The 86,148-nt window shown below is 70.1% G+C and carries 72 protein-coding genes (1 of these 72 cut by a window edge); 28 read left to right on the top strand and 44 right to left on the bottom strand.

Translation table 11 applies throughout. The features are described from left to right. Together ENSA5_RS30590 and ENSA5_RS30585 are read left to right on the top strand one after the other, a co-directional pair. The coding region (locus tag ENSA5_RS30590; protein ID WP_308726583.1) for a hypothetical protein at positions 1-552 on the top strand (552 nt) is incomplete at its 5' end. A gap of 190 nt (positions 553-742) precedes the next feature. Beyond that, a complete protein-coding gene (locus ENSA5_RS30585; protein ID WP_106395246.1) occupies positions 743-1,951 on the top strand; it encodes a peptide-N-glycosidase F-related protein in 1,209 nt (402 codons plus the stop codon). 230 nt (positions 1,952-2,181) lie between these two features. Here ENSA5_RS30585 and ENSA5_RS30580 read toward each other — a convergent pair whose 3' ends face one another. Both ENSA5_RS30580 and ENSA5_RS30575 read right to left on the bottom strand, forming a co-directional pair. Beyond that, positions 2,182-3,597: a TIGR00366 family protein gene (locus ENSA5_RS30580; protein WP_106395245.1), complete on the bottom strand. Its 1,416-nt coding sequence runs from the start codon at positions 3,595-3,597 to the stop codon at positions 2,182-2,184. Between the two features lie 41 nt (positions 3,598-3,638). Beyond that, positions 3,639-4,094 (bottom strand): acyl-CoA thioesterase, encoded by a 456-nt coding sequence (locus tag ENSA5_RS30575; protein ID WP_181198316.1) that lies wholly within the window; start codon positions 4,092-4,094, stop codon positions 3,639-3,641. Positions 4,095-4,221: 127 nt separating this feature from the next. Between ENSA5_RS30575 and ENSA5_RS30570 the strand changes: the two genes are divergently transcribed. Beyond that, positions 4,222-6,273, top strand: coding sequence for a serine/threonine-protein kinase (locus ENSA5_RS30570; protein WP_146156275.1), 2,052 nt, complete (start codon positions 4,222-4,224; stop codon positions 6,271-6,273). Positions 6,274-6,321: 48 nt separating this feature from the next. Next, complete coding sequence (locus tag ENSA5_RS30565) at positions 6,322-7,446, top strand: hypothetical protein (RefSeq protein WP_106395242.1); 1,125 nt, start codon at positions 6,322-6,324, stop codon at positions 7,444-7,446. 374 nt (positions 7,447-7,820) lie between these two features. Here ENSA5_RS30565 and ENSA5_RS30560 read toward each other — a convergent pair whose 3' ends face one another. From ENSA5_RS30560 to ENSA5_RS30525, 8 genes are all read right to left on the bottom strand, one after another. Then, complete coding sequence (locus ENSA5_RS30560) at positions 7,821-8,174, bottom strand: 2Fe-2S iron-sulfur cluster-binding protein (RefSeq protein WP_106395241.1); 354 nt, start codon at positions 8,172-8,174, stop codon at positions 7,821-7,823. A 2-nt stretch (positions 8,175-8,176) separates the two neighbouring features. After that, the gene (gene hscA, locus ENSA5_RS30555; RefSeq protein ID WP_106395240.1) at positions 8,177-10,174 is read right to left on the bottom strand and encodes a Fe-S protein assembly chaperone HscA; all 1,998 of its coding nucleotides are present in this window, start codon (positions 10,172-10,174) and stop codon (positions 8,177-8,179) included. Next, positions 10,171-10,749 (bottom strand): Fe-S protein assembly co-chaperone HscB, encoded by a 579-nt coding sequence (gene hscB / locus ENSA5_RS30550; protein ID WP_181198315.1) that lies wholly within the window; start codon positions 10,747-10,749, stop codon positions 10,171-10,173. Before hscB ends, hscA begins: the two co-directional genes overlap by 4 nt. Further along, entirely contained in the window at positions 10,721-11,122 is a 402-nt protein-coding gene (locus ENSA5_RS30545) for a HesB/IscA family protein (RefSeq protein WP_106395255.1), read from the bottom strand. The genes hscB and ENSA5_RS30545 overlap by 29 nt, the downstream gene beginning before the upstream one ends. A gap of 24 nt (positions 11,123-11,146) precedes the next feature. After that, positions 11,147-11,533: a Fe-S cluster assembly scaffold IscU gene (gene iscU / locus ENSA5_RS30540; protein ID WP_106395238.1), complete on the bottom strand. Its 387-nt coding sequence runs from the start codon at positions 11,531-11,533 to the stop codon at positions 11,147-11,149. A 25-nt stretch (positions 11,534-11,558) separates the two neighbouring features. Beyond that, complete coding sequence (locus ENSA5_RS30535) at positions 11,559-12,779, bottom strand: IscS subfamily cysteine desulfurase (protein ID WP_106395237.1); 1,221 nt, start codon at positions 12,777-12,779, stop codon at positions 11,559-11,561. Further along, a complete protein-coding gene (locus ENSA5_RS30530; RefSeq protein ID WP_106395236.1) occupies positions 12,776-13,270 on the bottom strand; it encodes a MerR family transcriptional regulator in 495 nt (164 codons plus the stop codon). The genes ENSA5_RS30535 and ENSA5_RS30530 overlap by 4 nt, the downstream gene beginning before the upstream one ends. A 265-nt stretch (positions 13,271-13,535) precedes the next feature. Next, positions 13,536-15,782, bottom strand: a complete 2,247-nt coding sequence (locus ENSA5_RS30525) for a hypothetical protein (RefSeq protein ID WP_146156274.1) — start codon at positions 15,780-15,782, stop codon at positions 13,536-13,538. A 329-nt stretch (positions 15,783-16,111) separates the two neighbouring features. On the opposite strand from ENSA5_RS30525, the gene ENSA5_RS30520 reads away from it, so the two are divergent. From ENSA5_RS30520 to ENSA5_RS30495, 6 genes are all read left to right on the top strand, one after another. Next, complete coding sequence (locus ENSA5_RS30520) at positions 16,112-16,966, top strand: TetR/AcrR family transcriptional regulator (RefSeq protein ID WP_106395234.1); 855 nt, start codon at positions 16,112-16,114, stop codon at positions 16,964-16,966. Beyond that, the gene (locus tag ENSA5_RS30515; protein ID WP_106395233.1) at positions 16,953-17,462 is read left to right on the top strand and encodes a hypothetical protein; all 510 of its coding nucleotides are present in this window, start codon (positions 16,953-16,955) and stop codon (positions 17,460-17,462) included. The genes ENSA5_RS30520 and ENSA5_RS30515 overlap by 14 nt, the downstream gene beginning before the upstream one ends. Before the next feature lie 182 nt (positions 17,463-17,644). Continuing rightward, a complete protein-coding gene (locus ENSA5_RS30510; RefSeq protein WP_181198314.1) occupies positions 17,645-19,078 on the top strand; it encodes an NHL repeat-containing protein in 1,434 nt (477 codons plus the stop codon). Between the two features lie 122 nt (positions 19,079-19,200). Next, entirely contained in the window at positions 19,201-19,488 is a 288-nt protein-coding gene (locus ENSA5_RS30505) for a hypothetical protein (RefSeq protein WP_106395232.1), read from the top strand. A 125-nt stretch (positions 19,489-19,613) separates the two neighbouring features. Further along, complete coding sequence (locus ENSA5_RS30500) at positions 19,614-20,576, top strand: hypothetical protein (protein WP_106395231.1); 963 nt, start codon at positions 19,614-19,616, stop codon at positions 20,574-20,576. A 20-nt stretch (positions 20,577-20,596) separates the two neighbouring features. Next, on the top strand, positions 20,597-21,046 hold the full coding sequence (locus tag ENSA5_RS30495) for a hypothetical protein (protein ID WP_106395230.1): 450 nt from the start codon (positions 20,597-20,599) through the stop codon (positions 21,044-21,046). 243 nt (positions 21,047-21,289) lie between these two features. On the opposite strand, the gene ENSA5_RS30490 is transcribed toward ENSA5_RS30495, so the two are convergent. Beyond that, positions 21,290-21,544 carry a hypothetical protein gene (locus tag ENSA5_RS30490; protein WP_106395229.1) on the bottom strand — a complete coding sequence of 85 codons (255 nt, stop codon included), beginning with the start codon at positions 21,542-21,544 and terminating at the stop codon, positions 21,290-21,292. A 30-nt stretch (positions 21,545-21,574) separates the two neighbouring features. Between ENSA5_RS30490 and ENSA5_RS30485 the strand changes: the two genes are divergently transcribed. The 4 genes from ENSA5_RS30485 to ENSA5_RS30470 all read left to right on the top strand — a co-directional run bounded on the left by ENSA5_RS30485 (position 21,575) and on the right by ENSA5_RS30470 (position 27,203). Continuing rightward, the gene (locus ENSA5_RS30485) at positions 21,575-22,231 is read left to right on the top strand and encodes an RNA polymerase sigma factor (protein WP_106395228.1); all 657 of its coding nucleotides are present in this window, start codon (positions 21,575-21,577) and stop codon (positions 22,229-22,231) included. After that, the gene (locus ENSA5_RS30480; RefSeq protein ID WP_106395227.1) at positions 22,228-25,077 is read left to right on the top strand and encodes a serine/threonine-protein kinase; all 2,850 of its coding nucleotides are present in this window, start codon (positions 22,228-22,230) and stop codon (positions 25,075-25,077) included. The genes ENSA5_RS30485 and ENSA5_RS30480 overlap by 4 nt, the downstream gene beginning before the upstream one ends. A 64-nt stretch (positions 25,078-25,141) precedes the next feature. Continuing rightward, entirely contained in the window at positions 25,142-26,770 is a 1,629-nt protein-coding gene (locus ENSA5_RS30475; RefSeq protein ID WP_146156273.1) for a hypothetical protein, read from the top strand. Between the two features lie 55 nt (positions 26,771-26,825). Then, positions 26,826-27,203 carry a VOC family protein gene (locus ENSA5_RS30470; RefSeq protein ID WP_106395225.1) on the top strand — a complete coding sequence of 126 codons (378 nt, stop codon included), beginning with the start codon at positions 26,826-26,828 and terminating at the stop codon, positions 27,201-27,203. 299 nt (positions 27,204-27,502) lie between these two features. On the opposite strand, the gene ENSA5_RS30465 is transcribed toward ENSA5_RS30470, so the two are convergent. From ENSA5_RS30465 to ENSA5_RS30455, 3 genes are read right to left on the bottom strand one after another with little or no spacing between them, the layout of a single operon-like run. Further along, a complete protein-coding gene (locus ENSA5_RS30465) occupies positions 27,503-28,018 on the bottom strand; it encodes an RNA polymerase sigma factor (protein ID WP_106395224.1) in 516 nt (171 codons plus the stop codon). Positions 28,019-28,072: 54 nt separating this feature from the next. Further along, positions 28,073-28,519, bottom strand: coding sequence for a Spy/CpxP family protein refolding chaperone (locus ENSA5_RS30460; protein ID WP_181198313.1), 447 nt, complete (start codon positions 28,517-28,519; stop codon positions 28,073-28,075). Beyond that, complete coding sequence (locus ENSA5_RS30455; RefSeq protein WP_106395222.1) at positions 28,516-28,851, bottom strand: hypothetical protein; 336 nt, start codon at positions 28,849-28,851, stop codon at positions 28,516-28,518. Before ENSA5_RS30455 ends, ENSA5_RS30460 begins: the two co-directional genes overlap by 4 nt. A gap of 142 nt (positions 28,852-28,993) precedes the next feature. Between ENSA5_RS30455 and ENSA5_RS30450 the strand changes: the two genes are divergently transcribed. The 4 genes from ENSA5_RS30450 (at position 28,994) to ENSA5_RS30435 (ending at position 33,018) form a co-directional block, all read left to right on the top strand. Continuing rightward, a complete protein-coding gene (locus ENSA5_RS30450) occupies positions 28,994-29,701 on the top strand; it encodes a hypothetical protein (protein WP_219906894.1) in 708 nt (235 codons plus the stop codon). Between the two features lie 135 nt (positions 29,702-29,836). Beyond that, complete coding sequence (locus ENSA5_RS30445; RefSeq protein ID WP_106395221.1) at positions 29,837-30,826, top strand: YHYH protein; 990 nt, start codon at positions 29,837-29,839, stop codon at positions 30,824-30,826. Further along, a complete protein-coding gene (locus tag ENSA5_RS30440) occupies positions 30,823-31,425 on the top strand; it encodes a hypothetical protein (protein WP_106395220.1) in 603 nt (200 codons plus the stop codon). The genes ENSA5_RS30445 and ENSA5_RS30440 overlap by 4 nt, the downstream gene beginning before the upstream one ends. 150 nt (positions 31,426-31,575) lie before the next feature. Beyond that, positions 31,576-33,018, top strand: coding sequence for a DUF885 family protein (locus tag ENSA5_RS30435; RefSeq protein ID WP_106395219.1), 1,443 nt, complete (start codon positions 31,576-31,578; stop codon positions 33,016-33,018). A gap of 32 nt (positions 33,019-33,050) precedes the next feature. On the opposite strand, the gene ENSA5_RS30430 is transcribed toward ENSA5_RS30435, so the two are convergent. From ENSA5_RS30430 to ENSA5_RS30420, 4 genes are all read right to left on the bottom strand, one after another. Next, positions 33,051-34,379, bottom strand: a complete 1,329-nt coding sequence (locus ENSA5_RS30430; protein ID WP_146156271.1) for an alpha/beta hydrolase family protein — start codon at positions 34,377-34,379, stop codon at positions 33,051-33,053. Positions 34,380-34,470: 91 nt separating this feature from the next. Further along, on the bottom strand, positions 34,471-35,493 hold the full coding sequence (locus ENSA5_RS30425) for a formylglycine-generating enzyme family protein (protein WP_181198312.1): 1,023 nt from the start codon (positions 35,491-35,493) through the stop codon (positions 34,471-34,473). Positions 35,494-35,599: 106 nt separating this feature from the next. Next, on the bottom strand, positions 35,600-35,734 hold the full coding sequence (locus ENSA5_RS39465; RefSeq protein ID WP_258183067.1) for a hypothetical protein: 135 nt from the start codon (positions 35,732-35,734) through the stop codon (positions 35,600-35,602). Between the two features lie 218 nt (positions 35,735-35,952). Further along, a complete protein-coding gene (locus tag ENSA5_RS30420) occupies positions 35,953-37,389 on the bottom strand; it encodes a KamA family radical SAM protein (protein WP_106395216.1) in 1,437 nt (478 codons plus the stop codon). A 383-nt stretch (positions 37,390-37,772) separates the two neighbouring features. Here ENSA5_RS30420 and ENSA5_RS30415 point away from each other — a divergent pair, with 383 nt between their 5' ends. Beyond that, on the top strand, positions 37,773-39,257 hold the full coding sequence (locus ENSA5_RS30415; RefSeq protein WP_106395215.1) for a DNA polymerase: 1,485 nt from the start codon (positions 37,773-37,775) through the stop codon (positions 39,255-39,257). Positions 39,258-39,428: 171 nt separating this feature from the next. Here ENSA5_RS30415 and ENSA5_RS30410 read toward each other — a convergent pair whose 3' ends face one another. The 3 genes from ENSA5_RS30410 to ENSA5_RS38545 are packed head-to-tail and all read right to left on the bottom strand — an operon-like array spanning position 39,429 to position 42,437. Next, positions 39,429-39,866: a PIN domain-containing protein gene (locus ENSA5_RS30410; RefSeq protein ID WP_106395214.1), complete on the bottom strand. Its 438-nt coding sequence runs from the start codon at positions 39,864-39,866 to the stop codon at positions 39,429-39,431. After that, positions 39,863-40,696 (bottom strand): hypothetical protein, encoded by an 834-nt coding sequence (locus ENSA5_RS36540; RefSeq protein WP_146156270.1) that lies wholly within the window; start codon positions 40,694-40,696, stop codon positions 39,863-39,865. Before ENSA5_RS36540 ends, ENSA5_RS30410 begins: the two co-directional genes overlap by 4 nt. A gap of 31 nt (positions 40,697-40,727) precedes the next feature. Beyond that, entirely contained in the window at positions 40,728-42,437 is a 1,710-nt protein-coding gene (locus tag ENSA5_RS38545; protein WP_181198311.1) for an FG-GAP repeat domain-containing protein, read from the bottom strand. Between the two features lie 96 nt (positions 42,438-42,533). Between ENSA5_RS38545 and ENSA5_RS30385 the strand changes: the two genes are divergently transcribed. Beyond that, positions 42,534-42,986, top strand: a complete 453-nt coding sequence (locus ENSA5_RS30385) for an OsmC family protein (RefSeq protein ID WP_106395213.1) — start codon at positions 42,534-42,536, stop codon at positions 42,984-42,986. Between the two features lie 31 nt (positions 42,987-43,017). Here ENSA5_RS30385 and ENSA5_RS30380 read toward each other — a convergent pair whose 3' ends face one another. Further along, entirely contained in the window at positions 43,018-43,674 is a 657-nt protein-coding gene (locus ENSA5_RS30380; protein ID WP_106395212.1) for a peroxiredoxin, read from the bottom strand. Between the two features lie 411 nt (positions 43,675-44,085). Here ENSA5_RS30380 and ENSA5_RS30375 point away from each other — a divergent pair, with 411 nt between their 5' ends. Beyond that, positions 44,086-44,565: a hypothetical protein gene (locus ENSA5_RS30375; RefSeq protein ID WP_106395211.1), complete on the top strand. Its 480-nt coding sequence runs from the start codon at positions 44,086-44,088 to the stop codon at positions 44,563-44,565. Between the two features lie 140 nt (positions 44,566-44,705). Here ENSA5_RS30375 and ENSA5_RS30370 read toward each other — a convergent pair whose 3' ends face one another. From ENSA5_RS30370 to ENSA5_RS30360, 3 genes are all read right to left on the bottom strand, one after another. Continuing rightward, positions 44,706-46,511, bottom strand: a complete 1,806-nt coding sequence (locus ENSA5_RS30370) for an RCC1 domain-containing protein (protein WP_106395210.1) — start codon at positions 46,509-46,511, stop codon at positions 44,706-44,708. Between the two features lie 158 nt (positions 46,512-46,669). Continuing rightward, on the bottom strand, positions 46,670-48,031 hold the full coding sequence (locus ENSA5_RS30365) for an FAD-binding oxidoreductase (protein ID WP_106395209.1): 1,362 nt from the start codon (positions 48,029-48,031) through the stop codon (positions 46,670-46,672). After that, positions 48,028-48,759 (bottom strand): FadR/GntR family transcriptional regulator, encoded by a 732-nt coding sequence (locus tag ENSA5_RS30360; RefSeq protein ID WP_106395208.1) that lies wholly within the window; start codon positions 48,757-48,759, stop codon positions 48,028-48,030. The genes ENSA5_RS30365 and ENSA5_RS30360 overlap by 4 nt, the downstream gene beginning before the upstream one ends. 51 nt (positions 48,760-48,810) lie before the next feature. On the opposite strand from ENSA5_RS30360, the gene ENSA5_RS30355 reads away from it, so the two are divergent. Further along, the gene (locus tag ENSA5_RS30355; RefSeq protein ID WP_106395207.1) at positions 48,811-49,413 is read left to right on the top strand and encodes a cysteine hydrolase family protein; all 603 of its coding nucleotides are present in this window, start codon (positions 48,811-48,813) and stop codon (positions 49,411-49,413) included. Here ENSA5_RS30355 and ENSA5_RS30350 read toward each other — a convergent pair. Both ENSA5_RS30350 and ENSA5_RS30345 read right to left on the bottom strand, forming a co-directional pair. After that, positions 49,324-53,931 carry a glutamate synthase-related protein gene (locus ENSA5_RS30350; protein ID WP_219906893.1) on the bottom strand — a complete coding sequence of 1,536 codons (4,608 nt, stop codon included), beginning with the start codon at positions 53,929-53,931 and terminating at the stop codon, positions 49,324-49,326. The two genes, ENSA5_RS30355 and ENSA5_RS30350, sit on opposite strands and share 90 nt — an antisense overlap. Beyond that, on the bottom strand, positions 53,928-55,202 hold the full coding sequence (locus ENSA5_RS30345) for an ammonium transporter (protein WP_106395205.1): 1,275 nt from the start codon (positions 55,200-55,202) through the stop codon (positions 53,928-53,930). The genes ENSA5_RS30350 and ENSA5_RS30345 overlap by 4 nt, the downstream gene beginning before the upstream one ends. A gap of 125 nt (positions 55,203-55,327) precedes the next feature. On the opposite strand from ENSA5_RS30345, the gene ENSA5_RS30340 reads away from it, so the two are divergent. Then, the gene (locus tag ENSA5_RS30340; RefSeq protein WP_106395204.1) at positions 55,328-56,851 is read left to right on the top strand and encodes a sigma-54 interaction domain-containing protein; all 1,524 of its coding nucleotides are present in this window, start codon (positions 55,328-55,330) and stop codon (positions 56,849-56,851) included. Positions 56,852-56,890: 39 nt separating this feature from the next. Here ENSA5_RS30340 and ENSA5_RS30335 read toward each other — a convergent pair whose 3' ends face one another. The 9 genes from ENSA5_RS30335 to ENSA5_RS30300 all read right to left on the bottom strand — a co-directional run bounded on the left by ENSA5_RS30335 (position 56,891) and on the right by ENSA5_RS30300 (position 66,798). After that, positions 56,891-57,892: a hypothetical protein gene (locus ENSA5_RS30335; RefSeq protein ID WP_106395203.1), complete on the bottom strand. Its 1,002-nt coding sequence runs from the start codon at positions 57,890-57,892 to the stop codon at positions 56,891-56,893. Between the two features lie 85 nt (positions 57,893-57,977). Beyond that, positions 57,978-58,787 carry an alpha/beta hydrolase gene (locus tag ENSA5_RS30330; RefSeq protein ID WP_106395202.1) on the bottom strand — a complete coding sequence of 270 codons (810 nt, stop codon included), beginning with the start codon at positions 58,785-58,787 and terminating at the stop codon, positions 57,978-57,980. Between the two features lie 165 nt (positions 58,788-58,952). After that, positions 58,953-59,087, bottom strand: coding sequence for a hypothetical protein (locus tag ENSA5_RS39460; protein ID WP_258183066.1), 135 nt, complete (start codon positions 59,085-59,087; stop codon positions 58,953-58,955). Between the two features lie 19 nt (positions 59,088-59,106). Next, positions 59,107-60,195, bottom strand: coding sequence for a hydrogenase expression/formation protein HypE (hypE, locus tag ENSA5_RS30325; protein WP_106395201.1), 1,089 nt, complete (start codon positions 60,193-60,195; stop codon positions 59,107-59,109). Beyond that, positions 60,192-61,379, bottom strand: coding sequence for a hydrogenase formation protein HypD (gene hypD / locus ENSA5_RS30320; protein WP_106395200.1), 1,188 nt, complete (start codon positions 61,377-61,379; stop codon positions 60,192-60,194). Before hypD ends, hypE begins: the two co-directional genes overlap by 4 nt. Then, positions 61,376-61,531, bottom strand: a complete 156-nt coding sequence (locus ENSA5_RS38540; RefSeq protein WP_181198310.1) for a hypothetical protein — start codon at positions 61,529-61,531, stop codon at positions 61,376-61,378. Before ENSA5_RS38540 ends, hypD begins: the two co-directional genes overlap by 4 nt. Positions 61,532-61,565: 34 nt before the next feature. Next, complete coding sequence (locus ENSA5_RS30315; protein WP_106395199.1) at positions 61,566-61,847, bottom strand: HypC/HybG/HupF family hydrogenase formation chaperone; 282 nt, start codon at positions 61,845-61,847, stop codon at positions 61,566-61,568. Between the two features lie 6 nt (positions 61,848-61,853). Then, positions 61,854-64,322 (bottom strand): carbamoyltransferase HypF, encoded by a 2,469-nt coding sequence (gene hypF / locus ENSA5_RS30310; protein ID WP_106395198.1) that lies wholly within the window; start codon positions 64,320-64,322, stop codon positions 61,854-61,856. 517 nt (positions 64,323-64,839) lie between these two features. Continuing rightward, positions 64,840-66,798 (bottom strand): IgGFc-binding protein, encoded by a 1,959-nt coding sequence (locus ENSA5_RS30300; RefSeq protein WP_181198309.1) that lies wholly within the window; start codon positions 66,796-66,798, stop codon positions 64,840-64,842. Positions 66,799-67,327: 529 nt separating this feature from the next. Here ENSA5_RS30300 and ENSA5_RS30290 point away from each other — a divergent pair. The 3 genes from ENSA5_RS30290 to ENSA5_RS30280 all read left to right on the top strand — a co-directional run bounded on the left by ENSA5_RS30290 (position 67,328) and on the right by ENSA5_RS30280 (position 69,754). Then, on the top strand, positions 67,328-67,699 hold the full coding sequence (locus ENSA5_RS30290; RefSeq protein WP_106395194.1) for a helix-turn-helix transcriptional regulator: 372 nt from the start codon (positions 67,328-67,330) through the stop codon (positions 67,697-67,699). Positions 67,700-67,748: 49 nt separating this feature from the next. Beyond that, entirely contained in the window at positions 67,749-67,979 is a 231-nt protein-coding gene (locus ENSA5_RS30285; RefSeq protein WP_146156268.1) for a hypothetical protein, read from the top strand. Positions 67,980-68,125: 146 nt separating this feature from the next. After that, positions 68,126-69,754 (top strand): SulP family inorganic anion transporter, encoded by a 1,629-nt coding sequence (locus tag ENSA5_RS30280; protein ID WP_106395192.1) that lies wholly within the window; start codon positions 68,126-68,128, stop codon positions 69,752-69,754. Positions 69,755-69,856: 102 nt separating this feature from the next. Here the strand turns inward: ENSA5_RS30280 and ENSA5_RS30275 are convergent, their stop codons facing one another. The 3 genes from ENSA5_RS30275 to fmt form a co-directional block, all read right to left on the bottom strand. Further along, positions 69,857-70,711: a nucleoside phosphorylase gene (locus tag ENSA5_RS30275; RefSeq protein WP_106395191.1), complete on the bottom strand. Its 855-nt coding sequence runs from the start codon at positions 70,709-70,711 to the stop codon at positions 69,857-69,859. Between the two features lie 284 nt (positions 70,712-70,995). Continuing rightward, positions 70,996-72,003 (bottom strand): hypothetical protein, encoded by a 1,008-nt coding sequence (locus ENSA5_RS30270; RefSeq protein ID WP_106395190.1) that lies wholly within the window; start codon positions 72,001-72,003, stop codon positions 70,996-70,998. 23 nt (positions 72,004-72,026) lie between these two features. After that, positions 72,027-72,983 (bottom strand): methionyl-tRNA formyltransferase, encoded by a 957-nt coding sequence (fmt, locus tag ENSA5_RS30265; protein WP_258183065.1) that lies wholly within the window; start codon positions 72,981-72,983, stop codon positions 72,027-72,029. Positions 72,984-73,252: 269 nt separating this feature from the next. Here fmt and ENSA5_RS30260 point away from each other — a divergent pair, with 269 nt between their 5' ends. After that, positions 73,253-73,558 (top strand): hypothetical protein, encoded by a 306-nt coding sequence (locus ENSA5_RS30260; protein ID WP_106395189.1) that lies wholly within the window; start codon positions 73,253-73,255, stop codon positions 73,556-73,558. 266 nt (positions 73,559-73,824) lie between these two features. Here ENSA5_RS30260 and ENSA5_RS30255 read toward each other — a convergent pair whose 3' ends face one another. The 5 genes from ENSA5_RS30255 to ENSA5_RS30235 all read right to left on the bottom strand — a co-directional run bounded on the left by ENSA5_RS30255 (position 73,825) and on the right by ENSA5_RS30235 (position 81,272). Continuing rightward, a complete protein-coding gene (locus ENSA5_RS30255) occupies positions 73,825-76,497 on the bottom strand; it encodes a DUF4388 domain-containing protein (protein ID WP_106395188.1) in 2,673 nt (890 codons plus the stop codon). A gap of 861 nt (positions 76,498-77,358) precedes the next feature. Further along, positions 77,359-79,992, bottom strand: coding sequence for a replication restart helicase PriA (priA, locus tag ENSA5_RS30250; protein WP_106395187.1), 2,634 nt, complete (start codon positions 79,990-79,992; stop codon positions 77,359-77,361). Positions 79,993-80,022: 30 nt separating this feature from the next. Further along, a complete protein-coding gene (locus tag ENSA5_RS30245; protein ID WP_106395186.1) occupies positions 80,023-80,292 on the bottom strand; it encodes a hypothetical protein in 270 nt (89 codons plus the stop codon). A 240-nt stretch (positions 80,293-80,532) separates the two neighbouring features. Beyond that, positions 80,533-80,799 (bottom strand): hypothetical protein, encoded by a 267-nt coding sequence (locus ENSA5_RS30240; protein ID WP_106395185.1) that lies wholly within the window; start codon positions 80,797-80,799, stop codon positions 80,533-80,535. A gap of 287 nt (positions 80,800-81,086) precedes the next feature. Beyond that, positions 81,087-81,272, bottom strand: coding sequence for a hypothetical protein (locus tag ENSA5_RS30235; RefSeq protein WP_106395184.1), 186 nt, complete (start codon positions 81,270-81,272; stop codon positions 81,087-81,089). Positions 81,273-81,658: 386 nt separating this feature from the next. Here ENSA5_RS30235 and ENSA5_RS30230 point away from each other — a divergent pair, with 386 nt between their 5' ends. Next, positions 81,659-86,148: the 5' portion of an AAA family ATPase gene (locus ENSA5_RS30230; protein WP_106395183.1), read on the top strand. 574 nt of this gene lie beyond the right edge of the window; only the first 4,490 of its 5,064 coding nucleotides appear in the window; the start codon lies at positions 81,659-81,661; its stop codon lies beyond the right edge, outside the window.

Raw genomic sequence — 86,148 nt, 5'->3', positions numbered from 1 at the left:
CCCGATCCCCAGGTCCCCGCCTCCCACTCATGCCCCCTCGAGACCTTCGTGTTCTCGACCGCAACCGACACCATCGCGCTCAGCACCGCGTCGGGGGGGCTGTTCGCCCCATTCCCGACCGGCATCCCAGCCCTCGACGAGCCCGAGATCGCCGACGGCTTCCTGGGCGCCTTCAAGATCCACGATATCCACGGCAACCTCGTCGGCTTCGGCACCGAGCAAGAGGTCATCGATTTCGACACCGCGATCGCCTCCACGACCTTCACCCTGACGCTCCCCGGCCGCGGCACGCTCATGCTCAGTCAGATCGAAGACACCTCCGTCTACTTCGCAGAGGTCGAGGACATGATCGCCGACGAGGAGTACATCCGCAGCTTCGATCCTCCGCTGGTCGCCGTGACCACGGTTCAGGGCACCGGCAGGGTCATCGGCGGCACGGGCGAATTCCGCCACGCCAGGGGGCGAATGCGCGAAATTGACTACCTCTACGAGGCCAACCTCATCGATCGCGCCTTCAACCTGACCGACCTAATTCAGGTCAAGATCTGGTAGGGCCGATCCCGGCCTCTCTCACTTTAGCCTACCCGGGCGGGTTGACCACGAGGCCCACACCTCATCGGCAAACGAATCGTGCGAGACCCCCTCGCCAAAGCAGTGACCTCCTACAGGTAGCTCCGATTCAGCCCAGATCGCGGGCGCAACGCAAGGGCCGCGGCAACGCACGATCTGATACGCTGCGCCGATGAGCTTGCCTGCGCCGCTCGCTGCGATCCCCTGTGCCTGTCTATTGACCATCGTCGGCGCGTGCGCGAGCCCCGAGGGCGAGGGCGAGGGCGCGACCGAGGCCAACGGCACGGCTGAAGGCGACGAGAGCAGCGGCGACGGCGACGGTGACGGTGACGGTGACGGCGACACCGACACCAAGCTCGAGCCCGAGGTCATCTGGGTCATGGAGGACGTCGTGTTCTACGACGGCTACGCGGCCACGGTCGACGAGCCCGTTCCCGAGGGCGTCGTCCGCCTCAGCAACTCGCTCCACGCGGTCAAGCTGAGCGACGAACACCTCGCGTCGATCCAAACCACCTTCAAGATCGGCGTCGTCGTCGGGGCGCTGTGCGACAACTACGACCGGATCGGATCGGTCCACCTGGCCCTCGTGCCCAAGGGCGCGCCGACCTACGTCCCCGCCGAGGTCGAGCGCGTGGAGCTGGCCCGCTTCATCACGCCCTTCATGAACATGAACAAGGAGCCGACCACGGTCCCCTACGAGTTCGACGCCGACAACGTCGTGCCGATCTTGACAGACGACGAGCTCCTGGCCGAGTACGACCTGTGGTTCGAGCTGAGCATCTTCGGCGTCCCCTACGCAGCGAACACCGAGATCCCCGGCTGCGAGGAGCGCAACGACACCCAGCTCGGCTCGCTGCTGTTTTACACCGACAGCGCCGAGCCGGCCGAGGACTTCAACCACTTGCTGCCGCTCGCAATCAGCGAGAGCTTCAACAACTACGCCGAGGGCGCCAGCGACGAGCTCGGCGTGACGCGCAAGACGATCGAGTTCGAGCTCGAGCAGGACACCGACAACGCGCAGCTCGTGTTGATCACCTCAAACCACGGCGCGAACGCGGGCGGCGAGGAGTACATCCGCCGCGAGCACTACGTGTACGTCGACGGTGACCTGGCCCTGCAGTACAAGCCCGGGCGCGACAGCTGCGAGCCCTTTCGCAAGTACAACACCCAGGGCAACGGCATCTACGGCCCCTCCCCGAAGTCCGACGAGGAGTGGCAGTCGTTCAGCAATTGGTGCCCCGGCGACGTGATCGACACCCGCATCATCCCCTGGGGCCCGGCCAGCGCGGGCGTCCACGAGTTCGTGATCGACGTACCCGACGCGACCTTCGTCGACGGCCAGGGCAACTTCCCCTTCTCGCTCTACGTCCAGGCCCAGTAGCGGGCGGCTCGCAGCCGTCTTCAAGGGGCCTTTCGAACAGGCCCCTCGCGCCGGCCCCTCGCTCTGGCCTAACAGCCCGGGGTGCAATGCATCGTGTCGCCTCGCGCCGGAATTTTCGCCGAGGGCGCGAAGCCAGAACGCCGCTGTACCGGGCGTACTGCAAGTTTTGGCGACAAAGCCCTCGGCGAAAAGGCCAAGCGAGGCGGCGCGAGGCATTGCACCCCGGGCTGCTAAATGAGCAGGGTGAGCCCGAGCAGCATCCACACGCCGCCCGCGGCCATCCACAAGACGGTGTAGCCAACGATGTCCCGGGCGCGCACGCCCGTGACCGCGAGCAAGGGCAGCGCCCAAAAGGGCTGCAGCATGTTCGTCCACTGATCGCCGTAGGCCATGGCCATCAACACCTGACCGGCGTCGGTCCCGGTCGCGAGCGCGGCCTCCATGATGATCGGGCCCTGCACCACCCACTGCCCGCCGCCCGAGGGCACCAACAAGTTGAGCAGCCCCGCGGTCATGAAGGTCAGCGGCGCGAGCAGCCCGGGACCGGCCGAGCTGACCAGGGCCGTGAGCCGAGCCGAGAGCCCGGACGCGGCCATCACGGCCATGATCCCGGCGTAGAGTGGGAATTGCAGCACGATCCCCGTGCAGCTCTGAATGCCCTTGGCGCAGGCCGCCAAGAACCGCTGGGGCCGGCCGTGGAGCAGCAGCGCGAGCACCCACAGCGCGAGGTTGACGGTGTTGATGTCGAGGCTGGCGAAGCCCTGGCGCGCGAGCTTCAGGATCAGGGCGGCGAGCAGCGGGAAGGCCAGCGCCCACACGACGAAGGTCGAGCGCTCGATTCGCTCGAGCGGATCCGTGGGCGGCGGCTCGCGGTCGACCGACTCCGCGTCGAGGTCGTCAGCGGCCATCGCGTCGGGCTGGGGCTCGGGCGCGGGATCTTGGCCCTCGCGCGGGGTCAGCAGCGCGAACAAGAGCGGACCGAGGACCAAGAGCCCGCCGCTGACGAACAGGTTGAGCGGGCTCAGCAAGGTGTGCTCGAGCGAGATCGTCCCGACCTGCGCCGCGAGCTCCTCGCCGAGGACCTCGACCATGTCCGCCTTGGTCGTGGCCTTGAGCGGCGCGGTCCCACTCAGGCCGCCGTGCCAGCACATCAAGCCCGAGTAGGCGGCCGCGCACAGGATCGGGTAGTGGAGTTGCCAGCCGCGCAGCTTGGCCTGACGGCCGCCCTCACGGGCCAGGATCGCCCCGCCGATCAGGCTCAGCGACCAGCTCAGCAGACCGAGGCCGATCGAGACCACGGCCGTGATCGCAACCAGTACGCGGGGGCTGGGGGCGACCCGGGCGAGCCTGGCGATCCCCTGACGTACGACGGGGGCCTCGGCCAGCGCCGTGCCGAGCACGAGCATCATGACCATCTGCATCGCGAAGCCGAGCAGCTTCCACAGGCCCGAGTTGCCCCACGCGTCGATCGCCGCGCCGATCCGGGCGAAGGGGCCCCCTGCCCCCGCCCCGCCCGGCCAGTCGCCCGCGACCACGGCCACGATCAGGACCAGGACCGAAAGGGCCACGGCGACCACGAAGGGATCCGGGGTCACGCGACCGAAGCCACGGCGGGACGCGAGACCGAGACGCGCGAGGGGACCCATCGCGGGCCAGCCTGGCGCGCCGGGCGACGCTTGTCGAGGGACTACACTTCGGGCCCGACCCCGAAGGCCTCGATCCGCTCCCGGAGTTCGGCTGGGATCGCCACCGCAGCGCCATGCTCGGGGCTGCGCTCGTCGAGGTTCATGACCACGCACACGCTGCGCCCCGTCACCCGGCGGCCATCCTGACCGTGGACCTCGTAGGCGAACTCGATCGAGCTGCGTCCGAGCCTGATCACGCGCAGGTGGATCTCGATGCGGTCACCAAAGCGGCTCGGCCGTTCGAAGTCAGCCTCGGTGTGCACGGCCGGAAACCCGAGCTTGCGCACGCGGACGAACTCGTCGTACCCGAAGCCGAGGTGAGCCGGAAACCAGGTCTCCATGGCCTGGTGGAAGAAGTCGAAGAAGCGCGGAAAATAGACGATGCCCGCCGGGTCGCAGTCGCCAAAGCGGACGTCGAGGGCGAGCTTGTGCACGCCGGCGGCGGTAGACGTGGTCACGCTCGGCGAGTGTATGCTCGGCCCATGTCACTCGTCGAGTACGCGACCGGCGACGGCACCGCGCCCCTCCGCTTGAAGCTCGCGGCCTCCAACCAGACACGAGCGCCCGAGTTCACAGGCTCCTGACGTGCCCGCTCACCCCAGGTCGAACGCCGCAGGCGCCGTGTTTGGGCGCTACGTGCTGGTCGAGAACATCGGCCGCGGCGCGATGGGCGAGGTCTGGGTTGCGATCGACCCCGACCTCGATCGCAAGGTCGCGCTCAAGCTCCTGCGCCGCGATCGCGTCGAGCGGGCCGAGGATCGCAGGCGCCTGATGGCCGAGGCCCGCGCGATGGCCCGGCTGACCCACCCCAACGTCGTCACCGTTCACGACGTCGGCGAGGTCGACGGGCAGCTGTTCATTGCGATGGAGTACGTCGACGGCGAGACCCTGGCCGCCTGGCTGCAGCGCGGGCCCTACCCGTGGCAGGAGGCGCTAACGATCATGCTCCCGGCCGGCGCAGGCCTGGCCGCCGCCCACGACGTCGGGCTCGTCCACCGCGACTTCAAGCCAGCCAACGTCATGATCGGTCACGACGAGCGCCCGCGGGTGCTCGACTTCGGGCTCGCGCGGCCCGAGGGCATCGAGCACCCCGCGAGCGAGGACGTGCCCGTGGCGCTCGAGCGTGACGACAGCGGCCGGGTGCTCCGGGTCAAGTCCAAGCCCGAGGTCGGCGCCCGGCCGCCGCCGCGGATCCAGGGCACGCCCCACTACATGTCAGCGGAGCAGCACCGCGGCGACCCGATCGACGCGCGCAGCGATCTGTTCTCGTTTTGCGTGGTCCTGTTCGAGGCGCTCTACGGCGCGCGGCCCTTCGACGGGGCCCATCGCCTGGCGATCGCCATGAAGATCACCGAGGGCGAGCTGCTCGAGATTCCAGTCGAGGAGCGCGCGCCAGCCTGGATCCATCGCGCGCTCGTTCGCGGCCTCGCGCCCGCGCCCGAAGACCGCTTCGAAGACATGGCCGCGCTGCTGCAAGTCCTCGATCGGTCCCCAAAGCGGCGCCGTCGCCAGCGGCAGCGGATCGCCGCCGGGGCCGCTGGGCTCGCCCTCGCCGGGGCCGCGTTCGCCCTGATCCCCGCCCGCGAGGACCCCTGCGCGGCCGAGCCCTCCACGCTCGACGGCGCCTGGGGGCCCGAGGCGCGGGCCGGGCTGCGGGCCCGCGTCGACGCGGCCGCGGCCCCGGGCTCGCGCGTCGGCGAGCGCCTCATCGCCGGGCTCGACGCCCACGAGCGTGAGTGGGCCGAGGCCAACCGCCAGCTGTGCCGGGACCGCGAGGCCAGGCGCGTCACGCCGCGGCTCGAGGCTGCACGTTCGCGGTGCCTCGACGAGCGACGCGAGGCTCTCGCCGCGCTCACCGGGCTCGCCAACGCCGAGGCCGTCGATCCGCCCCTGCTCGACGCCCTCGCGGCTCGGCCCTACGCGGCCCTGCGCAGCCTCGGCACCCCCTCGGCCTGCGTCGAGCTGAGCGCCTCGCCCGACGGGCCCCCCGCGCTCGAGACCGCCGAGCTTCGGGCCCGCGCCAGGGCGCGGCTGGTCCTCATCCTCGCGCCCTCCGACGCCGAGTCGCGGCTCGCGGCCGTGCTCGAGGGCGCAGGCTCGCGCGGGGACGACCCCGAGCTCGAGCTCCTGCTCGGGCGGGCGGCCGCGGCCACCGGCGACCGCGACCGCGCGCAGCTCCACCTCCACGCGGCCGCCCGAGCGACGACCGGCGAGCGTCACCTGCTCGCCGCCGACGCCTGGCTCGCGCTCGTCGAGCTCGAGCTCGCCGAGCTCGAGCGCTCAGGCGCATCGACGCCAGCCGAGAAGCGTGCCCACCTGCGCGAGGCGACGCGCCTGCTCGACTACGCCGAGGCGGTGCTCGACGCCAATGAATTCACGCTCGGCATCGAGCTCGCCTTGCTGCGCGGGCGCGTCGGCCTGGCCCTCGACGAGCTCGACCACGCGACCTCCTCCCTCGACGCCGGGATCGAGCGCGCCGCGGTCGAGCCCCTGCGTGCGCCGGACTTGCTCGCCGCGCTGCTGGAGCTCCGCGCCGAGGTTTACGAGCACCGCGGGTCCGACCGCGCAGCCGCCAGTGATCGCGCCCGGGCCGAGGCCGTCCTGCGCGAGGCCCTGGGCCCCGGCGCTCACTCCTGAGCCCCAATTCGACCCCCTCGCGGGCCGCGAGTTGTCTATGCTCCCCCCATGGCACTTCGTGACCGCTCGACTCGCCTGACGCCTCTGCTGCTCTCACTCTCGCTGCTCGCCGCGTGCGGGGACGACGGGCCCTCGACCGATGGCGCCGACGAGACCGCGACCAGCACGGACACGGAGACCGGGGACAGCGGCGACGGCGACGGCGACCCAGGTGACGGCGATGGCGACCCCGGAGACGGCGACGGGGACGGAGACGGAGACGGGGACGGAGACGGAGACGGGGACGGCGACGGCGACGGCGACGGCGACGGAGACGGAGACGGGGACGGCGACCCAGGTGACGGCGACGAGGGCCTCGCGTGCCCGATCGTCAACGAGTGCATCATCGGCTGTGGCGGGAACATGGCGTGCGAGGACGCCTGCCTCGCCGAGGCCAGCCCCAACGCCCTGATCGAGTCCGAGGCGCTGCTCGCCTGCATCGCCGACAACAACTGCAACAATCAAGACTGCATCGAGAACAACTGCCCCGGCGAGCTCTACAGCTGCTACACGGGCACCGGGACCTGCAGCCAGCTCGTCGCCTGCGCCGAGATGTGCGCGGACGACGAGGTCTGCCAGACCGACTGCTACGTCGAGGCCTCCGGCCTCGCGCAGCAGCAAGTCGAGACCCTCGAGCAGTGCTCGCTCGACAACAACTGCGAGGACGACGCCTGCGTCGCCGAGCTGTGCAACGGCCCGCTCCAGAGCTGCATCGGCGGCATGAGCGACACCCTGCCCTGCCAGCTCATCGCCGAGTGCCTGATCGAGTGCGACGGCGACCCGGTCTGCGACGCGACCTGCGTTCCGGCCACGCCCGAGTCCCAGGCCGAGGCCGACTCGCTGTTCGCCTGCGCTCAGGAGCAGATGTGCGAGGACTTCGCCTGCACCCAGATGGCCTGCCCCGCCGAGTGGGGCGCATGTGTCTCGGGCGACGCGACCTGTGCCGACATCGCGGCCTGCTTCGAGGGCTGCCAGGGCGCAGGGCTGTGCGAGTACACCTGCCTGACCGAGGGTGAGTTCATGGGTCAGGCCTTGTTCGGCGCGCTCAACCAGTGCGTGGTCGACAACGCCTGTGAAGATCAGGACTGCATCGACGCCAACTGCGCGATGGAGGCCATGGCCTGCGGGCTCTGAGCGCCGGCCTTCTCGTCCCCGCGACCGGTCCGCCGGAGGTGCAGCTCGTGCCGGCCGCGCGGCCGGGGCTGAGCACAATCGCAATCTCCGAGCGCTCCCGCCCCACGACTTCGGGCCCCGATTCAAACCCCGAGCGCCCGCTATCGACACACCCTGTCGTTTGGCCCCGTCTACGAGCTGCGCCGGGCCCCGAAGCCGGGGGCTACGGCCCATACCGAGCGATCACTGCGCGGCTTCGCCCCTCTTGGGACTCCAGCGGAGCCACCGGCTGCAACGCCGGGCGGCCCGCCGCCCCACAAAGCTCCAGTTCGAGCCCCTGGGACGCATCCCCTTGCGAAGCGACCGACCGCGCAGGGGGGCGGTCATGACGAGCCCTACCCAGCCTTGGGCCGGTGCTCGGGGTGCTCGTTGAACCACACCTCGACCGACTCCTGCGAGAGCTCGACGACGATGTCCTCGTCGCCGAGCTTGACCTGACACCCGAGCCGCGAGTTGGGGTGGACCTCGAAGGCCATGTCGAGGCGGTCCTCCTCGGCGTCGCTGGGCTCGTCGAGCGAATCTTCACCCTCGACCACGTAGCAGTGGCACGACGAGCAGGCACACACGCCGCCACAGGCTGAGCCCATCTTGACGTCGTTCTCTTCGGCGATCTCGAGCAGGTTGCGGCCGCTCTCGGCCTCGATCGTCCGCTCGCCGTCAGGTCCTCCGCGATAGGTCACTTTAGGCATGGCTAGTCTCCAATGATCTCCGCCGAGTGTGCGCCGCGACGTTGGTCGAGCTGCTCCTCTTCGGCCAGGGCCGACTCGATCTCGGCCAGGCTCCGACCGGACATCCCCGAGCGCAGCGCTCGCTCCATCCGGCGGCGAGCGAAGGGCTCGGACAGCTGCTCGAGCCGCTCACGCGCGGCGTTGAGGGGGTCTGCGTGGTCTGCCTCGGCCATCGCGGCCTCGCAGGCGGCGATCGCCGCGAGGATCGCCTCGCGCTCGTCGTCGGCGAGCAGACCCTCGATCCCGCCGACCTCGTCGACCGCGGTCTGGACCGCGAGCACGACCCGGCCGATCTCGACCCGAGCCTCGGCGAGGTTGCGGGCGGCGAAGTCCTCGCGGGCGTGGTCGAGGCTGTCCATGACCAGCTCGTCGACCTCGTCGGCCGACAGCCCGTAGGTCGGCTTGACCTCGATCGACTGCTTGACGCCGGTCATCAGCTCACGCGCGGTCACGGTCAGGAGCGCGTCGGCGTCGAGCTCGAAGCTGACCTCGACCCGGGCCATTGAGGGCGGCAGCCGGGGGATCCCGCCGAGCTCGAAGCGCGCGAGGCTGCGGCAGTCGTCGGCCAGCTCGCGCTCGCCCTGGACCACGTGCATCGACATGCCGGTCTGCTTCTCGGAGTAGTTGGTGAACACCTGGCGGGCCGAGATCGGGATCGTCGCGTTGCGCGGGATGATCTTCTCGACGATCCCGCCCATGGTCTCGAGCCCGAGGCTCAGGGGCACGACGTCGAGCAGCGTCACGCCCTCGCGCTCGCTGCCCGAGAGGATGTCGGCCTGGATCGCGGCGCCGTAGGCCACGACCTTGTCGGGATCGATGTCGAGCAGCGGCTCGCGGCCGAAGGCCTTCTCGACCAGGGCGCGGACCAGGGGCACGCGCGTGGAGCCGCCGACGAGGACCACGCCGTCGAGCTCACGCTTGTCGACGGCGGCGTCCTTCAGCGTGGCCTTGCTCGCCCGGATCGTGCGCTTGACCAGCGGGCCGATCAGCGCGTCGAACTGCGCGCGGGTGAGCTCGGTCGACGCGAGCCCGCAGCGCTCGAGCGCCACGGTGACGGTCTCGGCCTCGCTCAGCGCCTCTTTTGCCGCGCGCGCGACCTGCATGACCTCTTGCAGCTGCGCGGGGCTCGGGTTGCTCAGCTCGGCCTGCTCGAGCAGCGCGGCCGCGAGCGCGCGATCGAAGTCGTCGCCGCCGAGGGCCGAGTCGCCGCCCGTGGCCAAGACCTGGAACACGCCCCCGCGCAGGCGCAGGATCGAGATGTCGAAGGTCCCGCCGCCGAGGTCGTAGACCGCGAACAGGCCCTCGCCCTGCTCGCCGCGACCCTGACGATCGAGGCCGTAGGCGAGCGCCGCCGCCGTCGGCTCGGCCAGGAGGCGGTAGACCTCGAGCCCGGCGATGCGCCCGGCGTCCTTGGTCGCCTGGCGCTGGGCGTCGTCGAAGTAGGCCGGGACCGTGATCACGGCGCCGCTGACCTCACCGAGCTCGCGCGCGCCCCGCTCGGCGAGGACCTCGAGGATCCGGGCCGAGACCTCGACGGGGCTGACGTAGCGAGGGGGCTGGCCGGCGTCGGCGACCGGATCGCTGACGTCGATGCGCATGACCTGGGTGTCCGGCGCCAGCCGATAGGGGTGATCGAAGTCGATGTCGGCGCGGCCGCGGCCCATGAAGCGCTTGACGCTCGACAGGACCTGCTCGGGGTGCTCGACGGCCACGGCCTGAGCCGCGCGACCGACGACCGTGCGCCCGCCCGCGTAGGACACGACCGAGGGCAGCAGCGCGCGGCCGTCTTCGTCGAGCAGGATCTGCGGCTCGGCGCCCTTGGGCGCGATCGCTACGAGGCTGTGGGTCGTCCCGAGATCAATCCCGATCGCCTTGCCGACCGCGCGACGGCGCGGGTTCGGGGCCTCGGGCTCGGCGATCTGAAACAGGCCGCCGCCCGTGATGTCGATGCTCTGAGTCATGGCTGGTTGGGCGAGTCGATCGCCGCGTCGATCTCGTCGAGGAAGCGCTGGAGGTAGCGGCGCTGGACCAGCGCGGCCGCGGCCGCCTGGGTGTCGCCGCCGTCGAGGGCGTCGACGGCGGTTGCGAACACGGCGTCGAGCTCCTCGTCGACCTCGTCGCGGAGCTCGGCGAGGGCGTCCTCGCCTCCTGTGGTCAGCTCCTCCAGCCGATCGCGGCGCTCGATCATCTCGATCAGGAAGCTCTGCTCCGGGTGCGGGGCGCCGGTCTGGGGGTCGCTGGAGTCGAGGTCGATCCCGCCGAGCTTGACGAGGTACTCGGCGCGGCGGACCGGGTCGCGCAAGACTCGGTAGGCCTCGTTGTTGGCCGCGCTGCGCTCGAGCGCGACCCGCCGGGTCCGGGCGTCGGCGCCGGCGTGGCGGTCGGGGTGATCGCTGCGCGAGCGCGCGAGGTAGTTGTCCTCGAGGGCGTCGCGATCGATCCGCCACCCGCGCTCGAGGCCGAGCCGCGCGAAGTGGTCGAGGGCCCCCTCGAGGCCCGGATCGAGCTCAGAAGCTGACTGACTCTCCGCAGCCACAGTCATTCTTGACGTTGGGGTTGTCGAACTGAAAGCCGTGCCCGCGCATGCCCTTCTCGAAGTGGATGGTCGTGCCTTCGAGGTAGATCATGCTCTTGGGATCCACGTACACGCGCACGCCGTGCTCGGCCTCGACCACGTGGTCGTTCTTGCGCGGGGGCTTGTCGCTGAACTCGAACACGTAGCTGTAGCCGGTGCAGCCGCCGCCGCGGATCCCGAAGCGGATCGCCGCGTCGGGCGTCCCGCGCTTGGTCAGCTGTCCGCGCATGACCTCGGCCGCGGCCGGGGTCACGGTCAGCTTGGCCCGGTCCGGGTCCTTGGCGCTGCTCGGAGCGCGACCGAGCTCGGCCGCATTTGGGCTGGACTGAGTCATCTGGGCTTGCACCGCCTCGCTCGCTTACTCGGACGCGCCGTGCTTCTTCTGGTAGTCGGCGATCGCGGCCTTGATCGCGTCTTCGGCCAGGACCGAGCAGTGGATCTTGACCGGCGGGAGCGAGAGCTCCTCGGCGATCTGGCTGTTCTTGATCTGCATCGCGTCGCCGATCTTCATGCCCTTGACCCACTCGGTCACGAGGCTCGAGCTCGCGATCGCGCTGCCGCAGCCGTAGGTCTTGAACTTGGCGTCGGTGATCACGTCGTCCTCGACGCGGATCTGCAGCTTCATCACGTCGCCGCAGGCGGGCGCGCCGACGATGCCCGTGCCGACTTCGTCCTCGCTCTTGTCGAGCGAGCCGACGTTGCGGGGATTCTCGTAGTGGTCGATGACCTTGTCGCTGTACGCCATGATTGTTCTCCTGTTGAGGTCGGGGCTAGTGCGCGGTCCACTCGATCGACTCGAGGTCGATGCCGTCCTGAACCATCTCCCACAGCGGAGACATGGCCCGCAGGCGCTCGACATTCTCACGGATGCGGTCAACGACATAGTCGACCTCGTCACGGGTCGTGAACCGGCCGATCGTCATGCGCAGGCTCGAGTGCGCGAGCTCGTCGTTGAGGCCCATCGCGCGCAGCACGTAGCTGGGCTCGAGGCTGGCCGAGGTGCAGGCTGAGCCGCTCGACACGGCGATCTCTTTGAGGCCCATGAGCAGGGACTCGCCCTCGACGTAGGCGAAGGAGATGTTGAGCGTGCCGGGCAGGTGGTGGGCGAGCGTGCCGTTGACGATCGCCTCGGGGATCTCGCTCGTGAGCCGCTCGCGCATGTACTCGCGCAGGCCGAGGATCCGCTCGGTCTCGGCGGCCATGTCTTGGGCGGCGATCTCGGCCGCCGCGCCGAACCCGACGAGCAGCGGGACCGCGAGGGTGCCCGAGCGGTTGCCACGCTCGTGGCCGCCACCGTGGATCTGCGGGGCGATGCGGACGCGCGGGCGACGACGGCGAACGTAGAGCGCGCCGACCCCCTTGGGCCCGTAGATCTTGTGGGCCGAGATGCTCATGAGGTCGATGTTCATGGCCTCGACGTCGAGCGGGATCTTGCCGAAGGCCTGGACCGCGTCGGTGTGGAACAGGACCTTGCGCGCCCGACACAGCGCGCCGATCTCGGCGATCTTTTGGACCACGCCGGTCTCGTTGTTGGCGGTCATGATGCTGACCAGGACCGTATCGGGCCGAAACGAGCGCTCGAGCTCGTCGAGGTCGATCATCCCGTCGGTCCCGACCCCGAGCCAGGTGACCTCGGCGCCGTGGCGCTCGAGGTACTTGCAGGTGTCGATGACCGCCTTGTGCTCGGTCACGCAGGTGATGATGTGCCGGCCCTTGCCCTGGAGGTACTCGGCCACGCCCTTGATCGCGAGGTTGTTGGCCTCGGTCGCGCCGCTCGTGAAGGTGATCTCCTTCGCGCTGGCGTTGATGACCGACGCGACCTGCTTGCGCGCGGTGTCGACCGCCTCTTCGGCGACCCAGCCAAACTGATGCGTGCGGCTGGCTGCGTTGCCGAACTTGTGGGTGAAGTAGGGCAACATCGCTTGAACGACCCGCTCGTCGACCGGACAGGTCGCGGCGTAGTCCATGTAGATCGGAGTCTCGACAGTCATGGTGTTGACGCTTCTTCGTTGGGGCCCTCGGGGCCGCGACTGAGGTGGATCCCGGCGACCAACTTGGGCTCCGAGATGCCGCCGTGACGATCTTCGCCGCACTCGACGCAGGACTTGGTCGAAGCCTCGCCGCACCCGCGGCAGGCCTCGAGGTAGCTGAGGCTCTCGGCGATGTCGCGCTCGAGCTGGAGCAGCTTCTGAATCTGGTCGCGGGTGTCGCGGAGCTTGCTCTGGAACAGCTCGCGGACCCCGTGCATCGCCTTGGGCGCCGAGGCCGACGCCTCGACCGCCTCGAGCAGGCCGCGGATCTGGCTGAGCTTGAAGCCCATGTCCTGGAGCTTGGTGATCCAGTACACCCGCGCGAGCTCGTCCGATCCGTACAGCCGGAACCCACCGGTGGAGCGCTCCGGCGACAGCAGGCCCATCTCCTCGTAGAGGTGCAGCGCCCGCACGGTCTTGCCGGTCTTGCGGGCGAGCTGCCCGATCTTCATGCGCGACTTGAGCCCTGGCTTGCCCGCGCTTGTCGTGTTGCTCGCTCCCACTGAAACCTTACCCTCACGTTCGAGTTGGATTCACTGGTGAACATGGCTGGATGAGGCGCTGCTGTCAAGTGGTCTCGATCGGGCCAAGAACGGGGATCGTCGCCAGTTCCGAGCAGGATGGCACAGATCGCCAAGGACCAGGAAGCATTACCTTAACGTGAGAATCAGCCGGCGGCGTGGCCACCGGCTGATTCGATCCGAGCGAGCGTGAGGCCTAGTTCCTCTTGCGTGGGATCTTCTTGGGGATGATCGGCGGCGGCGTCGGAGCGCCATCGTCGCCTTCGTCGCCTTCATCGCCCGAGGGGACGGGAATGATCGGCGTGGGGTCGGGCGTCGGCTCGGGCTCGGTGTTGTCCGTCTCGTCCTTGGTGTCGTCCGCCGGCGTCGGCGTCGGCGTCGGCGTCGGATCCTGCTTGGACTCTTCCTTGGCCTTCTCGGCCGCATCCTCCTCGATGTCGAGCTCCTCGCTGATCTCCTCGTTGCGGGCGCCCTCGAGGACCGGGTACGCGAGCGCGCCCGCGGCCACGAGCGCGCCGACACCCGAGGCGACCAGCGCGGCCTGAGTCTGACCCGCGCGGGCCCTGTACGCGGCCAGCCGCGCCGAGTTCGGGTACTGAGCGACGAGCGGGCTGTAGCTCGCCGTCGGATCGGCGCCCGAGGCGACCGCGGCTGCGGCCGCGAGCGCGGCCTTGCCCTCGTCGTCGGCGCGGTGACCGAAGGCCTGCAGCGCCATGTGGATCTGCGTCTTGCCGCCGCTGTGGGTCAGCCACATGGTCCCGTTCGACAGCGGCGAGGCCAGATCGAACATCGCGAGGACGAGGTCGGCGTCGACGTCCTCGACGTTCTTGAGCGCGGTCTTGATCAGCTCGCGGGTCTGCGGGCTGTGGAGCGCGTCGAGGGGCATGTGCGCGACCATGCTGACCTGGTTGGCGTCGAGCGCCGACATCAGCGACCCCGGCAGGTAGGCCCGGAGCCCGTCGCTCGGACCCTCCTCGCCGGGCGCGGCCGGGAGCTGGCCGATCGCCTCGGGCGAGGCGCCAAGCGCGATGTGGAGCGCGTCGCTGGCGGCGAACACCCAGCCGTCGATCGTCAGGCCGGTCATCTGCGCGAGCACGTCGGCCTCGGGCACACCCGAGAGCCCGGCGTGCAGGGCCTTGACGGTCTCCGCGCCGACCGGGATGTCGATGATGCCCACGTCCCAGGTCGCGCCGGGGATGTCGAGCTCCTGGCTCATGCCCTCTTTGACACCGGGCATCACGGCCTCGAGCTCGCCGGCGACCGCCGGCCACGACCCGTCGTCCTTCAAGCCGACCTGCAGCGCGACGGCGGCCGGCTGGTAGTGCCCGGCGAGGAGGAATTCACCGGTCAGCTGACCGGCCAGGTCCTTGACCGACTGCGGGGCGCCGGGATCGTTGGCGATGTCCGCGACCATCTCGTCGGCGACCAGCTGGGGCGAGACGTTGCCCCAGATGAAGCCCGCGCCAGGCTGGACCCCGCGCAGCAGCTTGCCCGCCGACGGGGTGAAGGTCTGAGCCATCTCCTGCATCTCGGGCTCGTTTTGGGGCGGCGCGAGGCTCATGACCATCAGACCCGGCGGGGTCTCGATCGTCAGGTGGAGGTCCTCCTCCGCGATGTCCATGATGATGTTGGACGCCTCGAAGTCGACGCCCGGCAAGTTGGTCGCGAGGCGCGCGCGGATCGCCGCGGCGCCCTCGGGACCGGCGGGCGCGTAGGCCTCGAGGTCCGCCTTCTCCTCCGTGCAGACGACGTAGCCCGCGTGGCCATCGATGTTCTTGCAGCTCATCTCGGGGCCGCTGTCGTCGATCGCCTTGATCAGCGAGGGCAGCGCGTCGGGCTTGTCACCCGCGTAGATGATCACGCCGTTGCCCTGGGCGTCGTCGGCCACGACGATGCCCTTGTCGAGGTGGATGCCGCTGGCCGCGAGCGTGATCTTGGCCGCTTCGTACTGGCCCTTGATCATCGGGTAGACCATTCCGGCCGAGGCCAGCTCCGACAGCGCCGGGTTGCCCTTGGCGGCGGCGCCCAGGCGCGTGAGCGGGCCGGCGACGAAGTTCGAGCCCTCGTCGATGTAGTCGAGGAACACGCTCGCGTCGCGCACGACGACCACGCCCTTGATGTCGCCATCTTGCTTGGGCACGAGGGCCAAGAGATCGTCGAGGCCGGTCATCGGGCCCGCCACTGGCGGCGGAGCGAGGGCCGCCTCGGCGAGGCCGGCTTCTTTTGCGGTCTCGAGCTCGACGGCAGCCTGATCGGGCGCGTCCGCGGCCGGGTCCTCGGATGTCTTGTCCTCGGTCTCGTCTTCGTCGCTGCTCTCGTCGGTCTGGCCAGTCAATTCCTTGACCTTCTGGCAGCCGCTGAGGCCGAGGGGGGAGACAACCGCGAGCGCCGTGACCAGCGTCAGGGGGATCGGTGGCGTCCAGCCACGTCGATGTGTGCGCATGCGGCGGAGCATACAAGATCGAAACGAGGCTCGCGCCCGTGGTCCGAGCGCGCTCCGGGCCCGCAAAAGCGGCCGCCCGAGCTGGCCCGAACCGTGCATCCGCGCGCACAGTTGGGTGATCCCGCCCCTCGGAACGGCCCCCCAGTTTTCCTCCGGGTGGGACGAGGGGGCCGAGGCGGCGCCTAGATAGAACAAGAAACATCAATAAATTCATTTGACTAAAGACCGAAACGATCGTCTCTTAGACCTTCGAGTGAAATGCCTTCACTCTCAGCGTTCATCGTGAACTCTGTTCAGACTGGGCCCTTTAACTGCTACCCTCCATTCACATGCGAGAAAAGCGCAGGGAAGCTACGATCGAGCGCATCGTCGAGACGGCGCTGCGTCTGCTCGAGAGCGAGGGCTTCGAGGCCCTGACGATTCAGCGCCTGGCGAAGGAGCTCGATTACGCCGTCGGAGCGCTGTATCGCTACTTCCGCTCAAAAGACGCGCTGCTCGTCGCGCTCCTGCACCGGGTCATGGATCGCATCGGCGAGGACATGGCGGTGGGGCTCGAGTGGGTCGACAACGAGCGAGCCGAGCAGCTCGCGGCCGCCGGTGAGTCAACAGACAAGCCTCTGAGCGAGTCCGAAGGTCTGCTCCGGCTGATCGTCGTCAGCAACGTGTACGTGGGCTTTGCCCAGCGCCGGCCTGCCGAGTACGGCCTGGTCTCGACCCTGATCGGCGACCCGCGTGAGTTTCTCGCGACCGAGGCCGCGGCGCCGATCTTCCCGGCCCTGGTCCGACTCCAGTTGATGCTGACCGCGGTCATCGACGACGCGGTCCAGGCCGGCGCCCTGGTCCCGGGCGACGCCCGCGAGCGCGGCGTGATCTTGTGGTCGGCGATGCAGGGCGTGCTTCAGCTGCGCAAGCTCGGTCGCTTCGGCGTCGCCGGGGTCGAGCTCGATCGCCTGGTCCCGATCGCCCTGCGCACGCTGCTGCTCGGGTGGGGCGCCGACGCCCGGCGGGTCGACGAGCTCACGCCCCGCGGCGTGGAGATCGCCAGCGCGCTGGCCAGGCAACGCAGCGAGCGGCTCGAGCACGAGCGCGCGGGCCAAGACACCCACGAGACCCGAGACCCCAACCCAGCAGCCCAAGACACCCAAGACACCCAAGACACGGAGGTGGAAGATGACAGGACATGAACAGCCCGACACCACGGCCACGCTCCAACCCACCGTCACCCTCCGCTATCGGCTCCAAGACGCGGACGAGTGGCTCGTCCGTGACGTCGACTTCGAGGAGCTGTTCGGCGGCGCGGCCGAGCACCCCGAGGACCTGTTCCACGACGTCGACTGGGTCCCGCAACACGCGGCCGTGAGCCTGCTCGACGACATCGGGACCGCCGACGTCGCCGTCACCGAGCTCACCTTCGAGGGCAGCGGGGGCGAGAAGCTCACGGTCAAGGAGACCTTCTGGAACCACGGGCACAGCCGCATCATCGAGGTCATGCAGCAGCTCGACGCCCAGTCTGAACCCTACTGGGAGGTCATCGTGGATCTGCGGCGCGAGGCCGGCGAGACCTACGAGCTGCTCCGGCTCGGCCGCGAGCACGGGGCCGTGGTCCCGCTCCATCACGCGGTGACCCACGCGCGCCCCGACGGCAGCAAGCAAGACCTCACGCTCTTCCCCTCGCGCTGATCGCCGCTTTCGGATCGTCTGCGTCGTGGGAGGCGCGCGATGTCGCGCCGCCGGAGCTTGCGATGCGCCGCGGCCAGGACGTCGTTCACACCGAGCGTGGCGCGGGTTCGCGCAGAGCAGCTCGTGAGGAGTTGTCACCCGCGTCACAGCCAGGCGCCGCGCGAAGGTGATACTCGGACCCGATGAACAGCGCTCGTCTGCTGACGATCATGGGGTCCGCCTCCCTTCTCGTGGCTGGATGCGGGGGCTCGGCCTCCGACGCGGGCGAGGACGGGTCGAGCGGCGTCGCGCTCGAGACCGCGGGCGAGACCGTCGGCGCGGAGTCCAACGAGGAGACCGGCAGCGGCGACGGTGATGGCGACCCAGACTCCGGCGACGGCGACGGCGACGGCGACCCTGGCGATGGTGATGGCGACTCCGGCGACGGCGACGGCGACGGCGATGGTGACGGCGACTCCGGCGACGGCGACGGCGACGGCGACGGCGACGGCGACGGCGACGGCGACATCTGCCCGGGCGGCAACGAGCTCGCCCCGGGAGAGAAGCTGATCTGGATCGCCAACTCGGGCGAGGGCACGGTGTCCAAGATCAACACCGAGACCGGCGTCGAGCTCGGTCGCTACGTCGTCCGCTCGGACAGCGCGGGCAGCCCCTCGCGCACCTCGGTCAACCGCGCTGGCGACGTCGCGACCGCCAACCGCCTCGGCGGCGTGGCCAAGATCTACGCGAACGCAGACGACTGCCTCGACACCAACGGCACCCCCGGGATCCAGACCTCGCAAGACGGCGGCGACATCCTCCCCTGGGGTCAAGACGAGTGCCTCGCGTGGTTCACCGATCTGCCCCACAGCGACAACCGCCCGATCGCCTGGACCAACGGCGTGCTCAACGAGCAGACCTGCGAGTGGGAGGACGTCAACGTGTGGACGGCGTGGTCCGACTGGTCGCCCGGCACCGCCGTCGTCGCGCTGCTCGACGGGCAGACCGGCGAGATCATCGAGCAGGTCCCGATCCCCGACCTGCCCCAGCCGTGGCCGAACTGGCACGGCTTCTACGGCGCGGCCGTCGACGCCGACAACAACGTGTGGCTGTCGCAGCTGCAGGGCCAAGACCCCTCGCCCTCGTGGCTGGTCCGGGTCAACTACGACGACTTCAGCTACGACGCGTTCGAGGTGCCCGAGGAGGGCGGCTACGGCATGACCGTGACCTCCGAGGGCTACGTGTGGCTGTGCGGACGCTCGACCCGGCGCTTCGACCCCGACAGCGAAGAGTGGACCTCGGTCCCGCTGCTCGACGGCAGCGTCCACACGGGCGGCTGCATGGGCGACGGCAACGGGATCCTCTATCGCGGCGCCTACAGCCAGATCCTCGGCGTCGACACGGAGACAATGGAGGTCGTGCGGACCCTCGACGTCGGCCAAGACGGTGACGACCTCATCTGGGGCGTGGCCGTCGATTTCGACGGCTTCGTCTGGGGTGTGCCACGCAACGGCAGCCGCGCCTACAAGGTCGACCCCGACAACAACATGATCGTCAACACGGTCACCGGCCTCGTCTCCGCCTACACCTACTCGGACATGACCGGCTTCGCGCTGCTCAACATCGAGCCGGGCTGAGCCGGGGCACCCAAGCCCGGCGGCGTGCCACTTTCCCCCCGAGCCGCGGGGGTGGCGAAAGGGTCGCCTGAACAAAACGCCAGAATTTGGACACTCGGCCAGTACTGTACGAGTCTCCAGAAATGCACACGTTCACCCAACCCGGCGCTCCGTCCCTGCTGCGTCTCATCGTCGAGCTGCGAGGCTCTGATCTGCCCTCGAACAACGTTTTCTTGGGTACGATCAGCGAGCGCGAGTCCGAGACGATGGCCGCCGAGCTCGACGAGCTCGCGCATCTGGGGCTGATCACCTGGTGCGAAAACGCGCAGCAGTGGACCCCGACGATGCGCGGGCTGCTGGTGGGGATCGGCCTGCCCGCGTTCGAGCCGGGCGAGCCCCCGGCGTCCGAGACCTGCGCCGAGTGTGCCTGAGAGCTGTGGTCCCGGTCCCGACCTCGGGTCCCAATCTGGGGTCGGGGGACCGGCGTCGAGGGCTCGTCAGCAACGACCGTGGATCGGTCGTGGATCGGTCGCGGAGTGCTACCGTTGATCCGCCGATGTCCGAAGTCGCCAAAGCGGTCAAGCCTCTGTTCGACAAGTTCATCGACTTCTTCGACATCTTCGATCTCTCGTTCTTCGTGTCGGGCGCGACCTTCGTGGCCGCGATCGCCTGGGCCGGGCTGACGCCTGGGCTCGCCCAGCTGATCGGCTTCGAGCCCCTCGCCTCGGGCGACCACCTGGTGTCCGGCCACATGCCAACCGTCGCGGCCGCGATGCTGGTCCTGGCCTCCTACGTGTCCGGCATGACCTGCTTCGCGCTCGGCCGCTTCGTCCGCAAGTGGGCGTTTCGGTTCAAGCAGAGCCTCGCGGGCGCGCCGAGGGCCAGGCGCTCGCTCCTGTTCGAGCGGCTCGAGGAGCACGGCATGCTCGAGCACCTGCCCGACGGCAGCTTTCGGGTCAGCGCCTACGGCCACCGCGTCCCGTGGCTGGCCCGCTACTTCGCCAACGGCGGCAGCGACCGCGAGTCCGCCCTCTACGTGCGCATGTGGGCCGAGGTTCGCCAGCGCGAGCGCTTCGCGCCCTCGTTCTCGCTCCTGCGGCGCTACTGGGTCAGCGCCGCGACCCTCGACGGTCTGTTCGTCGCGTTTTGTACCTGGGCCGTCCTCCTGCTCCTCGAAGATCAGAGCCTCCAGGGCTGGGTGCCGACGATCGCGACCGCGGTCGGGGCGGTGTTCTGCCTGCGCGAGGCCCAGCGCTACAACCACTACCAGCGCGACGAGCTGGTCGCGACGCTGCTCCATGCCTACGACCTGCCCGACAAGCAGCTCGGCGACATGATGGAGGGGGTCCCGACGCCGGTCGAGCTCGAGCCCGCGTCAGCGGTGACCGAGCTCGAGAAGGTCCTCGCGCCGCCCGAGGTCACCGCGCCGCCCGAGGTCACCGCGCCGCCCGAGGTCACCGCGCCGCCCGAGGTCACCGCGCCGCCCGCCGAGGTCAGCGCGTCACCGACCGAGGACTGAGCGCCTATCATGACCCGGCCATGCTGATCCCCTGCCCCGAGTGTGAGCGCCAGGTCTCGGACCGAGCCAAGGCCTGCCCCGACTGCGGCTTCCCGGTCGCCGAGCACGTCGCGGAGCAAAAGCGCGAGGCCGAGCTCGCGGCGCGGCTCGCCTCGCGCGAGCGCGTCGGCGAGATCGACTGCCCGCGCTGCGAGGCCCGAGGGTTTTGCTACTTCGAGGCCAAGAACGAGCACGGCGAGACCCGGCAGCTGTTCACGTGGTGCGAGGACTGCAAGCACAGCGGGCGGCTGCACCAGTGCCGCGACCTCGGGGGCTACTACGCGGTCAGCCACGCCGCGCTCGAGGGCTTCATCGCCGGCGAGCTCGACGTGGAGTCCGAAGGCGTGACCTTCGTCGGGGAGGCGGAGGTCGTCGAGCACCGCTACGATCGAGCGGGCGAGGTCTGGGACGACGACGAGACCCCGGGCTGAGCGTGCTTCGTCGTCGGCGCCGCTTTGATCGAGAGGGTCAAGGTCGCGCAAAAAAATAGATCCGATTTCGCGCTGCGCTCACTTCCGACCTGTGACCTCGGTGGCGTCCGTCGACCGGCCCTCGGGCGGCGAGCGAGACCCCGGTCCTCTTGCGTGCGCCTCGACGCGAGCACGCAGGTCACCCCCACCAAAGTGAGAAACAATCATGACCAAGCTCAATCCGCCCCAGCTCAAGCCCGACAACTACTCGAAGACGACGTGGCGAGAGCAGTTCGACCTCGATGGCCATACGCTGGCCTTTGCGACCGTGAACTTGCCCAGGAACGGCGTCCAAGCGTCCGGATCGCCGTCGGCCCGACGAGCGAAGGGCCCACCTTCGGCTCCGAGACCCCGCTGTTCCTCGATCGCCCGGCCGTCGCTCGAGCTCCACAGCGGCGTACTGCAAGTTTTGGCGACAAAGCCCTCGGCGAAGAGGCCAAGCGAGGCGGCGCGAGGCATTGCACCCCGGGCTGCTAGCATGTCGCCGCGATGCCAGGCCAGCCGACGTCCAACCCGAGCGACCCGGACTTGCTCGACGCCTGGCGCGGAGGCCAGTCGCTCGCAGGGGAGCAGCTCGTTCGTCGACACTATCGTGCGGTCGAGCGCTTCTTCGCCAACAAGGTCACGCTCGAGAACGTGCCCGACCTCGCGCAGGAGACCTTCGTCCGCTGCGTCGAAGCTCGCGACCGCATCGACGACGCGGCCCGGTTCCGCCCCTACCTGCTCTCGATCGCCTACCGAGTATTTTGCGCCCACCTCCGTCAGGCCTATCGTCTGGGTCCATCGGCGAATCTCGACGACATCACGCTCGAAGCCGTCGGCGGCGCGAGCCCGAGCTCGCTCTTCGTCCGCGAACGCGAGCAGCGGCTGTTGCTCGCGGGCCTGCGCGCAATCTCGGTCAATTACCAGGTCGTGCTCGAGCTGCACTACTGGGAGGAGCTGACGACCAACGAGATCGCCGCGGTCTTGGACATCCCGGCCCCGACCGCGCGCTCGCGCCTGCGTCGGGCTCGCGACGCCCTCGAGGCCGCGATGGCCGCGATGGCACGGACACCGGCGCTGCTCGACAGCACGCTGACGCGGCTCGAAGACTGGGTCGAGCTGTGTCGGCACCAGCTCGCCGGCCCTGAGGGAGAGCGAGCATGAGCGAGAGCAACGGTCCCGAGCCCTTTGCTCGCGTCGTCAGCGAGCACAACCAGCGGCTGGTTCTGTCACGCCTGTTCGGCGAGCAGGTTGCGGCCCCACGCCTCGGCCGCTACGTCTTGAATGAGATCGTCGGCGCAGGTGGCATGGGCGTCGTCTATGCCAGCCAGGATCCGCGGCTCGAGCGGAAGGTTGCGATCAAGCTCCTGCGCGCGGTGGGAGCGCCCGCGGCCCGTGATCGCTTCGTGCGCGAGGCCCAGGTCATGGCCAAGCTCTCGCACCCCAACGTCGTCTCCGTGTTCGAGATCGGTGAGACCAAGGGCGAGGACGGCGAGGTCCTGACCTTCATCGTCATGGAACACGTCGACGGGGTCACCCTGTCAAGATGGTTGACCGCGCGCGCGCGCACGCACGCCGAAATCCTCGCGCTCATGGAGTCCGCCGGTCGGGGGCTCGCGGCTGTCCACGCGGCCGGGCTGGTCCACGGCGACTTCAAGCCCGACAACGTGATGATCCGGGCCGACGGCCGCGTGCTGGTCATGGACTTCGGGCTCGCGCACGAACTCGAGCAGCCGAGCGAGGCGTCACTCGACACGAGCTCGGACTGGATGCTGGCCGGGACCCCGGCCTACATGGCGCCCGAGCAGCTCGCGGGTCGTCGCGCCGACGCAGCCAGCGATCAGTTCGGCTTTTGCGTGGCGCTCTATGAGGCGCTCTACGGTGAGCGACCGTTCGCGGCCGCGACGCTCGGGCAGCTGTCCACGGAGATCCGCGAGCGAAGCCTGCGCCCGGTCGCGCAAGACTCGAGGGTCCCGACGTGGCTGCGCAAGGTCGTGTTGCGCGGGCTCGCCTTCGACCCACAGGCGCGCTGGCCCTCGATCGAGGCCCTGCTCACGGCCCTCGCCGACGACCCGGCGATCCGACGCCGAAAGTGGCTGGCCGTGGCCGGTGGGCTCGCGCTCGTGTTCGGCGGCGCGTGGGGTCTGGCCGCGCTCGCTGACGAACAGCCGGAGCTTTGCGCGGACATGGCCGATCCGCTCATCGGCGTCTGGGACGACGATCGCCGGGCAGAGACCCGCGCGGCGATCGAGGGGACAAAGCGCTACCACGCGCCAGCGACCTGGACCCGCGTCGAGCGGCGGCTCGACGACTACACGCGGGCATGGGTCGACGGCCGCACCCGCGCCTGCGAGGCGACGCAGCGCGGCGAGCAGTCGGCCAAGCTGCTCGATCTGCGCATGGCCTGCCTCGATCGCCGGCTCGCGCACGTCCGCGCGACCGTCGACATCCTCGCGCACGCCGACGCTCCGGTCGTCGATCGGGCCGTGCAGATGGTCTGGGATCTGCCAGACCTCGCGCGCTGCGCCGACATCGAGGTCCTGACCGCCGAGGTCCCGCCGCCCGAAGACCCACAGCTCGCCGAGCGGGTCGCAGCCCTCGACGATGGCCTCGCCGAGGCCGAGGCCCTGCGCCGGGCCGGCAAGTACACCGAGGGCCTCGCACTCGTCGAAGCCATCGTCACCGAGGCCGAAGCCATCGACTACGAGCCGCTGCGCGCCCGCGCGTGGCTGCGCCGCGGGTCGCTGCGTGATCGCACCGGTGACTTCGAGGGCGCCCGGGACACCCTCGAGCTCGCCTACGGCGCGGCCCTCGGCCAGCGCATGGCCGACGAGTCAGCGCTCGCGGCCGCCAACCTGATCTGGATCGTCGGGGCCCGCCTCGCCGACCACGAGGGTGGCCGCGCGTGGGCGAAGCACGCCGGGCCCTTGTCGCGCGCGGCCGACGTGCAGACCCGCATCGTCTACCTCAACCACCTCGGCAACCTCGCGAGCGCCGAGGGCGAGTACGCCGAGGCCTCCAAACTCCTCGAACAGGCCATCGAACTGATCGACGCCGAATTCGGCCCCGACCACCCCTACAAGGCCTACGCGCTCAACAACCTCAGCAACGTCGTCGCGGTCGAGGGCCGCCCCGAAGCCGCGCGCGCGTACCTCGAGCGCTCGCTGGAACTCAAGCAGCGCGTGCTCGGTCACGACCACCCCCACGTCGCCAGCTCGCTCGAGAACCTCGGGACCCTCGCCGCCGAGCAGGGCGACCTCGAGGCGGCCCGGACCTACCTCGAGCGCGCGCTCGCCCACAACGAGCGCGTGCTCGGCCCCAACAACCCCGTGCTCGCGACCAGCCTCGGAAACCTCGGCAACCTCGCGCAGCTCGAGGGTGAGCACGCCCTGGCCCGGGACCTGTTCGAGCGCGCGCTCGCGATCGAGGAGGCCGCGCTCGGCCCCGATCACCCCGACCTCGCGTACAGTCTCAAGAGCCTCGGCGATGTCGCGTTGGCCGAAGGTGAGCAGGCCGAGGCCGCCGCATACTATCGCCGGGCGCTGGCGATCCGCGAGCAGGCCCTGGGAGCCGACCATCCCCTCGTCGCGCGCGTGTTGGTCGCGCTCGGCGAGCTCTCGAGTCAGCTCGGCGAGCCCGACGAGGCTCGCGCTCAGCTCGAGCGCGCCGTGGCGATCCGCGAGGCCGCGCTAGGTCCCGATCACCCCAAGCTCGCGCCCCCGCTCACCGCCCTCGGCCTCGCCGCGATCCGCGAGGGCCGGGCCGGCGAGGCCCTCGCTCCGCTCACGCGCGCGCTGGATATCTGCGAGGCCCAGACCGTCGATCCGGCCCAGCTCGCCCGGGTCCACTTCGTGCTCGCGCAGGCCCTTTGGGATGCGCCGCGCGGCCTCGGCCGCGATCGGGATCGCGCGATCGCCATGGCTCGGGCCGGGCGCTCGACCTACGCCGAATTGGAGGCCTACGCGGCCCAACTCGCCGAGGTCGAGGCCTGGCTCCGCGAGCGTAGCTGAGCCTCCACGACCCTCGGGGCCGCCGCTCGTGGCCAACCCTGCCCGGAGCCGCTAAACCATGGGCGTGAGCTCGAGTCGCCAGCGCGCGGTGTGGGTCGCGAGCTTGGCGCTCGCCCTGGTGACCAGCTGCAAGACCCAGCCGACGACCCCGACCACCGGAGCCCCGAGCGCGCTCGCGGCCGGCACCGAGAAGCTCATGATCGAGCCTGCGCCCGAGCACCTGCGCGGTCGCGTGGCCCTGCCCGCGGGCGCGCGGCTCTACGCGCGGCCGAGCTACCAAAGCCCGAGCTGGGTCTTGAAGCTCCCGGAGCCGCCGCTGACCGCCGCCGAGGCGCCGCCGCGCGCCCGCGCGTTTCGGGTCATCGGCGTGGTCCGCTCCAACGACCCCGCGATCGGGGCGACGACGGGCTTCGTCGCGGTCACCAACGACCTCGACGGTGAAGACGAGGATCCGCCCCGCGGCTGCGGTCCGCGCTTCAGCGATCTCGCGCATCTGCGCGTGCTGCTCTACGTGCCCGAGGTCCACCTCGCCGAGGTCACCACGCGCGCGCTCGAGCTCGCGCCCTTCTCGGCGGCCGGCGAGGACGAGCGGATGCAGGTCGGCGCGGGTGTCCGCGTTGGCGCCAAGTCACCGACCCAGGGCCTGCCCGCCCCGCCCGCCGACGCGAGCTGGCGATGGATCGACGCCGACGGGATCCGCGTGCTCGCGCCGATCCCCGACGACGCGGTCGGCGTGGCCTGGGCCCCCGCCGACGCGCCAGAGCTCCCAGACGCTGGCGAGCCGCTGCTGCGCGACGCCGAGGGCTCGGTCCTGTGGCTGCGCGACGACGGCGGCGCCGAGCTCGAGCTGATCGTCCGCAACGAGTGCGGCGAGCACCGCCGCGTGATCGACGATCCCGCCGAGATCGAGAGCCTCCGCGCCCTGGCCCTCGACGTTTTTTATGATCAGTCCCCGCCCCCCGAGCCCGTGCCGGTCGTGCAGCCCGAGGCCGACTATCTGATCGTCGCCAACACGCCCCTGCGCTGGCCCGACGGCGACCTCGCGGGCGAGGTCCTCGACGACTGGGCGGCGAGCGTCGGCGTTGGTCAAAGCTGGGGCGACCGCCGCTGCTTTCCCCTCGTGCTCAGCAGCGAGCTCGCTCCCCTCGACGATCCCGCCCTCGCCTGCGTCAAGCCCGAGGCCCTCGAGCCGCTCCCGGGCGCGCGCGGGTTTGGAGTCAGCAGCGAGCTCGAGCTCGGCGGCACGATCGTGCTCGGGCCGGCCGAGGTCCTCGTCGGCGAGTGGGACGAGCAGCGCCTCCGCCCGGTGCTCAACAGCCACCACGACACGCTGTCCGAGTGCCTGCGCCCGCTGCTGATGGCCGACGAGGTCGTCGCCGCGCGCTGGGTCCTCGCGATGACCGTCGCCAGCGACGGCCGCGTGGACCAGGTCGACGTGACCGCGCTCGGCAGCAGCCGCGAGACGGTCGAGGAGTGCCTGCGCGCCGAGGCCTTCAGCTGGCTGATGCCCAAGGGCGGCGGCCAGGTGTTGATCCCCGTCACACTCGGGCCCTGGGACGCGAGCGGCGGCGGCGACCCCGGCGACCCCGGCGCGGCGGAGCCCGAGCCGCCCGAGCCACCCGAGGTCGAGCCCGAGCGCAGGCGCGGCGAGGTCATCATCATCCGCGACGAAGCGCCCGACGCGGGCGAGTGAGCGAAGCCGCGTCGCCGCGTGGCGTCGGCGCCGAAATTGCCCGACACTCCGGCGCATGATCGGATACGTCACCGTCGGGACCAACGACCTCGACCGCGCCGCCGCCTTCTACGACGCGCTGCTGGCCGAGCTCGGCGCCAAGCGACTGATGGACATGCCCAACGGGATCCTCTGGGGTACCGCCTACGGCGAGCCCGCGCTCGCGGTCATGCGCCCTTACGACGGCCAGCCCGCGACGAGCGGCAACGGCTCGATGGTCGGGCTCGCCGTCGACACGACCGAGAAGGTCGACCGCCTCCACGCCAAGGCCCTCGAGCTCGGCGGCAGCGACGAGGGAGCCCCGGGCCCCCGGGGCGAGGCCGGGTTTTACGTCGGCTACTTTCGGGACCTCGACGGCAACAAGTTCAACGTATTTCTCTCGCCCGCGAGCTGAGCAGGGCGTGAGGCGTACTGCAAGTTTTGGCGACAAAGCCCTCGGCGAAAAGGCCAAGCGAGGCGGCGCGAGGCATTGCACCCCGGGCTGCTAGCCCTAAATCATTCAGCTTGTTCAATTCAGCCCTTGATTCAGGGCGAGCAGCCCGGGGTGCAATGCATCGTGTCGCCTCGCGCCGGAATTTTCGCCGAGGGCGCGAAGCCAAAACGCCGCTGTACCGGGCGTACTGCAAGTTTTGGCGACAAAGCCCTCGGCGAAAAGGCCAAGCGAGGCGGCGCGAGGGATTGCACCCCGGGCTGCTAGTCGAGCTCGGCCATCACCTCGGCCAGCTCGCTCCGCAGGGTCCCGAGCGCGCGGTGGAGATGCGTGCGCACGGTTCCCGGCGCCTTGCCGAGCATCTCCGCGGTTTGGTCCAGGGTGAAGCCCTCGAGGTAGACGAGCACGAAGACCTCGCGCTGAGCTTCGGAGAGCTGGTCCATGGCCGCAGCGATCCGAGCACGGAGCGCGGGCTCGGGCGGGTTCGGAGCGGGCGACGGCTCGGGTACGAAGCTGCGCGCGAAGCGGGTCCGGACCGCCGACCATCGGCGGTGGTTGGCAGCCCGGCGCGCGAGGATGCGGAAGAACCAGCCCTCGAGCGCAGCCGGATCGCGCAGTGACAACAGCTTGTCGTAGGCGACGACAAAGGCCTCCTGCGCGAGCTCTTCGGCGACCCCGTTGCCGGCCCCCGACAGCCGCCAGGCGAAGCGAACCGCGCGCTCGTGGTGGGTCGCGACGAAGCGCTCGAACGCCGCCTCGCGCTCATCGGAATGTGTCAGCTCCGCACCCTCGCGAGTTTCGCCATGTTCGCCGCGTGCCTCGACCGAGGCGGGTCAACGCTCGCGCGCTGGGGGCGGTGGAGGGCCAAGCTTCTCGAGCACATCGATCTGTTCTGGCGTGAGCAACGCTCGGATCTCGAGCATGACCTCGATCTCGCGGATCCGAAGCTCCCTCTCCGCCGCGCTGATCTTGCCGACGACGGCCTCCATGCGCGCTCGGTCGACCTCGGCCGCGTCGAGGATCTGGTTCAACTGCTCCCGCTCGGCCCGGATCGTCGCCCGATAGCCATCGAGCTCGTCGCGGGCGGCGTTGGCGAGGGCCCAGGCCTCGTCGTTGGTCGCGCGGTCGAGGCCGAGCGCATCCGCGTGGTACTCGAGCACGTCCTGAATCGGCGCGCCGCTTCGCGCAGGTGGCGCATCAGGCTCACGGATAGCGCTCACCGCGAGGGCGATCCCCAGGCCGAGCGCGAGCCCGACCGCAAACGGAGCGACCCGGCTCACCGCGGCGCTCCTTCGAGGAAGATCCGCTGCAGCCCGGCGAACTCGCCCTCGTAGCCGGAAGCGGTCGCAGACACAGAGGTCCCGTCGAGCCAGACATTGGTGGCCTCGCTGGCGGGGCGAACGCTGGGCTGGAGGACGAAGAAGAGCAGCACGGCCGCGGCCAACGCAATGAGCGCAGCCGCGTCTTCGCGCTGCGAGCGACGTCGGGACGAACGCGCGGCCGTGACGAGATCGCCCGTGACGAAATTACCGCCGCCGCGGGCCTCCGGACGCCAGTGACGATCGATGAGGGCGACGAGGGGGTCATCGAGATCGGGGATCGGCTCAGGCATGTCTCGAACGAAAGACACGCCATGGCCCGGTCCAGTTGACACCCTCGGCGAGATTCTCGAACCGCCCATTTTTTGCGCCTCGACGTAAACCAAACCCGCGGGGTGAAGTGTCTTGCCCGCGAACCCCCAGCCAGTGCTCACGATGTCCATTCACTCCTCCGTTCCCGCCATCTTCGCCCTCCTCGGCCTCCTCGCCGGCTGTTCGTCCTCCACCACCGAGGCCCCAGCCTCCTCGGCCCGCGCCTCGGCCAGCGCCACGGCCGCGCGAGGGGAGTTCACCGTCGAGGTGTGGGCGGACAACTGGTTCGCGATGTACCTCGACGACACCCTCGTGCTCGAAGACAGCGTGCCGATCACCACGGAGCGCTCGTTCAACAGCGAGACCTTCAGCTTCGACGGCAGCTACCCGCTGCACCTGAATTTCGTCATCAAGGACTACAAGCAAAATGACACCGGCCTCGAGTACATCGGCCAACCCAAGCAACAGATGGGAGACGGCGGCTTCATCGCCCAGGTCACCAACAACAAGACCGGCTCGGTCGTCGCGGTCACCGACCGCTCCTGGCGCTGTCTCGTGATCCACGAGGCCCCCCTCGACAAGGGCTGCGAAAAAGATCCCAACCCGAGCGAGACCTGCAAGTTCAGCTCGAGTGAAGAGCCGCAGGGCTGGAAATCCGCCACCTTCGACACCAGCGAGTGGAGTCAGGCCACGGAGTACAGCAAGGACGAGGTCCGGCCCAAGGACGGCTATGACCAGATCACCTGGGACGACCGCGCGCGCCTCATCTGGACCTCGGATCTCGAGACCCACAATACGCTGCTGTGCAAGGTCACCATCGAGGCGCCCTAACCCAGTCTTCAAGGGACCTTTCGCCTCAAACGCTCGCCAATTCACCTCGCGCTCGCCCCAAACCATTCAGTTGTTCAATTCAGCGCTTGATTTGGGGCTAGCACCCCGGGCTGCTAGCAGCCACGGAGACCCACCATGCCCAACGCTTCAATTCGAAACTCGTCGTTCATCTTGCTCGCCCTCGCCGCAGGGTGCAGCAACTCCAGCAACGAGCCGACGGGCACGCCGTCGGCCAGCGCGGTTCGGTGCGCGGCCATTGCGGCCTCGGTCGAGGAGGCCGGCTTCGGTTCCAAGGTCGAGGTGACCTGCAATGACACCTACGCGCTGATCAAGTCCGACACCTATCCGGATCACGAGCTGATGACCGGCATCGTCGGCACCAACGAGCAGGTGCCCGTGCCAGCCGTGGACTACAGCTCGCCGATTCGCCTCGCTCCGAGCCCCGCCGCCGCGGTGACGACGATCGACGCCGCGCTCGGCGTCGCCGTCAATGGCGTGCCGATGTACGACTACAGCGCTGGCGGCGAGCTCTCGCAGCAGGAGCTGTCGACCCACCACCCCGAGGTCGACACGGTCGAGCTTGGCCAGCTCGACAACTGTGGCGGACACGCAGGCCGCGGCGACGACTACCACTATCACGCCTCGCCCACCTGCATGATCGCGCAGATGGCCAACGCCGGAGATGACGCCATCATCGGCTGGGCCTTCGACGGATACCCGATCTACGGCAACAACAACCCGGACGGGAGCACGATCGACCCCGGTACGCTCGGCCTGTGCAACCACCAAGCGGACGAAAGCTTCGGCTTTCGCTACCACACCTCGGCGGGCTGGCCCTACACCATTCAATGCCTCGTCGGCGAGATCGACCCCGACATGCTCCCACGGGTCCCGCCCCTTCGCAGCGCCAACGGGATGGAACGACCGCCCGGGACACCACCCCAAGGCGGCGTGGAGGAGCTCGTGTTCGCCCCAGAGGGCGACGCACGTGTGATGCGCTACCGCTACGGAGGCGAGGACTACTACATCAGCTACGAGCCCTCGGACACCGCAAACTGCTACCTGTTCGAGATGCGCACGGTCACCAACCACGGCGTCGTCGAAAGCGGAGAGTACTGTCGATGAGCCGCGCGCCGGTCTGGCTCGTGACGGCCTTGGTCCTGGTCACGCTCTTCGCTCGCCAGGCCCACGCCCACGAGCTCGAGACCAACACGGCTCGCGTCAGCTTGCGCGATGGGAACCTGACGATTGACCTGCGCGCCGACGCAGGGTCGTTGCCGGACCCGGACGCGTTGCTCGCCGGCACGCGTCTCAAACTCGACGGAGCCGAGGTGGCCCTCGAGCTTCGCAGCTTCCCGAGCCGCGAGCAGCTCGTGAACGCGGCGGCGGCGGTCGCGATCGAGACCGACCTCGGCGGCCATGCCCACGCCCGCCTCTTGCCGGTCGAGTACGAGTCCGCCTCGGCCGGGTGGTCGGGGCAGACCCTTGAAATACACTTCCCGGCCGAGCTCGGCCCCGTGCTCGTGACCTTCGTGCAACCGAAGACCCAGCAGCTCCAGGCCGGGGCGACGGCGCGCTTCGAGGTGTTGACGAAGGCCCCGGAGGCTTCGCCGGACACCCGAGCTGTGGCGCTGGGCTGGCTCCTTCCTCTCCCCCTGCTCGCGTTGGGCGTCGGCATCGCATGGTTGCATCGCAGGCGTGTCGCGCACCAAGCCGCCGGTTAATCGTCCCCAGCTGTCGCCTCGAGCCCGGCCCGAGCCCTGAGCCCGACGCCGCGCTTGCTGCCCGCAAGATCGACCCTTACTGTCGCCACGCGGCGCCCCCGCGGGAGCTCGACGAACCAGCTCCAAGAGGCGCTCGCCCCCGGAGCAGTCATGAGCGCGATCGACCCCACCCAGGCCCAGGCTCAGAGCTGGCGACGCCACCTGAGCTTCGAGCCCGAGGAGGCGCGGATGCTTGGCCTCGAGGCCGAAGGCCGCAAGTCCCTCGCCCGCCTCGGCGAGCAGATCGACGTCTACCGCGAGCTCGCCACCGCTCCCGACGAGCTCGTCAGCACCGCGCTGCGCCGCCTCGCTCGCCTCGCCGTGCGCCGCTTCGATCGCGGCGACGAGCACGTCGAGCTCGAGCGGGTCATGTTCGCCCGCCTCGGCCAGCTCGACGACGCCGAGGGCTACGTCCGCGAGCTCACCGAGCTGTTCCGCGAGGGCCTCGCCCGGGGCCACGCGCCCCCGCTCGAGAAGGTCACGCACTACTGCGAGCACGAGCTCCCCGCCATCCTCGACCAGGTCGAGGCCGACAGCCCGTGGCGCGAATTCAACGCGTTGCTGCGCGACGAGGCCCTGCCCGCGGCCCGCGAGCGCGGCCCCGAGCGCTGGCGCCTCGGCGCCGAGGAGTACAGCTGGCGGCTGGCCAACATGAACGTCCGCGACTCGCCCGAGGCCCTCGTCGAGAGCGCCCGCGCCCACCTGCGCGAGCAGCAGGCCACGATCGCCAAGCTCCTCGACAAGCCCAATTTTCAGGCCGCGCTGCCGCGGCTGCGCGAGCTGACCAGCGTCCGCCTCGAGCCCGGCGAGGTCATCCCCGCCTACCGCGAGGCCGCCCGGCGCTGCGTCGCCTTCGTCCGCGAGCACCAGCTCTTCGACCTGCCCGAGGACTTCGAGCTTCCCTTCACGATCGTCGCGCCAGAGATGGCCGCGGTCACCCACGCCGGCAACGACCCCGCGCCTCTGTTCGGTGAGGGCGGCGGCTCGTTCGCGGTCCTCGACGATCCCGAGCGCCACCGCCGGGCCTGGGTCGCGCCGCTCTCGGTCCACGAGGGCGTCCCCGGCCACTACCTCCAAAGCTGGCTGTGGCAGCGGCGCTTCCGCGCCTCGGGGGCCGCGCCAAACTTCATCTCGATCGCCGACCTGCTCGCCTCCGAGCGCCAGGACTGGGGCGCGATGCCGGCGATCGAGGGCTGGGCCGTGTACAGCGAGGACCTCATGCTCGAGGCCGGCTTCCACGCCCCCGAGCAGGCCGTCGCCGTCGCCAACTTCCACGCGATCCGCTGCGCTCGGGCGATCATCGACGCACAGCTGCACACCCGCGACATGAGCCGCGAGCGCGCCGCCGAGCTGCTCGTCGACGAGGTCGGCCTCGACCACGCCGACACCGGGCGCGAGATCCTCCGCTGCATCCGAATCCCGACCCAGCCGCTGACCTACTTCGCCGGCTGGCGCACCATCGCCGGGCTCGTCGAGGACAGCGGGCTGCCCCTCGCCGAGGCCCACGCGCGCCTGCTCGCCTGCGGCCCGAGCCTGCCCAAGCGCTTGGTGTGAGCGGCCTGCTCGGCGCCCGGCTTCCGGCTCACTCAATGACGGATGAGGTCGAACTCGGGGTGGATCGGCTCGCCCTCGAAGATCACCGCGAGCTCGGCCTCACCGAGGACATGGAGCTTGGCGAACCCCAGCAAGTAGGTCGCGAGGTCGGGGATCACCTCAGTCGTCGGGGTGAAGTCGGGCCCGCAGCCGTCGTCGGCGTTGTTGGGCTCGACGAGGGCCAGCAGCTCCGGCGCGAGGTCGTGGCAGACCGTGATGAACGAGTAGTGCCCGCCAAAGGGTAGGTCGATCCAGACGTCGTCGGGGTTGTCGAGGGCCGCCCAGGCCGGGCTCGCCTCGCTCGCGTCGGGCGTCGTGATGTCGAGCTTGCCGCTTTGGAGCATCGTCGGGATCTCGAGCGCGGCGTAGGCTCCGTCGGCGAACAGTGGATAGAGCGCGGGGGCCTGAGGTCCGATCGCGTCGATCCGTGGATCGCCGAGGCCGGCCTCGAGGGCTTGCGCGACCTCGGGCTGCTCGAGGTAGGCGCAGTCGAGCGGGTCGCACTGGTCGAGGAGCGCGGCGTAGTCGAGCTCGACGCCGCCCGCAGCAAAGGTCGTGTAGCCGCCGAAGCTGTGGCCAAACAAGAACACGTGGTCGAGGTCGGCCGCGCTCGCGACCTCTTCACCGCCGAAGCCGGTCTCGAGCGCGTCGAGCATGGCCGAGACGTCCGAGGGTCGCGTGACCATGAGCTCGACGAAGCTGTCGCTGCTGTCGTTGAGGGCATCGGAGACCGTGTTGCCGACGTGGTTGGCCGAGACCAGCACCCAGCCGTGGGACGCGAAGCGCTCGGCGAAGGGGTAGCCGAGGATGCCCGCGCCGCCCGAGCCGTGGGAGTAGACGACCACGGGGAAGGGCCCCTCGGGCGAGACCGGCGGGGCGTCGAGGGTCTTGGAATTGGGCAGCTGGACGAGGCCCCCGAGCGAGTAGCTCGCGAGGCCAGCGCCGGAGTCCTCGACCGCGGGGTACCAGACCAGGACCGGCAGCTCGCGCGGCTCGGCCGCGCCCGGCGGGGTGTAGCTGAGCGCGAGCTCCTCGAAGCCGACGGTGTAGGGCCCGTCGGAGCCGAGGAGCTCGAGGATCGCGTCGCGGTCAGGGGCGCCGTCGCCGTCGCCGTCGCCGTCGCCGTCGCCGTCGCCGTCGCCGGTCGGGCTCGTGTCCGTGCCCTCGTCCGACTCATCCGTGTCCGACTCCGCCTCGTCGGCGAGCTCCTCGCCGCCCCCATCGTCGCTCGCGCAGCCGCCCGCGAACGCGGGCGTGAGCGCGAGCGCGAGCGCCAGACAAGGCAACCAGGAGGCAACGAGGCGAACTCGAGCGTCGAACATCGAGCGAGAGTATCCGCTCGCAATGGCGTGAGGCACGCACAGTCCGTCTCGAGCGCGCAGCGCTCGATTCAGGACCTAGCAGCCCGGACTGCTAGATGTTGAGGCAGCAGCGGATGCCGGTGTTGCTGGCGCGAAAGTCACGTGTGCGCCGGCTGCCGACCGCACAGCGCAGCACGTTCGCCTCGCTGACGAAGGACCCACCGCGCCGCCGACACTCCTGGTCCGGATCGGGCACGGCATCCGTCCCGCAGGCCGAGGTCCACTCCCAGACGTTGCCGCTCATGTCGAACAGCCCGGCGTAGCCGCCTTCGCAGTCGGACAGCGAGCCGACGGGGACCACGTCGTCGACTCCGAGCCCGGCGCCGTTGCAGGTCGTGGCGTCGTAGGCATCGCCGTAGGGGTACGCGTTGACCCCGTCGTTGGTGCAGGCCTGGTACCACTCGTTCTCCTCGTCGACCACGTCATCGAGATCGGGCGGCTCGCCGCCGATGAGACCGCACAGGCGCTTGCCCTGGGCGGCGCAATAGGTCGCGGCGTCGCACCAGTCGACATAGGTGACCGGCCTGCTGGTGTCGTCCATGAGCTGATCGTCCCAGAATCCGGGCGTGAAGTCGCCGTTCTTCCACGCGCACTCTGGCGGCGCGAGCTGAGGATCGACGGCCATCAGAAATTGCTCGTAGTCGTCGACTCGGACCTCCGTGGCGTCGATCCAAAACGCGCCGGTGCCGACCATGCCCAGGTCGCCGTCGCCGTCGCCGTCCCCGTCGCCGTCGCCGTCGCCGTCGCCGTCCCCGTCCCCGTCGCCGTCGCCGTCTCCGTCTCCGTCGCCATCTCCGTCACCATCTCCGTCTCCGTCTCCATCCCCGTCTCCGTCTCCGTCTCCGTCCCCGTCTCCATCTCCGTCCCCATCTCCGTCTCCGTCCCCGTCTCCATCTCCGTCCCCGTCTCCATCTCCGTCCCCGGGGTCGCCGTCCCCGTCTCCGGGGTCGCCGTCTCCGTCGCCAGTGTCACCATCCCCGTCCCCCTCCGCGCTGGTCCCCGAGTCCGACTCGCTGCCTGTGTCGTCAGCCTGGCTCGTCGCGCCGTCATCCCCACAAGCAGGCGCAAGGCCCATCAGGCATGTCAGCGAGAGCAAAGAGAAGGTAGTTTGAAGTCGTGCGCGTATCATGATGAAGCCGCGAGCATCGCAGCGGTGAGGTCCCGAGCCAAGGTGTTTCGGATCACCCCGTGCGCGAGATCGGCTGCCACGGATCGGTGAACTTCCGGAGCTCGGCGCGCGAGCGCGCTCGGACCAGGCGCGAGCTGAGCTCCGCGATCGATGCGCGGTCTTCGACGACGGTGACCTTGGCAGCCACGGATATCTCAGAGCTCTCAGCGGCCCCATTCGCGTGAAGCTCGAGGTGCCACGCGACGCTGCGCGCAGCGCAGGCGCAGCTCGAATCGCAGCGGCGGCCCCGCCCCGGCGGGGGCAAGCGCGTGTAGCGAACCTCACTCAGATCGCCCCGTGCATCGGGCGCGGTCGAGCTGCCCCCCGACCGCGTGAACGCCGGGACAGCTTGACTTTGGACCAAGCTCAGCTCGGACGGTGCTTCGCGTTCTCGATCGCCTCGCTGACGATCGCGTCGTGTTCGCCGGGGTCAGCCCAGCGCGCGCGGCCGCCCTCGGGCAGCAGATCGATCGGATCAAAGTAACAATAGAACGCGTCCGGATCGACGTTGGGGCTGCGGTAGACCGAGACCCCGGTCTCGCGATCGTACCAATCATAGGAGTGGACGTCGCGCTTGCCACCGCCGCCGGGGGCGTCGGTCACGAAGGTCGGGGTGTTGAACCCGGCCGTCATCCCGCGGACCTGCTTTTCGATGTCGAGCGCGGTCTGCAAGGTCGTGCGCAGGTTGTCGACGCCTTTGACGAGATCGTGCATGTACACGTAGTAGGGGTGGACGTTGACGTGGCTGAGGCGCTTGAGCAGCAAGCCCATGTCCTTGGCGTCGTCGTTGACCCCGCGCTGGAGCACGCTCTGGTTGCGCACGGTGATCCCGCGCTCGAACAGCTTGTTCATCGCCCGCTCGGTGATCTCGGTGATCTCGTTGGGGTGATTGAAGTGGGTGTGAATGCAGACTTCTTTGTGGAGCTTGCGGCCCTGCTCGACGATGTCGCTGAGGGTGTCGATCCACGGGTGATCGGTGAGGATCTTCTGCGGCATCACGGCCGGGCCCTTGGTCGCAAAGCGAAAGCGGCGAATGTTGGGCATCGCCAGCAGCCGCTCACCGATCGCCCGGATGTGATCGCTGCGCAGGTTGTAGGCGTCGCCGCCCGAGATCACGATGTCCTCGAGCTCGGGCCGCGAGGCGACGTACTCGAAGACCCGATCCCAGCGGGTGTTGTTGGGCTTGAGGCTGACCTTCTCGAACTCGTCGGTGTCGAGGCCGACGGCGTAGCTGCGGGTGCAAAACCGGCAGTAGACCGGGCAGGTGTCGAGGGCCAGGAACAGGGCCTTGTCGGGGTAGCGGTGGGTCAGGCCCGGGACCGGGGCGTCGGCGAGCTCGTGGAGCGAGTCGAGGTCGAGCTTGGGGTGGTCGGGCAGCAGCTCGGAGTTGGTCGGGATGAACTGGCGGCGGATCGGATCGCTGTAGGGATCGGACCAGTCGATCAGCGCGAGCATGTAGGGCGAGACCCGCACGGCCATCGGCGCGTGATGAAAGCCCTCGCGGATGTCCTCGATGAAGCCGTCGTCGGCGAGATCCTGGAGGGCCGCGAGCAGCTTGGCGACCTTGGTCACCGAGTGCTTCATCTGCCAGCGGTAGTCGAGGAAGGTGGCCTCGTCGACGTCGCGGTAGGCGGGGATCTTGCGCCAGAACTCGCCGCCGAGGAGCTCGCGGTGGTGGAGGGTCGCGGGGTCGACCGGCGGCTTGGCTCGATGCACGCGTTCGGCCGCGCGCGCGCGACCGATGTCCTCGACGACGGGCAGGCTGGTCGGGGAGTCGGGCTCGGGCGCGGGCGTGGAGGTCATGTCTGTGTGCTTAGGTCGCGCCGCGCCCTTGTTCCAGGCTCAGGCGGGATTCGGAGCAATGATCGTCAAACCTTCCCCTGCTAAGCTCGGCCATCGCCTCACCGCGCCAGCCCGAGCCACGACCGCCGTGGCCCACTCCGAAGGTCGTCAGGGCCGACGACGCCGCGCGAGCGCGCGAGGCGATCGGGCGCATCGCGGCGCTTCGGCCCAAGGCCCTGGGCCTGGCCCTGGATCTGCGCGGGCACGACGGCGCTCGGCTGCGCAGCGGCGACGATGCCCGGCGCGCGCGGCTCGAGGGCCTCGCTATCGGCGTCCCCGGCGGCGTCCCCGGCGGCGTCCCCGGCGGCGTCCCCGGCAGCGAGGACCCGGCCGGGCCCCGCGCCGTGCTCTTGCTCGAGCGTCCGGTGCTGACCGAGCTCGGGGCCGCGACAGACCCAGACCGATCGGTCGGACTCGCGGGCTTGCTCGCGCCCCTGTGGCAGGCCACGCCCTGCCCCTACCTGGTGTTCGCCGACGCCCACCGAGCGCTGACCGTGTTCGCCGAGCACGGCCTGCCCGCGCCGCCGCGCTTTGGCTGTGCGACGGTTGCGGCCACGCTGCTCGGCGAGGGCGCCGACCGTCGACGCGACCATCGACCGCTCGAGCGATCGGTCCGCGAGTGGCTCGAGCTCGAGCTCCCCGAGGGCCTCATGAGCAGCGCCTCGATCGGCCAGCGCCTGGCCTGCGAGGCCGACGCCCTGCCCGAGCTCCTGCGCGCGATGACCCCCCCGCTCCGCGACCGCCGGCTCGCGCGGGTCTACTCCTTCGAGTGCAGCTTGCTGCCCGCCGTGGTGGCCATGGAGACGGCGGGGGTCGGGATCGACGCGGCCGGCTTCGAGCGGATCGCGTCGAGCTGGGGCCGCGAGCGAAGCGAGATCGTGTCCGAGCTCGGGCCCGACGAGCCGCCCCCAACCGAGGGCCCGATCCGCGACCGCCTCGCCCGCCTCGACAAGCTGATCTCGACCTACCGCTACTGGGCCCGGGACTACGTCGGCCCCGACCGCCGGATCCACTGCCGCCTCCACCCCCTCGCCGCCGACTCGGGCCGGTTCTCGTGCACCGACCCCAACCTCCAGCAGGTCCCCGCCGAGCACACCGCGCCGGGCATGCGCGCGTGCTTCGTGGCCGCCGAGGGCCACAAGCTGATCATCGCCGACTACGCCCAGATCGAGCTGCGCGTGGCCGCCCACCTCGCGCCCTGCGAGGCCCTGCGCGCGGTGTTTCGCGCTGGCCGTGACCCCCACCGCGCGACCGCGGCCAACCTCGCGGGCAAGCCCGAGCACGAGATCGACAGCCACGAGCGCAAGCTCGCCAAGGCCGTCAACTTCGGCTTCCTGTTCGGGATGGGCGCGCGCCGCTTTCGTCAGTACGCCCGCGACTCCTACGGCCTCGAGCTCGACGAGCGCCAGGCCGCCGCCGCCCGCGAGGCCTTCTTCCGCACCTTCCCGGGGATCGCGGCCTGGCACCGACGGATCGGGGCCCTCTCGCGGCGTGGGACCCACGAGGACATCACGGTCACGACCGCGATGGGCCGCCGCCGGACCTTCCCCGCCGGGAAGTTCTCGTTCAACTCGGCGCTCAACATTCCGGTCCAGGGGACCGCGGCCGAGGGCTTCAAGGTCGCCGTGCTCCGGCTCCAGCCTGCGTTGGCGAAGATCGGCGGGCGCGGGGTGCTGATCGTCCACGACGAGTACCTCGCCGAGGTCCCGGCCGCGCACGCCGAGCGCGGGCGCGAGATCGTGGTCGAGACGATGGTCGCGGCGATGGCCGAGCTCGTCGACACGGTCCCGATCGTCGTCGAGGCCGAGATCGCCGAGCACTGGAAGTGAGCGCTCGGCGGACCCTTGGCCGCGCTCGCGGTCACGCCTGAGAGCTCTTGGTGGGGTCGGGGCGGTCGCGTCGCTAGCGTGCCCGACCCTCGACGAGCTCGACGAGCTCGACGAGCTCGCCGCCGGCTTCGCTATCGCCGCGTTGCCAGGCCAAGTTGAGCTCGGCGCCCCTCACCCGGTCCAATCGCTGAGCTCCAGCTCGCGCCCGAGGGTCTGGGCGGCCCCGCGCAGGGCCTCGAAGCTGCGCCGATCTCGGGTCACGAGCACGCGATCGTGGACGATCGCGGTCGCGGCGATGACCGGGTCGAGCGCGCCGCTGCGCAGCCCCTGGGCCTCGACACAGCCGACGAGCTCACCCGCGAGCTCGCTGACCTCGGCGTCGACCGGCAGCTGCTCGCAGAGCTCGGCGAGCCGCGCGAAGCCGTGCTCCCGACCCACGCGCACGTGGCCGGCGACCCACTCGTAGGCGGCGAGGGCCGAGATCGTCAGCTGACCGTGGATCGCCAGGTAGGCCCGCGCGCGGGCGCGTACACCCGGGTCGGTCCCACGCGCGACGAGGTGGAGGGTGTCGGTGTCGACCAGCGCGGGCTGGAGGATCGCGGCGCTCATCGTGCGTGGCTCCTGCGTTGGGGGGTCGCGCGCAGCGGGCGGGCGCCGGCCTCGGCGTGCTCGCTGGCGAGCTCGTCGGCGCAGCAGCCGACGACCGCGGCGCCAGGGCTGTCGGGGTTGTCGTCGAGCCAGCGCGCGACGGCCACGAACAGCGGCGCGTCGACGTAGTTGTGGAGACCAAGCTCGAGCGCGAGCCCGGGCCGGTACCAGCTCGCGGCCGCGAGCGCGAGCTCGACGCTCGCGCTCGCCCACTCTCGCCAGCTCGGCGCGAGGGTCGTGAGCAGCGACGCGTGGGCGCTCGGCTCGTCGCTCGTCAGCGCGCCGAGCAGCGCCATCATCGCCAGGCCCGCGCGGACCGAGGCGTCGATGTGCTCCCGCAGGATCGCCGGCTGGCCTGGGTCCACGAGCTCACTCGCGCGCCCGGGCCCACGCTCGCGGATCAGCCCGAGGTGATCCTCATCGAGGGCGCGGAGGATCCGACGACCCTCGAGGGCGACGCACAGCACCCCGCGCAGCGCGACGTCGCCGGGCGCCGCGCTTGCGAGACGCTCGAGCAGCTGACCATGCTCGAGCTCGTCGGTCATCGCCGCGTTGGCTCCCGCAATCGCAACCCCGAGCTCACGGATCAGCGACGGGTCGATCACCCCGTCGAGCCTGCGCTCGAGCGTGTCGCCCTCGCCTTCGAGCATCGCAGCACGAAACCGCGCGAGCGCGGCCGCGCCCTCACCCGCGCCCACCAGCACCCCCGGCGTCGTGGCCAGCGGCAGCCACAGCAGCACCGACGCGCGCGCGAGCGGCTCCGCCAAGTCCTCGGCTTTGGCTTCATTCATCCCGAGAGCATACCCCTTGCGCCGCGTCGCTCTACCCGACCGGATCGCAGATGCCGCCGTTCTCGATCTGGGCGTTGGTCCTGAAGGTGTTGAGCTCGAGCCAGTGCTTGGGCTCGTACTGCGGGATGGTCCCGTCCTCGCGCACGTTGGTCACGTGATAGGTGTGCTGGTTCCAGATCCGCCGGGCCTGGATCCAGCGGTTCTCCTGGTCCTGGAACACCTGAACCGTGGGATAGGGGTTTGGATCGCCGCTGTACACGGAGGGGTGGCTCGAGCCGACGATGATCTCGGCCGAGCCGTCGTTGTCGACGTCGACGACGACCGGATACTCGACGACCGTCGCGCTGCTACGCGCTTGTTGAACCACCGGCACCCCGCCCTGCTCGAAGGCCCAGATGTTGTCCTCGTCGCCGTACATGGCCTCGGCGCCGTTGTCTCCGAGGAAGTCGAAGGCCGTGCTCCCGGCCGAGCCGCTGCTGTCGTCGACGGGCACGTCCCAGATCACGCCGCCCATCTGGTCGTAGACCGCGAAGCGACTCCCGGCCCCGACCGCGAAGTCGGCGATGTCGTCGGCGTTCATGTCGTGGACCGCGGGCGGGCGCGCGTAGTTGAACCCGCCGACGGGCTGGAGGCCGCTGAACTTGACGCTGCCGTCGTGCTCGAGCACCGACACCCCGACGTTCGAGGCCACGACGATCTCCGGGTCGTCGTCGTCGTCCATGTTGGCCACGGCCGTGAAGCCCGAGCCGAGCTGGCCGCTGTCGTAGTAGAGCGAGCCGTCGAAGCGGTAGGCGGCGGTCGGGTGGATGATCTCCATCATGTCGTCGCCGTCGAGGTCGGCGGCGACGGTCGCCGGGCTCCACTGGTTGACGGTGTTGGTCGTCCACAGCACCTGGCCGTTGTGGTCGAGCAGGATGTTCTCGAAGATGATCTCGACGTCGCCGTCGGCGTCGACGTCGGCGAGCGCGATCGCGGGGCCGGTCCCGACGTGGGGCGCCGCGGCGACCGAGGCGCTCTCCCACTTGAGGCTGCCGTCCTCCTCGAAGCAGTAGATCGTGTTTTGATTGGACTGAACGAGGATCTCGGGGATCCCGTCGTCGTCGATGTCGCCGAGCGCGGGCGTCGTCCGCCAGTTGACCGGCTGCTCGATCTTGTAGTGCAGCGCCCCGGTCTCACCGTCGAGCACATAGAGGTTGCCGGGGTTGGGCGCGGTCGGGAACGCGAGCAGCACGACGTCGGGGACGTCGCACAGGTCGATCTCGCCGTCGTCGTTGTCGTCGGTCAGGTTGGCGACGAGCGGGGTCGTCAGGGTCTGGTGGTTTTGGTCGTCGGGCGTGAACGACCACTGCAAGACCGGCGCGAAGCTGTCGGCGGGGGCGGTCTCCTCGCACGGGCCCATCGCGTCGCCGCCGTCGTCGTCGACCTTGCACAGATCGCCCATGGTGGCCGGGACGTCGGTCTCGACCGGCTCGGTGTCGAACTTGGTGCCCCCCGTGTCGCCGTCGCCGTCGCCGTCGCCGTCGCCCTCCCCCTCCCCCGGGTCGCCGTCGCCATCGCCCGGGTCGCCGTCGCCCGTGTCGCCGTCGCCCGTGTCGCCGTCGCCCTTGTCGGCGCTGGTCTCGCCGTCGAGGGTCAGCGTGCTCGTGGTCCCCTCGCCCTCGCCCGAGCCCGAGCCGTCGTCGCCGCAGCCGACGACCAGAACCCAACCAAACGCTAGCTTGCCAACATGCCCGAGGCGCATGGCCGGAGTATCGCCCACAGTTCAGGCACCTCGCCACAGCGAGGCCCGTTGGCGGGCCAGCCGGAGGGTCCTCGCCCGCTGTGGTAGGACGGTGGCGTGTATCGAGCCCTCGGCGAAAACCAACCGGGCGGCGAAGGGCGCATCACGACCTTGGCCGCCACGATCCCCTTTGATGGCAGCCGGGGCATGGGTGACCAAGTCCCCGGTCCCGCGCACCTGCTCGCCTCCGCGCTCGCCGCGTGCGTGCTCAAGAACGTCGAGCGCTTTGGCCAGCTCCTGCCCTTTGAGTACGAGCGCGCGACCGCACAGGTCGAGCTCGAGCGACAGGACCGCCCGCCGCAGATCGTTCGCGCCAGCTACCGGCTCGAAGTGCACACGGAGGAGCCGCTGTCTCGCTGCGACTTGCTGCTGAGGAACATCAACAAGTTCGGCACCATCTCCAACACCCTCGCCCGCGCGTGCCCGATCGAGGCGACGCTGGTCGCGGTCCGGAGCAGCGGCGCAGTCGAGGAGCTCGAGCCTGGGTCCCCGGTCGGCCCGAAGGCATGACGCCGCCGGGGCCAGGCTCGGGCGCGCGGGCTCAGGCGCCCGGGTCCTTCGTGAACCGGAGGTAGGGCAGCCGGATCTCGATCTCGCCGAAGCGGTCCTTGGCCGCGGCGTCGTCGAGGCTCGGTGCGACGATGACGTCCTGGCCTGGGGTCCAGTCGGCGGGCGTTGCGACGGGCGCACCGTCGGTCTTCTGGACGGCGTCGAGCGCCCGAAGGATCTCGGCGAAGTTGCGACCGACCGACATCGGGTAGGTCATCATCAGGCGGATCTTCTTGTCCGGCCCGATGATGTAGACGGTCCGCACGGTCGCGCTGTCCTTGGCCGTGCGCCCGTCGGGGAGGTAGGCCTCCGCCGGGAGCATGTCGAACAGCTTGGCGACCGTCAGCGAGGTGTCGTCGATGATCGGGAAATCTGCGGGCGCGCCAGCGAAGGCCTCGATGTCGCGCTTCCACTTGTGGTGGTCCTCGACGCTGTCGACCGACACCCCCATCACCTTGGTGTTGCGCTTCTTGAACTCGGGCACCAGCCTGGCGACGGCGCCGAATTCGGTCGTGCAGACCGGAGTGAAGTCTTTGGGGTGGGAGAACAAGATCGCGTAGCCGTCCCCGATCCAGTCGTGCAAGGTGACCTCTCCAGCGGTGGAGTCGGCCGTGAAGTTGGGGGCGATGTTGTTGATGCGAAGTGACATGGTGCTTCCTTTGGGTGGTGGGTGTGCGACGCCTCCGAGGACTCGCCGCTGTCGGGAGCTCGGATGAATCGCAGGTGAGGACTCGGTCGCCGACGACCGCCTCAAAGACCGTCAGCTGACGCTCTTCTACTACGAAGCCCTGCGACGCGGGCCCGAGCGCCTTCCACGCTTCCCCTTGGGGACCCTGCGCCCTTTTGCGGGCCCTCGAGAGGCGTCGCTCCCGAGCCCAAGAAGCTCTCGTGCCTTCCCTCATGGGGAAGACCTTGTCGCCTCGGACCCACGCTGAAACGCAAGTTCTGCGGCGACAAGGGGGCAAAACGATGTAAACCTATCGCCACGCGAGGCAGCGAAGCTCCGACCTCCACCAGGCCCAGGCTCGACGCCCCCAAGATCTGATTCAGAGAACACATCATGACCAGCAAGCGACACGTCTACGCGCTCTTCAACAACCCCGATGAAGCGCTGAAGGCCTACAACGAGATCCAAGAGCGAGGTTGCAAGGGCGAGCACTGCAGCGTCCTGGTCCACCGAGATCTCATCGACGAGGAGGAGCTCCCGATGGCAGAGACCGCCGCGCGCGAGGGGGCCGGCAAGGGGGCCGTGCTCGCGGCCACCACCGGGGCTGTGGTCGGCGGGCTCCTGCTCTTGCCGGGCGGCATCCTCGGTCTCGGGCCCCTGGCCGCGATCGCCCTCGGCGCTGGAACCGGCGCGATGTACGGGAGCCTGCTCGGGGCCATCTCCGGGGCCTCCGAGCCCGAGAAGCCCCTGCGCGAGTTCGAGGCCGAGCTCGCCGCCGGAAAGGTCCTTGTCGCCGTCGAGACCGACGACGCGGCCCTGTCCGACATGTGCTCGACGGTCTTCGCGGCCCACTCCGGCACCGAGCGCAGCTGAGCAGCCCTCTCGAAAGAGGGCCTGACGCCGCCGGTCCAGCGCGTGCCCACGCCCGTGCTCGCGCGGCGCCAGCCAACCCGCCAGCCAGCCAGCAAGGCGCGGACCGGCCACGGCCAGTCCGCGCCTGTCGTCGGACGCCGCTACTCGGCCTTGGCCGGGACCGGGGCCGCGAAGCTGCCCTTCAGGGCGTGCTTGTGCTCGGCGTGGCTCAGATCGATCTCCCCACACACCCAGCTGTCGTCGAGGTGGGTGACCTTGACCGAGCCGGTGTCGAAGAAGCGCTGCTTGTGGTTGTCGTAGATGCCCGCGTTGTTGGTCAGGCGGTAGCTGTCGAGCAGCTTGGTCGTGAACTCACCGTCGCTGTCGACGGGCTTTTGCACCGGCCTGTCCTCGCCGGCCTCGTTCTTCTCGATCACCCACTTCTCGAGCCCGAAGCCGATCCGGGCCTGGGAGCCGCGGGGCATCGCCCACTTGTTCTTCTCGTCGAGATCGTAGTTGAGGAAGCTCAGCGACAGGCCGAGCTTGGCGTGGTTCCACTTGGCCTCGACGCTGCGAATGACGAAGGGGATGTCGGCGCCGTTGACCTTGGCCTTGAACTCGTTCTTGCAGCCTTCGGGCGGGCCATCGAGCTGGGCGACCTTGGCGTCGCTCGGCAGGGCGTCGGGGCGCTCGGACTGGGGCGTGAGGGTCTCGGACGCGACCTGCAGCGCGACGACCGGCTCGCTCCGGTCGTCGAGGGTCCCGTCGCCGAGCTGGCCGCGGCCGTTCTTGCCCCAGCACTTGACCGTGTTGTCCTCGAGCAGCGCGCAGGCGTGGTCGCGGCCAACGCCGATCTGCTTGACGTTGGCGAGGCCCTTGACCGGGGCGGCCTTGGACCTGCGATCGTCGGTCGTGCCGTCGCCGAGCTGCCCGTAGCTGTTGGCCCCCCAGCACACGACCGTCTTGTCGGACCGAAGCCCGCACACGAAGCCCTCGCCGTCGATCGCGACGATGTCGGTCGCGCCCTCGACGGCCTTGGGCACGTTGCCAAAGTCCGAGCCCCAGCAGACCACGCTCGCGTCTTTTTTCAGCGCGCAGTTGGTGTTGGTCGCGACCGCCAGCGCGGTCGCGTCGGCGAGGTCCTTGACGGCGACCGGGGCGTTGCTCTTGTCGTTGGCGCCGTTGCCCAGCTGGCCGCTGGACGCGTAGCCCCAGCACGAGACGCCGCCGTCTTCCTTCAGGCCACAGCAGTGGTTTTGCCCGCAGCCAACGTCGACGGCCCCGGTCAAGCCCATGACCGGGGTCGGGTCCGTGGCCTCGCGCTCGTCGTTGCCGATGCCCAGCACACCAAAGGCGTTGCTGCCCCAGCACTTGGCGGTCTTGTCGGGCCACACGCCGCAGGCGTGGCCGCTGGCCGAGTCGAGCGCGGTGATGCCAGCGAGCGCGGCGACGTCGGTCGGCGAGGGCTTGTTCTTGCGCTCACCGTCGCCGAACACGAGGCCGTTGTGGCCCCAGCACTTGACGCCGCCGCCGTCGAGCTGCACGCAGACGGTGTCGGTCGTGCCGTCGGAGTGGCCGCCGCCCCACGAGTAGGACCCGCTGGCCCACAGCTTGGTCGCGCCGCTGAGCCCCGGGACCTCGACGGGGGTGTAGCTCTCGAGGAATTCGTCGCCCTGCTTGCCGTTGCCGAGCTGGCCCTCGATGTTGGCGCCCCAGCAGCGCACGGCGCCGCCTTCCATCAACGCGCAGGTTGACAGTGACGCGACGTCGATGGCGAGGATGGTCTTGCCCTTGTCGCCGGGCTCTTGGCCGCCAGCGTCGCCCTTGCCCTCGCCGCCGCCGTCGCTGGACTTGGCGTCGCCCGTCTTGCCTTCGGTGCTGCCCTTGTCGCAGCCAGCCGTCGACAGGCTCAGGCCGAGCGCGGTGATGATGACGCACAGCGTCGTGGTCGTAAATTTGGGAGTCATTGGTCGTTCCTCGATGGGTCGGGTGTTGTCGGGAGAATGGGCGTACGACGGTCCCGACGATGGGGTCAACCCCAACCTCGCGGCCGGAACCGAGCGTCGCGAAGCAATCGAGGGGACTCGACCTCAACAAACAATGTTCGGGCCCAAGTGAGTACTAATTAGTAGGCTTTGCCCGGATTGAGGATACCGCCCGGATCGAACACCCCCTTGATACCGCGCATCAGACCAAGCTCGCGCTCGCCGAGCATCCGCGCGAGGTGTGGCCGCTTGAGCATGCCGACGCCGTGCTCACCGGTGACCGAGCCTCCCAGCTTCAAGGTGCCCGCGACAATGTCGTCGAAGGCCGCGAGGGCAGCGGCCTCCTGGCCAGGTTCGCGCGCGTCGTAGACGAGGGTCGGGTGCAAGTTGCCGTCCCCGGCGTGGCCGAAGGTGCCGACCGTGACCTGGTGGCGCTCGGCAACCGCGGCGCACAGCTCGAGCAGATCGGGCACGCGGGGGATGGTCACGGCGACATCGTCCAGCAGGCAGTGGCCTTGCTTCTCGAGCGCCGGCAGAGCCATCGCCCGCGCCCGCATGAACAGCTCGCCCTCGCGCTCGTCGAGCGTCGTGGCCACGAAGGTGGCGCCGAGCGCTTCGCAGGTCGCCTCAGTCGCGGCCATGATCGCCGGGGCATCGACGGTGTCGACCTGCGCGAGCAGCAGCGCGGCGGCGCTCGTGTCGAGGTCCATGTTCGCGATCGCCTCGACGGCGCGCACGGTCGTGCGGTCCATGATCTCGAGCTTGGACAGGTTGCGCGGCCCCGCGAGCTCGACGATCGCCCGCCCGGCCGAGGCCAGGTCCGCAAATTGGGCGACCATGGTGCCGCACGCGGGCCGAGCGGGCATCAGCCGCGCGCCGACCTCGACGACCACCGCCAGCGTCCCTTCGGAGCCGACCAGCAGCGAGGTCAGGTCGAGGCCGGCGACGTTCTTGACCGTGTCTGCCCCGGTTCGAATCAACGAGCCGTCGGCGAGCACGGCCACCAGCCGCGCGATGTGGTCCCGCGTGACCCCGTACTTCAAGCAGCACGCACCGCCGGCGTTGGTCGCGACGTTGCCCCCGATCGTCGAGATGTTTCGGCTGGCGGGATCGGGCGCGTACATCAGGCCGTGCGCTCGAGCTGCACGATCCAAGCTCCCGTTGAGAACCCCCGGCTCGACCCGCGCCAGCCTCGTCGAGGGGTCGAGCTCGAGGATCCGGTCCATCTTCTCGAGGCACAAGACGATGCAGCCGTCGACCGCGTTGGCCCCTCCGCTGAGCCCGGTGCCAGCGCCGCGGGGCACCACGGGCGTCCCCGTGGCCGAGGCGATCCGCATGACCGCCTGCACGCTGTCCACCGATCGAGCGCGGACGACCGCGGCTGCTCGACCCGCGCGGCAAAATCCGGCTTGGTCGGTGGCATAGGTCTGGGCCACGTCGGCGTCGGTGCTGACCTCGCTGCGAGGGAGCGCGGCCTCGAGCTGCTCGACGACCGAGCTCATCGCGACCCCCCGCCCCAGTAAAAGGCCGAGATGTGCGCGCCGACCAGGGCCTCGGCACGGTCCGCGTCGCCGGCCGCGATCGCCTCGAGCAAGCCAGCGTGCTCCCGACCCAAGCCTTGCAGGGTCTCGTCGAGCAAGGTGGCCACCTTCAGCGCGTCGCGCAGGTGGGTCGCCATCGCCTCGCGCACCACCGTCATCACCAGCCCATAGGCTCGGTTGCCGGACGCCTCGACGAGCGCGGTATGAAAGGCGACGTCGGCCTGCAAGAAGGCCTCGGCGTCCGTCCGGCGGTCCAACATCAGGTCGAGGGCAGCCCGGGCGCGGCCCAGCGCGTCCGGGTCGCGCAGCTCGGCTGCACGCCGCACCGCCTCTTTTTCGATCACCAGGCGAAGCTCGGCGAGGTCGTCACACGAGAGCCCGGCCACGAGCACCGCGGTGCTCAGCGCCGACGCAGCGGTTGGAAGCGCCCCGCCACGATGCACGCGCGGTCCACGGGTCGAGACCCGGTCCCCGCCGGTCACCAGCCCTTGCGCCTGGAGGATGCGAAGGGCCTCGCGGACCGTGGACCGGCCGACCGACAGACGCTCGCAGAGCTCCTTCTCGCTCGGCAGGGGCGTTCCGTCCTCGAGCGCGCCCGAGACGATCGCGCGCTGAAGCTTGCGCGCGATCGCGAGGCTTAGCGGCAGACGCGCAGTCTCACTCAGGACGGCGCTGAATGCATCTGACATCGTTCGGCATTATCACTCGTCTGCTTATCAGACAAGTGATAGCGTCGCGCCATGGCCCTCGATCCCCGGAAGACCGCCCTCGTCCTCATCGAATACCAAAACGATTTCACCAGCCCCGGTGGCGCGTTCCACGACGCGGTCAAGGGGGTCATGGACAGCACCGAGATGCTGTCCAAGACGAGGTCGCTGGTCGAGCGTACCCGGGCAGCCGGCGTGACCGTGATGCACGCCCCGATCACCTTCGCCAAGGGCTACAACGAGATCACCGAGCATCCCTACGGCATCCTCGCGGGCGTCGTCGAGAACGAGGCCTTCGTCAAGGGGACCTGGGGCGCCCAGATCGTCGACGAGCTCGCCCCCCACGAGGTCGACATCGTGGTCGAGGGCAAGCGCGGCCTCGACACCTTCGCCAGCACCAACATCGACTTCATGCTCCGCAGCAAGGGCATCGAGACCGTCGCCCTCGGCGGCTTCCTGACGAACTGCTGCGTCGAGTCCACGATGCGCAGCGCGTACGAGAAGGGCTACGAGGTCATCACCCTGACCGACTGCGCCGCGGCCACGTCACAAGCCGCGCACGACAACGCGATCGAGCACGACTTCGGCATGTTCTCCAAGCCGATGACCGCGAGCGCCTTCATCGCGATGCTCTAGCTTCCTGGCTTGTAGCTTGGACCCGTTGGACCCGAGCTTCGCAGCCGGAACCGCCTGGAGGAATTCGTGGCGACTGTGGGCCCACGCTGACAAGAGCGCGCGCGCGCTCGCGGAGTCGGTCCAGGTCGCGTGGCGCTCGAGCATGCTGCGCAGCTCGGCCTCGGCCGCGGGATCGAGCGCGACGAGCTCGACGTAGTCGCGGTTGATCCGCTCGGCCTGGCTGCGGCGCAGGTACACGGTCCCCCCGGTCATGCCCGCGCCGAGGTTGTCGCCGACCTCGCCGAGCAGCGCCACGCGGCCGCCGGTCATGTACTCACACGCGTGGAGCCCGGCGCCCTCGACCACGGCCTCGGCCCCGGAGTTGCGCACGGCGAAGCGATCGCCCGCGCGGCCGCGCAGGTACAGCGCGCCGCCGGTCGCTCCGTACAGCGCGCCGTTGCCGATCAGCACGTTGTCCTCGGCGACGAAGCGGGCCCGCGCGCTCGGCTGGATCGCCACGCGGCCGCCGCTCATGCCCTTGGCCACGCCGTCGTTGGCCTCGCCGATCAAGCTGACATCGAGGCCGCGGACCAAGAAGCACGCGAAGCCCTGTCCGGCGCTGCCCTCGAAGCGCAGGCGGACGCTGCCGGGCTCGGGCAGATACGACTCACGGTTGGGATCGTCGAAGCTCCGCGGCCGCTCGCGCACCGCCTCCATCCGCTCGACGTGGGCACGCCTGGCCAGCTCGCCGGACAGCCGGGCGAGCACGGCCCGGTCGCGGGTGGTGATCGGGTAGCTCAGGACCTCCTGCGGATCATGAGCGCGCTCGCCCGTGAGCCGGGGCATCAGGTCTTCGACCAGCCGCCGATCGAGCTCACTGACGCGCTCGCGCTCGGTCAGCAGCGAGGCGCCGACCGGGCACGCGCTGCCCGCCAACAAGCGCGAGAGATCGATCCCGCGCTCGTTGATCAGCGCCCGGTGGCGGCGGGCCGGGTGGAGGATGTCGCTGCGTCCGAGCAGCTCGGTCAGCGAGCGGGCGCCAAGCGCTGCGAGCTGCTCGCGGACGTCCTCGGCCAACGCGCTCATGGTCGCGACGATCATGTCTGGCGAGCCGCGATACTTGGCGAGGAATTTGGGGTCGTGGGTCGCGATGCCACGCGGGCAGCGGTTGGCCTCGCAGACCCGCGCCATCACACAGCCCTGGGCGATCAGCATCAGCTTGCCAAAGCCAAACTCCTCGGCCCCGAGCGCGGCCGCGACCACGATGTCGAAGCCGCGCCGCAGGCCCCCGTCGACCCGCAGCGTCACGCGCTCGCGCAGTCCGTGCGCCACGAGGGTCTGGTGAACCTCGGCGAGCCCGAGCTCCCACGGCAAGCCGGCGTGTTTCATCGAGCTGATCGGCGCAGCCCCGGTCCCGCCGTCGCCCCCCGCGACGTGGATGACGTCGGCCCCGGCCTTGGTCACGCCCACGGCGATCGTGCCGATGTTGACGCCAGCGACGAGCTTGACGCAGATCCGCGCCGAGGGGTTGACCGCCCGGAGCTCGTAGATCAGCTGCTTGAGATCCTCGATCGAGTAGATGTCGTGCTGCGGCGGCGGGGAGATCAGCGAGACGCCGACGTTGGCGTGGCGCGCCCGCGCGATCGCGGCGTCGACCTTCACGCCCATCAGCTGCCCGCCCTCGCCTGGCTTGGCCCCCTGCGCCAGCTTGATCTCCAGCTCCTGCGCGCTGACGAGGTACTCGGCGTCGACGCCAAAGCGGCCGGACGCGACCTGCTTGATCGTCGCGCTGGTCCCATCGACGAAGTACCAGGGGTTCTCGCCGCCCTCCCCCGAATTGCTGCGCCCGCCGATCTCCCGCATGGCCAAGAAGATGTCGCGCTGGGCCGCGGCGCTGATCGCCCCAAAGGACATCGCGCCCGCGCCGAAGCGAGCGAGGATCGTCGCGCGATCGCTGACCTCGTCGAGCCCTCGCCCGGGGCCGATCGGGCGCAGCTCGAACAGGTCGCGCAGGTTGACGGGCTCGGCCTGGGCCTCCGCGTCGAGCAGGGTCCGCCACCCGCTGCGCGAGTCCGAGCCCGAGCCCGAGCCCGAGCCCGAGCCCGAGCCCGAGCCCGAGCCCGGTGTTCCGCTCCGCGTCAGGCGATGCATCTGCACGGCCTGGGCCGCGGTCATCGAGTGGAGCTCGCCCGCGCGGCCGCGGGGGTGCTCCTTGAGCAGCCAGGTGCTGGGCAGGCGCGCGCCGACGTGCTCGCCCGCGAGCGCGAGTCGGGCCACGAGGTCGCGGCCGAGCTCCGGAAGGTCGAGGCCCCCGATCGGGCTCTCGAGCCCGGGGAACAGGCGCGTGAGCAGCCGCTGCGACAGCCCGAGGCTGCAAAACAGCTTCGCGCTCTGGTAGCTGCGCGCGACCGAGATGCCCATCTTGCTCATGGTCTTGAGCAGCCCGGCCTCGAGCGCGTCGAGCAGCCGCGCCTCACGGGCGTCGGCCTCCTCGGCCGAGTCGGCGGCCTCGCGGGCCAGCGCGCAGGCGAGGTGGGGACACACGGCCGTGGCCCCAAACCCGATCGCGCAGGCGAGCTGATGGGTGGTGCGCACGTCACCGCTGTCGAGCACGATCGACGACTCGAGCCGCAGGCCCTCGCGGTTGAGCGCGACCACGGCCGCGCGCAGGGCCAGGAGGCTGGGGATCGGCGGGCGCGTGTGGCTCGCGGCGCGATCGCTGAGGATCACGATCGCGCGCCCGGCCGCGGCTGCGTCCAGGGTCTGGCCCGCGATCGCGTCGAGGGCCGCGTCGAGGGTCGCGCCTGGATCGTCGCGCAGCGCGTCGGCGTCGACGCAGATGTCGATCATGTGCGCGCGGATCCGAGGCTCCCGCGGTCGACGCTCGCGCTGTGCATCGCTCAGCGACTGCACGAAGGCCATGTGCGCCGGGCTCAGCAGCGGGCTGGCCAGGCGCAGGCCCGGCGCCGGCGGCAGCAGCTCCTTGGCCGCGAAGATGTTGGGCCGCTTGCCGAGGTAGGTCGAGAGGTCCGTGACGCTGCGCTCGCGGATGTAGTCGAGCGGCGGGTTGGTGACCTGCGCGAAGGTCTGGAAGAAGTAGTCGTAGAAGCTGCGCGGCACCCGAGACAAGAGCGCCGGACGGGCCGTGTCGCCCATCGAGCTGATCGGCTCACGCCCGCGGTCGATCATCGGGCGCAGGACCTTGGCGTACTCCTCTTCGGTCACCCCGAACAGCCCGGCGAGGGCGCTCGCGTCGACGCTGGGCGCCGGGGGCAGCTGCGGAAAGGCGACCAGGCGGGCGTCGAATTGTGCGTCGAAATTCTCGCGCGAGACCGAGGGATCACGAAAGTGGACCTCGCCCGTCGCGAGCTCGACCTTGACCCCGGTCCCGGCCGCGAGCGTGCCCTGCTGCTCGATCGCCGCGGGGTCGAGCCCGAAGCTGCCGGCCTCGGAGCCGAGCACGAACAGCGACGCGCTCATGGCCCAGCGCGCGGGGCGAAAGCCGTTGCGATCGAGCCGGGCCCCGAGCGCGCGGCCGTCGGCCCAGGCGATCAACGCCGGCCCATCCCAGGGCTCCATCGCCCGGCCCCAGAAGCTGTAGAACGAGTTGCGCAGGCCGGCGGTCGGCAGCGTGATCGCCAGGATGTCCTCGATCTGCGGGATCGAGCCGCGCACACGCAGGGCCTCGACGTGCTCGTTGAGGTTGCCCGAGTCCGAGACGTCGCGGTGGCTGAGCAGCTCGTTGGGCGCGAGGCCAAGGGCCTGCTCGCGCGCGTAGGCCCAGCTGCGGTTGCCCGCGATGGTGTTGATCTCGCCGTTGTGGGCGACCAGACGAGAGGGCTGGGCCTTGTCCCAGCTGCTGCGTGTGTTGGTCGAGAACCGGCGATGGACCAGCGCGAAGCGGGTCACGAAGCGCGGGTTGACGAGGTCGGGGTAAAAGCGCGCGAGCCCCTCGGCCACGGTCAGGGCCTTGTAGACGACGGTCCGGCACGACAGCGAGGTGAAGAACAGCGGCTCGCCCGCGTGCGGCCCGACGAGCTCGCGCAGGCGCGTGCGCGTGGTCTGCTTGGCCTGGTACAGCCGCGCCTCGAAGCTGAACTCGGTCCGACACGCCCGCGGGCGACGGATCACGGCCTGGACGATGTGCGGGCGGGTGGCCGCGGCCATCGGCCCGAGCGCGCCGAGCCGCAGCGGGACCTCGCGGTAGCGGACCAGCTCGAGGTCGAAGACCGCGAAGGTCCGCTCGAACAACCCGAGCACGTCGACCTCGGCCGCGGCGTCGACGAACAAGCTCGCCAGCGCGACCGACTGCGGGGCCTCGCCGAGCAGCGCCCACGGGATGTCGAGCATGATCCCGGCGCCGTCGCTGCTGCGCCCGTCGGCGGCCCCCGCCCCGCGGTGCTCGACCGCGACCAGAGCCTCGAGCGCGCGCTCGAGGTGCTCGTGACGAGCGACGCCGTCGCGCGCGGCGAGCAGGCCGACGCCGCAGCTGGCCTGCTCGCGCGCAGGCCCCAACGAGAACGGCCGCGCGCCGCTCAACCCAACCCCCCGAAGCCCACGTAGGCCTGCGCCCCGTGCTCTTCGATGTCGAGCCCGCGCTGCTCTTCGTCGGCGCTCACGCGCATCCCCGGCCCGCGATCGAGCGCCTTCATGATCAACATCGCCGTGGGAAACGCGAGCACCGCCACCGCGCCCACGCCGATCAGCTGCTCGACGAAGGAGACCTCCGACACAAACACGCCGACCGCGAGGGTGCCCCACACCCCGCAGACCAGGTGGACCGAGATCGCCCCGACCGGATCGTCGAGCCGGAGGCGGTCGAGCAGCATGACCGAGAACACCACCAGCATCCCGGCCGCGAGCCCGACCCCCAGCGCCGCGCCAATCGCGAGCAGATCGGCGCCGGCCGTGACCGCGACCAGGCCCGCGAGCGCGCCGTTGAGCGACATCGACAGATCCGGCTTGCCCTGCACCAACCACGAGGCCGCGACCGCCGTCACGATCCCACCAGCGCCAGCCATGCACGTGGCCACGAGCACCCGCGAGATCGCGCCCGGATCGGCCGACAGGACCGAGCCACCGTTGAAGCCGAACCATCCAAACCACAACAAGAACACCCCGATCGTCGCGAGCGGCATGCTGTGGCCGCGCATCGGGACCATCTTGGTCACCAGCTGGGTCTCGCCGGCCTCGTCGCGGACCTGCGTCGTCCGGTACTTGCCGATCCGCGGACCGAGCACGAGCACCCCGGCCAGCGCCCCCCAGCCACCGACGCCGTGGACGATGGTCGAGCCGGCGAAGTCGTGAAAGCCCCGCGCCGCCAGCCAGCCTCCGCCCCACAGCCACATCCCGCCGACCGGGTAGATCAGCGCCACGAACACCGTCGAGAAGACCAAGAAGCTCCCCAGCCGCACACGCTCGGCGACCGCCCCCGACACGATGGTCGCCGCCGTCGCCGCGAACATCCCCTGAAACAGAAAATCCGTCCAGTAAGTGTAGGCTCCGTTTGCGTAGGACATGGACTCGGCGTCCGCAGGTGGGTGGAGGCCAAATCCAGCAAAACCCACTAATTGGCCGGCGAATTCGGCGCCGGGGTACATCAGCGAGAAACCTACGCTCGCGTAGGTCAAGAGCCCGATCGCGACCACGCAGAGGTTCTTGAACAGGACGTTGACCGTGTTCTTGGCCTGGGTGAGCCCAGCTTCCAGGCTCGCAAAGCCCAGGTGCATCGCAAACACCAAGATGGTCGCGAGGATCATCCAGAGGTTGTTCACGAAGAACAGGGCCTGTTCGCCAGCAGACGGGTCCATGGTCCAGGACCTCGCAAGTCGCATTCCGTTTCCCGCTTAGGGAAAAACGAATAAAATCAAACACTTAGCCTGTTTTGATGCCTACGTTTGCGTAAGTTCACAACCGTAGGCTACATAAACGTAGGATGTTCGACGATCGCGCAGCCCCGAGCGGGCGAGAGCTGTCCGCGGCCCTGGCCGAGCGGATGGAGCTGCGGACCGTGTTCGACGGGGTCCTGCGCATGCTCGCGGAGCGCCCGGGCGTGGCCAACCCCTACTTGACCCTCGCGGACCCCCACACGGGCGAGATCCGGATCGAGGAGTCCGCCGGTCTCACGCCCGAGCAGCTGCGGACCAGCTACCACCGCTTCGGCGAGGGCATCGTCGGCCAGGTGATCGAGAGCGGTCAGACCTGCGTGGTCCATGGCTCGAGCCCAACCTTCCTCAATCGCCTCCGCCGCAGCGAGCCCGAGGGCATCTCCTTCGTCTGCGCGCCGGTCAAGCTCTCGGGCGGGCAGGTCGTCGGCACGCTGTCGGTCGATCGTGAGGCTGCCGAGCCCCGCGATCTGCAAGTCGACGTCGAGCTGGTCGAGGTCGTGGCCGAGCTCTTTGGCCGCGCGATCGAGCTGCGTCGTGCGGCGGTCGACCAGCGCCGGCGGACCGAGGCCGAGAACCGGCGGCTCCGCGCCGAGCTGCGCGAGCGCTTCCACATCGCCAACCTCGTCGGGACCGACAAGTCGATGCTCGCGGTCTACGACAAGGTCGCCCGGGTCGCGCCGTCCAACACGACCGTGCTCCTGCGTGGTGAGAGCGGCACGGGCAAGGAGCTGGTCGCGCGCGCGATCCACTTTGCCTCGAACCGGGCGGCCGCGCCCTTTGTCGCCATCAACTGCGCGGCGCTGCCCGAGGCCATGCTCGAGAGCGAGCTGTTCGGCCACGAGCGCGGCGCGTTCACGGGCGCGGTCGCGGCCCGCAAGGGTCGCTTCGAGCTCGCCAGCGGCGGCTCGGTGTTCCTCGACGAGATCGGCGAGCTCAGCCCGACCACCCAGGTCAAGCTCCTGCGCGTGCTCCAAGAACGCAGCTTCGAGCGGCTCGGCGGGACCAAGACCATCGTCTGTGACGTCCGCGTGCTCGCGGCGACCCACGCCAACCTCGAGCAGTCGATCGCCGACGGCCGGTTTCGCGAAGACCTCTACTATCGCCTCAACGTGTTCGACATCGTGCTGCCGGCCCTGCGAGACCGCCGCTCCGACATCCTCGAGCTCGCCAATTTCTTCGTCGATCGCTACGGTCGCGACTGTCGGCCCCCCGTCACCCGGATCTCGCGCAAGGCCGCCGAGCTCCTGCGCACCTGGGACTGGCCCGGCAACGTGCGCGAGCTGCAAAACTGCATCGAGCGCGCCGTGCTGCTGACGACCGAGGGCGTCATTCGGGTCGAGCACCTGCCCCCGACCCTGCGCGGACACGCGCCCGAGCTCGGCGTCGACGACGACACCCGGGGGGCCGAGCTCGGCGAGACCACCCTCGACGCCGCGCTCGAGGCTGTCGAGCTGCGGATGCTCGCCGCCGCGCTCGAGACCCACGGCGGCAACCGGGCCGCGGCCGCGCGCGCGCTCGGGATCAGCGAGCGACGCATGGGCCTGCGCGTGCGCAAGTACAAGCTCGACTGAGGGCTACGGAGGCGGCGTGAAGCTGCGCGCTCGCAGTGATCACTTGCGCGAATAGCTCAGCCGATAGGTCAGCGGGACCGGCAAGCGTTTGGAGGTGATCTTGTGGTGGACGGTGAGCTTCTTGCGGTCCGCCGAGAGCACGTAGACGATGGTCCGGGCCCCGCCCTTGCCCTCCATGTGTTGGACCAGCTTCCCCTTCTTCCAGCGCAGCCGGACCGCGAGCTTCCCACCTTCGATGTCGGTCGACTTGACCGTGCCGCCGTCGACGACACAGCCCGCCGTGAAGCCCGACTCGAAGGTCGTGGTGACCTTGTCTCCGGCGACAACGATGTCGAGGGTTTTCTCGACGGGGTTGGTCGCCCGCAGGCGCTTGCGAGCGAGCCCTCGAATGACGCCGGCCAGCGCGTTGACCGTAGCCTCGAGTGCTGCGTCGAGATCGTCGCGCTGCGAGCTGCCACCGACAAAGCGGTAGCTCCCGTGAAAGTCGGCGTGGGTGATCGGAGCCGGGGCTGCGAGCTCGGCCGGCGCTGCGCTGGGGGCTGGGGTCGGCGCGACGACGGGGCCAGGCTCGGATGCTTGCTCGGATGCTTGCTCGGATGCTTGCTCGGGCGCGGGCGCGGGCGCCTGGCCAGCCGGCGCTTCGACGCTCGGCTGCGCGGGCGCGGTGGTCTTCGCTGTCGCGGCGTCGCCGGGGGCCGCAGAAGCGTGGGACGCCGCGGGCGAGGCCTCGTCCGCGAGTTCGGCCTCGTCCGCGAGTTCGGCCTCGTCCGCGAGTTCGGCCTCGTCGACGGAGGGGGTCGCGAGCACGCCGACAGTTGGCTGCGCTTCGGGCAGCGAGCCAGCTGCGACGACCGGCCTGGGCTCCGCGCCGGGCAGGGCTGTCGGGTCCTCAGCGCTGGCTTCGATCGCGTCCACCCAAGGATCATCGAGCGGATCGTCGACCGCCTTGGTCTCGTCGCCCTTGCAGCTGCCGAGGACAACCAGCGCGACGCTCAGCAGCCACGCGCTTGGGAAGGACCCTGTGTTCGGTTTGGGCTTCATCGGTATCTCGGGGGCACGCGCGACCAGGGTCGGTGGCGAGCGCGATGATGCGCTGCTGCGCTCGCGCACGAGCGAGTGTCTCGCGTTAGCGTCCGTCGGTGAACCGGGCCTCGACGAAGGCCCCGATCCGCGCGAGCGCATCGTTGGCGTCGGGCAAGCCCGGGCTAAACAGGTGCCAGACGTGCCACAGCTCTTGTCCGACGTGGAGCTCGACGTCCACGCCCGCGGCCGCGGCTCGCTCGACCAGGCGCTGCGAGTCGCTCAGCAGGATCTCGTGATCGCCGACGTGGACGAGCGTGGGTGGGAACAGCGAGAGGTCGCCCCACAGCGGCGACGCGAAGGGATCGGCCGGGTCGCCGCCGCCGAGATAGGTCTCGCGCATCGGTTCGAGCATCTCCGGTTGCAGCCAGGGATCCACGGCGGCGCGGGTCTCGAGGCTCTCCCCCGTGAGCGTGAGATCGGTCCACGGCGACAACAGCACGACGGCGCGAGGCATCGGCAGGCCCCGCGCCGCCGCGCGCAGCAAGGTCGAGAGCGCGAGGTTGCCTCCGGCCGAGTCGCCCGAGACCACGATCTGCTCGGCTCGGAGGCCGTCAGCGAGCAGCGCCGCGTAGACCTCGACGACGTCGTCGAGACCCGCGGGGAAGGGATTCTCGGGCGCGAGGCGATAGTCGGGCACCACGACCCGGGCCTTGCTCGCAACCCCGATCCGCGCCGCGAGGGCGCGGTGCGACTGGCAAGAGCCGAGCGCAAAGCCGCCGCCGTGGAGGTGCAGGACCACGCGCGTCGCTTCGTTGGTCGGCGTCAACCACTCGACGGGGACCTCGGCCACCGTGCCGCGCTCGACCGCCACGCCCGCAGGCATCTCGGCCTCGGCCCCCATGGCGTCGAGCATGGCACGCTGTGCCTCCAGCGAGGTCCCCACGAACTGTGGCGCGACCTGTTGGATGAGTATGTTGCGGAATTGGTCACGAATTGCAGCGTCGTTCACCTGGCCTGAATCGCACGAGGCTTTGGCTCGGCACAAGCTCTTTTGGAGACAGGCTGAGCGCCGTAGCCATCAAGGCGTGAAGGCGTGAAGGCGGCCCGTGGCCGGCTCGGTCATCGGGCCGTCGTGGCCGAGCTCGAGCACCTCGCCCTTGTCGAGCACGCGGATCTTGGTCCCTTCCACTGCGTTGATGCCTTCGGTGGGCATGACCTCTTGGCGTGAGGGGTCAGCAAATACGTGGCAGCTGCTCGCCGACGAGAGTATCGACAATGCGGCGGCCGCCGAGCACGGTGGTCATCACGACGCGGCCCGGTCGCTCGTCGGTCACGTGTCCGATCGCGACCGAGTCTTTGCCGTAGGGGTGCGCGCGCAGGGCCGCGAGCGCGGCCTCGGCCTCGTCCTTGGCCACGACGCAGACGATCTTGCCCTCGTTGGCCAGGTACAGCGGATCGAGGCCGAGGAGCTCGCAAAAGCCCCTCACGACCGCGCGGATCGGGATCTGGCCCTCGCGGATCTCGATCCCGACCTCGGACCCGCGGGCGATCTCGTTGAGGACCGTGGCCAGGCCCCCGCGGGTCGCGTCGCGGATGAAGCGGGTGTTGGGCGCGGCCTCGAGCAGGGCACCGATCAGGCCGTGGAGCGGCGCGCAGTCGCTGAAGATCTCGGTGTCGAGCTTCATGTCGCCGCGGGCGTTGAGGATCGTCGCGCCGTGATCACCGAGCACGCCGTTGACGATGACCAGGTCGTCGGGCTGCGCGAGCTCGACCCCGAGCTTGACGCCCGCCCGGATCACCCCGATCCCGGCGGTGTTGATGAACAGCTTGTCGCAGGCGCCGCGCTCGACGACCTTGGTGTCGCCGGTCACGACCTCGACCCCGGCCTCGACCGCGGTCGCGGCCATGCTTCGGGCGACCTTGCGCATCAGGTCGACCGACACGCCCTCCTCGACGATGACCGCGCAGCTCAGGTACAGCGGCGTGGCCCCGCCGACGGCGAGGTCGTTGACGGTCCCGCAGATCGCGAGCTTGCCGATGTCGCCGCCGGGGAACTCGAGCGGGCTCACGACGTAGGAGTCGGTCGTGAACGCGAGGCGATCGCCGTAGCGCGCGAGCGCGTCGATGCTGAAGCGGGCCTGGTCCTCGAGCGGCGCGAGCGGCTCGTTGTAGAAGGCGTCGACGAACAGGTCGTCGATGAAGTCGTGCATGGCCTTGCCGCCGCCGCCGTGGGCCATGGTCACGGTCGGGATGTCGACCTTGCCGAGCTTGCGCCGCTGCGCGGCCCCCTTGGCGCCCTTCCCCTCGCCCTCGCCGCTCATGGGGCCTCGACCTCCGCTTGCGGCGCCTTGCCCGTGCCCGTGCCCGCGCCGCGCCCGAGCAGCGGGACGAGCTTCTCGACCCGACCGTAGCGAGAGTAGGCCGCGCACGCGCCCTCGGACGAGACCATCAAGGCGCCCATCGGGGTCTCGGGCGTGCAGTCGTTGCCGAACAGCTTGCAGTCGTAGGGCTTGATCACGCCCTTGAGCACCTCGCCGCACTGGCAGGCCTTGGGGTCGGCGATCACGAGGTCGGGGACCGAGAATTTTCGCTCGGCGTCGTACTTGGCGTAGGCCTCGCGCATCTTGACGCCCGAGTGGTCGATCGAGCCGAGCCCGCGCCACTCGAAGAACTCGCGCAGCTCGAAGACCTTGGCGATCGCCTCGAGCGCCGGGCCGTTGCCCTCGTCGGGCACGACCCGCGAGTACTGGTTCTCGATCCGGGCCTCGCCGCTGGCGAGCTGCTCGAGCACCATCCAGATGCCATGGAGGATGTCGAGGGGCTCGAAGCCGGTCACGACCAGCGGGCGGTCGTACTGATCGGCGACGAAGTCGTAGGGCGCGTTGCCGATGACCATGCTGACGTGGCCGGGCCCGAGGAAGCCGTCAATCTGAACCCCCGGCGCGTCGAGGATCGCCTTGATCGCCGGGATGATCGTGATGTGATTGCAAAACAGCGAGAAGTTCTCGATGCCCTCGGCCTCGGCCTGCAAGACCGTGAGCGCGGTGCTCGGCATCGTCGTCTCGAACCCGAGCCCGAAGAACACGACCTCCTTGTCGGGGTTGTCCCTGGCCAGCGAAAGCGAGTCGAGCGGCGAGTAGACCATGCGCACGTCGGCGCCGCCGGCCTTGGCCTCGAGCAGGCTCTTGCTGGACCCGGGCACCCGCATCGCGTCGCCGAAGGTCGTGAAGATCACCTTAGGGGTCTCGGCGATCGCCACGCAGTCGTCGACGCGGCCCATTGGCAGCACGCAGACCGGGCACCCGGGCCCGTGGACCAGCTCGATCTCCTCGGGCAGCATGCTCTCGATGCCGTAGCGAAAGATCGCGTGGGTGTGGCCGCCGCAGACCTCCATGATGTAGAGCGGCCGCGACTTGCACGCGTCGATCTGATCGACCAACGCGCGGATCTTCTCGACCAAGGTCTGGGCTTTTTCGGGGTCACGGAATTCGTCGACGTACTTCATGAGGTGGTCGTCTCCTGGTCCTTGCTCGGATCGCCGCGGTCAACGACCTCCTGGCCCACGGACTCGAGCAGGGCCTCGTCCATCGAAGCCGGGCCCTGCCTCTTGGCGTGCCAGAACGGGTAAGAGCGCCGCAAGATCGCGTTGTCGGTCATGGCCTTGGTCCGGTTGGGGTGGCTGGGCCCGCGCTCAGGTCTGGCCTGACCCGCGCATGGCGTCGAGCTCTTCATCGACCTCGCCGAGCGCGTGGAGGAGCTCGAGGGTGGCCGCGGCCTCGGCCGCGTCGATCCGGCTCATCGCAAAGCCGACGTGGACGAGGACCCAGTCGCCGACGCAGGACTCGATCGAGTGGTCCTCGTCGACGATGCAAACGAGGTTGATCTCGCGCTTGACCCCGGCGACCTCGACCTTGGCGAGCTTGTCCGCGGTGTTGGTGATCTCGACGATTTGACCGGGGATTCCAAGGCACATGTGGTTTCACTCCGAGAGCTGGGTGGCCGCGGCGACGACCGCCTGCCCGAGCGCGACGCCGCCGTCGTTGGCGGGTGTGTCGACGTTGGACAGGCAGCGAAGGCCGCGTGATTCGAGGTCGCGGGTGACCTGTTCGAGGAGGAGCTTGTTTTGAAAGCAGCCGCCCGAGAGGACCACGGTGTCGACGCGTGAGCCTTGCGAGAGGTCGAAGGCGAGCTCGGCGACCGCCGCGGCGAGGCCGAGGTGGAAGCGGGCGGCGATGGTCCCGGGCCCGGCGTTGCGCTCGAGGTCCTCGGCCAGCCTCGTCCACATCGGCGCGGGGTCGAGGCGGATGAGCTCGCCCGCCTCGGCCTCACGACGGCGCGCGAAGGGGTAGGCCTCGGCGCGGCTGGGGAGGCCAGCCCGCGCGGCCGCGGCCTCGAGCTCCATCGCGGCCTGGGCCTGGTAGCGGACGCGGTCGGGGCAGATGCCGACGGCGGCCGCGACCGCGTCGAACAGCCGGCCCGTCGACGAGGCCAGCGGCGTGTTGAGGCCGGCCTCGATCATCCGGTCGATGACCGCGAGCGGCTTGTGGCCGAGGTCGGCGCAGCCCTCGAGCGCGCCGAAGCGCCGCGTGAAGGCCTCCCAGCCCATCGCCGCGCGCAGCTGGGCGTAGAGGTTGCGCCACGGCTCGCGGACCGCCTTGACGCCGCCGGGCATCGCGACCGGGGCGAGCGAGGCCAGGCGCTGGTAGCCGCGGTAGTCGGCGAGCAGGAATTCACCGCCCCAGATCGTGCCGTCGGTCCCGAACCCGAGCCCGTCGAGGGCGACGCCGAGCACCGCGGGCGCGTGCAGGGCGAGGCCGCGCTCGGCCATGCACCCGGCGATGTGGGCGTGGTGGTGCTGGACTCGGCGCAGGGGCAGCCCGCGCTCGGCCGCGACCTCGAGCGCGAGCTTGGTCGAGAGATACTCGGGGTGGAGATCGGCGACGAGCAGCTGGGGCCGGTGATCGTAGATGTCGGCGTAGAGCCCGAGGTTCTTGCAGTAGTCCTCGTAGGTGCACAGCTCCTCGAGGTCGCCCTGATGCTGCGAGAGCACCGCCGCGCCCTCGGCCAGGACACAAAAGGCGGCCTTTTGCTCGGCGCCGTAGGCCAGGATCGGCGGGGCCTGCTCGAAGCCGGGCGGGAGCCGGATCGCGCCGGGGGCGTAGCCGCGGGCCCGACGGAGCAGCCGCGGCTGCCCGGCGCTCACGCGGACGACCGAGTCGTCGATGCGGTTGGCGATCTCGCGGTCGTGCATCAGCGCGAGGTCGGCGATGTCGCGGAGCTCGGTCCGGGCGCCGTCGAGCTCGGTGACCTGCGGCTCGTGAGCGAGGTTTCCGCTGGTCATCACCAGGGGCCGGCCCACGGCGCGCAGGACCAGCAGGTGCAAGGGCGTGTAGGGCTGCATGAAGCCGAGCGCGTCGAGGCCCGGGGCGAGCTCGGCGGGCAAGGCCTCGGGCCCGTCGGCGGCCAGGATCACGATCGGCGCCTCGACGGCCTCGAACAGGCGCTGCTCGAGCTCGGTGATCCTGCAGTAGCGCCGCACCATCTCGACGTCGGTCGCCATCACGGCGAGCGGCTTGGCGTCGCGACGCTTGCGCTCGCGCAGGCGCTGGATCGCCGCGCCGTCGGTCGCATCGCAAGCCAGGTGGAAGCCGCCGAGCCCGCGGATCGCAACGATCTTGCCCGCGCGCAGGGCCGCGACCGTCTGCGCGAGCGCGGCGTCCGGATCGCGGACCGGGTCTCGCTGCTCGCCAAAGCGCTCGAGCCAGATCTGCGGCCCACACTCGGCGCACGCGATCGCCTGGGCGTGAAAGCGCCGGTCAGCCGGCTGCTCGTACTCCTCGCGGCACCCCGCGCACATGGGGAACGCGGACATCGTCGTGTGCGGGCGATCGTAGGGCACCGCGGTCACGATCGAGAAGCGTGGCCCGCAGTGTGTGCAGTTGGCGAAGGCGTAATTGTGGCGACGCTCGCTCGGGTCGAGGACCTCGGCCCTGCACGCGCCACAGACGGCGGCGTCGGCCGCGACCCGGGTCCGCGGGGCCCCGGCGAGGCTGGCGACGATCTCGAAGCTCTCGGCGAGCAGCGGCGCCGGCAGCCCGCGCGCCTCGATGCGCTCGATCCTCGCCAGCGGCGGGGCCTCGGCGCTGAGGCGGCGCAAGAAGCGAGCGATCGACTCGGCCGCGCCGCCGGTTCGGATCAGCACGCCCTCGCTGTCGTTGAGGACCTCGCCGACGAGGCGCTCCTCGGTAGCGAGGCGCCAGACCGTGGGGCGAAAGCCGACCCCCTGCACCGTCCCGATCACGCGGATCTCGGCGGCGTCACCGAGCTCGGCCGCGGCCGCGTCGCTGTTGTTGGACCCCGCGCTCGGTCGGCTCGGCGGGCTTGGATTGGCTTCGCAGAGGCTCTCGTGGCCCCTCGCAGGGGCGCTGGTCTCGCCGACGCCAGTCATGCGCTCGCGCTTTCTTTGGCGACCTTGGCCCGACTACGCAGGCGCTGGCCCCGATCGCGGCCTCGAGCCGCAGGCCCACGCACATACGGTGATTGTTGAAGTGCTCGAGCCGAGGCGCGACCACACGAAGGACCGCCAAAGGACGGCCCAGATTTCTATAGCACAGGCGATCGACCGGTCGCGGGCTGGCCCGAGCAACCCGCTCGACCAGCAGCTCGCGCTGGGCCTCGAGGGTCGGGGGCGCCGCCGTGAACCCGCGCCCCAGCTCGGCGAGCCGCGCGCGTCTCGGGCCATCGCGATCTGGGCTTTGCTCTGCTCACGCCCGAATCCAGCGGGTCACAACGCGAACGGCACCTCGAGCGGGCTCGGGGTGCCGTGCTGCGCGACCCGGTCGAGTCGACGCGAGGAGCTCTCGGTCTAGGCGAGTACTCGCCGCAAGGCGAGCGTTTGGGGTGAGCGGAGGGGGCTTCGCCGCCGCAGCGAGGGGCCTTTTTGAAAGGCCCCTTGAAGACCAGAGCTAAAGCGGGTTGATCTGCTCGAGCGCGAGACCGCCGGGGTAGGCGTAGCTGGTGAAGCTCGCCTGCCCGCTGACGATCACGCCGAAGCCCTCGGCCGCGGTCGCCTGGTTGGCGCCCGGCATGCACATGCCCTCGCCCGGGTTGATGTCGACCGTCGCCCACTCCCAGTCGCTGGTCCCGATCGAGGTCCAGCGGTCGTCCGGAACCACACCCATGCACTCGACCGTGACCTCTTCGCCGGCCGGGCGGACGAGCTTGGCGAAGTCCTCGGTGTAGGAGTCGTCGACCAGGAACACGTAGTCGTCTTGGTATTGCTCGACCGGGACCATCAGGACCATGTAGGGGTCGCCGATGCACGGCGGGTTCAAGGAGCCGCAGCCGGTCATGTAGCCCGCCATCAGGATCGGGTCGTCGGCCGAGACGTAGAAGTCTTGGTGCTCGTCGAACTCGATCATCTGGCCGGCGTCGAGGATGACCTGGGAGCCGATGTCGACGGAGGGCTCGAAGTCGATGGTCGTGTTGTCCTCGCTCGCGATGATGCGCCAGCGCATCGGCTCGTCCTGGCGGATCGGGTTGCGCGAGGCCACGTAGTTGTTGCCCCAGGTCTCGAGCGGGAAGATCTGCTCCTCGACGTGATCACAGCCGCTGACGACCTCGTCGGGGATGTTGGCGCAGGAGTGGCCGCCGAACACGGCGACGGGCTTGTCGGAGGCGATGATCGAGCCGCTGAGGCTCTGCTTCATGTCCTCCATGTTCTGATCCTGGACGCCGACCTGGACGTAGTCGTAGGCGTCGAGCTGGATCTGCGTGGGCTGGCCCGCGGTCATCGCCGGGAGCCCGCCGCTGCCCGCGGGCGTGTCGACGTGGGGCGTGATCGTGACCGTCGTGTCGTCCTCGGTCGCGATGACGTTGAGGGCCGAGCCCGCGCCGTAGCCGAGCGCCCACGCGAGGTGGACGTAGTCGGTCCCGAGGGTGTGGGTCGGCAACAGCAGCGAGGCCTCGGCGGTGATGCTCGAGGCGCCGCCGATCGGGTTGAACTGGGTCGCGACGACGGGCAGATCGGTCTCGACCCGAAACGCCGTGCCGGTCGCGATGCCGCTGGTCAGGATCCCGGCGTCCATGCCGTTGTAGTAGCTGGTGTAGTCGGCGTGCGAGCCCGAGATGTTGAAGACCTTGGTGTCGCGCGGGTCGACGGTGTCTTCGATGATCGCGAGCTCGGCGCCGATCCGCTTGTCCCAGATCCGGACGGTCGCGATGTCGTCGTAGCTCGGGTTGGCGATCGCGATCGCGTAGGTGTATTTGTCGCGCGGGGGCTGGTTCGCCATGTCCACGGCCCAGAACTCGCAGCCGATGTTGGACTTGGTCGCCTGGGCGTAGAGGCAGGCGTCGAGGCACTCGCCGCCGAGGCACAGCTGCGATCCGGGGCAGTCGGTCTCGGGCCCGAGCTCGGTCCCGGTGTCGTTGCAGACCTGGTAGCTGTCGCCGTCGGTGCAGTAGGCCTGGTCGGGCGCGCACAGCAGATCGAGGCAGGCGCCCTCGATGCACACGGCGTTGACGCAGGCCTGAGGCTCCCAGCCCGAGCAGTCGTCCTTGCAGGTGTCGATGTTGTCGGCGTCGATGCAGGCGCCCTCTTCACCGGGCGTACACTCGCAGGCCGTGCACATCTCGGTCCGCTCGTCGCAGAAGGTCTCGGCCGGGCACGGGTCGTCCTGCCAGTGGCCGTCGACGCACAGCTCGTGGCCGTCGACCTTGCACTGCTGCTCACCGTCGACGCACTCGGCCGGGTCGCCGTCGCCGTCCCCGTCCCCGTCGCCGTCCCCGTCTCCGTCCCCGTCTCCGCTGCTCTCGGTCGAGGAGGCCGGAGTTTCGGTGCCGCTCGTGTCGTCGTTGCACGCAGCGACGAGGAGCGGCACGCAAGGCAGGAGGAGGTGGAGCTTAGTCAGGCCAAGGCGGTTCATGGCCTGATCATCCCACCTGTCGTGGGTGCTCACAAGCTGCGGGGTCCCGGCCGCGAGCGCCTTTGGAGCCGCTAAACCGCCATCTCGGTCCACTCGCGGCGGAGTCCGGCCTCGATGACCGAAACGGTCGGATGCCGCCGAGCTCGCTCGACGCCAGGATCGCGGGAGACGCGAGCGCGCTTGGCACCAGCTCGTGGTGTCCAAGCTGCGAGGCTCGGCGGCGGGCGCCGGGCGAATCGTGGCCGGCGACCGGCCGACGCGCGGACCGATGAATTCTCGACCGCAAGCCCGAGGCTCGCGAGGCCGCCACGCGAGCGGGCGATCGGCTCGGGAGATCTCGACCTCGCGCCGACCCACGACCGGGTCCGGGCCCGGCCGCGCAGCCTCTGACATCGGCGGGGGCCCAGGGCCGACGGCCGAGTCGGGATCAGTCGGTAGTTCAAAACACGAAAATTATCGCGCGAATCTATTTGCATGAACTCCATCTCATGTATACTTCGCCACACGAGCCCGACAGACTCGCCAGCCCATGGCGTCCGCGAACAACTCCACATCCGACGGAGCGCCCAAGTCTTGGACCTTCCTCAGCAACCACGCCCATGTCCTCGTGTGTCTCGCACGCGACCCGGACATGCGCCTGCGCGACGTCGCGGCTCAGGTCCGCTTGACCGAGCGGGCCGTCCACCGAATCGTGAAGGAGCTCGAGACCGCCGGGGTCATCACCCGCCTCCGCGATGGGCGTCGCAACCACTACGAACTCGACCCGACCGTCCCGCTCCGTCACCCGCTCGAGGTCAAGCGCACGGTCGGCAGCCTCCTGGAGATGTTGCTTGAACCCGCTGAATCAAAGCGCCTCGGCCTTCGCCGTCGACGCAAAAGCGACAAGGCATCGTCAGGGTAGCCGGCTGATCCAGGCTCTGCTCGCCGCGTCGCTCATGATGTTGGCGCTATTGGTCAGCCCACGCGAAGGCTGGGCGGCGGTCGAGCTCGACGAGTTCGGCGCTGTCGACAGCGAGCTCGAGCAAGAGGGCGAGCGCGACGAGCAAGACGAGGACGCCGACTGCGCCAGCGTCACCGCGCCGGCGACGGCGGCCTCGGCCGCCGCCGGACGCGGCCCGAATTCGGAGATCGGTCCTCGCGCTGACGCGGCCGAACCGTTGTTCCGGCCCCCAATCGTGTAGCAGCCGTCACGGGAGTGGGGGTGCATGCCTGTGCGCCCCTGATCAGATCATGAACAACGAGAGCATTGATCAGCTCGAGCCAGTTCGGACCCCAGCGCGAGCCAGCGCCGGTCGAGCGGGCCCAGCTCAGACGGGAAAGACACCAGATGAAAGAGCCACGATCGGCCGAGGCCGCCAACCACGAAGACAAGGCCGCGACGAGTCCACCGAAGCCAGGCGCGGACGCCAAACCGCCACACGCCTGGCTCCCCAGCCGCGCGGACTTCCTCGCGTCGCTCGTCGTGTTCTTGGTCGCGCTGCCGCTGTGCATGGGCATCGCGATCGCGTCGGGGGTCCCGCCCGCGCTCGGTCTGGTCACGGGCATCGTCGGCGGACTCCTCGTCGGCGCGATCCAGGGCGCGCCGCTGCAGGTGTCCGGCCCCGCCGCCGGGCTCGTCGTCATCATCGTCGACCTGGTCGACAAGCACGGCCTCGCCAGCTTGGGCGTCGTCGTGCTCCTCGCCGGGCTCATGCAATTCGTCGCGGGCCTGGTCCGGGGCGGACGGTGGTTTCGCGCCGTGCCGCCCTCGGTGGTCTACGGCATGCTCGCCGGGATCGGCGTGCTGATCTTCGCCGGTCAGTTTCACGTCATGATCGACGACGATCCGCGCTCGGGCGGGATCGCCAATTTGTTGGCGATCCCCGAGGCGCTGTCGAAGGCGGTCTCACCGGACACGACCCTCTCGCACCGAGAGGCCGCGGGCATCGGCGTCCTGACCATCGTCACGATCCTGGCCTGGCTCCGCTTCGCCCCCGACAAGATCAAGACCTTCGTCCCTGGACCGCTCGCGGGCGTCCTCGCCGCGAGCCTGGTCGCCAACTTGTTCCAGCTGCCGATCGCCTTCGTCAGCGTGCCTGGCGATCTGCTCGGCTCGCTCAACGTGCCCGCGTTGCCGACCCTCGACACCATCGGGGTCCTCGTCGGGCCAGCGCTCGGTCTCGCGCTGGTCGCCAGCGCCGAGACCCTGCTCAGCGCCAGCGCGGTCGACAAGATGCACGCGGGGCCCCGGGCCAACTACAACCGCGAGCTCAGCGCCCAGGGCATCGGCAACATGGTCTGCGGCTGCCTCGGCGCCCTGCCGATGACCGGCGTCATCGTCCGCAGCAGCGCCAACGTCGAGGCCGGGGGCAAGTCGCGGTGGTCGGCGGTCCTTCATGGCCTGTGGCTGCTGGTCCTGGTCGGGGTCGGCTCTCAGCTGCTGACGCGGATCCCCGTCGCCGCGCTCGCGGCGGTCCTCGTGTACATCGGCGCGAAGCTCGCGAGCCCCATGCGCATCGAGCAGCTGCGGCCCTACGGCCGCGGTGAGATCGCCGTGTTCATCGTGACCACGATCGCGGTCGTCGCGACCGACTTGCTGACCGGCGTCCTGATCGGTCTCGGCCTCTCGGTCGCGAAGCTGCTCTTGCGCCTGTCCAAGCTCGACATCGTCGTCGAGGACGAGCCCGAGGAGAACCGGACGACCGTCCACCTGATCGGCTCGGCGACCTTCCTCCGCCTCGCCGACGTCGCCGAGACCCTCGAGGCCGTGAGCCCGACCCGCGAGCTGCTGTTGCGGATCGACGATCTCGAGCACGTCGACCACGCGATCCTGGAGCTGTTCCGGACCTGGGCCGACCAGCACGCCAGCCGCGGCGGCCGGGTCGTGTTCGACTGGGAGCTGCTCGAGCGCCGGTATCACTTCGGCCAGGCGGCGCTCGACGGACCCGAGCGCACCCTCGGCCCGACGCCCTCCTGATCGAGGCTCCGATCAGCTGGCCGCCGCGATCGAGCGCGGCCAGCTCCTCGACGCCGTCGCGGCGTCGGCCCCGGGCCCCCTCGGCTCAGCTCGGCCCTCGGCTCAGCTCGCGCCCGTCAGCCCCACGCCCGGGTGCCAGCACGGACGATCCCCGCGCAGCTCGGCCAGCTCCGCCAGCCGAACCAGCCCGCGCAGCCCGACCTCGACGCAGCGCTTCTCGGCGAGGGGCTTGTCGGCCCCGGAGATGAAGGTGTTGTCGGCGCGGTTGGCATAGGCCGCGCACACGGCCCCGGCCCGAAACCCGCGCAGGGTCGACAGCGTCATCAGCGTCGAGGCCTCCATCTCGAGGTTGGCCACGCCCTGGCGCGCGAGGGTGGTCTCGATCTCGGGATCGCGCGGCGCGAAGCCAGGCACCTCGCGGCCCTGGGCGCCGTAGAAGCTCGACGCCGTCGCCGTGATGCCGAGGTGGCAGCTCGCGCCGAGCTCCTCGGCCGCCCACAGCAAGGCCATCGTCGCCTCGGGGTGGGCGACCGCCGGGTAGCCGGCCCCGACGAAGGACAGCGAGGTCTCTTCGAGTCGGTAGGCGGCCTGGGTGACGATCAGATCACCGAGGGCGATGTTGGGCTGGAGCGCGCCGCTGCTGCCGGCCCGCACCATTGCGATCTGGGTTGGATCCTCGAAGCACTGGCACAGCTCGATGATCGCGATCTCGGTGTTGGCCGCGCCCATGCCCGTGCCCATCACGGTCATCGCTCGGCCGCGGTAGACGCCCGTGTAGGTCACGTACTCGCGCTCGGCGATCGGCTCGCCGACCGACTCGAGGTATCCGGCCGCGACGCGCTGAGCTCGGGACGGGTCGCCGACCAGCAAGATCAGCGGCGCGACCTCGCCGGGGCGCACGCCGATGTGATACTGGCGACCGTCTGCGCTGCGCGGTTCGTTGGCCGTTGGGCTCATGGGTTGACTGTAGAGCGCGCGGCGGTCCGCTGTCACGAGCCGAGTGTCCCCTGGGCCCGAACTTCTTCGCGCAAGTCCGGCCTCAGGGGCGCGACTTCGAGATCTGAAAGCTGATCTCCTCGGGCTGGAGTCTGGCCAGGAACGTTGGACACTGTCTCGTACGGCGATCCCCCGAGCTCGGACCTCCCCTCGCCTTTTTGCGCTCGGCTCCTGGCGGGGGGTGACCCCGCCCCGGACGGCCGGGCGCCCTCTCGCGCGGTCAGCAGGCCTGCTTGGCCTGAACACTAATCGAGCGCGTCGAGAAGCTGGGCGTCGAAGCCCGCCTGGTCGACGTAGAGCGCCGAGAGCCGAGCCACGCGGGTGCGCACCGCAGGCTCGCGGGCGAGGGCCGAGAGCAGGGCCGCGGCCTCCAGGGCGACGACCGGCTCGGCGAGCAGGGCTCGGAGGGCGTCGTCGAACGCGAGCGCGTCGAAGGGCTGGACGAGCGCGAGCGTGAACAGCTGCTCAGAACGCGCGCGGACCTGCTCGTCGGCCAGGGCCCGAGTCAGCGCTTCGGCGAGCAGCTCCGCGCTGCGCTCGAGATCGATGATCTCGGCCAGCGCGAGCGCGGCGGCCTCGGACGCGAGGGTCGCCCGGAGGCCGACGAGGAGCTCGCCCGCCCGGGCGGGATCCGCCAGTCGTCGCTCGAGCCGCGCCTGGAGAGCCTGCGACTCGCGGCCCAGGCGTTCGCGCGCTGACGCCTCGAAGCTCGGATCCTCGAGCCGCGCGACGACCCCCTCCGCGATCGTTGCGGCCCCGCCAGCCTCGGCGATCAGCACGGGCGCGAGGACCACGTCCGTGGCCCGCAGCTCGGCGCGCAGGCCCTGCTCGAGCCGCGCCGCCAGCTCGGGTCGGGTGAGCCGCTCGTCGACGAAGCCGACGAAGCCCTCGCTGATCGCCGCGACGTCGAGCTCGGGGTTTTGGCGGGCGTAGTCGACGAGCGCCGCGCGCGTGGCCGCGCTGTGCTCGAGCCGGGCGAAGAGCTGCTCGGATGCGCGCGCGAGCTCCGGATCCTTGGCCACGCGCGCGAGCAGGCGCGCGACCGCGGCCTCGACCGCGGGATCCTCGAGCCGGGCGGCGAGGCCGAGCGAGCTAGCGACCGCCGGGTCGCGGGCCGCGGCCTCGAGCCCGTCGACCGCGCTGGCCCGGACTCCGCCGAGATCGAGCCCGGGATCCCGCTCGCCAGCTTGGGCCTCGCCCCCGGGCTTCGGGCCGCGCTCACAGGCCCCGAGCGCGAGCGCGACGAGAACCAAAGCGAGCCTGCCCGCGCCCCCGCTCACGTGCCGAGGCGCTCCGCGTCCGCGAAGGGGTGGCCGGCCGCGTAGTCGCGCGCGGACATCCGGCGCTTGCCGGGCCCCTGGAGCTGCCCCATGCACACGACCGCGTCGCGGCAGCACACGTGCAGACCCTGGGCGTCGACGCCCAGCACGGTCCCCGCCGCGGCCTCGGGCGGGCGCGCGCGCTCGCTGTTCGCGGCCGCGAACAGCTTGAGGCGGGCCCCCGCGCGCGTGCTGTAGGCGGCCGGCCAGGGATCCATCCCGCGGACGTGATCGATGACCTCGGTCGCCGCGCGCGACCAGTCGACCTCGCCCTCGGCCTTGTCGAGCTTGGCCGCGTGGACCGGCTCGCCGTCGAGCTCGGCCTGATCTCGCGGCGGCGGGACCTCGGGGAACTCGGTCAGGAACTCGTCGAGGACCTCGCCGCCGAGGACCGCGAGGCGCTCGAACAGCTCGCCGGAGGTCTCCTCGGGGCCGATCGGCGTCGCGCGCATGCGATAGACCGGGCCCGTGTCGCAGCCGAGGTCCATGCGCATGATCGCGACGCCGGTCTGCGCGTCGCCGGCCAGGACCGCGCGCTGGATCGGCGCCGCCCCGCGCCAGCGCGGCAGCAGCGAGGCGTGGACGTTGACGCAGCCGTGGGTCGGCAGCTCGAGCACGTCGGCCCCGAGGATCCGCCCGTACGCCGTCACCACGATCAGCTCGGGCTCGAAGGGCTCGAGCAGCGCGCGCAGCCGGCCCTTGCGGACCTTGGTCGGCTGCAACACCGGGACCCCGAGGGCCTCGGCCGCGACCTTGACCGCGGGCGGCCGGAGCTTGCGCCCGCGGCCGGCCGGGCGGTCGGGCTGGCTGACGACCGCCCGCAGCTCACAGCGGCGCGCGACCGCGTGGAGCGAGGGCACAGCAAAGTCGGGCGAACCCATGAACACGGCGCGGAGCTGGGGCGAATCGGCCACGGCCCGGGAAGCTATCACGAGCACGGGTTCGCGCACGCCCCGGGTTCGTTTAGCAGCCCGTGGTGCAATGCATCGTGTCGCCTCGCGCCGGAATTTTCGCCGAGGGCGCGAAGCCAAAACGCCGCTGTACCGGGCGTACTGCAAGTTTTGGCGACAAAGCCCTCGGCGAAAAGGCCAAGCGAGGCGGCGCGAGGCATTGCACCACGGGCTGTTAGACCCCCCCAGCCGCTTCGGATGTGATCGATTCGGGCGGGCGAGCTACGAACAGGTTGCGTGCTCTGCTGATTGGACTGAGTCTGATCACCGGTTCGACGCTGCCCCTCGCCGCCTGCGGCGACCCAACCCAGGTCTCGGACGGCGACGGCGCCGCGCAGATCGGCGTGGTCGCCGAACTCGACATCACGCCCGAGGTCGCGATCGACGACGAGAAGGGCACCGCCTCGTCTTCGAGGCTAGTACGAGCCGAGAGGCGAGCGTTTGGGGTGAGCGGAGGGGGCTTCGCCGCCGCAGCGAGGGGCCTTTTTGAAAGGCCCCTTGAAGACCACTACTCGCCGAGAGGCGAGCGTTTGGGGTGAGCGGAGGGGGCTTCGCTGCCGCAGCGAGGGGCCTTTTTGAAAGGCCCCTTGAAGACCACTACTCGCCGAGAGTCGAGCGTTTGGGGTGAGCGGAGGGGGCTTCGCCGCCGCAGCGAGGGGCCTTTTTGAAAGGCCCCTTGAAGACCACTACTCGCCGAGAGTCGAGCGTTTGGGGTGAGCGGAGGGGGCTTCGCCGCCGCAGCGAGGGGCCTTTTGAAAGGCCCCTTGAAGACGAGTAGGCCTGAGTCGAGCGCGCAGCGCTCGACTCAGACCTGGCTCGGATCGCCGAGGTGCGCGAGGTAGGCCGAGCGCATCGCGTCGTCAGCCAGGATGTCGCGCGCCTCTTCGATCGCGGCCCGGAGCTCGCGCAGCTCGCGAACGTGGCGGCGGCGAGACTCGTCCTCGAGCGCCTCGTCCTCGAAGGTCGAGCTCAGCTCCGTGTGCGCCTGGCGGATCTCGCTGCGCGAGGCGTCGCGCGTGACTCCCAGGAGCTCGAAATAGTCGGCCTCTCGGGCCAGGCGCAGGCGCTCGAGGATCCGCTCGCTGTCGACCTGGCTCGGGTCGCGGTCGCCGAGCGCGGGCGGCTGGGCCTCCTCGCGCAGGTCGACGTAGCCGGCCAGGTCGAGGGTGAACAGCAGCGCGAACAAGGCCTGCTCGTCGGCCCCGTCGGCGAGCAGCGCCGCGACGCCGTGGCGGCCGTCGAAGCGCCGCAGCCACGACTCTTCTTCGGGCAGCAGGCGAAAGCGCTCGCCGAGCTCGTCGATGACCGCGTCGACGGCCGCGCGCCGATCTTCACCGAGCTCGTCGGTCCCGGCCCGCAGACGCGGGACCAGCGGGCCACGCCCGCCCACGCGCCGGGTCAGGCGATCCTCGAGCTCGCTGGCGTCGCAGCGATAGCGGACCCCGTCGAGGACCAGCGCGGCCATCGGGACCTCGAGCTGGATCGGCTCGTCGGTCCGCTCGCCGGGCTCGCTCGTCCAGCTGCCCTCGGACCAGACGAAGGTCGCGTCGATGACCCGGGCGAGGTGGTCGCGCAGCAGCACGTCGAGCTCGCGGCTCTTGAGGAAGCCGGCGTCGACCAGCAGCTGCCCCGCGCGGCGCGGCTCCTTGGCCGCGAGCCGCCGCGCGGTCTCGTACTGCGGGCGGGTCAGCACGCCGCGGCGCAACAGCCCGTCGACGAGCCGGTCGCGGGTCGCCGTGCTGCGCGCGAACACGGCCTCGCCGTCGTGGAGCCAGACCTGCTTCTCGATCCGCTGGCGGTTGAGCCGGAGCTTGCCAGTGAAGCGCTGTTCGTGGAGCGCCCACAGGATCGTTGCGACGTCGGTGTCGGCGCTCAGCTTGCCCGACTCGCGCAAGCTCGGATCGATGCGCAGGCTCGGCGCCGAGGGCCGGGTGGGCGCGATGCTTCGGCCGGCGCGACGAGCTCGCGGGGTCTTGGCGGGCTCGGGCTCGTCGCTGCGCGGAGGCGCCTCGCTGAGCTCGGGCTTGGGCTCGGGCTTGGGCTTGGGCTCGGGCTCGAGGCTCTGGGTCGGCTCGCGACTCGGAGCGCGACCACGCGCCATCGACCGCCCCGCATCCGAGCCGCGGCCACGATCGCCGCGGGCCCGGGGGGAATCTCCGGGGCTCCCGTCTCCCGTCCAGCCCCCCAGGCTGCGCCGACGGGTCGTCGCGCTGCTGCGTTCGCGCCGGATCATCGTGGACTCGCTCGGGTCGAAGTCGTCGACGGGCCAGAGGGTGTCGCGCGCGTGGGGGTCGAAGCGCCCGGTGCTCTCGGACGGCTCCCGCCCCGACCGAGGCGGCTCCCGCTCGGGTCGGGCCGACTCGCGGCCCGCGTCCCGCCCCGGGCGGCGACCGAGCAGCACGGCGCTCGAGCGCGAGCTGCTCCGGCCCTCATCCGGGCGCTCACGGCCGCGCCGCAGCGGGCCCTCGTGCTCGGCGCGATCCCAGGCCCGGGTCCGCGAGCTCGACGAGCTCCCCCGGCCCGAGCCGGTCTCCTCGCTCGGCGAGTCTCGCCAACTCCGGCGGCCGGGCCCGGTGTCGTGATCGGGGTCGGGCGGACGCCGCGAGCGCCCCATCTCGACGGTCCGCGAGCGCGGCCGGTCTCGCTCCGGCGCGCGATCGAGCGGGTCCCGGCGAGCGCGGGCCAGAGGCCTCAGTCCGTCGCCGCGGACCGGCTCGTAGGAGCCCGACCTCCCCCGGATGTGCTCCCCGATCTCCGTGATCAGAGGATCGCTCGACTCGTCGCCCGGTGGATCCACGTCGGGGATGCCGTCGAGGCCCATCTGCGCCAGCTCGGGGTCCGAGCGCGAGTCGTCGCTGCGCAGGGACTCCTCGAGGCGATCGAGGGTCCGATGGAGCTCCCCCAGCGCCGCGCCCCGGGGCCGCTTCCGACGCCTGGGCCCATCTCGCTCATCGCGTCGCTCGTCGCCCGGGCCTGGTTCACCGCGCGGGTCTCGATCGCTGCGCGGATCGCCAGCTTGGCTGTCCCGCCTCGGCCCCCGCGCGCGCCCGTCGTGCCTCGGCCCCCGCTCGTCTTCGTAGTCACGCCCCCGCGACACGGGACCCCGCGCGGCTCCGCTCGGTCGCACGAACTGCGCGAGCGCGTGGCGAAGCTCGACCTCGTCCGCCGGCTCCTCGACGAAGTGGTCGGCCCCGATGTCGAGGACGTCGGCGAGATCGCGCAAGTTGCCGCCGAGGCGCCCGTACAAGATCACCGGGATCGAGGCGCCCGCTCGGGTTCGCCGCAGGCCGGCGAGCAGCACGTCGGCGTCGAGGTCGCTGATGCACGCGACGATCGCCGCGGGCGGGGAGCTGGTCCTCACCCGCCGGTTGAGCTCACGTGGCGAACACAGCGCCACGCCATAACCATTCGCCGCGATCTGGTCGGCGAGCTGGCGGCGTCCGGCCGGGTCGCCGACGATCAGGATCTCCGGCGTCACGCGGCGAGAGATTACCAAAGCAAGCCCAGGGCAGAAGTGCCCAAAGCCACCCGCGCCCAACACGCAGCCACCGTTCACAGCCTCGCCCCCTCTCAGAACCTCGCCCTCGCATACCTAAAGCCCCTCCTTGGCACGTATAGGAGCCCCCTTTTAGGGGGCCACGCAGACCAGCGCGAAGCTCATACCGACCCACAGAGCGAGCTATCGAGCGACCGGCCGCGAAGCGGCCGCCGTGGAGAGTGGCCTCTTAGATGAGGCTGGGGGTCTCTGAGGCGTGGAGAGTGGCCTCTCAGATGAGGCTGGGGGTCTCTGAGGCGTGGAGAGTGGCCTCTTAGATGAGGCTGGGGGTCTCTGAGGCGTGGAGAGTGGCCTCTTAGATGAGGCTGGGGGTCTCTGAGACGTGGTGACTGACCTCTTAAGTGAGGCCGTGGGTCTCCGAGGCGTGGTCAGTGAGCTCTTTTAGACCCCCCTGGGCATCTTAGACTTTGCCACACGCCTCGGAGACCCCTAGCGACACCTAAGAGCCCCCTCGCATACGCATGCCCCTCCTTAGCACGTATAGGAGCCCCCTCTTAGGGGGCCACGCAGACCAGCGCGAAGCTCATACCGACCCACAGAGCGAGCTATCGAGCGACCGGCCGCGAAGCGGCCGCCGTGTGGCAAAGTCTAAAACGCCCAGGGGGGTCTAAAGAAAACCGAGCGACCGGCCGCGAAGCGGCCGCCGTGTGGCAAAGTCTAAAACGCCCAGGGGGGTCTAAAGAAAACCGAGCGACCGGCCGCGAAGCGGCCGCCGTGTGGCAAAGTCTAAAACGCTCAGGGGGGTCTAAAGAAACCCGCCCAGGGGGGTCTAAGGAACCCCGTTCACATCAGCGAGTAGGGATCCACGTCGACGCGCGCGACGGTCCCGGTCCGGCCCCGCCCCCGCGGACCCAGGGCCTGGCGCAGGTGCCGAAGCACCCAGCGCATCGGCCCGCGCTCGCCCGCGCGGACCAGGATCTGCATCCGCAGCCGTCGGTTGATGCGCCCGATCGGCGAGTCGTCGGGCCCGTGGGCGCCGACCTTCGTCGCCCCGCCGGCTCGGACCCGGGCGACCAATTCGTGGACCAGCGCGCCGAGCTCACGAGCGCGCGCGCTCACCTGCGCTCGATCTTCGCCGCTGATCCGGATCAACGCCGCGTGCCCGAGGGGCGGGTTGTCGAGGGGCGGGTGCCCGACGTTGGCCCGCGCCGCGAGCTCGAGCTCGGCGAAGCCCTCGAAGTCGTGGCGCTGCGCGTGCTGGATCGCGACGTTGTCCGGGGCCCAGGTCTGCAACACCACGCGCCCCGGCCGATCGCCGCGCCCGGCTCGACCCGCGACCTGCGTCAGGAGCTGAAAGACGCGCTCGGTCGCGCGAAAGTCGGGCAGCGCGAGGCCCTGATCGGCGCGCAGCACCCCGACCAGGGTGACGCCGGGGAAGTCGTGGCCCTTCGACAGCATCTGGGTGCCGATCAACACGTCGGCCTCGCGGCGCCGAAAGCGATCGAGGACCTCGACCAGCGCCCGGCCGCGCGAGGTGTCACGATCGAGGCGCGCGACCCGGACCCCGGGGAGGTCGGCCGCGAGCGCGACCTCGACCCGCTCGGTGCCCGCGGCGCCGTGCTCGAGCTCGCTGCCGCCGCAGCTGCTGCAGCGCTCGGGCGCGCCCTCGATGTGCCCGCACAGGTGGCACATCAAGCGGTTGCGCCCGAGGTGGTAGGTCATCGACGGCGCCGAGCAGTCGGGGCACTGTTGAAAGGAGCCGCAGGTCTGGCACGACAGCGCGGTCGTGTAGCCGCGTCGATTGAGGAACACGATCGCCTGCTCGCCCGCGGCCACGGTGTCGAGCAGGCGCGTCCGCAGCGTGGCGCTGAGCAAGGTCTCGCGGTTGGGCAGGTGCTCGCGGAGGTTGACGATCTCGACCTCGGGCAGCGGCCGGGGGGTCGGTCGGACCGTCAGCGAGAGGAGCTCGAGCCGGCCCTCGCGGGTCCCGTGCCAGCTCTCGAGCGAGGGCGTCGCCGAGCCGAGGACGACGATGGCGTCGAGGCTTCGGGCGCGGACCAGGGCCACGTCGCGGGCGTTGTAGCGGACGCCGTCGTCTTGCTTGAACGACGCGTCGTGCTCCTCGTCGACGACGATGACCCGCAGCTTGGGGACCGGCGCGAACACGGCCGAGCGCGCGCCGATCACGATCGGCCGTCGGCCCGCGCGGATGTGGGCCTGGGCGTCGAGGCGCTGCTGCGGGGTCAGCCCGCTGTGGAGGACCGCGACCTCGTCGCCGAAGCGGGCCCGGAAGCGCTCGGCCAGCTGCGGAGTCAAGGCGATCTCCGGGACCAGCACGATCGCCCCGCAGCCGCGCCGACGCACCTCGGCGATCAGGCGCAGGTAGACCTCGGTCTTGCCGCTGCCCGTGATGCCGTGGAGCAGCGAGCCGCGAAAGCGCCCGGCCTCCAGGGCCCCGAGCAAGCTGGTGAGCGCGGCCTCCTGGTCGTCGGTCAGGCGCGGTGGCTCGCCCGCCTCGAGCGCTGGCGCGGCGAAGGGATCGAGCTCGCGCAGGCGCTCGGACTCGATCACCAACCCGGCGCCGAGCAGCGGCTTGATCAGCTGGCGGACCCGCGGAAAGGGCCCGCGCAGCTCGGAGATCGAGGTCCAGATCTCGGGCGCTTGGAGCTCGAGGTAGTCGAGCAGGGCGCGACGCTGCTTGCTGCGGCCGACGGCCTCGGCCAGCGCGGGCTCGTCGCCGCTGCCGCTGCGCAGGCGGTCGGTCCGGCGATAGTGGACCTCCGTGCGGGCGCGCCGACTCTCGGCCTCGCCGGCGTCGACCTCGACGAGCCCGCGCGCGGCCAGCTTTGAGAGTCGGACGAGGATCGCGGGGATCGCCGGGCGCCCGCGCGCCTTGGACAGGCTCGCGACCGCGAGGCCCTTGGTCCCGGGGCCTGCGCCCGCCTCGGCCAGACGCTCGAGCACCCGTCGATCGTGGGTCGCGAGCTCGACCTCGGCGCTGCGCTGGCCTCGGGCGCCCGTGAGCAGCGGGTTCGAGGCGGCCTCGAGCGCGGCCGCGCCCACGTCCGAGAGCCGCGCCCGCCGAGCGTCGACGCCCATGGCCGAGGCCGGCAGCGCCAGGCGGTAGGTCTCACCGACCGGCGCGACGTAGTAGTCGGCGATCCACTCGCACAGCGAGACCAGATCCTCGCTCAGCGCGGGCGCGTCTGGGGGATCGAGGAGCTCGAGCAGCTCCCGCAGCTGGCCCTCGGGGCGCTCGGCGGCGACCGGCCGGACCACGCCGATCAACACGCGCGCGCCAAAGGGCACGACGACCCGGGCCCCGGGCGGGGGCAGCTCGAGCTCGGGCGGGACCGCGTAGGAGAACGCCTGGTCGAGGGCGACCGGGACCGCGACCGAGACCAGGCGAGTCGCGCCCGCTTCTTGGGTCGGCTCCGTGAGCTCGGTCTGCTCCTCGCTGCGCTCGTCCTCCGCCAAGCTTCGACCTCGCTGAGATGCCCGCGCGCGTCAAGGTCGGCGATCGCCGGACGCCCGGGCCCGCTCGCGGGCCTGTGCGCGGGTCAGATGCAATCCCTGCCACAGGCGGCGGGCGCTGACCAGTCGCTCGATCACACCGACCAGCGCGGCGACCAGGGCCAGGGTCAGCAGCCCGCGCCCGATCCACCCCGCCCAGACCACCCAGAGGCTCGCCCCGCCGCCAAGCTCGGCGTCGACGCTCCGCGCGGCGCCAGCCAGGGCCGGCAGCAGCCCCCCGGCGACCAGGACGAGCGCCCCCACACACCAAGCCAGTGTGGTAAGGGCATCCAACCCGGTATTTTTGGGCGGCGCAAGGGGCGCAGCGCTGGCTCGGCGGTGTCCGAGGGCCACTCGACACATGCAGGTGGACCTCGCCGCGCTCGACTCGGCCAGAGATCTCTCTGCCTCGGCAACGAGTGGCGCGAGATCGCGCTCAGCTTGCTCGAAGCCTCAGACTCGAGGCGCGGCGAGACCGTCGCGGCCAAAATCAGGTCGCGCCCGTCAGGCGGCGAGGTCGAGCGAACGTTGTCCGACGCTCGGATCCCCGGGTAAGTACCCCGGACGGTCGCGCTTCGCACCCGACCAGCGGCGGTCGACCTTGAGCTCGAGCTCGTGCTTGGTTCCGCCGGCTTCGATCACGACGGGAAAAGCGGTCTTCCACTCGTAATCCCCGGGACGATCGGGCAGGTTCTCGCGCGGCTCGACGGTAACCATGATTGTAGCGAGGGGGATCTCGACGGCGGCCTTGCCCTCGCTGTCGGCCTGCACGCTAATGTCTCCGATCGTGACTTTGGCGTCGGGTCGCGTCTCGATCCCGAACTCGAGCGGCTTGGGCTTGTCGCCCGAGGAGACGCTGAAGCCGAGCGAGATCCGGCTTACAGGAATACAGGGTGCCCGACTCCGCCTGGCACTCCTCTATCAACTTTGCCAACCTTTCTATGTTCGTATCTCCCATGCCCGATCCCAGCTTCTCCTCGAGGGTTTCCATTTTATCGATCCTCGCATCGAAGAGTTTGAACTCTCGCGCCACGGATTTCTCAATCTTGCCTACGTCGTCACCGGCGCGTGGTCGCTCGGCGTGCTCGCTCGGGCGAGCACTCGCTGGCGGCCGACCCACCCGAGGTCTTGGCGCTGCGGCGGGCAGCGAGCTCGAGCCCGGCGAGCACCCGGTCGGTGTCGTCCGCGAGCACGCCGTGGTTTCGCACCGCGTGCAAGCACGGCGGCGAGATGACGGCACGCACCCGCACGATGAGATCGAGCGGTCGAGCAAGACCGCGAGCAGATCATTGGTCCACGCTCGGCGGTAGTCTCGAGGCGCACGTTTTGTTGTCGGTGGCCGTGCGTCGTCGTGCCACAATCGCTCGATTCACGAGCGATCGCGGCTGGGGACCTGTCCATGGTCCCATAACTGGCTTGGATAGGATCACGTGATTGCCGCACTTGCCAGCGCGAAAATGTACCACCACTGGTCCCACCTGGGAGGGGTGGGGCCAATGGTGGCAGGAGTGCGTTGACTTGTGTGCAAGAGGTCTCTACGCTCTGTGGGCGACTGGCGGCTGAAACCTGGCCTCCTTTGGCCATTTCCGCGCAAGCGCGATTGCACTGTACGCATTTGCCGCGTTTTTCCATGACCACCTTCAGTCAATACACAGTCCTCGATTCCGTTCATGAAGGCAGGGAGAGCCGGGTGGTCCGGGCGCGGCGTCAGCATGACGATTTGGTTGTTGTGCTCAAGCTGCCGCGGCGCAGCCCACCGAGCGCCCGGGACGTGGCCCGGCTGCAGCACGAGTACACCATCTTGTCGGAGCTGGCGCTGCCCGGCGTGGTCCAGGCCCACGCGCTCGAGCACGACGACGCGGACATCGGCCTGGTGCTCGCGGCGCTCGACGGCGAGTCTCTCGATCGGCTGTTGAGCGCTGGCCAACTCCCGGTGGAGCAGGCGCTGAAGATCGCGCTGGGGGTCGCCAGGATCCTCGCAGACATCCACGATCACGGGGTCATCCATCGGGACATCAAGCCGTCGAACATCATGGTCGGGCCGGACCGAGCCAGCGTGCACGTGATCGACTTTGGCCTGGCCACCCGGCTCTCGCAGGAGACCCAGCGGCTGACCAGCCCCGACGCGCTCGAGGGCACCTTGGCCTATCTCTCGCCCGAGCAGACCGGCCGCATGAATCGGTCGATCGACCGGCGCACGGATCTCTATTCGTTTGGTGTGACGCTCTATCGAATGCTGACGGGGGTGCTGCCGTTCACCAGCGACGACCCGCTCGAGCTGGTCCACAGCCACATCGCGCGGATGCCTGCGAGCCCGTGCGAGCACGCCTCGCAGGTCCCCGAGGTCGTCTGCGCCGTGGCGATGAAGCTGCTCGCCAAGGCGCCCGAGGACCGCTACCAGAGCGCGCACGGCCTCGCGGCGGACCTCGACGCGTGCCTGAAACAGCTGGCTGGCGACGGCTCGGTGCTGCCCTTTGTCCTGGCCCAGCACGAGCAGGCGCCACGCCTGCGCGCGCCTCAGCGGCTGTTTGGTCGCGATCAGGAGATCCAGGTGTTGCGCGAGACGCTTGCGCGCGTCCACGAGGGTGGGTCGGAGTTGCTGCTCGTGACCGGCTATTCGGGGATCGGGAAGAGCACGCTGGTCCACGAGCTGCACCCGATCATGGCGCTCTCGGGCGGCACCTTCATCGCGGGCAAGTTTGATCAGCTCGCTCGCAACACGCCCTACGCCGCGCTGGTCCAGGCGTTCCGCGACCTCGTTCGGCAGGCGCTCGACGAACCCGAGCGCCGCCGCGAGCCGCTGCGCACCGAGCTCGCCCGCGCGCTCGCGGGTGGCGGGCAGGTGCTCGTTGATCTGATCCCGGAGCTCGGCGAGTTGCTCGGGCCCCAGCCGCCGGTCGCCGAGCTTGGGCCGAGCGAGGCGCAAAACCGCTTCAATCGTCTGTTCGATGGTTTTGTGCAGGTGTTCGCGAGTGGCGACGCGCCGCTGGTCGTGTTCCTCGACGATCTTCAGTGGAGTGATCTCACGTCGATCCGCCTGCTGCAGGCACTGCTCGGCGGAACCCAGCCGCGCCGGCTGCTCATCGTGGGGGCCTACCGCGACAACGAGGTCGGCCCGGCGCACCCACTCGCCGCCGCGCTCGAGCAGCTGCGGGCGAGCGAGGTCGCCGTGAACGAGATCAACCTCGGACCGCTGCAGCCCGCCGATCTCTGCGAGTTGCTCGCCGAAGTGCTCGACAGCACGACCGATGTCGTCGAGCCCCTGGCGAGGGCGATGTACCGCAAGACCCAGGGCAACCCGTTTTTCATCGGCCAGTTTCTGCGCACGCTGCAGGAGGACGGCTCGCTGCGGCTGGACGAGTCGGGTGGCGGCTTCGTGTGGGACCTGGAGGCATTGAACGCGCGCGGCGTCGCCGAGAACGTCGCCGACTTCATGGACCGGCGGATCCGTCTGCGCGACGCACAGACCCAGCGGGTGCTCGCGCTCGCGGCGTGTATTGGCCACCGGTTTGATCTCGACACGCTCGCCACGATCTGTGAGCTGTCGCCAACCGAGGCTGCGGGTGCGCTGTGGGAGGCCCTCGAGGAGGGGCTCGTGGTGCCCGAGGGCGTCGACCACCGCTTCATCCATCACAACTTCGAGACCGGCACGATCGCCACCGACTTTGGCGAGGGGCTCGATATCGCCTACCGCTTCTCGCATGACCGCGTGCAGCAGGCCGCGTACTCGTTGATCAACGACGAGCGCAGGGCCGCGACCCACCTCCAGATCGGGCGCATGTTGCTGGCGCATGCTGGTGATCAGCCGCGCGGTGATCAGCTGTTCGAGATCGCCAACCACCTCAATATTGGCGCGTCGCTGATCACCGATCCCGCGCAGCGATTCACGCTGGCCCGGCTCGACCTCGCCGCCGCACGCAGGGCCAAGCGGTCCACGGCCTACGCGGTGGCGCTCGAGTATTCGCGCTGTGGCGCCGCGATCGAGCTCGAGCCGGGCCCGGACGCCGACCGGCTCAGCTTCGACTTGCGCTGCCAGATCGCCGAATGCACGTACCTGACCGGCGCCTTTGCGGACGCGCAGGTGTTGTTTGATCAGTTGATCGAGGAGGCGCCGAGCGAGCTCGACCGCTCCGCGGTCTACACTTTGGTGCTGTGCATGTATCAGGTCGCCGGCAGGTATGCCGAGGCGGTCGACGTCGGCGCCGAGGCGCTCGCGCGTTTCGGGGTGACGCTGCCCGCGACCGACGCCGAGACGGAGGCGGCGATATCGACCTTGCTGGCCGAGCTCGACCGGCGCCTGGAGGGTCGTGAGATCGCGGCGCTGCTCGACGCCCCCCGCATGGCTGACCCGGTCCAGCGTGCGATCCTCGGGCTGCTGGTGAGCATCATTCCGTGTGCCTACATTGGCCGGAGCAGCATGTTTCCGTACCTCACGCTGAAGGGCGTGAGCTTGTCGCTGACCCACGGCAATAGCGAGGACTCGTGCTACGTCTATAGCGCCTACGGCGTGATGCTGGTCGGTATATTTGGTCAGATGCCGCGGGGCTTCGCGTTCTCCGAGATGTCGGTTCGCCTCAATGAGCGGTTCGGCGACGCCAAGCTGCGCGGCACCTTGTTGCACCTGCACGGCGATCACGTCTATTTTTGGTGTCGGCACATTCGCACCGGCTTGCCGCTGCTCGAGACCGCGTTTCAAGCCTGTATTGACGTCGGTGATCTGGTCTATGCTTCGTTCCTCGCGTTCGAGACCGTGTGGCAACGCTTCGAGTGTGGCGACCCGCTCCCCGAGGTTCGCCAGCACGCCGAGCGCTTCCTCGCGTTTGCGGCCGAGAGCAAGAACGAGGCGGTCTACGAGACGATCCGGCTCGAGCAGCAATTCTTTGCCAGCCTGGCCGGAACAACTCGACCGGGCACCCTGCTCGACGACGCGACATTCGAGGCGGAGGCGTGCCTGCGCCGGGTGACGGAGGCGAGCTTTGGCTGCGGCATCGCGTTCTATCACATCATCCATGTGATCCTGCTGGTCATGAATGGCCAGCCGCAGGCGGCACTCGTCGAGGCCGAGGCGGTCCGCGGCGAGCTCGGTGCCATCATGGCGATGCCGATCGAGGCAACCTTCTACATGTTCGAGGCGCTGGCGATCGCCGCTGACGCGCGCACCCGCGAGCCCGCGGACCGGACCGCGGCGCTGGCCCGGCTCCAGGAGCACCTCGACCGGCTCGCACTGTGGGCCCAACATTGCCCGGAGAACTTCGAGCACAAGCACCTGCTCGTGCGCGCCGAGGTGGCCCGGCTCGCCGATGATCCGCTCGCGGCCGAGGCGTTCTACGATGACGCGATCAACTCGGCCCAACGCCATGGCTTTGTGCAGTACGAGGCCCTGGCCAACGAGCGATGTGGGCACTTCTATCTCGAGCGCGAGCGCTTGCGGATCGCGGCGCTGTACCTGCGCGCCGCCCAGGACGGCTACGCGCAATGGGGCGCGCACGCCAAGGTCGATCAGCTCGACCGCGAGATGTCGAAACTGCCGACCTCGGCGGCATCGGTGGCGCGGATCGACGGCGAGGCGGTGAGCATCTCGACGACCGGATCGACCGCCCGCTCGACCGCGACGAGCAGCGCGAGCAGTTGGGCCTTCGATCTCAGCACCGTCTTGCGGCTCGGTCAGGCCCTCGCCGGCGAGATCGAGCTCGAGCCCTTGCTGAACCGACTCATGCGGATCGTGCTGCAAAACGCAGGCGGCACCAGTTGCGCGTTGGTGCTCGAGCGCGACGGTGTGCTCGAGGTCGCGGCCAGCTGCACCGCCGACCCGGACGCCGTGCAGATCCACCTGCGGACCCCCTTGGCCGAACGCCCCGAGCTGCCGGCCACGGTGGTGCTGCACGTCGCGCGCACCCGCGAGTCGCTGGTGCTCGCCGACGCGAGCGAGGACAGCCGGTTCGGGTTCGACCCTGCGCTGGCGGATCAGCCTGGGCGATCGATCCTGTGCCTCGCGTTGGTTCACCGGAGGCGGCTGAGCGGCGTCCTGTACATCGAACACACCCTGGTCTGCGACGCCTTTGACCGCGGGCGGGTCGAGCTGCTCGAGATGCTCTGCTCACACGCCGTGACCGCGGTCGA

The sequence above is a fragment of the Enhygromyxa salina genome (assembly GCF_002994615.1).
Lineage (GTDB): Bacteria > Myxococcota_A > Polyangia > Nannocystales > Nannocystaceae > Plesiocystis > Plesiocystis salina_A.
Note: the sequence above shows the minus strand (reverse complement) of the source record. Positions and strands in the feature narration are given on the sequence as shown.

Coding starts and splice junctions, on each gene's coding strand:
- ENSA5_RS30585 (WP_106395246.1), top strand. CDS start 743: ATGAGCTTGCCTGCGCCGCTCGCTGCGATCCCCTGTGCCTGTCTATTG.
- ENSA5_RS30580 (WP_106395245.1), bottom strand. CDS start 3,597: ATGGGTCCCCTCGCGCGTCTCGGTCTCGCGTCCCGCCGTGGCTTCGGT.
- ENSA5_RS30565 (WP_106395242.1), top strand. CDS start 6,322: ATGGCACTTCGTGACCGCTCGACTCGCCTGACGCCTCTGCTGCTCTCA.
- ENSA5_RS30560 (WP_106395241.1), bottom strand. CDS start 8,174: ATGCCTAAAGTGACCTATCGCGGAGGACCTGACGGCGAGCGGACGATC.
- hscA (WP_106395240.1), bottom strand. CDS start 10,174: ATGACTCAGAGCATCGACATCACGGGCGGCGGCCTGTTTCAGATCGCC.
- ENSA5_RS30545 (WP_106395255.1), bottom strand. CDS start 11,122: ATGACTCAGTCCAGCCCAAATGCGGCCGAGCTCGGTCGCGCTCCGAGC.
- iscU (WP_106395238.1), bottom strand. CDS start 11,533: ATGGCGTACAGCGACAAGGTCATCGACCACTACGAGAATCCCCGCAAC.
- ENSA5_RS30535 (WP_106395237.1), bottom strand. CDS start 12,779: ATGACTGTCGAGACTCCGATCTACATGGACTACGCCGCGACCTGTCCG.
- ENSA5_RS30530 (WP_106395236.1), bottom strand. CDS start 13,270: ATGAAGATCGGGCAGCTCGCCCGCAAGACCGGCAAGACCGTGCGGGCG.
- ENSA5_RS30525 (WP_146156274.1), bottom strand. CDS start 15,782: ATGCGCACACATCGACGTGGCTGGACGCCACCGATCCCCCTGACGCTG.
- ENSA5_RS30520 (WP_106395234.1), top strand. CDS start 16,112: ATGCGAGAAAAGCGCAGGGAAGCTACGATCGAGCGCATCGTCGAGACG.
- ENSA5_RS30515 (WP_106395233.1), top strand. CDS start 16,953: ATGACAGGACATGAACAGCCCGACACCACGGCCACGCTCCAACCCACC.
- ENSA5_RS30510 (WP_181198314.1), top strand. CDS start 17,645: ATGAACAGCGCTCGTCTGCTGACGATCATGGGGTCCGCCTCCCTTCTC.
- ENSA5_RS30505 (WP_106395232.1), top strand. CDS start 19,201: ATGCACACGTTCACCCAACCCGGCGCTCCGTCCCTGCTGCGTCTCATC.
- ENSA5_RS30500 (WP_106395231.1), top strand. CDS start 19,614: ATGTCCGAAGTCGCCAAAGCGGTCAAGCCTCTGTTCGACAAGTTCATC.
- ENSA5_RS30495 (WP_106395230.1), top strand. CDS start 20,597: ATGCTGATCCCCTGCCCCGAGTGTGAGCGCCAGGTCTCGGACCGAGCC.
- ENSA5_RS30490 (WP_106395229.1), bottom strand. CDS start 21,544: ATGCCTCGCGCCGCCTCGCTTGGCCTCTTCGCCGAGGGCTTTGTCGCC.
- ENSA5_RS30485 (WP_106395228.1), top strand. CDS start 21,575: ATGCCAGGCCAGCCGACGTCCAACCCGAGCGACCCGGACTTGCTCGAC.
- ENSA5_RS30480 (WP_106395227.1), top strand. CDS start 22,228: ATGAGCGAGAGCAACGGTCCCGAGCCCTTTGCTCGCGTCGTCAGCGAG.
- ENSA5_RS30470 (WP_106395225.1), top strand. CDS start 26,826: ATGATCGGATACGTCACCGTCGGGACCAACGACCTCGACCGCGCCGCC.
- ENSA5_RS30455 (WP_106395222.1), bottom strand. CDS start 28,851: ATGCCTGAGCCGATCCCCGATCTCGATGACCCCCTCGTCGCCCTCATC.
- ENSA5_RS30450 (WP_219906894.1), top strand. CDS start 28,994: ATGTCCATTCACTCCTCCGTTCCCGCCATCTTCGCCCTCCTCGGCCTC.
- ENSA5_RS30445 (WP_106395221.1), top strand. CDS start 29,837: ATGCCCAACGCTTCAATTCGAAACTCGTCGTTCATCTTGCTCGCCCTC.
- ENSA5_RS30440 (WP_106395220.1), top strand. CDS start 30,823: ATGAGCCGCGCGCCGGTCTGGCTCGTGACGGCCTTGGTCCTGGTCACG.
- ENSA5_RS30435 (WP_106395219.1), top strand. CDS start 31,576: ATGAGCGCGATCGACCCCACCCAGGCCCAGGCTCAGAGCTGGCGACGC.
- ENSA5_RS30430 (WP_146156271.1), bottom strand. CDS start 34,379: ATGTTCGACGCTCGAGTTCGCCTCGTTGCCTCCTGGTTGCCTTGTCTG.
- ENSA5_RS30425 (WP_181198312.1), bottom strand. CDS start 35,493: ATGGGCCTTGCGCCTGCTTGTGGGGATGACGGCGCGACGAGCCAGGCT.
- ENSA5_RS30420 (WP_106395216.1), bottom strand. CDS start 37,389: ATGACCTCCACGCCCGCGCCCGAGCCCGACTCCCCGACCAGCCTGCCC.
- ENSA5_RS30410 (WP_106395214.1), bottom strand. CDS start 39,866: ATGAGCGCCGCGATCCTCCAGCCCGCGCTGGTCGACACCGACACCCTC.
- ENSA5_RS36540 (WP_146156270.1), bottom strand. CDS start 40,696: ATGAATGAAGCCAAAGCCGAGGACTTGGCGGAGCCGCTCGCGCGCGCG.
- ENSA5_RS38545 (WP_181198311.1), bottom strand. CDS start 42,437: ATGCGCCTCGGGCATGTTGGCAAGCTAGCGTTTGGTTGGGTTCTGGTC.
- ENSA5_RS30380 (WP_106395212.1), bottom strand. CDS start 43,674: ATGTCACTTCGCATCAACAACATCGCCCCCAACTTCACGGCCGACTCC.
- ENSA5_RS30375 (WP_106395211.1), top strand. CDS start 44,086: ATGACCAGCAAGCGACACGTCTACGCGCTCTTCAACAACCCCGATGAA.
- ENSA5_RS30370 (WP_106395210.1), bottom strand. CDS start 46,511: ATGACTCCCAAATTTACGACCACGACGCTGTGCGTCATCATCACCGCG.
- ENSA5_RS30365 (WP_106395209.1), bottom strand. CDS start 48,031: ATGAGCTCGGTCGTCGAGCAGCTCGAGGCCGCGCTCCCTCGCAGCGAG.
- ENSA5_RS30360 (WP_106395208.1), bottom strand. CDS start 48,759: ATGTCAGATGCATTCAGCGCCGTCCTGAGTGAGACTGCGCGTCTGCCG.
- ENSA5_RS30355 (WP_106395207.1), top strand. CDS start 48,811: ATGGCCCTCGATCCCCGGAAGACCGCCCTCGTCCTCATCGAATACCAA.
- ENSA5_RS30345 (WP_106395205.1), bottom strand. CDS start 55,202: ATGGACCCGTCTGCTGGCGAACAGGCCCTGTTCTTCGTGAACAACCTC.
- ENSA5_RS30340 (WP_106395204.1), top strand. CDS start 55,328: ATGTTCGACGATCGCGCAGCCCCGAGCGGGCGAGAGCTGTCCGCGGCC.
- ENSA5_RS30335 (WP_106395203.1), bottom strand. CDS start 57,892: ATGAAGCCCAAACCGAACACAGGGTCCTTCCCAAGCGCGTGGCTGCTG.
- ENSA5_RS30330 (WP_106395202.1), bottom strand. CDS start 58,787: ATGCTCGACGCCATGGGGGCCGAGGCCGAGATGCCTGCGGGCGTGGCG.
- ENSA5_RS39460 (WP_258183066.1), bottom strand. CDS start 59,087: ATGCCCACCGAAGGCATCAACGCAGTGGAAGGGACCAAGATCCGCGTG.
- hypE (WP_106395201.1), bottom strand. CDS start 60,195: ATGAGCGGCGAGGGCGAGGGGAAGGGCGCCAAGGGGGCCGCGCAGCGG.
- hypD (WP_106395200.1), bottom strand. CDS start 61,379: ATGAAGTACGTCGACGAATTCCGTGACCCCGAAAAAGCCCAGACCTTG.
- ENSA5_RS38540 (WP_181198310.1), bottom strand. CDS start 61,531: ATGACCGACAACGCGATCTTGCGGCGCTCTTACCCGTTCTGGCACGCC.
- ENSA5_RS30315 (WP_106395199.1), bottom strand. CDS start 61,847: ATGTGCCTTGGAATCCCCGGTCAAATCGTCGAGATCACCAACACCGCG.
- hypF (WP_106395198.1), bottom strand. CDS start 64,322: ATGACTGGCGTCGGCGAGACCAGCGCCCCTGCGAGGGGCCACGAGAGC.
- ENSA5_RS30300 (WP_181198309.1), bottom strand. CDS start 66,798: ATGAACCGCCTTGGCCTGACTAAGCTCCACCTCCTCCTGCCTTGCGTG.
- ENSA5_RS30290 (WP_106395194.1), top strand. CDS start 67,328: ATGGCGTCCGCGAACAACTCCACATCCGACGGAGCGCCCAAGTCTTGG.
- ENSA5_RS30280 (WP_106395192.1), top strand. CDS start 68,126: ATGAAAGAGCCACGATCGGCCGAGGCCGCCAACCACGAAGACAAGGCC.
- ENSA5_RS30275 (WP_106395191.1), bottom strand. CDS start 70,711: ATGAGCCCAACGGCCAACGAACCGCGCAGCGCAGACGGTCGCCAGTAT.